The organism is Streptococcus parasuis (assembly GCF_021654455.1).
In the GTDB taxonomy this organism is placed as follows: Bacteria; Bacillota; Bacilli; order Lactobacillales; family Streptococcaceae; genus Streptococcus; species Streptococcus parasuis.
Window position 1 is genome coordinate 922,745 of the sequence record NZ_AP024276.1, and the last position, 115,343, is coordinate 1,038,087.

Genomic DNA, 115,343 nt, shown 5'->3' on the forward strand with positions numbered 1-115,343 from the left:
TTTGATGTTCGCTACAAACTGAAAGATTTGGCTGGTTACTTAAAAATTAAGGACAGTCTCTTGGTCAAAATGATTCAGATTTTCCAAGAATTAGAATTTGTTACCATTACGGATGGGGTCATGCGGGTCAACAAAGAGGCACAGAAACGGGAAATTTCAGAAAGTCAGATTTATCAAGACTTAAAACAAACCGTGATGCAGCAAGAGTTGATGGCGCTTGGTACTGTTCAGGAAATCTATGAGTGGCTATGTGGACAGAATTAATCACAATTTGGATTCTGTTGATCATCAATCTGATAGGGATACCGACTTTTGTTGCATGGAATAATAGGCGAAATCGCTTGTTACATCGTATAAAGCAATCAGAGCAAGTCCATGCTGGATTGATGGAATTGAGCGGAAGAGGGTGGTCGGAAAAGGCTTTGGCAACTGCTTTTTTAAAGCCCATCCTTCAGTTACCCCAAGCAGAAATTCCTGAATATGTTCAACAGTTCGTAACAGAATCGGCTCTCTTTGCTTCCAAAAGCTACTATAGGTTGTTGAGGGCTGAAAGTCACTCGTTGGACCGAGAGAGGGCAGTAAAGATTATTGCCCAGAGTGTAAGAATGCTAGACATTCCTGAGGAATTACACCAGAGCCATTTGTTAGTTCTGCTGGGAAAAATGGATTGTGATTGTCCTCCCCACCATCCCTTTTGGCAATACTTTGCTAGACTGGTTGACCGAGCTTTTCCAGGTCAACAGCTTTCGCGAACTGAGTTATTAAACAAGCAAGTTCATCAATTGCGCTATCTAATTTCCTATCAGCAGGCTAGTTGGGTTCGAAAGCATTTTGGACAGGGACATACGGATTGGCAGGCTATGGTGGCTTATTTGAATCATTTACCTCGCTGGTCGTATCGTCTAAATGAGTCTGCACGTTTGCATAATAAACGGGGCTTTGGCAACCATAAGGTGGAACCATTACCAGTCAACATAAAGGTACTCATTGGTTTTCACAGTGAGTTTATCCTCAGTCAGCAGGGGCAGTTCGCCTTGATTTTGGATAAGACATCTCATCGAAATGGCATAGTAAATGGGGCATCATTTAACTACGCCAATGCTAATAATAAGCGTCATACTCAGCTCGATATTGCACCAGTTGGTCCTCACGATCCACAGTTTCGGAAGAAAGTCCTACGCGCAAAGACAGCCAGCTATCTATCTCCCACCCGTTTTCGACATTATCAGCGAAGAAAGACACCTGCCGGCTGGGAAACATCTTATTTTAATCCAGATGGCGATTTTTCATTTGCTGGAAATAGCAGAGCGAGATTGGTGTCTCAGTTGAGTAGACAACTAAGGGCAGATATTCATAAGCTGGATTCCTAGTCTGTACTATTAACCGGATTAAAAGCCATTGACACTGAAAACAGTTTCTTAGAAAAACGAGTCTAGCTCAAAGAAAGATTCGCAATGAGTAAAGCAAAGGGTCTTTGTCAGGGCTGAAAATATACCAAATGACAATTTCATGGTATAATGAAGAGTAAAAATTATTTTTTTAAAGAGAGAAAGAAATGAACTTAAAAGATTACATTGCAACCATTCCTGATTATCCAAAAGAGGGGATTGAATTTCGTGATATTAGCCCATTGATGGCGGATGGAAATGCTTACAGCTATGCTGTACGTGAAATCGTTCAATACGCAACTGATAAACAAATTGATATGATTGTTGGTCCAGAGGCGCGTGGCTTTATTGTTGGTTGTCCAGTTGCCTTTGAATTGGGAATTGGTTTTGCACCGGTTCGTAAACCAGGTAAGTTACCACGCGAAGTTATCTCAGCTGATTATGAAAAAGAGTATGGTGTAGATACATTGACCATGCATGCTGATGCCATCAAACCAGGTCAACGCGTGTTGATCGTAGATGATTTGTTGGCCACTGGTGGTACTGTTAAAGCAACGATTGAAATGATTGAAAGACTTGGTGGGATTGTTGCTGGTTGTGCCTTCTTGATTGAACTTGATGATCTTAAAGGTCGTGAAGCCATCGGAAATTACGACTACAAGGTCTTGATGCACTATTAAGTCATTAACATAGATTGATTGAATATTTTTAAGACCTTATAGTTAAAACTTATAACTAAGCCTAGTTTTATTCTAATTGAAATGCTGTTCTTCCTGTTCTATAATATAATAGAGATAAGTTCGTTCAGGAGGTTAGAGTATGCCAATTAAAATCGAAAAATCATTACCGGCAGTAGATATTTTAAGGAAAGAGAATATTTTTGTAATGGATAGCGACCGTGCTAGCCATCAGGATATCCGTCCCATAAAGATATTGATTCTAAATCTCATGCCTCAGAAAATTGTGACGGAGACTCAGTTGCTCCGTCTTTTGGCTAATACGCCATTGCAATTGGAAGTTGAATTCCTCTACATGGCGAGTCATGAGTCGAAAAATACACATTCAGACCATTTAGAACAATTTTACAAAACGTTTGAGCAGGTCAAAGATTCCTATTTTGATGGCTTGATTGTAACTGGAGCACCAGTAGAAAATATGCCATTCGAAGCGGTTGATTATTGGTCTGAACTTGTATCTGTATTAGAATGGTCGAAAAATCATGTTTTTTCAACCTTGCATATCTGTTGGGGCGCGCAGGCTGGACTCTATGCTCGATACGGAGTACAAAAACATAGTATGAATCGCAAGCTTTCAGGGGTTTATAGACAGGATGTTATCAACAATACAAATCCATTGATGCGTGGATTTGACGATGATTTTCAATCGCCGCATTCGCGATACACAGAGGTGAAAGCTGCTGATATTTCTCATTTGAATGACCTTGAAATTCTTTCATGTGGTGAGGAAGTCGGCTTATCAATTTTGGCCAGTAAGAACTTGCGTGAAGTCTATAGTTTTGGTCATCTGGAATATGATCGCGATACCCTTGCAAAAGAATACCAGCGAGACTGTTTAGCTGGAAAAAATCCACATATCCCTGAGAATTATTTCAGAAATGATGACCCATCAACCAGACCTGCCCTTTCATGGAATTTGCCTGCTGCTCAATTTTTTACTAACTGGATAAACTACGCGGTCTATCAAGAAACACCGTATGACTGGAAACTATTTGAAGATTCTGCCCTTTCAGCGAGTCTATAAAGAGGATATATGAATTATTCACAGCAATTTCGACAAGGGAATGTAGTCATTCCTGCAGCTCTTTTATTACACTACAAAGAATTATTTTCATCAGCAGATGATTTTCTCATCTGGCAGTTTTTCTTTTATCAAAATACTTCACATTTGGAATCGTTAGCCCCTAGTGAAGTTGCTCAGGCCACAGGAAAAACAGTGGCACAAGTCAATCAAGCAATTGAAAACCTGCAAGAAGCTGGGCTATTAGAATTTAAAACGATCAGTATCGCAGGAGAAATCGAAATGATTTTTGATGCCCTACCTGCACTCGAGAAACTAGATGTGCTATCAGAATCAAAACAAGCTGTTGAAATAGTTCGGACTGAAAATGATTTGAAAACCTTGGTTGGAGATTTTGAAAGGGAGTTGGGTCGCTTCCTATCCCCATTTGAAATTGAAGATTTACAAAAGACGGTTGAAGATGACAAAACTTCTGTTGACTTGGTTCGAGCTGCTTTGAAAGAAGCTGTTTTTAACAATAAAACCAATTGGAAATATATCCAGGCTATTTTGCGAAACTGGCGCCGTGAAGGAATAACCACAGTGGCACAGGTAGAAGCTAAAAATATAGAAAGAGACATCCAGAATCCTAAGAATGTAACTGTCTCCAGTGATTTTCTTGATGCAATGAACCTCTGGAAAGAGTAATATGGAAACAAAATTATCAAAAAGACTAGAAACAGTCGCAGATTTTGTGCCACAAGGGGCACGATTAGTTGATGTGGGGAGTGACCATGCTTATCTCCCTCTTTTTTTGGTAGAGCAGAAGCGCATTGATTTTGCCATTGCTGGTGAGGTCGTTCAAGGTCCCTACCAGTCAGCGCTCCAGAATGTCGAGCTGGCAGGTCAATCTGATGCGATTCAGGTACGGCTGGCCAATGGACTTGCTGCAGTAGAGGAACAAGACCAGATTTCAGCGGTGACCATAGCTGGTATGGGAGGGCGTTTAATTGCCGATATTTTAGAAGCTGGAAAAGAAAAGTTGGGTTCGGTTGAACGGCTCATTTTACAACCGAACAATCGCGAAGATGATGTTCGGAATTGGTTGGTTCAGAATCAATTTAAGCTCATTGCTGAGGAGATTGTAGAAGAGAACGATAAGATTTATGAGATTCTGGTAGCAGAAAAAGGTTCAATGGACTTGACAGCTACTCAATTGCGTTTTGGTCCTTTCTTATCAATCAAACATTCCCCTGTTTTTCAGAAAAAGTGGCTTAAGGAGTTGGATAAGCTGAGTTTAGCTTTGGAACAAGTACCTCTTGAACGCCATAGTGATCGCTCCGCTATTTCCCAAAAAATGGATCAAATAAAGGAGGTTCTTTATGTTAGCTAAGCACGTCATTGAGCGTTACCAATCCTTTTGTCCGCCATCTTTGGCCATGGAGGGTGACGTAACTGGTTTGCAGATTGGAACATTGAACAAGGAAATCCAGCGAGTAATGGTCACCTTGGATATCCGTGAGACGACTGTGGCAGAGGCTATCGATAAACAGATAGACCTGATTATCGTCAAGCATGCTCCAATTTTTCGTCCAATAAAGGATTTAGTGGCTGACAATCCACAGACCAAGATGTATCTGGACTTGATTAAACACGATATTGCGGTCTATGTTAGCCACACTGATATTGATGTAGTGGATGGTGGGCTTAACGATTGGTTTTGCGAGTTGTTGGGTATCCATGATACAACATATTTACTGGAGACATCAGAGGGTCAAGGGCTTGGTCGTGTTGGAACAATAGCAGAGCAGACGCTAGGAGAGTTGGCCTTGAAAATAAAATCTGTCTTTGGTCTTGATGCTGTACGTCTAGTGACTTATGGCCATCAGTCACAACAATATGTCAGTCGAGTTGCAATCTGTGGTGGGAGCGGAGGCTCTTATTATCAGACAGCCCTTGAAAAGGGGGCTGAGGTCTACATCACCGGTGATATCTACTACCACACAGCTCAAGACATGTTAACAAAGGGGTTACTGGCTATTGATCCAGGGCATCATATCGAAGCCTTATTTATCAAGCGAGTTGCTGATTTATTGGAAACTTGGAAAAAGGAAGAAGGTTGGGAAGTGGAGATCTTTGCATCGACAGTTTCGACCAATCCATTCAGACATTTATAATCAGTGTCCTGACATTGGCTCACATCCAAAATAGACAGTCAAGCTACGTTTTTGCGTGGCTTTTTTTGAAAAAAAAACTTGTGTTTTTTTGAAAATTAGGGTATCCTAATTATTGTAATATGTCAGGTTAATTTAGAATGGAAGTCGTTATGAACTGGTTTACACACCAGCCTGTGGTTTTACAGGCTCTCTTGGCAGGTTTATTTACTTGGTTTTGCACCATTGTCGGCTCTGCAGTTGTCTTTTTCTTTAGAACGGTCAGTCGGCGTTTGTTGGATACCATGCTAGGCTTTGCAGCAGGTGTTATGATTGCTGCGTCATTTTGGTCTTTGCTTGCTCCCTCAATTAGTTATGCAGAGCAGTCTTATGGCAATCTTGCATGGATTCCTGCGGCAGTTGGATTTGCAGCAGGTGGAATCTTTTTACGTTTGGTTGATGCGGGTGTTCCGCATTTGCATTTAGGTAATGACAAAGAGGATGCTGAGGGTGGAGACGAGCGAGAGCGAAAAAAATTATCAAAGACAGCCCTCTTATTTTTGGCCATTACCATTCACAATATCCCAGAAGGCTTAGCAGTTGGTGTCACCTTTGGTGCCCTTGCTGCTAATAATAGCTCAGTAGCATTTATTGGAGCTTTGGGATTGGCTCTTGGTATTGGTATACAAAATATTCCGGAGGGAGCTGCCTTGGCTATTCCGATTCGTACAGACGGTGCATCGCGTTGGAAGGCCTTTTATTGGGGTTCAATGTCTGCAATTGTTGAACCAATCGCAGCTGTACTTGGCGCCTTTGCAGTTACCTTTATGACCCCTATTTTACCTTACGCCCTTTCCTTCGCAGCTGGTGCAATGATCTTCGTTGTCGTAGAGGAGCTCATTCCAGAATCACAGACAAATGGCAATACGGATATTGCTACTCTAGGACTCATGGCTGGTTTTATTATCATGATGATTCTAGATGTTGCGTTGGGGTGAATAAAATATATTTGAGAAGAGTCTGGCTATCAGGCTTTTTTCTTATGACATCATAGTGAAAAATATGGTATAATGAACTGATATTAATTGATGGAAGGTACTCTTATATGAAAGGTATTATTCTGGCAGGTGGGTCTGGGACTCGTCTCTACCCATTGACTCGCGCAGCTTCTAAGCAGCTGATGCCGATTTATGACAAACCAATGATTTATTACCCATTGTCAACACTCATGTTGGCTGGGATTAAAGAAATCCTAATTATTTCTACTCCTCAGGATCTACCTCGATTCAAGGATATGTTGGGTGATGGTTCTGAATTGGGAATTTCTCTCTCTTATGCAGAACAACCAAGTCCAGATGGACTTGCACAAGCCTTCATTATCGGTGAAGAATTCATCGGTGATGACCATGTAGCCCTTATATTAGGGGATAACATTTACCATGGAAATGGCTTGACTAAGATGTTGCAACGTGCTGCAAGCAAAGATAAAGGGGCAACTGTCTTCGGTTACCAAGTAAAAGACCCAGAACGCTTTGGTGTTGTTGAGTTTGACGCAGATATGAATGCTATCTCTATCGAAGAAAAACCAGAGAATCCAAAATCAAATTTTGCGGTTACAGGTTTGTATTTCTATGACAATGATGTCGTTGAGATTGCGAAAAATATCAAACCATCTCCTCGTGGTGAGCTGGAAATCACTGATGTAAACAAGGCTTACTTAGATCGCGGTGATTTATCAGTTGAATTGATGGGACGTGGTTTTGCATGGTTGGACACTGGTACACATGAGAGTCTCTTAGAAGCAGCTCAATACATCGAAACAGTTCAACGTTTGCAAAATGTTCAAGTAGCAAACTTGGAAGAAATTGCCTACCGCATGGGCTACATCACAAAAGAACAAGTGTACGAATTGGCACAGCCACTCAAGAAAAATGAATACGGACAATACTTGCTCCGTTTGATTGGAGAAGCCTAATGACAGAAAACTTTTTCGGTAAAACACTAGCAGCTCGTCCTGTTGAAGCCATTCCTGGAATGTTAGAATTTGACATTCCAGTTCATGGCGACAACCGTGGCTGGTTCAAGGAGAACTTCCAAAAGGAAAAAATGTTGCCACTCGGCTTCCCAGAAAGCTTCTTTGCAGAAGGAAAATTGCAAAATAATGTTTCCTTCTCTCGCAAAAACGTTCTTCGTGGTCTTCACGCAGAGCCTTGGGATAAATACATCTCAGTGGCGGATGGTGGAAAGGTCTTGGGAACTTGGGTCGATCTTCGTGAAGGAGAGACCTTCGGTAATACTTACCAAACCGTTATCGATGCTTCAAAAGGTATCTTCGTTCCGCGCGGAGTAGCCAATGGTTTCCAAGTCTTATCAGACTTTGTATCATACAGTTACTTGGTTAATGACTATTGGGCTTTGGAACTTAAGCCCAAGTATGCCTTTGTCAACTACGCAGACCCTAGTCTCGACATTAAATGGGAAAACTTAGAAGAAGCAGAAGTCTCAGAAGCAGATAAAAACCACCCACTCCTCAAGGACGTAAAGCCTTTGAGAAAAGAGGACCTCTAATGTTTCAAGCCTTTTTGGAAATAGCAGAGCAGTTAAACAAGCTAGGAATTACCCCCTTGTTAATGGGCTCAGTTGGTTTGGAAAGGCGCACAGGGAAGGACTGGCAGGCAGGAGATTTAGATATTCATGTTCCTAGTGATCCACGTGGCTGGGAAGCCCCAGATGACGAACGGATCCATCGTGCTGATGAGCTGATTGCTATGATGAACCAGTTGGGCTATGTCCTAGTTGATCGTCACGAACATGAATTTCATAAGGACGGCCTATCTGTTGAGTTCGGTGGACTTCATTCACTGCCTGAATTTGCAGGAGTAGAGTTAGAAGATTTGGAAGAACTAGAAACAGCAGGTGTTCGCTATTACCTACCGACACTTGACCAATACCTGAAAATCTACCTAGCCTCCTCCAAAGATTCCTACCGTGCAGAAAATAACAATCAAAAAGACTTTACCAAGATTGCTTACTTGAAGGAAATCTTGAGGTAAAAAAAAGCGAGCAGTTCTGTGTGTCATGGCCGTAGTGAGAAGCTCCTTTGCTTTGCTAAGGAGCGGGGGTAACCATGAGACCTTAGGCTCATGGTTTAGTAATGAAACACCTTGGTGGTTGCTTACGACCCCACTACCTAAGGAAACAATCAAAAAAGAAAAAAACTTTTCGGAGAAAAAAATGTCTCAATTTAAAAATATTATCGTAACTGGTGGAGCTGGTTTCATCGGTTCCAACTTCGTACACTATGTTTATAACAACCATCCAGACGTTCACGTAACTGTGTTGGATAAATTAACATATGCAGGAAACAAGGCTAATATTGAAGCTATCCTTGGTGACCGAGTTGAGCTTGTTGTTGGTGATATTGCTGATGCTGAATTGGTTGACAAATTAGCTGCTAAGGCAGATGCCATTGTTCACTATGCGGCAGAAAGCCATAACGACAATTCGCTCAATGATCCAAGTCCATTTATCCATACTAACTTTATCGGTACCTATACTCTTCTTGAAGCGGCTCGCAAATATGACATCCGTTTCCACCATGTATCTACAGATGAGGTTTATGGTGATCTTCCATTGCGCGAAGACTTACCAGGTCATGGGGAAGGTCCAGGTGAGAAATTCACATCTGAAACAAAATACAACCCATCATCACCTTACTCATCAACCAAGGCTGCTTCAGACTTGATTGTCAAAGCATGGGTTCGTTCATTTGGTGTTAAAGCAACGATTTCCAACTGTTCAAACAACTACGGTCCATACCAACACATCGAGAAGTTTATCCCACGCCAAATCACCAATATCTTGGCAGGTATCAAGCCAAAACTTTACGGTGAAGGTAAAAACGTCCGTGACTGGATTCATACCAACGACCACTCGACTGGTGTTTGGGCAATCTTGACAAAAGGCCGTATGGGTGAAACTTACCTAATTGGTGCTGACGGTGAGAAGAACAACAAAGAAGTGCTTGAATTGATTCTTGAAAAAATGGGTCAACCAAAAGACGCTTACGACCACGTGACTGACCGTGCAGGACACGATTTGCGCTATGCTATTGATGCAAGCAAACTTCGTGACGAGCTTGGCTGGACACCACAATTTACAGACTTCTCTCAAGGTTTGGAAGAAACGATCCAGTGGTATACTGACAACCAAGACTGGTGGAAGGCTGAAAAAGAGGCTGTAGAAGCTAACTACGCGAAGACACAAGAAGTGCTTAAATAAGAAATGGAAGGCTGGGCTTTTGTCCAAGCCTTTCTTAAAATAAGGAGTAGACATGATATTAATTACAGGTGCAAATGGTCAGTTGGGTACAGAATTGCGTTACTTATTAGATGAACGTGGTGTTGAGTATGTGGCTGCCGATGTAGCAGAAATGGACATCACGGATGCGGAAAAGGTTGATGCCTTCTTTGCAGAAGTAAAACCAAGTGTTGTTTACCACTGTGCAGCCTATACAGCTGTTGATATGGCTGAAGATGAAGGAAAGGAGCTTAACTACAAAATTAATGTAACAGGCTCAGAAAATGTTGCCAAGGCAGCAGCTAAATACGGTGCGACCCTTGTCTATATCTCAACAGACTATGTCTTCAACGGTGAGTTGCCAGTCGGTCAAGAATGGCAAGTAGATGACCAACCAGATCCGCAATCTGAATACGGTCGTACCAAGCGTTTGGGTGAAGAAGCGGTTGAAAAGTTCGCAGACAAGTTCTATACTGTTCGTACGGCGTGGGTCTTTGGTAACTATGGCAAAAACTTTGTCTTCACCATGCAAAATCTTGCGGAAACTCGAGACACATTAACAGTAGTCAATGACCAACACGGTCGTCCAACCTGGACACGTACACTTGCGGAATTCATGGTATACTTAGTGGATACTAAGCAAGCATTTGGCTACTACCATTTGTCAAACGATGCAGCAGAAGATACGACTTGGTTTGACTTTGCGACAGAGATCCTCAAGGATACCAACACTAAGGTATTACCAGTGGACTCTAGCCAGTTCCCGGCCAAGGCTAAGCGTCCTTTCAACTCAACCATGAGCTTGGATAAGGCAAAGGCGACAGGATTTGTCATCCCGACATGGCAAGAAGCCTTGGAAGAGTTTTATAAGCAAGGGAAGAAATAGAATAGAGGCTGGGCATAAAGCCCAGGGTCGCTTCTCAGAGTTCGTGTCAACATCTCAGCGCAGTGGTTGATTGGCTTTAACAGTCCAGTGGACTGTTAAAGGTTGGAGATAGGATTTGTGAAACAAATCTCTGAGGTTCGTGTTTTACACTCCAAATCTAACCATTACGGCTGTTGCGAACAAAGTTCGCTTTATCTCCAACCTCAAACTGTCTCCCAGACAGTTTGAGCTGTGCGGGGGTGGGAGTGAAACAGTCTGGGGATAGACTGTTTCAGCTCAACAACTTAAAACGAAAAATTGTTGACGAACTCTTTTTATCTTAGTCGAGTTCTTATACGAAAACTCAAAAGAATGCAAAAACTCCCTCCCTATGATATAATCAAAGCGAAAAAATTTTTTATGTTAGGCTACTAGCTCGTCCCTAGTAGTCTTTTTCTGTGCTAAAAATTCAGGATACGTTATCTGCTCTTTTAAGAGAATATAAGCTATTTTTAATAATTGATGTGCGAGGGCGATTGTTGCTTTTTGTGAACCACGTCGACTTTGAATCTGATAAAATCGTTCAGCTAGAGGACTTCCTTTTTGTCTTTTGATAGCGAAAGCGGCCTGGCATAAACATTTCTTTAGATATGAATTACCATGTCGAATCTTGGTACTTCGTTTCTTACCAGCACTCTCATTGTTACCTGGACAGAGTCCTGCCCAAGAGGCTAGATGTCCAGCAGTTGGAAATTGACTCATGTCAGCTCCAACTTCAGAGATAATGACAGAGGCTGTAATGACATCAATACCTGGGATAGAATCCAGAATTTCTACCTGCTTCTCGTATTGTGATAGATAGTCATTAATTCGGTCCTCCAATATTTCAATCTGCTTCTGATAAAAATCATGAAGCTCTAAGGATTGCTTTAACATGAAGCCATGATGGTCAGAGAAATAACCATCCATAGCATTAAGAAGTTGAGGTACCTCCTTCTTCAAGCTTGTATAAACTGATTGATGAACAATGCGAGGCGTGATAGGCGTCTTGTCAATCAGTAGTTGAAGGAGATTACGACCTGAAGCACCCATAATATCTTCGATATAGGTCGTTAGCTTGATACCACCTGACTGAAGAATTTTATGGATACGATTGGTCTCCTTATTACGACTTTCCACATAATGTTTTCGTTGTCTGGTCAACTCCCTCAATTCTTGAATGGTTTCATCGGGAACGAAACTCCGAGGTAGTAGACCAATCCGTGTTAATTTGGCAATCCAGAGAGCATCTTTCTTGTCAGTTTTCTGACCTGGAATTGCCTTCATGTGGGCTGGTTGTGCGAGTATCAACTCGAAGTCATCACAGAGAGCATGCCAGACAGGTCGCCAATAGACACCTGTGCTTTCCATACCAACAGCTTCCACATGAAATTGACTGAGAAAATCGTGGCAAGTACGTAGGCCTTTAGTCGTTGTATCAAATGTAGCCATCTCACGCTTTGGACGAGTTGAGGTGAGAGATCCGTGTAGGATACAAACGACAATATTGGCTTGATGGACATCAATACCTGCACAAGATTGATAGAGAACATCCATGATAATTCCCTCCTTCTAAAAATTAGAGAGCTTATCTACCGAATTTTAGTCGTATTTTTATACTCATGCCTATCGCATATTTTGGGGTGCTCGTCAGTAGAGTGGATCAGTTTTTCCCTCGATGTTTAACATCATTAACTCGTCAACCACAAAGCCCTCACTATGATTATACACCTAGTGAGGGCTTTATGTTCGTTTTCATTATTCTGTGGGTGAGGGCGGAGCCATCATGGATGTCTTTCCCACTCCCAACGAGACGATTTTCAAAAAGTCGTCTTCTTTTTTATTATTGGGCTAAAATGTCACAAAAATGAAAAATTGTAATATTGTTTTAATGCTCCAAATTGTGCTATAATTTATTTTGCAGATTTAGTATTTTTACGGTTTTCCTAATGATCCAGTTATCGTTTGGTTGTGTTTTGAATATAGATTTGAATATGGGATTTGAGGAGGAGAAAGTGAAAAAAAGGACATTATTTTTCTTATCCGTATGCGCGGTCGCTTTAAATGGATATGTTGTTCATGCAGACAGTTTGGAAGCTCCAAGTCAGCTTGTCACTGTACCTAATTTGCCTGGAACTGGTGGCCAATTAACTGTTGTTGAGGAAGCTGGCCAAATGAAGGCGATTCTTTCAAATATTACTGGAGAAATCGTTGGAGTAACTGGTCAGTTTAAGTCAGAAAAGAATACTGGAAAAACGATTGCTTTTACGATTGATGCTAGTGGTCAATATGTGGCCTATTTAGATAGATCAAGTTTTTCTGATGAAGATCGTACCTTTACTTTGGCTTTAACAGTCAACCTTATTGATGGTAGTGCTCATAATATAGATGATTATTCGTTCAACTGGGTTAAAGTAGCTGAAAATACTAATGATGACAGCGATTTGATTGAAAACACTAGCGCAACAGTAGCGTCAAAACCTGTTTCATCTGGGACAGTAGTCGATAGTGTTGAGAAAGATTCTTCATCTTCAGCAAGCGAGACACAAAGTTCTAGTACTGCAAGTTCTTCATTGGCGGCAACTGTAACTGATTCATCGAATGCAACGACCGCTTCTACACTGACTTCAACACAGACTACAAGTTCAGTTGGTAGCCAATTGCGTTCGGCTTCGTTGATGCGTATTGCAACAAATTCTAGTTCCCAAACTAGTGCTGTTACAAAAGCAAGTCAAATTGACCAGACGCTTGAACTGAAATATACTGGTTCTATCAATAGTGGTGAAGTCATTAAATTTGCGGTGTGGTCAGATGAGAATGGTCAAGATGATATTGTTTGGTATAATGCTGACCAAACTGGCGCTGCTTATGCAGATTTAAGAAAACATAGAGACTACGGCAAATATAACATTCATACATACGTAAACCGTAATGGCAAAATGGTTTATCTGAATGAAATTGTTGTAGATGTGAAGGCGAGCGGTACGGTTACAATTGAAAATGTCAATGATGCCAAAGGCACTTTTGATGTTCGTGTCACCAATATCTCTTCACCTAAGGATATAGCGAGTGTTATCTTGCCGACTTGGTCACAGTCAGATGATTTACGTTGGTATGAAGCAACTCGTCAGTCAGATGGAAGTTATAAGCTAACTGTCAATAAGAAGGATCATCAGTACCGCACTGGTACCTATACAGTTCATCTATATTATAAGGACTCAAGTGGTGGTTTAACGGGAGTTGGTGGAACAACAACGCGATTAACAGAAGTAAAACCTACCGGTACAATAACAATTGAAAATGTCAATGATGCCCAAGGCACTTTTGATGTTCGTGTCACCAATATCTCTTCACCTAAGGATATAGCGAGTGTTATCTTGCCGACCTGGTCACAGTCAGATGATTTACGTTGGTATGAAGCAACACGTCAGTCAGATGGAAGTTATAAGTTAACTGTCAATAAGAAGGATCATCAGTATCGCACTGGTACCTATACAGTTCATCTATATTATAAGGACTCAAGTGGTGGTTTAAAGGGAGTTGGTGGAACAACAACGCGTCTAACAGAAGTAAAACCTACCGGTACAATAACAATTGAAAATGTCAATGATGCCCAAGGCACTTTTGATGTTCGTGTCACCAATATCTCTTCACCTAAGGATATAGCGAGTGTTATCTTGCCGACCTGGTCACAGTCAGATGATTTACGTTGGTATGAAGCAACACGTCAGTCAGATGGAAGTTATAAGTTAACTGTCAATAAGAAGGATCATCAGTATCGCACTGGTACCTATACAGTTCATCTATATTATAAGGACTCAAGTGGTGGTTTAACGGGAGTTGGTGGAACAACAACGCGTCTAACAGAAGTAAAACCTACCGGTACAATAACAATTGAAAATGTCAATGATGCCAAAGGCACTTTTGATGTTTGTGTCACCAATATCTCTTCACCTAAGGATATAGCGAGTGTTATCTTGCCGACCTGGTCACAGTCAGATGATTTACGTTGGTATGAAGCAACACGTCAGTCAGATGGAAGTTATAAGTTAACTGTCAATAAGAAGGATCATCAGTACCGCACTGGTACCTATACAGTTCATCTATATTATAAGGACTCAAGTGGTGGTTTAACAGGGGCAGGTGGAACAACAACGCGTCTAACAGAAGTAAAACCTACCGGTACAATAACAATTGAAAATGTCAATGATGCCCAAGGCACTTTTGATGTTCGTGTCACCAATATCTCTTCACCTAAGGATATAGCGAGTGTTATCTTGCCGACCTGGTCACAGTCAGATGATTTACGTTGGTATGAAGCAACTCGTCAGTCAGATGGAAGTTATAAGTTAACTGTCAATAAGAAGGATCATCAGTATCGCACTGGTGCCTATACAGTTCATCTATATTATAAGGACTCAAGTGGTGGTTTAACGGGAGTTGGTGGAACAACAACGCGATTAACAGAAGTAAAACCTACCGGTACAATTACAATTGAAAATGTCAATGATGCCAAAGGCACTTTTGATGTTCGTGTCACCAATATCTCTTCACCTAAGGATATAGCAAGTGTTATCTTGCCGACCTGGTCACAGTCAGATGATTTACGTTGGTATGAAGCAACACGTCAGTCAGATGGAAGTTATAAGTTAACTGTCAATAAGAAGGATCATCAGTATCGCACTGGTACCTATACAGTTCATCTATATTATAAGGACTCAAGTGGTGGTTTAACAGGAGCAGGTGGAACAACAACAGTGTTATCCGAGGTTCCAGTGCAACGATCTTACACAGTCTACATCGATCCAGGTCATGGGGGAGTAGACTCCGGAGCCTCTTATGGTGGAGTTTATGAAAAGAATTTGGCCTTATCTGTTGCAAATAAATTGAAAGCAAATTTAATTCAGTTGGGATATCAGGTTCTGATGACTAGAACAGCTGATTATAATGTTGATTTCAAAACAGAGCGCTCAAAGATGGCCAATCAAAGTAATGCAGACTTATTTATCAGTATTCACTTTAATGCGACTGGCTTAGCATCTTCGAATGCCACTGGTATTGAAACCTATTGGTATCAATATGATCCAGAATATCAACCTAAAATTAATGCTGTGATGCATAACGATCCAACTCGATTAGCTGAAAGTAAAATCTTAGCCAATCAAGTTCAAGCAAGTCTTATAAGCGGAACTGGTGCAGTCAATAGAGGTGTACGACGTGAAACTTTTGCTGTATTGCGAGAAACTGCAATTCCAGCAATCCTTGTTGAACTTGGATTTATGGATAATCCATCTGATTTGCAGAAGATTAAACAGGATTCTTATCAAACGAAACTGGCTAATGCTCTAGCACAGGGTATTGATAACTGGTATGGTGCTGTTGGAGGTAAACCCACATCAGGAACTTCTACACAGAAAAAATCTACTGAGCAAAGTCAGATGACAGTTAGTCAACAATCATTTTTCAACAATATATTGCCGGCAATTCAGCAAGTTTCTCAAAAAAATAGTATTGTAACGAGTGTAATGTTAGCCCAATCCATTCTAGAAAGTGGTTGGGGTACTTCTCAACTGGCCACAAATGCTTATAACATATTCGGTATTAAGGCAGATTCGAGTTGGAAGGGGAATACATATACTGTTCAAACAAAAGAAGTCGTGAACGGAAAAACAATAACTGTTGAAAAACAATTCCGAGCTTACAAGTCTCTTTTAGAAAGTATTTCTGATTATGGTAGTTTCTTTACTTCAACTGCTTGGAGAATAAAGAACTATGCAAGTTTCTTGCAAGCAACAAATTATGAAACAGCATTAACTAGCTTATTAGCATCAGGTTATGCAACAGATCCAGCATATGCTGAAAAATTAAAGTCATTAATACAGCGATATGGATTGGATCAATATGATTTAAATTAGTGTGGATATAAAAGCGACATAATTTGGCTCCGTAATTTCTGTAGTGGGTAAATCCACTGTAGAGATTATGGGGTCTTTTTGAGTTTGGAAAAAATGTCTCAAATAGATTCATAATAAAATGTGACAAGAATATCTGTAAGCGCCCCATAACAAGGTACCTATCCAATCGTTCACTCCTCCAGTATACTGTAATTAAAAAACTGGAGGATTTTTTTATGTCACAACCCATCGTCCCATTGACTGTTCCCAAATCGCGACGCTCTGAAAAGAAAAGCAGAAATGAGATCCTGATGAAGATTCGTCTCGAAAAAGTAGAACTCACTTTCTTTCACTCTATCAACCAAGAGATATTGGAAACAATCTTGGATAAGGTACTGTTCTATGACCATCCGACTCAGTGATTTAGGTCAAGTCTACTTGGTTTGCGGGAAAACGGATATGCGTCAAGGGATTGATTCTCTCGCCTACCTTGTCAAAAGTCATTTCAATCTGGATCCCTTCTCCGGTCAGGTCTATCTCTTCTGCGGAGGTCGAAAAGATCGATTCAAAGCTCTTTATTGGGATGGACAGGGATTTTGGTTATTGTATAAACGTTTTGAAAATGGGAAATTGACCTGGCCAAACAATGAAGAGGAGGTTAAGGCGCTAACTTCCGAGCAGGTGGACTGGCTCATGAAAGGATTTTCTATCAGTCCAAAAATAAATGTTTCAAAAAGTCGTGATTTCTATTGAAATCATGGCTTTTCTTTGTGTATAATGAGATAAAAAGAAGGAGGTAAGTGCATGGAGTCACAAGATAAAGTGATTGAAAGTCTAACAAAAACCATTGAAATCATGACCAACGAATTGACCCTCCTTCGTGAACAGGTTGAGTATCTGAGACAGAAACTCTACGGAAAATCATCAGAGAAGGTTGTGTATCAACCCGGTCAGCTGAGCTTGTTTGGGGAGGAAAGCCTCCCTGAAGAAGAAGCTGACTTACCCAGTTGAAACAGAAACAATTACCTATAAACGTAAGAAAGCTAAGGGAGTTCGTCAGGCTATTTTTAGTCAGTTCACTCCAGAGATTATTCATCATGAATTGCAGGGCGAAGACTGCACTTGTCCAGACTGTCATGGACAGTTGAAAGAGATTGGTTCTACTGTTCAACGGCAAGAGTTGGTCTTCATTCCCGCACAATTAAAGCGGATTGACCATGTTCAACACGCATACAAGTGTCAGGCTTGTAGTCAGAAGAATCTGAGCGATAAGATTATCAAGGCTCCAGTTCCTAAGGCACCTTTGGCACACAGCTTGGGTTCAGCTTCTATCATCGCCCATACTATTCATCAGAAGTTCAATCTTAAGGTGCCCAATTACCGCCAGGAAGAGGACTGGCATAAGCTTGGTCTGCCAATCAGTCGGAAGGAAATAGCCAACTGGCACATCAAGTCTAGTCAGTATTATTTCGAACCGATTTATGACCTGTTGCACGAGAAATTGTTGGAGCAGCCTATTCTCCATGCGGATGAGACCTCCTACAAGGTCTTAGAAAATGATAGCCAGTTAACCTTCTACTGGACCTTCTTGTCTGGGAAACATGAGAAAAAGGGCATCACCCTCTATCATCATGACAAACGACGGAGCAGCTTAGTTGTGGAGAAATTTCTTGGAAATTATGCGGGCTACGTTCATTGTGACATGTGGAGTGCTTATCGTCAGTTAGACAAGGCACAGCTGGTTGGCTGTTGGGCTCATGTTAGACGAAAGTTCTTTGAAGCGACTCCTAAGAAGACAAACAAGACTTCTTTAGGAGCCAAGGGTTTAGCCTACTGCGACCGCCTGTTTGCCTTAGAGAATGACTGGGCAGACTTGTCTACTGAGGAACGGCTACATAAACGTCAGACAGAGTTGGCTCCTTTGATGGACGAATTCTTTGACTGGTGTCGCAATCAGGCCGTTTTGCCAGGCTCCAAATTGGGCACTGCAATAGAATATAGCCTCAACTACGAAACCACTTTCCGAACCGTTCTCTCGGACGGTGACTTAGTCCTGTCTAACAATATGGCTGAGAGAGCAATGAAGACCTTAGTGATGGGCAGAAAAAATTGGCTTTTTTCTCAGAGCTTTGAGGGAGCCAAGTCGACAGCTGTCATTCTGAGTCTTTTGGAAACTGCTAAACGACACGGCCTTGATGCAGAAAAATATATGAACTATCTTCTAGAACACTTACCTAACGAGGAGACGCTCGCAAAAAAAGAGGTGCTAGAGGCTTATTTGCCATGGAAGGAAAAAATTAAAAGAGCTTGTAAATAGAAAAAAAGCTCCAGGGTCAACATGACTTTGGAGCTTTTTTCAATATACTTTGTTATTAGGCGCTTACGAATATCTATTAGAATGATTAATATGGAATAAATTTAGTGTCAGCGAATCGGCCCTCGATTCCTGAGCCTAGAATTTGAAATTGAAGAACTAATCGCAAAAAAGAGAGAACGAATTTCGTCCTCTCTAGGTGTTAGATTTTCATCAACCCATTACAGTTTATAAAGATTCGGTTTTATCATTCAAATAAGTCCTCTAAAGGTCGTTTATCAACGGCACTGTTGTATTCGAGCTGTAAATATGTTTGGTAGAGCGGTAGGGTTGATAAGTCCTCAATTTGTTGGTCATTACCATCTAAATTACCCCAGCTAGTAATGATAGGTAGCTCGAGTTGCATATCACTCATAAACTGCTGATAAGGTGATCTAGGAAGTGCGTACTCGGATTCGGAAAGTATATTCATTAAATATGGAACGAGATAGTTTGGGCTAATCGTTATAGCTTCCCGTTCATTGATATCAAAATTCGCCCAAATCACAAACGGAGTAGAATATTTTGAGGCTGGGTCACTTTCATCCATAAACTGTGAATAAAATTCTTGACTTAAACTTGGTTGGTGATCACCGTACATAACGATGACAGTTGGTTCTTTATAAGAACTGAAATAAGTAATTAAATCTGCAAAAGCTTCATCTGTTTTCTTCAGACTTGTCAGGAATTCTGTTTCAGCTAAGTATTCGGATGTTGAACCATTAATGTTAACTTCACGAGGATAAATAGCTTCAGTACTTGGATATCCACCATGTCCTTGCATGGTAACTACGAAGCTAAATAGTGGATTATCTCCTTTTTGTTCATAGAGTTCTTTTATTCCGTTGAAAAGAAATTGATCAGATGGCCAGCCCCTATCAATTGTCAGTGGTGCGAGTTCACTAATTGCAGGTTCTGAATCTAAAAAATAGGATTTCGTAAACCCTAGTAAAGGATATACTTTTTGTCGATTGTAATTATTTCCAGATTGAGGATGAAGTGCCACAGTGTCATAATTTTTATCCTTTAAATAAGATGCAAAACTTGGCCGTTCTTGAGTAATAATCTGTTGGTAAGGGAATAGATTTGAAGACAAAAAACTGATAGCGTTGCTTGTTAGAACTTCGTATTCTGTATTTGCTGTACCACCACCGTAAACCGAGACGTTCAGCGTTCCATGTACAGTGTTATCTGATAAAGCATGTTGATTTAATAATGGATCCGGTGAGATACTTAAGTTTTGTAAAGTTGAAAAATCACTCTGAGATTCATTTTGAATAAATATAATATTTGGTTTGGATGTGCTTGTAATAGTATCTGTATCTGAGGAGTATGTCTCAAGTAGTTTCTCAAGATTTGATGTCGAGTATCCCTCTGGTTTTGATATTTTACTATCTTCGTAGAACGATACAAGCGAGAGTGGAAGTCCATATTGACCGTAGGTAATGTACATTCGCCAGTAATTTAATGAAATATTTGCATTAGAAACTACTGTTTGATTAATCAAAGGAAATACTGTTATTAAAGTTACGAAACTTAGTAAAATCCTACTTAAACGATATAACCATTTAAAATCATGTCTAGAATAAAAAGTTTGTGATGGTAATAGTCTTGGTAAAGATAATTTAGGAATGAAAAGAAAGCACGTAAACAAAATATAAGAGAATACTATGCTTTGTAACATCCTATTATTGATATTGACTGTTACACTTGAAGCTACGTTTAAACCATCTGTAATTTGAAAGAAATTATAAAACAGTATTGGTGCCCCTCTGTTGTCAATCAATATTTGATTGCTTAATCCAATAATAATTGAAGCAGAAAGAATTATGAGGCTTGCTAATCGTAGGGAAGTTGCTAATGCTACAATTAGATAAATTATTCCAATAATGATTAGATTGTTCCAAAGACTGTTTGGGGAAAGAGTAGAGAATTGTGAGTAGCTATTTTCAATAATAAATAATGAAAAAATGGGAACTAGAAGATAAATCACTGATAGGCTAATCGTTTTGAAGGCTTTAGAGATATGACCTCGGAGTTGTTTGTATCCTAAAAGACCAAAAAATATCAGGAAAGTTAGTGCAACTAATAGCTGTTGAGTTTCCATTTTATTAAAGTTCGAATTAAATAGCACTAATTCATTGCGATATAATCGTGGAAATGTAAAAGTAGTGAATATATATTGAACGATTAATAATATTGTTAAGATACGGATATCTCTTCTTTTGATTCTCCATGTTGCTCCATTTAAGATAAAGCATGTTAGACCTAAAGCAAGGACTATTAAGTGGAGGTACCAAAATTGATTATCTTTAGTTATCCGTAAAGTATAGGGAAGCTCAATAAAGGCTAAATTTTTATATTTATCTCCAGTTGATGTGTCAATGGATTCAACCAATTGTCCACCGACTTTAATTTTTACAATAGTCGGATTTTCACTAACAAAGTACTCAAAGGATATGGTTTTTACAGAAGAAGATTTAATTACGAGTGAATTATCTTCACTTAGAGAAGAAAAATTAGGAATTAACTCAGCATCATTGAATCCCCATTGGTTTTTGATAATTTCTGATGATTGAACATAGCGTCCATTAATTTGGATGCTGTCTATTACTTGGTTTGGTTGTTCTGCTATTATTTCTACAGTCCCATCATTTTTTGTGGAACCCAATTCGTTTTGAATTAGATGTGCATACAGGAAAAAACTTCCGAGCAATCCTATGGAGATTAGTGTGTGAATAAGCTGCTTGATTAATTTCATATTTACTAACAATTCTAAGTTTTATATTTTTATGTGAAAGCCAGTACACATTATAACAAATTTTTCTAATTTACTCAAAATTTGTTTTTTAAATTTAAAAGTTGAATAAGGAAAAAATAAGCATGTGTGTGAAGCCTAAATGATACTGAAACTATGGATATGAAACCAAAACTACTGATAGAATTAGGAAATTATTTCAAAAAATGGTATAATGAAAAGAACTGCTATTTGATGGAGAGGATTCATGAAACACGTTTTTATTATCGGTAGTCGTGGACTGCCTGCAAAATATGGTGGCTTTGAGACCTTTGTCCAACAATTGGTCAGCCATCAGGAATCTGAAGAGATTCATTACCATGTAGCGTGCTTGTCTGATACAAGTCATCATCAACATTCCACCTATCTGGGGGCAGATTGCTTTACCATTAATCCGCCAAAACTTGGACCGGCTCGTGTGATTGCTTATGATATGCTGGCAATTAGATATGCCCTTAAAATCATTAAGGAACAGCAGATAGAGCGACCGATTTTCTATATCTTGGGAAATACCATAGGTGGCTTCATAGTACCTTTTGCAAAAATGATTCACTCTGTTGGAGGTACCTTGTTTGTAAATCCAGATGGTTTGGAGTGGAAACGAGCAAAATGGGCTAAGCCAGTTCAATGGTATCTAAAATTTTCTGAGAAAATGATGGTTCGTTATGCGGATTTGATTGTCGCTGATAATGAAGGTATCGAGGATTACTTGCAGTCTGAATACTCAGCTACAAATACAACTTTTATAGCATATGGTACAGATTTAACACCGACAACTCTGACGAACGAATCAGAAAAGGTTCGTCACTATTTTGAAAAATGGAAAATAAAAGAGAAAGAATATTACCTGATAGTTGGTCGCTTTGTTCCAGAAAATAATTATGTAACAGCTATCAAGGAATTTATGGCCAGCAAGACAAAACGTGATTTGGTCATCGTTGCCAATCATGAAGGCTCTGCTTATTTCCAACAGCTCAAAGAAGAGACAGATTTTGCATCTGATCCACGTATTAAATTTGTTGGAACAGTGTACGATCAAGAACTACTAAAGTATCTTCGACAGGAGTGTCGTGCCTATATCCATGGTCATGAAGTTGGTGGAACAAATCCTGGTCTACTCGAGGCCTTGGCACAAACCAATGAAAATTTGGTTTTAGGTGTTGATTTTAATAAAAAAGTTGCCCTGCAAGGTGCTCGTTATTGGAGCAAAGATGGAGGAAATTTGGCTCATTTGATTGATCAAATTGATGGACAAGCAGAATCCATTGAGCTTGGAAAAGCTGCAAAAAAACACATGCAAGAAGCCTATACATGGGAAAAAATTGCACGTGAGTACGAGGAATTATTTTTACGATGAAAGTCAATATTTTGATGTCGACCTATAATGGTCAACAGTTCTTGTCTGAGCAAATTCGCTCGATCAAAGAACAGTCATACACAGACTGGACTCTCTTCATCCGTGATGATGGTTCCAGTGACAATACAAAAGAAATCCTTAAGGATTTTGAGCGTCAAGATAGTCGAATTCATATTATTGATAGTGATAAGAGTGACAATCTTGGAGTTATAAAAAGTTTTCACAAATTAGTGAACCATGATAGGGCTGACTTTTATTTTTTTAGTGATCAGGATGATGTTTGGTTGCCAAATAAATTGGAACTTAGTCTAAAGGAAGCTCAAAACTATCCAGCTGATCTTCCCTTAATGGTTTATATGGATTTGAAAGTCGTCAATCAAGATTTAGAGATTATGACTGAAAGCATGGTTAAATCTCAATCTCATCATGCTAATACTGAATTGGTTCAAGAGTTGACCGAAAACACGGTAACAGGTGGGGTTGCCATGATCAATCATACTCTCGCTGAAATGTGGCAAGAGACGGATGATATACTCATGCACGATTGGTACTTAGCCTTACTTGCCTCAGCTTTTGGAAATTTGGTGTTTATTGATCAACCAGGGGAACTTTACCGCCAGCATTCTGATAATGTTTTAGGGGCTCGAACACTCTCAAAACGCTTTAAAAAATGGGTTCGTCCTCACATTTTATTTGCGGTTTATTGGGATTTGATTAAAAATAGTCAAATACAAGCCCGTCATTTACTACAAATGCCTCTATCTCAGTCAAATAGAGAGTTAATTGAAGCATTTGTAACCATTATGGATAAACCAATGCTTGAACGATTCAGGATTTTGAGAAAATATGGATTGAGAAAAAACAAAGCCTTCCATACATTAGTATTCACAACACTGATTGTGACAAAATTTGCATATAAGGAATAGTTATGAATTTATTAAATAAAGAAAATCAAATACTCTTGAGAGAGATGATTAAAACAGATTTTAAATTACGTTACCAAGGTTCTCTCATTGGGCATCTTTGGTCGATTTTGAAGCCATTATTACTTTTTACAATTATGTATTTAGTATTTGTCCGCTTTTTGCGTTTTGATGACGGAACTCCTCATTATGCAGTAGGGTTATTATTAGGTATGGTAACCTGGAACTTTTTTACAGAAGCAACTAATATGGGGATGATGTCAATTGTTTCACGCGGAGATCTATTGCGGAAGTTGAACTTTTCGAAAGAAATTATTGTTTTTTCATCAGTAGCGGGAGCAGCTATTAACTACGCCATTAACTTAATGGTTGTGTTTGTATTTGCTGCTATTAACGGGGTTCCCTTTACTTGGTCCGTTTTAATTATAATCCCTTTGTTTTTTGAATTGGCATTACTAGCAACAGGTATAGCTTTCATTTTATCTTCATTATTTGTAAAATTTCGAGATATTGGTCCAATTTGGGAAGTGTTTTTACAAGCTGGAATGTATGCAACACCAATTATTTATTCATTAACGTTCATTTTACAGCGAGGACAAGTAACATTTGCTAAGTTGATGATGTTGAATCCTGTTGCACAAATTATTCAAGACTTGAGACATTTTATCGTTTATTCAGGGAATACTACAGTTAGTGAATTGATAGAAAATCCTTATATTGTGGCAATTCCGTACATTCTTCCAGTCGTTATTTACCTATTGGGTATAACTGTGTTTAGAAAAAATGCTAAAAAGTTTGCGGAGATTTTGTAATGGTAAAAAATAAGAATATTGCTGTAAAAGTAGAACATGTTAGCAAGAGTTTTAAACTTCCAACGGAGAGTAGTCAGAGTTTAAGAACTACATTAGTTAATCTATTTAAAGGAATTAAAGGCTACGTGGAGTATAATGTTTTGCAGGATATCAGTTTCGAAGTTGAAAAAGGGGACTTTTTTGGAATTGTTGGTCGCAATGGATCTGGTAAGTCAACACTGTTAAAAATTTTATCTCAAATATATGTTCCTGAAAGAGGAACTGTAGCTGTGGATGGTAAATTAGTTTCTTTTATTGAACTTGGTGTTGGTTTTAATCCTGAGCTAACTGGTAAGGAAAATGTATACCTAAATGGTGCGATGTTAGGATTCACTGCAGAAGAAATTGATGCAATGTATGATGATATTGTTGAATTTGCGGAATTAAGTGAATTTATGAATCAAAAGCTGAAAAATTATTCTAGTGGAATGCAGGTACGTTTAGCCTTTTCAGTTGCCATTAAAGCGCAGGGAGATATTCTGATACTTGACGAGGTTCTCGCAGTGGGCGATGAGGCCTTTCAGCGTAAATGTAATGATTATTTCCTAGAGCGTAAAAAAAGTGGAAAAACGACCATTCTTGTCACCCATGATATGGGAGCTGTGAAAAAGTATTGTAATAAAGCTCTTCTAATAGAGAAAGGATACGTCAAGGCATTAGGAGAACCTGATGATGTAGCTAATCAATACAGTTTTGATAATGTGCTTGCCTCAATAAGCGAAGTTACAGAAAACGAAGAACCACTGCATCAGAGTGATATTGTAAAAGATTTGCAGATTAACCTAGTCTCAAAAAATCAAATTGAACCTGATGAATCAATTGAAATCGAGTTTAAATATACGGTTTTAGAAGATATTGAAACACATATTGCATTTACATTTTTAGATTTAGAACGTCATTTTGATGTATATAACGACAATTCTATGGATTTAAAAACATTTGGCAAAGGTGAGAAGTTTATCCGAGTGAAATGTAAGCTACCTTCAATTAATCAGGCTAAATTAAAAATGGCGGTGTCAGTACGAAATAGTAATAAGCAGCCGTTATTATTTGCAAAGACTTCTGACACACCAGCTATTTTTATTAGTAGGAAGTTTAGCACTGATAATATTGCAGAGGAAGACGCAGCAACCGGGTTTATTCAGAGAAATAGCCAATGGGAGCTGCTAGATTAATAAAATATAACGGAGGCAGAATGTCGCGTTTGTTGGTATATGTTCACTATAATAAATATAATGTTGTCAGTGAATATATTTATTATCAATTAAAGTCGATACGAAGTATTTATTCAGACATAGTTTTTGTTTCTAACAGCCATGTTTCAAAGGACAAAGTACAATATTTACAGTCGGAACGACTGATTGATTTTTTTATCCAAAGAGATAATATTGGTTATGATTTTGCGGCATGGAAAGAAGGGCTGAATCAAGTAACATTTTATCAATATGATTCGGTAACTCTGATGAATGATACATGTTTCGGACCCCTCTGGAACCTAGAGGATTATTATAGTCAATTTGACAATGATGTTAATGTTGATTTTTGGGGGATGACCAATCACTTAGAGACAAAAATAGATAGTGTAGTTGTCCCTGAACATTTACAGTCATATTTTATGGTATTTAAAAAACGAATCTTGCAGAGTCAAGCATTCGTTGGTTTTTGGTCATCTGTAAGTAAGTTAACAGATATACAAGATGTTATAAAATTATATGAGAGCCAATTGACGAAAATACTTTTATCAGAGGGCTATAGCTATAAGTGTGTATTAGATACGTCCATTTGTTGTAAGACCCTTGAAAATAGTAACGTAACACTAGAATATCCAGAAGTTATACTTAAAAATAATGTTCCATTCATAAAAATAAAGAGTTTTACTGAATATCCAGATAGAATATACTCTTTAATACATCTTATTAGGATGAAAACGAAATACCCAGTTGAATTAATCGAGAGGCATTTGAGACAGATAATTATTCCGGGTACGAGTTTTATTCCTCAAATACGGGTTTCGCAAACGACGGAAACTGTTCTATCTTCGACGTCGGTACTTCTTCATATTCACATAGAATCAGTATCTATTTTTGAAGAGTATATTGAAGAGTTATGCAAAATAGCCGATAGGTGCCAGTTACTAATAACATTGCCAGAAGCTGATTTTTCAAATAAGTGTATTATAGTTGAGAGATATTTGTTCACCTACCAATTGAGAGGACAGATTATAAAAGTCACAGATGAATTGCATTTTTTTGAAACAGTAAAAAACTATATGGGAGATGCCAAATATCTTGCTCATATAACTGTCAAACAAACAAAGGAAATAAAATATTCTGTAGAGGATATTATTGACAGGTATCAGTTGAGGAAAATGTTTTTTACATCATTTGATACAGTGATTTCTAATTTTGAATCACAATCTAATTTGGCTGTAGTTATTCCAGACTTAACAACTAATCAAAGATATGATAGAAAAAGTCTTCGAGAGAACAATCCAGAACTTATTCGTCAATTAAACATACTTTATGAATCACTTGTGAGAACTAAGAAAGTTGATTTTTATAAAGTGCCTTATATAATTGGAGAAGAAGTAAGTTGGTATTGGATAAAAACAGAACACTTTAATAAGATTGAGGAACAATTTAGAAACATTGATTTTTCAAAAGAAGTTAGATCATTGCTAGTTCCAATATTATTTATTTATAGCGCGTGGGATTTATCAAATGATTATGCAGTGATCGAGAATACTGAAAATGTGAGTCCAATATTGGAAAAGATTAGTTTTTCCAGCGAAAGGGAATTGCGTTTAATTATTGAAGAAAAGGAATTTTTACAAATTGGACTGAGAAGGACACTAAAGATAATATCTGTTGGGATTGTAAGTGTGTTTAAGATGATAAAGAAATCTCTATTAAAAAATTAGGGTTAACGGATGACAAACAAGGGGAAGATAGTGTGAAGAGCAAAATAGTATCACCAAAAACAATATTTATTTGGAATTTATTAGGAAGTATTTCTTCAGCAGCAATATCAATATTTTTATTGTTACTAGTAACACGTTTGTTGACGGAATTAGAGGCTGATATTTTTAGTTTTGCTTATGCAGTAGCAAATCTTTTTGTAATCATTGCTAGTTTTCAGGTAAGAGATTATCAAGCGACTGATGTTTCGAAAAAGTTTTCGTTTAGCCAGTATCTTGCAACAAGACTTATAACAATAACTATTATGCTATTACTTGCTTTAAGCTATATTCTTCTGTCTAAATATGAATTTCAAAAATCTGCTTGTATTTTCCTAATATGTTTGTATCGTGGAAGTGATGCTCTATCGGATGTTTTTCAAGGATTGTTCCAACAAAATGCTCGGCTAGATATTGCAGGTAAATCACTTTTTTTGAGAAACTCTATTGTGATTTTGACATTTGGAATTGGTTTGTTTATGACCAATAACCTGCTACTCTCATTAATCTATCTAGTGATTAGCTCATATTTATTTGTTTTCTTTTTTGATGTTCCGAATTTGTTTCAATTTACGAGGATTATCAAAGAAGAAATTAATTTAAAAGCCATTAAAAATATATTATTAGAATGCTTGCCGTTATTTATTAATGCATTTTTACTTGTTACTATCTATAATCAACCTAAATATGCTCTCAATACTTTTTTTGAGAGAGGTGTTATAGGAACAGGTGTTCAAAGAGATTTTAACATTTTATTTATGCCTGTTTTTTCAATGAATATTTTATTGATTTTGTTTAGACCCATGATAACTCAGTTGGCAATATATAGAAGAGCTGGGGACTATAATCAGTTTAAACAGTATCAGAAGCGTATCGTTAAAATGGTTGTCGGGTTGGCTGTGTTAGTTTTGGTTGGGGGAATAGTATTGGGGATTCCGATATTAAATATTCTCTATGGAACGAATCTTAATAAATACTGGCTAAGCTTTATTATAACAATGCTTGGGGGAATTGCGAGTACCTTTGCAACCATTTGTGATAACATGCTTACCGTTTTGAGGAAGCAAAAGTATCTCGTAATTTCATTTGCAATTTCTTGTTTATTATCCATATTGATTTCTAATCCACTGGTAGAATATTATGGAATATTGGGGGCAGCTATTGCTTTTGTTAGTTCGATGTGGACTTGGTTTTTAATTTCTTTAGTAATATATCTAAAATTGCAAAAACATTTGAATTGGGAAGTACAAGAATGAAGATAGAAAAATTATTTTTAAGGTTAGCAATCCCCTTTTTGTTAATTTCAATATTTGTTATGCCTGTGACAAAGGTTCCTGATGAGGCTACACATGCTTTTATGTCGTGGAATATATTATTTGATTCTCCGACAAGTAGAGATACTGAGGCAATGAATGAATTACGGACAGCAGATTTTACGTATTCAGAACCGGAGATTCATGCAGTTGATTCTACAGAATATTCAAGCCTTTTTACCAAAATTCGTGATTTTTCAAAGGACAGATTATCTGTCGATTTTTCTCTGAAATCGTTAATGAGTACTCCTCAGCTAATAGGTTTAGTTGTAGGTAAATTGATTTATCCTTCATATGGTATGATGGTCACTATAGGGCGCCTTTTTAATACAATAGTCTATATTATAGGTATCTACTATTTGATAAAAAAAATAAAGTTTGGGAAGATGACGCTGTTTTTTGTCTCACTTTTACCTATGATGATTCAGCAGGCTGGCTCTCTGTCTTATGATGTGGTGAACTATCTGGCTGTTGTTGCATTTTTTGTTTTTTATGTTAACTTATTGGTAGACAAGGTACTGACCACCAGGAAATTTATTAATTTAATATTATTATCCTTGCTACTATATTTAACAAAAGCAAATAATATTTTACTTTTGGCACTATTGTTTTTTGTTGATTTTGAATTTGAAGGTGTCTTATCTAAGTTTAATTCGATTTTAAAATGGATTCAAAAGAGAAGATTACCAATTCTTATTTTGGGATTAGGACTAGTTTTACTTGTTAGCTATCTATTCCTACATAATAGAGGTGGTGTCGTGCACTTTGTTAAAGTGATGATAAACAGTTTATTTATCAATAATAGAAATGATCATCTTAATGGTATTTTAACGGTTGGTATTTTTGGTTATTTTGGCTGGTTTGTCACTCAACTACCTCTCTGGTTAATTTTCATAGATATTTTCATTTTTACGTTATTATTGTTTAATGATGGAAATTTAAAGATAAGTAAAACAGAAGGTCTTGCTTCGTTATTTGTACTCCCTGTTCAGGTAGCTATCATTGTAGCGGGCATGTATTTTGCATGGACACCGACAGCTATTGGACCAAATGCAATGATTTCTCAAGGAGCACAAGGAAGATACTTTACTCCGTTTTTAGTCTATCTATTTCCGGCATGTTTAATGTTAAAAGAGCAGGTAAGTGTATCGGTAAAACAGAAGTATTTGATACGGTTGCTCACTGGCACAGTAGTCATTAACTTTATCATGTATCTATTTTTGATAGTGGATTATTATTGGTTGTAATTAAGATAGTGGAAGAGGGAAACGTGAATATTTTATTTACATTGAATGATGCTTTTGTCCCACAAGTTGCTACTTGTATGGGTTCAATCATGCGAACTTTAAACGAAGACGATACATGCCATTTTTATCTTTTCTCAGATGGTATAAGTCAACAGAATAAAGAAAAACTTCATCAATTTGTTACCGACGAAGGTAATAAATTGACAATCGTTGAATTGGAAAACTTGGAATCATATTTTGATTTTCAAGTTGACACAAATGGTTGGGCTTCGGTTGTACTTGCAAGATTACTTGTAGATAAATTACTGCCAAAAGAAGTTGATAGAATCATCTATTTAGATGGAGATACTTTAGTTTTAGAAAATATTCGGGAGCTATGGGAAGTAGATTTGGAGGGGAAAGTCCTTGGAATGTGCCCAGAACCGACAGCTTCGTCTGAGAGAAGAGAAGGCTTAAATTTGGGTACGTATACATATCATAATGCGGGAGTTCTTCTAATCGATTTGAAACGGTGGCGTTCAAAAAGTATAGGAACAATTATTTTTGATTATTATAAAGAAAAAAATGGTGAGCTTTTTGCTAATGATCAAGATGCACTGAATGGAGCATTGAAAGAAGAGATAAAAACACTCTCAATCACTTATAATTATTTTAATATTTTTGATGTTTATCCATATCGTACATTGGAAAAATTAAGTAGGCCTTCAACGTTTATTTCAAAAGAAGAATTTGTAAAAATTCGTAAGCAACCACGTATTGTTCATTTTTTAGGCGAAGAACGTCCATGGAGAATCGGAAATAAACATCGATTTAGAGAGGACTATGTTTCTGCATTAAATCAGACGCCATGGAAAGGTACTCAATTTGAGAGTGGTTGGCAGCTTTACTTTTTCTGCTTTAATCTTTTTAACATGGTTATGAAGCCTTTTCCTATGTTGCGCTATAAAATTATTACAGTCTTAATTCCTGTATTCATGAAATATAGGAAAATTAGATTACAAAAAGGAGTCTAGGTGTGAAGTTTTCCGTTATTATCCCAGCGTACAATGTTGCTGATTATCTGGAAGAATGTGTGTATAGTGTACTGAATCAGACTTATGAAGAATTTGAAATATTGTTGGTAGATGACGGTTCTACAGATGGTAAAACCTCCAATATATGCGATAAATTGGCAGCTAAAGATGATAGGGTGAAGGTATTTCATCAGTCTAATGGGGGATTATCTGCAGCCAGAAATACAGGGATAAAGAACGCTAGTGGTGACTATATTTTATTTTTAGATGGAGATGATTTTTGGACCGATATATGCTTTTTAGATGAAATTAATAGAGAAATAATTTCACATGAGGAAGTTATTGATGCAGTTATCTATCCATTTTCCTACTTTTACGGTAAGGATGATGTAGCAGTTCGAAATTTTTCTAAAAAATTACCGATTCATCAGGTTATTACAGATACGTGCTTACTCGTTGAAACAGGAGCCCTAATCACTCCTGCTTGGAATAAATGTGTCAGAAGAGATAAATTTAACTCTGCTCTTAATTTCTTGAGTGGATATTTATATGAAGATGGTATTTGGTGTGCAAATCTCTTGAAAGAGTTGAATGTATTTATTGTTGTAGATAATACACAATGCATGTATCGTCAGAACCGACAAGGAAGTATTACAAATAATGTCACGCTTCGACATGTAGAACATGCCTTTAGAGGAATTGAAGAAAATTTAAAGAATTTTAAAAAACTATCGAATGAGAAACAAGAAGCACTTTTGATTTATTTATCAAATTCTTATATTTCCATCTTACCATTTGTATTTCCATATCTAAATAATTCTGATATAAAAATGTTTGTGAAAAAATTTAGATATTTGCTAAAATATTCACAGAGGGTAGAACTTGTTTCGTTTAGAATCTCAGGTTTAATGACCAGAGTTCTGGGGATATATGTATCAACATTTATTCAAAACAAACTTCTGAAAATTTATAAAAGTAGATAATAATAGAAAGTGATTGGTAATACTGTGAAAAGGTGGATTAGAAATTTCACAACGCGATTATTTATCTTATCAGGTAAATACAAGCTATTGTTTTATATATTAGAGCTTACCAAAAATATTGCAAAGTTTTTCTGGAGCATTCCAAAATATATAAAGCGAACTATACTAGCTTTGCAACGTGATAAGCAACGTAGAAATAATTATTCAGATATCAAAAATCGTTACTTGATTTACACAATTTATGAACATCAATCGTCTTTACAGGACTATAAAGTAATTTTTTTAGAGGCATTGGCTAAAATTTCTCGAGATGTTTTAATTGTTGTAAATGGTAAACTTCCACAGGCTGATATAAATCGTTTAGCACAATATGGTAAAGTTGTGGAAAGAGAAAATGAGGGGTATGATGTTGCGGCTTTCCGACACGGGATAATACATACTGGAAAAGAGGCGTTACAACAATATAATCAGCTCATCTTGGTTAATGATACGAATATTGGTCCTTTTAGAGATTTGGAAGAGGTTTTCTCTGAGTTTAATTCCGATCAGTTAGACTTTTGGGGAATTTCTATGGGTGAGGAGCAGCTAGACTTTACAGGTTATAACCCTTATGGTAAAATTCCAAAGCACTTACAATCATATTTTGTTGTTGTTGAAAATAGTTTACTAAGATATGAAGGATTTTATGATTATTGGGAAAAGCTCTCTGACACGGATTCTCGTAATAAGGCAATTGGAAAACATGAAACTGTGTTTGCAAAATATTTTTATGATCGAGGCTTTAAGTATGATGCATTGATTAAAGACACGAAAGATAGTGCATTGTATATTCATCCGCTTAAATTATTAAAGCAAGGTTGTCCATTAGTTAAGTATTCGGCCTTTAGAAATTATGACAGAGAACAATATTTTTGGCATGGTTTAGAAAGAGAATCTGAGATTCCAGATTTGATGGAGTATATTGCTAAGGAAACAGATTATCCGATTGAAGTGGTGTCTTCTATATTAGAAGATTTTAAAACTAGAGAAAATCAATCTTATATTTTGATTATTGATGGTGTCGAAAATATTATTCCACAATGTACACGTTATCGTGTGTTAAATAAGGCTGAGCAATTGCGAGAACTTGGTTATACAGTTCGAGTGATAAATAATTCTCTTGTACAACTTCAGGATGCACAGTTTGCTAGTCATATTATTATTTATCGTGCTCCATTCAATGATATGCTTAAAGAAATATGTAGAGCAGCACACATAAAGAACAGACCTGTTTATTTTGATATTGATGATTTGGTTTTTGATACAAAATTTACAGATGAACTTGAATTTACCCAAGGCTTGAGCAAGAGAGAGAAAAAAGGCTATGATACAAGTGTCTTAGCTTACAAAAAAATGCTTTCTCTCTGCGACTATGCTATCACATCGACTTCGAAATTGAAAGATGAGCTTGAACAATATAAAAACAAGGTTATCTTGAATCGCAACGTCATGTCTAAAGAATTAGTTGAGCGTAGTTTACAAGTTAAGAAAAATTCGAACGACAATAAAGTCAAAATAGGATATTTCTCAGGGTCAATTACACACAACGAAAATTTTGATTTAATTAGTCAAGCATTGCTACATCTGCTTCAAAAGTACCCGCAAGTGGAATTACATATAGTAGGATATTTAGACATTCCTAAACCATTCCAAAAATTCAAAAAACAGATTGTGAGTCATGAGTATGTTGATTGGAGAAAGCTTCCAAATTTAATTTCACAAGTTGATATTAACTTGGCGCCGCTTGTAACCACAACTTTTAATGAAGCAAAGTCGGAAATTAAATGGATAGAAGCGGCAGCAGTTAAAGTTGTGACAGTTGCAAGTAATCTTGGAGCATTTGAAGAAATGATTCAAGATGGAGTGACTGGAGTTCTAGCAGACGATAACGAATGGGAAAGTAAATTGGAGAGATTGATTCTTGAACAAGACTTGAGAGAACAAATAGCAGAAAATGCTTTTGAATTTGTAATGAATCATTGCACTACAGCAAATAGAATTAATGATTTTTTGAAAGAAGAGTTAGTCTAATGAAACGTATTTTGTTTATTTCTCCTACGACTAGTATGGATAATGGTGCGGAGAAGTCTATTTATTATCTAATGAAGTATCTTATTCAACTGGGACACACAGTTATAAATGTTACTCATGCAATAGGAGGGGAACCGCAAGATAAGCATGAGCAACTTTATAAAATGATAGGGGTTAAGAATTACTATTTGCCAACTGTCAAGTGGTGGTGGCCGGATGCACCAGGTGGAGAAATCCTTAATAGAGAAGAGGCTACAAGCTACTATCGCCAGAATGTTCAGGACATAGCTGAAATTATTGAGCAAAATGAGATAGACTTGGTTATTTCAAATACTGTTAATGTTTTTCAGGGAGCAATTGCTGCCTCATGTCAAAAGGTTCCCCATTTTTGGCTAATTCATGAATTCCCTAAAAATGAGTTTGCTTATTATGCTGATAAAATTGACTTCATAGAAGAGTATTCTTCAGAATTATTTAGTGTGACTGGAGAGTTAAATAATTTTTTAACACCACTATTTAATAAGAAAGTCCATCCGTTTATTTCTTATACTGAGCAAGAAACAAAAGATTTAAAAAAAGGCAACCAAGTTAGAATTGTTTCTGTTGGTCGATTAACAGAAGGAAAAAATCAATTAGAACTTATAAAAGCATATAAGACACTAAATAGATTAGATATTGAATTGGTTTTTATTGGAGGATGGGATAGTAAATACAAAGCTATTTGTGATGAATATATCCATGAAAATAAATTACAGAAAAATGTTAGATTTTTAGGTAACTTAGATAATCCTTGGGAAGAAGTAACTGATAGAGATATCTGTGTTTTCCCCTCATCTATGGAAACTTTTGGCTTAGTCTATGTTGAAGCAATCTTAAGAGGGCTTCCAGTAATTTTATCAGATAATTTAGGACATTTGACGGCATTTGAAATATTCTCAGCAGGTCAAATTTATAAATTGGGCGATATAGAAGAGTTGGTGACTAAGTTAGAGCAAGTGATTGAATCCTTTAGAAATTTTTCAGATAGGGCTCGGCTTGATGTGGAACGTTTACGTACTCTATATACACCGGAAGTTGCTTATAAAGAAATACTGAACGGCATCAATCACTTAGAATATACTGGACACCAAAATACAAATTTAAGTCACATAAAAGAGTTACTGACTTTAAATATGCATCCAACAAGATTGGAGCGTTATGCAAGATTGATCAGCAATATCACGACAAAAATCAGACATAAACTTCGACTTTAATGAATAATAGGATAGCTATGCTAAAATATGTATATTACAGTTTCTTCAAATGAGTAGTAGAATCTGAAAAATTATATAGAATTCTAGTTTTAGAGAGAAAAAATGAAAGTATTAATGATTATCCCTGCCTACAATGAAGAAGAAAGTATCCTTCAAACTGTTCAGGGAATTATAGATTATAGAAATAGTGCCAATTTTCAATTGGATTATGTCGTCATCAATGACGGTTCAACGGATAGCACTAAACAAATTTTGATTCAAAATAAATTAAATGCTGTTCACCTAGTACAAAACTTGGGGATTGGCGGAGCTGTTCAAACAGGATATAAATATGCCTTGGATAATGACTATGACGTAGCAGTTCAATTTGATGGTGATGGTCAACATGACATTCGTTCCTTAAATAGCTTAATTCAGCCAATCTTAGTTGGTCAAGCTGATATGGTGATTGGCTCACGCTTTGTTGGTGAAACCTTGTCAGAATTTCAAACCAGTTTTATGAGAAGATTTGGAATAGGCATTATTTCAAATATGATAAAACTAACAACTGGAAAACGCATTTGGGATACAACATCTGGTTATCGTTTGGGAAATAGAAAAGTAATTGCTCAATTCGCCAGACGATACCCTACTAAATATCCGGAACCAGAATCAACTGTTCATTTACTAAAGCAAAATTTCCAAGTAGTAGAAGCACCTGCTAATATGTTTGAGAGAGCAGGAGGGGTTTCTTCGATTACTCCATTTAAGTCCATCCGCTACATGGTAGAAGTTTGCTCATCTATTTTGATTGCATCGCTTATGAAGGAGGGGGAATAATGACTATACAAGCATTAGCTATGTTTCTTGCCTCACTAGGTTTTTTGTATTTTATTTTTAGGAATATTAATAAAAATAAGATTTTATTCGAACATGCCTTTATGTGGATTGTTATTGGCTTCGGACTGATTGTTTTTGCACTCTTTGATGTTATTCCTATTAAATTGGCTTATTTATTCGGGTTTGGTCTGACTTCCAATTTCTTGTTATCTGTGGCAATTTTTGTTCTCTTGGTGATTGGATTTTTGCATAGTATGGCTTTATCTCAACAAAAGCAGCAGATTAAAAATTTAATTCAAGAAGTATCAATGGCTAAAAAAAGAATCTCTGAGTTGGAGGAGCATCATGCAGAATAACCATACATTTGTTATCTGTGCTTATGGAGATAGTAAGTATTTAGAAGAATGCATCCATTCGTTAAAGCAGCAAACACTTCAATCACAACTCATCCTATACACTAGTACTCCGAGTGAATATATAGAACAAATTTGCCAAAAGAATGCAATCGTAATGCATACCGCGCAAGGAGGAGGTATTGGAAAAGATTGGAATTTAGCACTCTCTTTTGTAACAACCCCTTATGCTACAATTGCTCATCAAGATGATATTTATTTACCAGACTATTGTGAAAAAATAATGTCTCAGATGACAGAGGAAACGTTGATTGCTTATTCAGATTACCAGGAAGTTAAGGAAGGTGTGGCTATTCCCTTAACTTCAAACTTGAAAATCAAGCAACTCATGTTACGGACAATGGCCATGTTTCCCAAATGGAAGTTTTGGCGGAATAGGGTTTTAGCTTTTGGTAATCCAATTTCTTGTCCAGCTGTGACCTATAATTTGAAGAAACTGAATGATTTCAAGTTTAATGAAGCAATGAAAGTTTCTCTTGATTGGTTTGCTTGGTATCAGATTGCACAAAAAAATGGTAGCTTTACCTTTGTAGATGAGAGTTTGATGTATCATCGCATTCATGAAGAATCTGAGACGACAAATAGCATTGAAAACAATATTCGTACAAAAGAAGACTATGAAATGTATTTGTTGTTCTGGCCAAAGTTTATTGCTAGTCTTTTGTTGAAGTACTATAAGAAAAGCCAAGACACAAATGTTTGATTGAAATTCTAATCAGTAGCTTTTTTCAAAAGTATATGAAAGAAAAATTTTCAATTTGCATTTATTCCCCTCCCCACTTTAACATGATAGTAACCTACCTACCCCAAAAGAAGGCCACAAGGTCTTCTTTTTCTTACCATCCATTTTAGCAAACCTTAAGCAAAGGGACTTATAATGACTGTATGGTAAGAATATCATAGGAAAAGCGGAAGTGTGAGGAATGTTACCAAGAAATCAAAATGTGAGGAATTGTATGTCACTCTTATGTAAACTAAAAGAACAGCCACTAATTTTACTAGCGACCGTGGGGATTACTGCAGCAACCCTTGGCTTTGCTGGAGGAATGGGGGTAGGCAAATTATCCAATTCTACTTCTACCCAAAGTCAATCAACTACTGTACAAAATCAATCTCCTGAAGGTTTCGATAAATCACAAATGCCCAATGAACCTGGGCAAGGTGGCGGTCGAGGTGGTCAAGGTATGAATCCACCAGATGCAACTATCGGAGCATCACAATCGGATTCAACTACAAGTGAAAATTCTAGCTCATCGGATGAATTGAATGAGTTGAAGAAACGGAATGAAGAAATAAAAGCACAAATAGAAAACTAGGAAAGCTCAAGCGAGTAGAATCATAAATTATTTTGGTTTTTAAAATTCCGTGTTATAATGATGTTGATAATTTCCATGTGATAAATGGTCTTAGATAGAGTAAAGGAGTAGTATATGATTAAGATACTGTTGGTAGAAGACGATTTAAGCCTTTCTAATTCAGTCTTTGATTTTTTAGATGATTTTGCAGACGTTATGCAAGTTTTTGATGGTGAAGAAGGTATTTACGAAGCGGAAACAGGGGTTTATGACTTAATTCTCCTAGATTTAATGTTACCTGAGAAAGATGGTTTTCAAGTATTAAAAGAATTGCGTGAAAAAGGGGTCTCAACTCCTGTTCTGATTACGACAGCCAAGGAAGGCCTAGAGGATAAAGGACATGGGTTTGAATTGGGTGCAGATGACTATCTCACAAAACCATTCTATTTAGAAGAACTCAAAATGCGTATTCAAGCCTTGTTAAAACGAGCAGGGAAGTTCAATGAAAATACTCTAACATACGGAGATGTTACTGTCGACTTATCTACAAATACTACGACAGTCAATGGTCAAGAAGTAGAATTGTTAGGGAAAGAGTTCGATTTGTTGGTATATTTCTTACAAAACCAGAATGTGATTTTACCTAAAACACAGATTTTTGATCGTATTTGGGGATTTGATAGTGATACAACCATTTCAGTTGTTGAAGTTTACGTATCGAAAGTAAGGAAAAAAATGAAAGGAACCGCATTTGGAGAAAATCTTCAAACTCTTCGTAGTGTCGGTTACATTTTGAAAAATGTCTAAGCGATTTAAAAAAATCATTTCAACAGATAAATTTTCCTTTTTTATCAGATATTTTGCTGTTTTTACACTCATTTTCGGATTAATGACCGCCATTATCTTCCAGTTAATGCGCTCAACTATGTATCAGACTTCTGATTCAACACTGGCTCGTATCAAAGATGCCCCTGCTTTGGTGGTTGGTTTTGCCATTGCACGGACCTATGAACCAAATTCAGAATTCATTATTCAAGATGGAAATATTGCTGATGAAAGTGATTCTGCAGAATCTAATTCAGATACAACAAACTCCCCTAAAAATCAGAAAGACGATCAGTTGAAACTTGGTTACAATACACATGTATTACTCTATTCAAATGATGGTGTAGTCGTTAATCCAGATAACTTTACAGGACTTTCTGATTTATCCTTAGACAAGAAAAATTTAGGCGAAATAAAGGAAGCAACGGTTGATTCTACATTCGGGGGTTCAGAAGATTATCGTTATGTTACTATTGAATTGGCGCCAGATGACCTTGGCTATTATTCTTCCTATGATATTAAATACGCGACAATTTTCGTGAATGTGAGTCAGATAAAATCATCTATTGAGACGTATGAAACTGCTGTAGCTATTGTCATGGTATCTGCTTGGCTTATTTCCATCTTGGCTAGTATTTATCTGTCAAATTTGAGTATGCGACCTATCTTAATTAGCTATCAAAAACAAAAGGATTTCGTTGAGAATGCTAGTCATGAATTGAGAACGCCTTTAGCTGTGTTACAGAATCGTTTGGAAGGTCTTTTTAGACATCCAAATGCAACCATTTTGGAAAGTAGTGAGAGTATAGGATCAAGCCTAGAGGAAGTTCGTAATATGCGTATGTTAACTACGAATTTACTGAATTTAGCTCGTCGAGATGATGGTTTCAAATTAGATATCGCTGAAGTCCCACCTAGCTATTTTGATGAAATCTTTGAGAATTACATGATGATTGCAGATGAAAATGGTAAAACAGTCACGGTTAATAATTTGATTCATCAACCAATTCGGACGGATAAGGTGTTGGTAAAACAGCTTCTAACCATCCTATTTGATAATGCAATGAAGTATACCGAAGAAGATGGCGCTATCCAAGTGACAGCCAATATCAAAGATAAGTTAGTTTACTTTACGGTAGCAGACAATGGATTGGGTATCAGTGATAGCGATAAAAAGAAAATTTTTGATCGATTTTATCGTGTAGACAAGGCCCGTACTCGGAGCAAGGGTGGGTTTGGTCTCGGTTTATCCTTAGCCTTACAAATTTCCAATAGTTTAAAAGGCACAATCACTGTGCGGGATAATCAGCCTAAAGGAACTATTTTTGAGGTAAGATTACCGAGATAAAATAAGAAAAATGATAGGAATGTGGCCTATCATTTTTTTGTCGGTTCGAAAGTATGATATACTAGGATGGAGGAGAGGAGTAGGTCGTGAAAAAGAAGAGTTACTTAATTATATTAATCATATTGGCTTGCACGCAGTTGACAGGCTGTTCATACTTTCCTCAAATAGAGGATTTTAGCAAGGTAACCAGCGGAGAAGCATCACAAGAAGCTAAAGTCTTTGAAAATGAATTGCAACAGATGAGGGAGGAAGTTGCTGATTATTTTTATTATCAACAATTAGACACTGATGAGGAACGCCGTGTCTACCTCCAATTAGCTAATGGTTTGCGTACCTTCAAACAGCAGATTACAATTGACAGAGTAGACGATGAGACCTATACGCGTGCATTTTTCTCTGTAGCAAATGATTTCCCTGAGTATTACTGGATGACTGACGCAATGAGGGATGGCATTGATTATCAGGACCTTTCTGAGCCTGACTATCCGCTGCAGGTTGAAGAAGAAAGTGAAAAAATAGCAACTTTGGCACAATCCATCGTTAGTCAAGCTCCAAAGGGTCACGTATACGATACTGTGAAATTCTTCTATGAATACATTATTCAGCATACGGATTATAATCTTGCAGCTTTGAGTGATAGTCAGATTAGTTGGGACAATCAATCCATAAAATCAGTTTTGCTAGATAATAGCTCGGTATGTGCAGGTTATAGCCGAACCTTTCAATATTTATGTAAATTGGCTGGGATAGAATCTGTCTATGTATCTGGTAATGTGACTGGAACAAATGGTGAAACCATTGAACACGCTTGGAATTTAGTGAAGATTGATCAGCAATACTATGGTGTAGATTCAACCTGGGGTGAGCCAGTCTTTGAAGATGCTATGGGGAGTCAAGCGCAATCTACTATTAGCTATGACTATCTATGTGTTCCAGATTCCATCTTGTATAGAAATAGAGTTGCTGATGTGGACTTACTGAGTTATTGGGGAACAGAATATCCATATACGGAGAGACCACTTGCCTATCCTTCTTGTACTGACAATGCCTTAAATTATTACGTTCAGCAAGGCACTTATTTTGAGAATTTTGATGAGGAATTAGTCGTTCAAACTGTTTCTAATCTTTTTCAGGCAGGTCAGCGCCGGATTGCGTGTCAATTTTCTAATCAAGCAGCCTTGAATCAAATGGTGGAATATGCAGCTTCGGGTACCAATCGACTATTTGAAGTACTGGGCTGGATTGAAACTTACCAATATCTGTACAATGAACAGACCTTAACATTTGAATTGGTAGTAGACTAGAAAAAAAGAAGTCCTTGATAGACTTCTTTTTTATTATGCAAGTTTTGATGCAAGACGTGCTTTGTCGCGGCTTGCTTTGTTTTTGTGAATCAAACCTTTAGTTTCTGCTTTATCGATTGCTGAGCTAGCAAAGCGGAAAAGCTCTTCAGATGGGTTAGCTTCAAATGTTTTAATTGCAGTACGCATAGCTGATTTTTGTGCTGAGTTTTTTTCGTTTTGTTTAACGTTCAATTCAGCGCGTTTGATAGCTGACTTAATGTTTGCCAATGGTTTCACCTCCACCCTTTCTTGTACTAACTATACCATTATATATGAAAAGACTGCATTTGACAAGTGAAATTTATTTTTTTAAGTAAATTTCATCGATTTCGTGATTCAATCCTTTGTGTAGGATAATATCTGCTCGGTTTCGTGTCGGTTCAATATACTTTTCTAGGTTGGCCAAGTTAATTTTTTTCCAGATACTTTGAGCCATCTCAATGACTTCTGCAAATGGTAAATGTGTGAACCGATGGTAATAGTTTGTGGGATCTTTTTCAGCTAGTTTCAGCAATTTTTGGAATCGTTCAAAGTACCAGGTTTCAATATTATCCACGTCAGCATCTACATAAATCGAAACATCAAAATAGTCGCTCACATACAATCGTTGGTTTTGAGGATTTTGGAATACGTTGATACCTTCCACGATGAGGAAATCAGGTGCCTCGATGGTTTGATAAGAATCTGGAACGATATCGTAAATTTCGTGTGAATAAGTTGGAATGCTAAAAGATTCACCATTTTTTATAGTATCCACAAAATTCAGTAACAGCTCCATATTGTATGATTCAGGAAACCCTTTTTTGTCAAGAAGACCTTTTTCTTGAAGCTCTGCATTTGGATAAAGAAATCCATCTGTCGTAACCAACTCAACTTTTGCATGCCTAAATGTTTGGGAAAGTAATATTTGCAGAAGTCGACTGGTTGTAGATTTTCCGACAGCAACACTACCAGACACACCTATGATAAAGGGTTGTTCTTTGATTTTCTTTTGTAAAAACAAACTTTTTGAAAAGGTTAAATCCGTGCGAGCTTTACGATAAATGCGAATGAGATTGATCAATGGTAAATAGACGTCCGAAACTTCTTGGAGTTTTATATTATCATTGAAACTCTTTATGGAGTTTAGTTCTTCTTGTGTGAGTGGAGCTGTCGTATGGCGGTGAAGTTGTTGCCAGGTTTCTCTGCTAATGCGTTCAAAATTTATAAATTCATTTTTCATGGGCCTATTGTAGCACGAATTAGATTTTAAGTAAAACATCTTGTAAACGCTTTTTGGAAATGTTATAATGAAGACATGTCAAATATGTATTACGAGAAAAATCCAAGTACAGCACATGATATTCATGAACTTCGCGTTCTTTTACTGGACACCCCAATGACATTCCAAACAGACGCAGGGGTATTTAGTAAGAAAATGATAGATTATGGAAGTCAGGTGCTTTTAAAGTCTCTTCATTTAGAAGAAGGAAAGTCTTTGCTTGACGTAGGTTGTGGCTATGGTACGATTGGCTTAACACTTGCAAAGGTCTATCATGTTGACACTACAATGATAGATATCAATAACAGAGCCTTGGCATTGGCTGAAAAAAATGCTACACTAAACAATGTTGCTGTCGACATTTTCCAATCCGATATCTATGAAAATGTGACAAAACAATTTGATTATATTGTTTCAAACCCTCCAATTCGCGCTGGTAAGGCGGTTGTTCACCAAGTGATTTCAGGAGCTAAGAATCATCTATCCGAAAATGGCACGCTTACTATTGTAATTCAGAAAAAACAAGGTGCACCAAGTGCAAAGGCGAAGATGGAAGAGGTTTTTGGAAACTGTGAAATTATCAGGAAGGATAAAGGATATTATATCCTCGAAAGTGTGAACAAATGAGAGCAGTTGACTTAATTCAAAAAAAAAGAGATGGTTTAGAATTATCGTCAGATGAGATCAAATGGTTGATTGACGGTTACGTAGCTGGAACTGTTCCAGATTATCAGATGTCTGCTCTTGCGATGGCTATTTACTTTAAGGGCATGTCAACGCGTGAAATTTCAGATTTAACCATGTCTATGGTTGCAACGGGTGAACAGATTGATTTATCAGCCATTCCAGGTATAAAAGTGGATAAACATTCTACTGGTGGTGTTGGTGACAAGGTCACCCTGATTCTTGCCCCTCTAGTTGCAAGTTTTGGTGTTCCTGTGGCAAAAATGAGCGGTCGTGGTTTAGGCCATACTGGTGGTACACTAGACAAGTTAGAATCGATTAATGGTTTTCAAATTGAAGTTAGTCAAGAAGATTTTATTAAACAAGTCCAAGAAACTGGTGTTGCAGTAATTGGCCAATCTGACAATCTGGTAAAAGCAGACAAATTACTCTACGCCCTTCGAGATGTCACTGCCACAGTTGATATTATTCCTTTAATTGCAAGTTCTGTCATGTCTAAAAAAATTGCAGCAGGTGCAGATGCGATTCTTCTAGATGTTACTGTTGGTGAGGGTGCCTTCATGAAGACTGTGGAGGATGCGCGTGTTCTTGCACAAACTATGGTTGATTTAGGGAAAGCTGTTGGCCGTAAAACAGTCGCAGTTCTGACAGACATGTCACAACCAGTAGGGACTTCAATTGGTAATCGATTAGAAATTTTAGAAGCCCTTGAAATATTGCAAGGGAGAGGTCGCGAGGATGTAACCAATTTCATTTGCGAATTAGCACATATCATGTTAGGTCTTGCGAATATTGAAAAAAGCGTTGAAGAAGTTAAACAGCATATTGATAATGGCCTCGCATTGAAGAAGTTTGAGGAAATGGTGCTTGCACAGGGTGGTGATTTATCTGATCTCTACCGACCTGTAGAAGTGTCACACCAAGTTCCTGTTTATGCAGAGAAAGAAGGTTATATCGTTGCTCTACCAGCATTGGAGTTTGGCTTATTTGCCATGAAACTTGGTGCAGGTCGCGCTGTAAAATCGGATCAATTGGATTACGAAACGGGAATTGTTTTCCATAAAAAAGTAGGTGAATCTGTTGCAGAAGGTGAACAGATTGCGACAATATATGCCAATGAAAATATTTCGGAAGATATGCTTACAAATTTTCAAAAAAATGTTAAAATAGATAAAACAAGTGTAAAGACGAAAGAAATTATTGAAATAATTTATTAATGTACGGAGAAAACCATGAAATTGAATAAATATATTGATCATACAATCTTAAAACCAGAAACAACACAAGAACAGGTTGAAAAGATTCTATCTGAAGCAAAAGAATATGATTTTGCTAGTGTCTGTGTAAATCCAACATGGGTTTCATTGGCAGCAGAAAGCTTGAAAGACAGTGATGTTAAAGTTTGTACAGTAATTGGCTTCCCTTTGGGAGCAAATACTTCTGCAGTTAAAGCCTTTGAAACCAAAGATGCTATTGCAAATGGTGCTGATGAGATTGATATGGTGATCAATGTCGGTGCTTTAAAAGCTGGAAATGATGCCTTGGTTTTGGATGATATTAAAGCAGTTGTAGATGCTAGTGGTGATAAACTTGTTAAAGTAATCATCGAAGCTTGCTTATTAACAGATGATGAGAAAGTGAGAGCTTGTCAATTGTCAAAAGAAGCTGGAGCTGATTATGTGAAGACTTCTACCGGTTTTTCAACTGGTGGTGCTACAGTTGCTGACGTCGCATTGATGAGAAAAACTGTGGGTCCAGACATGGGCGTTAAAGCTTCTGGTGGTGCACGTTCTTATGAAGATGCTATTGCCTTCATCGAAGCTGGAGCATCTCGAATTGGTGCATCGTCAGGTGTAGCAATTATGAACGGAGCACAGGCGGATGGAGACTACTAATTTAATAGAACTAGTTGTAGACAATAGCAAATATGCCTATGTGCCCTATTCACATTTTCCAGTCAGTGCTATTCTTGTTACAAAGTCTGGGGAACTATATTCAGGTGTGAATATAGAAAATGCTAGTTTTGGGTTGACGAATTGTGCCGAGAGAACAGCGATTTTTAAAGCAATCTCCGAGGGAGTACGTGACTTCTCTGAAATTATTATTTATGGTGAAACAGAGAAGCCAATATCTCCTTGTGGAGCATGTCGCCAAGTTATGGCGGAATTTTTTGATAAGGATTTAAAAGTGACTCTTGTCGCTAAAGATAAATCGACAGTCGTGATGACAGTCGGGGAATTACTTCCATATTCCTTTACAGACTTATCTTAGTCTGTATGGCAGTCTAATGACTGTAGCAATTTCATTCTGCAACACAATAGTTGCAAAACGTTTTTTTAGGAGGGTTCAGAAATGAACAAGAAATTTATTGGCCTTGGGCTAGCTTCAGTTGCAGCTCTTTCTTTAGCAGCTTGCGGAAGCCGTACTGCAAAGAATGATTCGTCATCATCTGATAGTGCTTCAAGCATTAAAGCAGCAATTGTTACCGATATCGGTGGTGTTGATGACCGTTCATTTAACCAATCTGCGTGGGAAGGTCTTCAAGAGTGGGGCGATGCAGCGGGTCTTTCTAAAGGTAATGGTTATGACTATTTCCAATCTGCTAATGAATCAGACTACATTACTAACCTTGATTCAGCAGTTTCAGGTGGTTACAACCTAGTATTTGGTATTGGCTTTGCGTTGGAATCAGCGATTAAAGAAGTGGCTCCAAACAACCCAGATACACACTATGTTATCGTTGATAGTGTTGTAGCTGACGAAGATAACGTAGTTAGCGTTGGTTTCGCTGACCATGAAGCTTCTTACCTTGCTGGTGTTGCGGCTGCTAAATCAACTAAAACGAAACAAGTTGGTTTTGTCGGTGGTATGAAAGGTGAAGTTATCGACCGTTTTGAAGCTGGTTTCGTAGCTGGTGTTAAATCTGTCGATGAGTCAATCAAAATTGATATTCAGTACGCTGGTTCATTTGGTGATGCTGCTAAAGGTCAAACTATCGCTGCTGCTCAATACGCTGCAGGTGCAGATATTATTTTCCACGCTTCTGGTGGTACTGGTAATGGTGTGTTTGCCGCTGCTAAAGCTGAAAACGAAACTCGTAATGAAGCAGATAAAGTTTGGGTAATCGGTGTTGACCGTGACCAATCTGCAGAAGGTGCTTACACTTCTAAAGATGGTAAAGAATCTAACTTTGTATTGGCATCTACTTTGAAACAAGTTGGTGCAGCAGTAAAAGATATTGCTACAAAAGCTGAAAATGGTGAATTCCCTGGTGGTGAAATCGTTCGTTATACTCTTGCTGATAAAGGTGTAGAGTTGGCTGAAACTAACCTTTCAGATGATGCTGCGAAAGCTGTTGCTGACGCAAAACAAGCTATTCTTGATGGTAAAATAGAAGTACCAGAAAAACCATAAGTTTTATATTGATGAATTCCGAAAGGGCGTCCACTCGGTCGCCCTTTTAGAAGCTGAGATTTTTCTCAGTAAAGCCTATCATAATTGGTAGGTTTTACTGGTAAAAATGGTACAGTTAGCTGGAATGAACCTGCTAGTAACCCTACTTTCTTAAATGGGAATTAGTGGTTGGCAGTCGGCTCAATCTGTTTAACTGTAATCAGAAAGGAACTAGATTATGACTAAGGATTATGTCATTGAGATGCGTAATATCACCAAAATATTTGGTGAGTTTGTTGCCAACGACCATATTAATTTGAATGTCAGACGTGGAGAAATTCACGCCCTTTTGGGTGAAAATGGTGCGGGTAAATCGACACTTATGAATATGCTTGCAGGCTTATTGGAGCCTACAAGCGGTGAGATTGTCATTAATGGTAAGGAAGTGAAAATTGATTCCCCTTCCAAAGCTGCACACTTGGGTATCGGGATGGTTCATCAACACTTTATGTTAGTGGATGCCTTTACTGTTGCTGAAAATATTATTTTAGGTAGTGAAACTACTAAAGCCGGTGTTATTGACCTTAAGAAGGCTATTGCAGAAATTAAAGAACTCTCTGCTCGCTACGGTCTTGAAGTAGATCCGACTGCAAAAGTTGCGGATATTTCTGTAGGGGCACAACAACGTGTGGAAATTTTAAAAACACTGTATCGTGGTGCAGACTTACTAATCTTTGATGAACCAACTGCTGTACTTACTCCGGCAGAGATTGCAGAGCTATTGAAGATTATGAAGACCTTAGTCTCAGAAGGCAAATCAATTATTTTGATTACGCATAAATTGGATGAAATTCGTGCTGTTGCAGATAGTGTAACGGTTATTCGACGTGGTAAATCGATTCAAACTGTGGCAGTTGAAGGAGCAACTAACCAAGATTTGGCTGAATGGATGGTTGGGCGTTCTGTTTCTTTCAAAACAGAGAAAATTGAATCCCATCCAAAAGAAGTTGTTCTTTCTATTAAAGATTTGGTAGTCAATGAAAACCGCGGTATCCCAGCAGTGAAAGGTCTATCTCTTGACGTACGTGCAGGGGAAATAGTGGGTATTGCAGGTATTGATGGCAATGGACAAAGTGAATTGATTCAAGCAATTACTGGACTTCGCAAAGTGAAATCTGGTTCTATCACGATTAAAGGTGAGGAAGTGGTTGGTAAATCACCACGTAAGATTACTGAGATGCAGGTGAGTCACGTTCCTGAAGATCGTCACCGTGATGGTTTAGTGCTTCCGTTGACCGTTGCTGAAAATATTGCTCTACAAACTTACTATAAAGAACCAAATTCTAAAAATGGTATTTTGAATTACACAGCGATTAATGAAAAGGCCCGTCAATTGATGCAAGAATTTGATGTGCGTGGTGCAAGTGAATTAGTTCCAGCAAAAGCTCTTTCAGGTGGTAACCAACAAAAAGCGATCATTGCAAGGGAAATCGATCGCAATCCTGATTTATTGATTGTCAGTCAACCAACACGTGGTTTGGATGTTGGCGCCATTGAATATATTCGTAAACGTCTTATTGCTGAACGGGATAAGGGGAAAGCAGTATTGGTTGTCAGCTTCGAATTGGATGAAATTTTGGATGTATCAGACCGTATTGCTGTCATCCACGATGGTGTCATTCATGGTATTGTTGATCCTGCTAAGACAAACAAACAAGAATTGGGTGTCTTGATGGCTGGTGGTCATATCGAGGAGGGAGAAGTACATGCTTAAGAAATATCAAACAATACTATTCCCATTGCTAGCAGCAATCAGTGGCTTAGTGCTTGGGGCAATCATCATGTTCATTTTTGGCTATGATCCAATTTGGGGATATGAGGAATTATTCTACTCTGCTTTTGGGAACATCAAATCAATCGGTGAGATTTTCCGGGCAATGGCTCCTTTAATCTTTACTGCGTTAGGATTCGCAGTCGCAAGTCGAGCAGGTTTCTTCAACGTTGGTTTGTCTGGTCAAGCCTATGTCGGCTGGGTCTTTGCAGGTTGGTTTGCATTGTTAAATCCTGATTTACCACGACCAGTTTTGATTTTGGGAACGGTTGTGATAGCGATGGTAGCAGGTGGTATTGCTGGCGCAATTCCTGGTATCCTTCGTGCCTATCTCGGAACGAGTGAAGTTATTGTTACGATTATGATGAACTACATCATTCTCTATTCATGTAACTATATCATTCGTGATGTATTTTCAGAAAATTTGATGAAAAATACAGATTCTACAATTAACGTTTCTGCTAACGCCTCTTATCAAACAGAATGGTTGCGAGCTCTAACGAACAACTCACGGATGAATATTGGTATTTTCTTTGCCATTATTGCTGTCATAGTTATTTGGTTCTTAATGACAAAGACAACGCTTGGTTTTGAAATTCGTTCAGTAGGTCTTAACCCTACTGCATCTAACTACGCTGGTATGTCAGCTAAACAAACAATCATTCTATCAATGGTTATTTCCGGTGCTTTAGCTGGACTTGGTGGTGCAATCCAAGGGTTGGGAACTTTCCAAAACGTTTATATTCAAAGTGGTAATTTAGATATTGGATTCAATGGTATGTCAGTTGCCTTACTGGCTTCGAACTCACCACTGGGAATTCCTTTTGCAGCCTTCTTATTTGGTACACTTTCTGTAGGTGCACCTGGTATGGTTCGTGCACAAATTCCACCAGAATTGATAAACGTTGTTACAGCGTCCATTATTTTCTTCATTGGTGTGAAGTATATCTTTGAACTATTGTTGAATTCAAAAAAAGTAGCGAAAGGAGCTAAGTAAGATGAACTTATCTATTTTAACCCTACTCATTTCGCAAATGCTCATTTATTCAGCACCATTGATTTTCACAAGTCTTGGAGGCGTATTCTCTGAGCGAAGTGGTATCGTAAACGTTGGTTTGGAAGGAATCATGGTTATTGGTGCCTTTGCTGGTGTTGTTTTCAACATTGAATTTGCTGAAACTTTTGGTAAAGCTACACCATTTTTAGCGATCATCGTTGGTGGTTTGGCTGGTGTCGTCTTTGCTGCTATCCATGCGATGGCCACTATTAACTTTAGAGCGGATCACGTGGTTTCTGGTACCGTATTGAACTTACTAGCACCTGCACTCGGAGTTTTCCTTGTTAAGGTCTTATATAATAAAGGACAAACTGATAGTATTCGTGAGTCTTTTGGTAAGTTCTCTTTCCCAGTATTGGCAGATATTCCTGTTATTGGTGATTTATTCTTTAAAAATACAAGTTTGATGGGTTATGTCGCTATCCTGACAGCATTTGCTTCTTGGTTTGTTTTGTATAAAACAAAATTTGGTTTGCGCCTTCGCTCTGTTGGTGAACACCCTCAAGCAGCTGATACCCTTGGTATCAATGTATACGCAATGCGTTATGCAGGTGTACTGATTGCAGGTTTCCTAGGCGGTGTTGGTGGTGCTGTAAGTGCCCAATCTGTTAATATCAACTTCTCGGCGACTACGATTGTTGGTTCTGGTTTCATTGCCTTGGCGGCAGTGATCTTCGGTAAATGGAACCCAATTGGTGCAATGCTTGCTAGTCTATTCTTCGGACTATCACAAAGTCTTGCGGTTATTGGTAGCCAATTGCCTGGTTTGAAAGATATTCCATCAGTATATCTCCAAATCGCTCCTTACTTGATTACAGTCATTGCACTTTCTGCCTTCTTTGGACAAGCAGTAGCGCCAAAAGCAGATGGTGTTAACTACATAAAATCTAAATAAGCTAGTACACTCTCAATTTTGAGCTTGAGGATTGAGATAATCTAACAATAAAACGCATAAAATCAGTGTTTTTGAAACATAATTTTATGCGTTTTTTCTTTGTATTTTTCCTTATGTAAAATAGCGGAACTGAGGTGAACATTTCTGACTTGATTGGTTTTATTCTTGGTAATACTTTTTCTTCTTTTCCTAGCTTCTTGTGGTATAATAAATTTTCAATGAAAAGTAGAGATGAGGGAAACAAATGAGAAGATTAGTATTAAATATTGCGATGAGTCTGGATGGTTTTATTGCTAGAAAAGATGGAAGTTATAATTGGATTGAAGGACATGGTACAAATCAATATGATACCGCCTTGCAGTTTGACAATCCTTCATTTTTTCAGAAATGTGATACTGTTATTATGGGTCGTAAATCTTTAGATGATTGCCCCTTAGAGATGATTGAGGGCTATCAAGAGAAGCAATTTCTCGTGGCTAGCCATGCTGACAAATCAGACTATGAAAATGTTCGTTTTGTCAAAGACATTCTTTCCGAAATTGAGCGCTTACGAAATGATGAAGGGGGAGATATCTGGTTGTTTGGTGGTGCATCCCTTGTTCAAGAATGCTTGAAAGCTGGGGTCATTGATCATTTTATCATCGGCATCATCCCTACCATTTTAGGAGATGGAATTCCCTTATTCCAACAATTGCCTGAGGAACAAAAATTAACATTAGTTGAATCAACTGTAACTGATGGAATTGCGATGTTGAGATATGATCGAAGAAACTAAAATGAATTAGTTTTCAGACAAGGAACTGAGCTGCAGGTAGTTAGAACAGCTTAAAGGCTGTTCTAGGTTTGAAATTAGACTTACATAACAAGCCACTTTCGTTGTGTAAGGCATGCCGAAAGTGACGATATATCAAAGCTAATTCAAATGGATATAAAAAAGGTGGCCTAAGCGACTCACCTTTTTTGCTATTTTAAAATAGAATTAGTTTTTAACACCAGCAGCGATCTCTGGGTTAGCGAAAGCATCGTCAATGATGTCTTTCAATTGTGCAGCAGATGCTTGCATTTTTTGCAATTCAGCTTCGCTCAATGGAATGTTAACTGGACGAACGATACCATGTGCACCGATGATAGCTGGTTGACCGATGAAGACATCTTCAACACCTTCGTATTGACCAGCTTGGTAAACTGACAATGGAAGTACTGCATTTTCATCGTCAAAGATAGCTTTTGTGATACGTGCAAGTGCAGCACCGATACCATAATATGTAGCACCTTTTTTATTGATGATTGAGTAAGCTGCATCACGTACAGATACGAACAAGTCTACAAGACCTTGCTCATCAATATCGCGGTTATCTTGTAACCAGTCATACAATTTCACACCAGCAACGTTTGCATGTGACCAAACAGCAAATTCAGAGTCACCGTGTTCACCCATGATGTAAGCGTGAACTGAACGAGCGTCAATACCGATTTTTTCAGCCAATGCTTGACGGAAACGAGCTGAGTCAAGAGAAGTACCAGAACCGATGACACGTTCTTTAGGGAAACCAGAGAATTTCCAAGTTGAGTAAGTAAGAACGTCAACTGGGTTAGCAGCAACAAGGAAAATACCATTGAAGCCAGATTTAACAATTTCAGATACGATTTGTTGGTTGATACGAAGGTTTTTCTCAACCAATTCAAGACGAGTTTCACCTGGTTTTTGTGGCAAACCAGCTGTCAATACAACAAGATCTGCATCATGAGCATCAGAATAATCTGCTGAATAAATTTTCTTAGGTGAAGTGAAGGCCAAAGCGTGGCTCAAATCCTCTGCGTCACCTTGTGTACGGTCTTTATTGATATCTACGATACCCAATTCTTGACCAATACCTTGGTTTACAAGGGCATATGCATAAGCAGAACCTACGGCACCATCACCGACAAGGATCACTTTTTTGTGTTGTTTAGTTGCAGTCATTATCTAAACATCTCCTTAGTTTTATTTAGGGATAGCTATCCCAACCACTAACCATTCTAGCATTTTTTCAGACCTTTGTCACTAAAGAAAGATCGTTTGAAAATGTTTACATAGTGATTTCAAAAGAAGAAAACGTTTGAAAAATATGGTATAATAGTGGTATTAACGACAGTTGAAATGAGGCATATTAATGCAAGACAAAAATTTAGTTACGGTAAATCTGACTAATGAGATGAAGACCTCTTTCATCGATTATGCCATGAGTGTAATCGTTGCACGCGCTCTTCCTGATGTACGTGATGGTCTTAAGCCAGTACACCGACGCATTCTTTATGGAATGAACGAACTTGGTATTACTCCAGATAAGCCACATAAAAAATCTGCACGTATCACTGGTGATGTAATGGGTAAATACCACCCACATGGTGATAGTGCTATTTATGAGGCAATGGTCCGTATGGCTCAATGGTGGAGCTATCGTCACATGCTGGTTGATGGTCATGGTAACTTTGGTTCCATGGACGGTGATGGTGCTGCTGCCCAGCGGTATACTGAGGCGCGCATGAGCAAGATTGCTCTTGAAATGTTGCGTGATATCAATAAAAACACGGTTGATTTTGCGGATAACTATGACTCGAGCGAGCGTGAGCCAGAAGTTCTTCCAGCTCGTTTCCCTAATCTATTGGTGAACGGGACTACTGGTATTGCGGTTGGTATGGCAACAAACATTCCTCCGCACAACTTGGGTGAAACCATTGATGCTGTTAAGCTCTTGATGGATAATCCTGATGTAACAACGCGTGAAATTATGGAAGTCCTACCTGGGCCAGACTTTCCAACAGGAGCTCTGGTTATGGGAAAATCTGGAATTCACCGTGCTTATGAAACTGGTAAAGGCTCAATTGTTCTTCGTTCTCGTACTGAAATTGAAGAATATGGAAACGGACGTGAACGTATCGTTGTTACTGAATTTCCATATATGGTCAATAAGTCCAAGGTTCAAGAGCATATTGTTAAATTGGTTCAAGAAAAACGTATTGAAGGCATTACAGCTGTTCGAGACGAATCTAACCGTGAAGGGGTTCGCTTTGTAATTGAAGTGCGTCGAGATGCCTCAGCTAATGTTATTTTGAACAATCTCTTTAAACAAACGCAAATGCAAACCAACTTTAGTTTCAATATGTTGGCTATTCAAAATGGGGTACCGAAGATTCTTTCTGTACGTCAAATTTTAGAGTCTTATATTGAACACCAAAAAGAAGTTGTTACACGTCGCACTCAATTTGATAAGGAAAAAGCAGAAGCACGCGCTCATATTTTAGAAGGCTTGCTGATTGCTCTGGACCATATTGATGAAGTCATACGTATCATTCGTAATTCAGAAACGGATGCGCTTGCTCAAGCTGAATTAATGGAACGATTTGACTTGTCCGAACGACAAAGTCAGGCTATCTTGGATATGCGTCTTCGTCGTTTGACCGGATTGGAACGTGATAAAATCCAGTCAGAGTATGACGAATTGGTTGCTTTGATCGCTGATTTAACAGATATTTTGGCAAAACCTGAACGTGTTGTCTTGATCATCAAAGAAGAACTAGAAGAAGTAAAACGCAAGTATGCTGACCCACGTCGTACTGAATTGATGGTTGGGGAAGTCCTTTCCTTGGAAGATGAGGACCTTATTGAGGAAGCAGATGTATTGATTACCTTATCCAACCAAGGCTATATCAAACGGTTGGCACAAGATGAATTCCAAGCTCAAAAACGTGGTGGACGTGGAGTCCAAGGTACAGGTGTGAAAGATGATGACTTCGTTCGCGAACTCGTATCAACCAGTACCCATGATCACCTGCTTTTCTTCACCAATAAGGGGCGTGTATATCGTCTCAAGGGCTATGAAATTCCTGAATATGGTCGAACTGCTAAAGGTCTTCCAGTTGTCAACTTATTGAAACTGGAAGAAAATGAGTCTATTCAGACCATTATCAATGTGACAAAGGATCAGACAGCGGATCACTATCTTTTCTTTGCGACGCGTCAAGGGATTGTTAAACGTACAAATGTAAATGAATTCTCCAATATTCGACAAAACGGTCTTAAGGCCTTGAATTTGAAAGATGATGATGAACTAATCAATGTTTTCCTTACTGATGGTCAAGCTGATGTTATTATGGGGACAAAATTTGGCTATTCTGTTCGATTTGCAGAAACAGATGTTCGAAATATGGGCCGTACTGCAACAGGCGTACGTGGAATAAAACTCCGTGAAGGAGATCATTTAGTTGGTGCGACCATTGTATCTGATGATCAGGAGGTGTTAGTCCTTTCAGAAAATGGTTATGGAAAACGTACTCCAGCATCTGAATATCCAACGAAAGGCCGCGGTGGTAAAGGTATCATCACTCTGAAAGTTGCTGATAAAAATGGCCCTCTTGCTGGTTTAACAACAGTACAGGGCGATGAAGATATTATGGTTATTACGGATACAGGAGTTATCATCCGTACAAGTATAGCTAATATCTCACAAACCGGTCGTTCAACAATGGGTGTTAAAGTCATGCGACTAGATGAAGAAGCAAAAATTATGACCTTTGCCTTAGTTGATGCAGCAGATCAGAAAGAGCAAGAGGAGTAGGGAATGTCAAAACGTTCACCGAAAAAGAAGGGCAAGAACAGAACATGGATGAATTTACTTGCCTTGATACTCTTTTTGATTTCACTAGCCCTTATTTTCAATACTTCGATTAGAAACTTTATTATTGGTTGGAATACTAATAAGTATCAGATTACAAATATCAGTTCTGAAGATATTGAAAAGAATAAACAAGCGGACTCAACTTTTGATTTTGAACAAGTTGAAGCCGTTTCGACGGAGGCTATTCTGAAGGCGCAATGGGAAGCACAGAGACTGCCCGTTATTGGTGGAATTGCTGTGCCTGAATTGGGAATTAATTTGCCAATTTTCAAGGGTGTAGGGAATACGTCGCTTATGTATGGAGCTGGAACGATGAAAGAGACTCAAGAAATGGGGATAGGAAACTATGCCCTAGCCAGTCACCATATCTTCGGTGTTGCCGGGTCTGCGAATGTTCTTTTCTCTCCTTTGGATCGAGCTGAAAAAGGAATGAAGATTTACCTAACTGATAAAAATACAATCTATACCTATGTGATTGATAGTGTTGAAGTTGTAAGTCCAGAAAGCGTCTATGTTATTGACGATGTCGAAGGACGTACAGAAGTGACTTTGGTTACTTGTACGGACTACTATTCAACACAAAGGATTATTGTAAAAGGTATTCTTGAAATTTCTATTCCATATGCTGATGCATCAGAGGATATAAAAAAAGCTTTCTCTCACGGATACAATCAGTATGATTATGGTCAATAAGACAAGACGATTGCCAGCTTTTAAATCATTTTTATGTAACCTTCGAATTAATTTAGAAAGTTGAATGAATAGAGCACGTATTCTCTATATCTTTCAACTTTCTTTTTCCTTGTTTTACGAATAGATGTATGAGGAGGAAATTATGTATCAAATTGATTTTAAAGAAGAATCGCTTTTACCACGTGAGCGTTTAGTCGAAGTTGGGCCAGAACGCCTAAGTAATCAAGAGTTATTAGCTATTTTTATTCGAACGGGTACGAAAAACGAACCTGTCACCATTTTATCCAATAAATTATTGAATCAATTGGAGAATTTAGCAAATTTAAGAGATTTATCTATCGAAGAATTGCAGACTTTAACGGGTATTGGTCGTGTAAAAGCAATAGAGATTAAAGCCATGATTGAGCTCGGAAAACGGATCAATCAATCCCACTTGTTGCTAAATGAACAAGTACTAGGTAGTGAAAAATTGGGTCGCAAGATGATTCAAGAAATTGGAGATAAAAAACAAGAGCATCTGGTTGCGCTCTATCTCAATACACAAAATCAAATCATCAAACAGGAGACAATATTTATTGGAAGTGTGAATCGTAGTATTGCAGAACCACGGGAAATCCTGCATCATGCTATCAAATGCATGGCCACATCAGTAATTATTGTCCATAATCACCCTTCGGGGTCGGTTCACCCTAGTAAGAATGACTTACTTTTTACAGAAAATTTAAAACAGTCCTGCGATGTGCTAGGACTGGTCTTATTAGATCATTTAATTGTAGGTAATAAAAATTACTATTCCTTCCGAGAGGAAAGTGAGCTGTTTTAGAACTGATTGACGATGTAATCAAATAGCCTATTTTCCGTCTCTCGTTCGCCGTAAAGTAATTCAGGATGCCATTGAACACCCAAAAAGGTATGAGAGTCTCTTGTAGACTGTACCGCTTCAATGGTTTGTTTATCTGGGGATAGGGCAATAATTTCCAAAGAGGGAGCTAATTTGTTGATTGCTTGGCGATGGAATGAATTAACGGTTGGCTCCTGAGCATAGATCTGTGATAATTGGCTTTCAATTGGGAAATAGAGATCTTGGCTAGGTTGATTGCCGGTATTTTCCTGCCAATGCCCTAAAACCTCTTGATGGAGACTGCCACCTTGGGCGACGTTATAGAGCTGCAGGCCTCTACAAATGCCAAATATAGGTTTTTCTTGATGGTGAGCAGCTTCTATCAGTGCTAGTTCAAATCGATCTCGCTCAGGAAAATAATTGCTACTATCTATGAGTAATTTTTCCTGATAGTGAATAGGCTCAACATTTTGTCCACCAGTCAATACTAATTTATCAACTAGTTTCATATACTGCTCAGCAAGTTCTGGCCGAGTGACTGGTAAAATTAGTGGAATGCCACCAGCATCTTCAATAGCATTCACTAAGCAAGTTTGAGTATAAGAAAGCAGGGGTTCTGTATGATCCCCTGTTTTATAATGATTTCCAGAAATTCCAATGATTGGTTGACTCATTTTCTATCCTTTGCGCATGAAATAAAGTAGTGTCTGTAGTTCACTTGTCAAGTCTACATATTGGACAACAACATCTTTAGGAACGGTCAAGTTGATTGGTGAAAAGCTAAGAATACCTTTAACGCCAGCTTCAACCAATACATCAGTAACTTCTTGAGCTTTAACGCTTGGAACCGTTAAGATGGCAGTCTGAGAATTAGCTTCCTTGATGCGATCTTTTAACTCTGAAATCGCATGGATAGGAACATTTTCATCTATGGTTCCGACTGCAGGATTATCATCAGCTTCAAAAGCCATGATGATTTTCATTTTATTTCTTTCGTGAAACTTGTAGTGAAGAAGTGCACGACCCATATTCCCAACCCCGATTAACATAACATTGGTAATCGAGTTATCGTTTAGAATATCGGCAAAAAAGTCCATTAAATCCTTCACATTATAACCAAATCCACGGCGTCCAAGTTCACCAAAATATGAGAAATCTCGGCGGACAGTAGCAGAGTCGATTCCGATTGCCTCTGCAATCTCTTTTGAACTTGCTTTTTCGATTTTCTCCGCATAGAATCGTTTAAATACGCGATAGTAAATGGATAGTCGTTTAGCTGTGGCGCGTGGGATTTCAGTATTTTTATTGTTTTTCACATTTGTCTCCTTAATAATATTTTATATACATCATTAATTGGTACATACCAATACAACAGAAATAATAGATAGTCCTCTACTATTCTAGTGTAAGTTTGTGAAAAAATCAACAGATTGAATTGAAAAAGATTAAACAGTTTTCTGTCTAATCTATGGATTGTAAATACTGATAGAGGTCCCCAATTCTTCCTTGAAAATCCAAGGGAGTTCCATCTCTAAGAATTTGAGTGACGGGATAATAATCAGGAAGGGTCAAGCAACCTGCAAAGGCTAGCCTTGCTGCTTCGAGATTGTCAAACTCTTGTTGTCGCTCAACGTGATAGGCATCTTTATAGAAGATTGTTATCATTTTTTTCCTTCTTTCATAAATATATCACGATCTACCAAACTGTCCATCAAGAAATAGAATTTTTCCTGAATGACTTTGTTAGTGTCTTGTTTAAAAATATTCACTAAGTGGAGACCAGATTGATCCGTGATATTAATTTTAAAGCCTTTTAGATCTTGATTAATGATGATTTTTAGTAGAAATCCTTGATTTGAATTTGGGACCTCTTCTAATAAGCGACTGAGTTGGTAGTGACCAGCCTTTGTTACCTCAAAGGTATTGTCGCGTAGTGTATATTTTTTTACAGTTGGACTAATATGGTAAATATAATCGCAATCTTTCAATGCTACGGTTTGTTGGAATGCCATGCTAACCTCCAATAATTATTTTTAAAGCTGATAGTAAGATATCTATTTCTTTTTTGGTATTCAATTCTGAAAAGCTAATACGTACGGATTCTTTTAATCGAGGAGAGTCACTTCCATACATTGCCTCAAGTACATGACTATTTTCAACGACACCTGCTGTGCAAGCAGATCCAGTGGAAATAGCGATTCCTGCCAAATCTAATCGCATTAGCAGTTGTTCGTTGAGTCGTCCTGGAAAACCAATATTCAGTACATGAGGTAAATGAGCACCAGCTTGATTGACGTAAAAATCAAATTCACTTAAATTTTTGAGTGTATAGGATTTCAGATCATGGATATACTCAATATTTTGAATCATTTGTGTTGATTGATGGACGAGCGCTGCAGCCATCCCTGCAATTGCAGGGAGATTTTCTGTTCCTGCTCTGTGTTGATTTTCTTGCTTCCCACCGTGAATCAGTGAATCAAATTGGTGGATTGAAGAGTAGAGAAAACCAATCCCTTTCGGTCCATGGAATTTATGGGCAGAAGCGGACAGAAAATCAATACCAAGTTCTTGTGGTTTGATTGGAATTTTCCCAACCACTTGAACAGCATCGACATGGAATACAGCTTGATGTTGAGACAAGAGCGAACCGATTTCCCTTATAGGTAGGAGTTGCCCAGTCTCGTTATTGGCATACATGACACTAACAAGAATTGTATCAGGTCGTAAGGCTTCTTTAATCTGTTGAGCTGTGATTTCTTGATTTTCTGGCTTTATATATGTAATTTCAAAACCGAATCGTTGCTCTAAGTATTCCATAGTATGCAACACAGCATGGTGTTCAATGGCTGTGGTAATAAGGTGTTTTCCACGATGCATATTTGCTAAAGCGTAACCTTGAATAGCAAGATTATCTGCTTCAGATCCACCAGATGTGAAAATGATTGTATCAGGGTTTACAGAAAGTACTCTGGCGATGTCTGCTCGTGCTTTTCTGAGTACTTTATTAGCTTCTCGGCCAAATCCGTGGATGCTGGAAGGATTTCCATAGTGATGTTGAGCAACTTCAAACATGCTTGATATGGCTGCCTGTGAAAGAGCAGTAGTAGCAGCATTATCTAAATATATCAAAGAGTATACTCCTAGTTTTCTTTTTCTGGATTTGTAAATTTAAAGAGTGGGCTGAGTGGACGATGCTCTTGAATGCGGTGAATAGCATCAGCGATTAAGTCACTCGCAGTTAGGAATGCGATATTTTTTGGATGTTGTTCTTTACTTGCAACTGAGTCAGTCACTAAAATTTCTTTTATAGATGTTTCATCCAACAATTGCGCAGCAGTTCCAGCGAAAAGACCATGGCTGGCAACAGCGTAAATCTCAGTAGCTCCGCCATCTTCAACAATTTTTGAGGCTTGTGAGAATGTACGGCCAGTATTTAAAATGTCATCGACCAAGATTGCTTTTTTGCCAGCTACATCACCGATGATATAGCCTTCTGCACGGTCAGAATCGTCTTGAGCATAATCAATAATCGCAATCGGAGCATTCAAAAATTCTGCAATATTACGAGCACGCTTGATACCGGAATTTTTTGGACTGACAATGACGACATCCTCACCGCAGAGTCCTTTTTGCATGTAGTATGATGCGAACAATGGTTCGGTCAACAGGTTATCTACTGGAATATCAAAGAAACCTTGAATTTGAGAAGCGTGTAAATCAAGAGTCAATACACGATCGATTCCTGCTTTAACAAGCATATTTGCAACTAGTTTAGCTGTAATTGGTTCACGTGGTGCAGCAGTGCGGTCTTGACGAGCATAGCCGAAATATGGAATGACAGCAGTTACTGAGTTTGCACTTGCACGTTTACATGCATCAATCATGATAAGCAATTCCCAAAGGTGGTTGTTGACTGGAAAACTAGTTGATTGAATAATATAAACGTCAACGCCACGAACGCTCTCTTCAATATTTATTTGAATTTCTCCATCTGAGAATTGGCGAGAAGAAAGTTTTCCTAGAGGCAGTCCAGCAGCAGCTGCTATTTTTTCAGCGATATCACGGTTACTGTTTAGCGAGAATAGTTTAATGTTATGATCACCAGTTGGTTGAACCATTTTGAGAAACTCCTTTTTTAATGCTTTTTTATGAAAAATCATAAAAGTAATTTAACAACAGATAACTCTATTTTATCAAAAAATCCTATTTTTTTCAGTAGTAAAGTTAAAAAAATCAGCTTTATTGAGCTGATTTTATCTGAGCTGCAGTTCGAGCTACTTTGCTACTAGCGTATTTGAATTGGATGGATTTTTTCTTTAGGAATTCATCGAATAGTATTTTTCCTTCTTCAGCGTCTGATACTTCAACCTCTAGTTCATAATCCGTTTGCCCCAAATAGTCATTCTCATCAAGGGCCATCAATCCAATTGAGGTTTCTTTTTCCAATCGCTTGGTCTTTAAATGTCCCCAAACTGCTAGTTGATTTAATGGAATTGATGTTTTAGAAATAATATCGGCGATTGGACCGGATGGAAGTTCAAAATGGTCAATATAGCCCTGTGCAGTTTGAATGTCTAATAATTGATTGTATTCTTGATTCCCGATTTCTTGAGGAATTTTCAATGTTAGCTCTGCTATATCCGCAAACGTACGAATGCGAAGGGAAAAGCGGTGGTTTTTCATGTCAAGATTCGGAGTATCAATGTAGTAGTTAGTTTGATAGATGGGGGTAACATCAGAAAATTCAGAGAGGAGTCGATTGTATTCTGATTTTGTTAATAAGGTTTTATACTCAATTTCGAGATGGTTTTTCATACAGAAAACCCTTTCATATGTTATAATAGATTCGTCTTTGTGTTATTCTAATACATTTTATTAGTTTTTACAAGAAAGGGGACCTTATGGAATTTAATTGGGAAGAATTTTTAGATCCCTATATTCAGACAGTGGGAGAATTAAAGATTAAATTAAGGGGTATTCGGAAACAATACCGCAAAGCCAATCGTCATTCTCCAATTGAATTTGTTACTGGTCGAGTTAAGCCGATTGAGTCTATTCAAGAGAAAATGGCGCTTAGGCACATTAAGTTGGAACATTTGGCTCAAGATATGCAAGATATTGCTGGCGTCCGTATTATGGTTCAATTTGTTGATGACATTGAAGAAGTGCTCTCCATTCTTCGCAAGCGTAAGGATATGCAAATTATTCATGAACGCGATTATATCAACAATATGAAGGCTTCCGGTTATCGTTCCTATCATGTCGTAATTGCTTATCCAGTAGATACTATTAATGGGAACGAAACGGTTTTAGCGGAGATTCAAATTCGTACTCTTTCAATGAATTTTTGGGCAACAATCGAACATTCGCTCAATTATAAGTATAAAGGAAATTTTCCTGAAGAAATTAAAAAACGATTAGAAGTTACAGCAAAGATAGCATATCAATTAGATGAGGAGATGCGAAAAATCCGCGACGACATTCAAGAAGCTCAGGCTCTCTTTGATCCTGGATATAGAAAATTGAATGATGGCGTTGGAAATAGCGATGATACAGATGAAGAATACAGGTAGAAAAAAAGTCGCATTGCTTGCAAGTCGCAATCCGAAAAGTGAGGCTGTGTCTAGAGAACTCTGGACACGATTGAAAGAAGAAAATTTTATTTTAACACCTAAAAATCCAGATATTGTTATTTCAATTGGGGGCGATGGCATGCTTTTATCAGCCTTTCATAAATATGAGAAGTTGATAGATCGGGTGCGTTTTGTCGGTATTCATACTGGGCATTTAGGATTTTATACGGATTATCGGGACTTTGAAGTTGAAAATCTTGTTGAAAATTTAAAATTAGATACGGGAGCGCGTGTTTCTTATCCAATTTTAAATGTAAAAGTGAAAATGACGGATGGAAGAATCGTTGAAATGAAAGCTCTCAACGAGGCGACTATCAAGCGCTTGTCTAAGACGATGGTAGCAGATATTATTATCAATAATGTGCCATTTGAACGTTTTCGTGGCGATGGTATTTCAGTTTCAACACCAACTGGTTCAACCGCCTATAATAAGTCACTTGGTGGAGCAGTATTGCACCCTACAATTGAGGCCTTGCAAATAGCTGAAGTGGCTAGTTTAAACAATCGTGTTTACAGGACACTTGGGTCTTCCATTGTTGTGCCGAAAAAAGACAAGATTGTCATTGAACCAAAACACAGTGATCGCTACTCCATTGCGGTGGATAATAAAACGATTGTCTACGACAACATTGATTGTATTGAGTATCAGATTGACAATAGCAAAATCCATTTTGTTGCGACACCTAGCCACACTAGTTTTTGGAATCGTGTTAAGGATGCCTTTATTGGAGAGGTGGAGTAATGCGATTTGATTTTGTTGCTGATCAGCACACAAAGGTGAAAACTTTTTTAAAGGCCCAAGGTGTTTCCAAAGGACTTTTGGCTAAAATTAAATATACAGGTGGTAGCATTTTGGTCAATGGTAGTGAACAGAATGCTACTTACTTGCTTGAAATCGGAGATAGCGTTACAATAAACATACCTGCGGAAGAAGATATCACTGGAAGTTTGAAACCGATTTCTTTTCCTTTGGATATTGTCTATGAGGATGAACATTTTTTAGCAATCAACAAGCCTGTTGGTTATGCCTCTATTCCTTCGATTCTGCATTCTTCTACAATTGCTAATTTCGTTAAAGGTTATTTAGTCGAACAAAAATATGAAAACAAACAAGTTCACATTGTAACGCGATTGGATCGAGATACATCTGGGCTGATGTTGTTTGCTAAGCATGGCTATGCCCATGCCCGATTAGATAAACAATTACAAGCGAAGCAAATTAGTAAGAGATATTTCGCTTTGATTCGAGGGGATGGGGAGTTAGAGCAAGAAGGGGATATTATTGCCCCTATTGGTCGACCAGAGGATAGTATTATTACCCGCTGTGTAACACAGAATGGGAAGTATGCTCATACTTCTTATAAACTTGTCCAGTCTTGGGGCAATATTCATCTTGTAGATATTCAACTACATACAGGGCGCACTCATCAGATACGTGTCCATTTTTCCCATATTGGATTTCCACTACTTGGTGATGATTTATATGGCGGGAGTTTAGAGTGTGGTATTGAGCGTCAGGCTCTTCATTGCCACAATCTTGTGTTTACTAACCCTTTTTCAGCCGAAAGGGTTGATTTGGAAGCAGCGCTTCCGGAGGATTTTCAGGCTGTTATCAATCAGTTAAAAAGTTAATAAAATTTAAGGAGTTTGCTCATGAAAATTTTTGAACAGCTAGCTAGCAAGCTAGAGGGGAAAAAAGTGCGTATTGTTTTACCAGAAGGTGAAGAACCTCGTATCCTTCAAGCGACGAAGCGTTTGGTGAATGAATCAGATGTAGTGCCAGTCTTACTTGGTAACCCAGAACGTATCAAGATTTATTTGGATATCGAAGGTATTACTGAAGGGTTTGAAATCATTGATCCTGCTCATTATGATAAGTATGATGAGATGGTTGGAGCTTTGGTGGAACGCCGTAAAGGGAAGGTAACAGAAGAGCAAGCTCATGAATTATTGAAAGATGTCAATTACTTTGGTGTCATGTTGGTTTACATGGGCGTTGTAGAAGGAATGGTTTCTGGTGCTATTCACTCAACTGCCTCAACAGTTCGTCCTGCGCTTCAAATTATTAAGACTGAGCCAGGTGTTTCTAAAACATCCGGTGCCTTCTTGATGGTGAAAGGTGAAGAACGCTATATCTTTGGTGACTGTGCCATAAACATTGATCCAGATGCCCAAACATTGGCAGAAATTGCAATTAACTCTGCACGTACTGCAAGAATGTTTGGTATTGATCCAAAAGTTGCGATGCTCAGCTATTCTACAAAAGGCTCTGGTGCGGGTCCTAAAGTGGATAAGGTTGTTGAAGCTACAAAAATTGCTCAAAAATTGCGTCCAGAATTGGATTTGGATGGTGAATTACAATTTGATGCAGCCTTTGTTCCAACTACTGGTAAATTAAAAGCTCCAGGTTCAAAAGTAGCAGGCCAAGCGACTGTATTTATCTTCCCTGGTATTTCAGCAGGTAATATTGGTTACAAAATTGCTGAACGTATGGGTGGATTCGCGGCTGTCGGTCCGGTTTTACAAGGGTTGAACCAACCGGTGAACGACTTGTCTCGTGGTTGTAACCCAGACGATGTATATAATTTGACCTTGATTACGGCGGTTCAAGCTTTGGAGCACCGTTAATATGAGATTTTTATCACGGTATTTTAAGGACTATATCAAGGAATCCATTCTAGGTCCAGTTTTCAAGCTATTGGAAGCTAGCTTTGAACTTCTTGTTCCGTTGATAATCGCCTATATCGTAGATACAATTATTCCAAATGGCAACCGGGGAGACCTGGTTGCCATGCTTTTATTACTAGTTGGACTCGCTTGTATTGGAATTATTGTCTCGATTACAGCACAATATTTCTCAGCCAAAGCAGCAGTCGGAGTGACAAAAGCATTAACGAATGATTTGTATCAGAAAGTCCTTTCTCTTCCAAAATCAAGTCGAGACGTACTTTCATCCGCCAGTTTATTAACTAGATTGACGAGTGATACGTTGCAGGTTCAAACAGGTATCAATACTTTTTTACGTTTATTCCTACGGGCTCCGATTGTCGTATTTGGTTCACTGATAATGGCATTCTATATTAGCCCAAGTCTATCAATCTATTTTCTAGGAATGATTCTTCTGTTGCTGGTCATTGTAACAGGGATTTCAGTCCTGACCAGCCGTATTTATCAATCTATTCGAAAGGAATTAGATGGTTTGGTAGGACAGGTACAAGAAACGGTGACTGGCTGGAGAGTGATTCGAGCTTTTGGGCAGAGAGAGCGGGAAATCAAGACATTTCAAGGCATCAATCAAGGATATAGGAAGCAACAGCTACAGGCTGGTTTTTGGTCCAGTCTCTTATCGCCTTTGACGTTTTTGGTAGTTAATGGGACCTTGATTCTTCTCATCTGGCAGGGCAATAGTGCTATTTCCGATAATCGTTTGGAGCAAGGAATGCTGGTTGCTCTAATCAATTATCTTCTTCAAATTTTAGTTGAATTGGTGAAAATGATTATGGTTGTGACAACTCTTAATCAGACCTATATTTCAGCCCAGCGTATTCAAGAGGTTTTTGAGCAGAAATCTGAAGATGTGGATGCCAATTTGCCAGTAGTTTATAGTAGAGACAAGGAATTGATTTTTTCTGTGAATCATCTTTCCTTTTCTTATCCAAAATCTGCTGAGGAATCACTAATTGATATTGATTTTGAATTAGGTAAGGGACAGTTTATGGGTCTGATTGGTGGGACTGGTTCAGGGAAATCAACCTTAGTAGACCTTTTACAGGCACTTTATTCCATACCGACCAGCCAACTCTCTTTCTTTATTGATGGGAAAAGTCCTAGGAATTTGAAAGAGTGGCGGCAGCAATTAGCTATCGTTCCGCAACAGGCTCAGCTTTTTGCTGGGACTGTGCGTTCTAACCTGTCATTAGGCTTAGAAAGTGTATTGGACAGTGAGTTATGGGTAGCGCTGGAAATTGCACAGGCTAAGTCCTTTATTGAGGACAAGGGAGGCCTAGATAGTCCTGTCGAAGCCTTTGGGAAGAATTTTTCTGGTGGACAGCGTCAACGTTTGACTATTGCACGCGCTATTTTACAGAAAGCACCGATATTGGTTTTAGATGATGCGACCTCTGCTTTGGATTATCTGACAGAGAGTCGGTTATTGGCTGCGATTCGTCGTGAATTGCCTGAGCAAACCTTAATAATGGTATCTCAGAGAACCAATAGTTTACGAACAGCTGATCTGATTTTAGTCTTGGATCAAGGGCGTCAAGTGGGACTTGGCCGTCATGAAGACTTGCTGAGAAAATCTGCCATTTACCAAGAAATCGATCAATCACAACATAGGGAGGAGGACAGCCATGAAACAATCTAGTTTTAAGGAACTGGTCAGATTGGTTTTAGGCCAACCCTTTCGAATGTCCTTGATGTTGGTGGGAACTTTGGTGCAGGTGCTTCTGACAGTCTATCTACCTATCTTGATTGGTCAGGCAGTTGATGCAGTATTGATAGCGGATGGTCAGGTCTTGCTAGGGATAATTGGCAAAATGGTGATGGTTATCTTGCTTAATACGCTGGTGCAATGGTATCTCCCACTAGTAACCAATCGCTTGGTTTATGGAATGGTGTCCGACTTGCGTGAACAGGTTTATGTTAAGCTGCACCAGATGCCCCTATCTTATCTGGATCGTCATTCAGTTGGTGATTTGGTAGCTCGTTTTTCAAGTGATAGTGAGCAATTAACCAACGGACTCTTAATGGTTTTCAATCAATTTTTCATAGGTATCTTGACCATTTTCTTAACCATTTTCACTATGGCTAGGCTTGACTTGACGATGATGTTGGTTGTTGTTGCCCTGACTCCCGTGTCTCTGCTTGTTGCACGCTATATCGCTAAGAAATCCTATGGTTATTATAGAAAACAAACACAGGCACGTGGGAAGCAATCTCAACTTTTGGAAGAGTCCATCAGTCAATTGACACTGGTCCAATCTTTCAATGCTCAAGAGCAATTTACGAAGCATTTTCAAGTTGTGAATGAACAGTATGCGACCTATTCCCAACAGGCTATCTTTGCCTCTTCAACGGTCAATCCAAGTACGCGGTTTATCAATGCTATTATTTATGCCTTACTTGCAGGACTTGGAGCGCTGAGAATTATGGCAGGACAGTTTACAGTGGGTTCACTGACAACTTTTCTCAATTATGCTAGTCAGTACAGCAAGCCTTTTAATGATATTTCCTCGGTCCTATCGGAATTGCAGAGCGCTTTAGCTTGTGCAGACAGGCTGTTTGCTATTTTGGCTCTAGAGAGTATCGACGATCAGGCTGAGCGGAAAATCGATTCGGAGGAGTTGAAGGGAGCTATTTCCTTTGACAATGTGTCTTTCTCATACAGCGCTGACCGTTCTCTGATAGAACATCTGGACATTGATGTCAAAGCAGGACAAAAGGTAGCCATTGTTGGACCTACTGGTGCTGGTAAATCAACCATGATTAACCTGCTTATGCGCTTCTACGATGTAACAGCTGGTCAAATTGCTTTAGACGGGGTTCCGATTAGCCAGTACAGTCGTGAGGATCTTCGCAGACAGATTGGGATGGTTTTACAGGAGACATGGATCAAATCTGGTACCATTCATGATAATATTGCCTATGGCTATCCAAATGCCACGCGGGAATTGGTCATTGAGGCGGCTAAGGCAGCTAATGCAGACTTCTTTATTCGTCAGCTTCCGCAAGGTTATGATACAGTTTTGGCAGATGGAGGAGAAGCCTTATCTCAAGGACAACGTCAGCTCTTGTCAATTGCGCGTGTCTTTGTTAAAATACCTAAAATCCTGATTTTAGACGAGGCGACTTCCTCTATTGATACACGGACAGAAATTTTAGTACAGGAAGCATTTGCCAAATTGATGGAAGGACGGACCAGTTTTATTATTGCTCATCGCCTGTCAACCATTCAATCAGCTGACTTGATTTTAGTAATGGTGGATGGAAAAATTGTTGAACAAGGAAATCATAGAGAGTTGATGAAGAAGCAGGGCGTATATTACCAAATGCAAACGAGTCAGCAATCAGAGGAGAATGAATGTGTTAGATAAATTAGACTTACAACCGATTACAGTTTTAGATGACTATCAAGCTACAATGCTCAATGAGAAAGAGGTACTACTGACTACTAAGGTGACTGAAAAGTCTCTCAATCCATATGGTATGGCTCATGGAGGCTTCCTCTTTACATTAGCTGATTCAGTAGCAGGATTGACTACAGTAGCAGGGGGTTCTTATTCAGTCACCCTACAGTCCAATATCCATTATATGAAGGCGGCAAAACTTGGTGATAGCTTATCCGTCACTGGTTCTTGCACACATGATGGAAGTAGAACAAAGGTCGTCGAAGTGAAGATAGAAAATCAAGATAAACAGCTACTTGCTTCAGCAAGCTTTACCATGTTTGTAACAGGTAAAGTAGAATAATACTCAACGAACATCAAAAGCAGCCGGTCTTGGTTAGATTGAGAGAAACAAACTTCGTTCTCTTTATCTCAAACCTCCAAAGTTCCCCATCCATTGGAGGTTGTCTGGTTTTAATTGTCGTTGAGTTTGAATAAGAGTACCGCCAAAAGAAACCCGGTAAAATTAGTATTTCCAAGAAAATTTGCTTAGGAATTGGCAACACTTGATACTTATTTAGAAAACAAAATATCTTAGTAATGAATAAAAAAAAACTTACCGACTTTCAGAATGAAACCTGAATATCGGTAAGGCTTTTTGTTGTCTATTCCACAATACTCGTTTAAAAAGTATCCAAACAGTAGATTGTTTAATAATATTATATAATGTTGAATGCTATGATTCCGAAACATCATCTTCTAATCGAGCTCCACAATTATGACAAATACCTTGGGAAGACCATTTAAAATTTAATAATTTTTTGTATTGAGGACATCGTAAAAAGATAAATCTAAAAATTATATCAAGAATTATAAGAAATATAGATACATAAATCATTTCTTTGTGAATCGAATGAAAAAGAGGAATGTTTGAAACAAAAACAATTATTAGCACAAACAGTGCAACAGCATTAAGTATCTGTCTGCATTTCTTTAGATTCATTGTGTTAACCACCGTTCATTATGGTTTTTTATATAATACCCTACAAATGAAAAGATCTAATAGCGTGATTGTGTAAAAATGTGTAAAAAAACAAGTAAAATTATTTTTCATAAGTTAAATTAGTAGGATATTTTGGTGGCATATTGTCTATATATTGGTAATTGTGAAGTAGTTAACCTATATTATATGTAGAGCAGAGTTAAAATATCGGCCCAAAAGTCATAAAACTTACATTAAACTGTTTAAGAAGAATAATGATGAAGCTAAGTATAAACAAGATAAGGGAGTTGGCAAAAGCTGGCTCCCTTTCTTTGTGTTATACTAGATGTATGTTAGATTTGAAAGAATATGGAATTGAAATGTGGCCGGAGGAAAAGATTCAAGATTTTCGCAAGGCACTCTTAGATTGGTATGATGCCAATAAACGTGATTTGCCTTGGAGACGGACCAAGGATCCCTATGCTATATGGGTGTCGGAAATCATGCTTCAACAGACAAGAGTTGACACTGTCATTCCTTATTATGAACGGTTTCTCCATCACTTGCCTACGATTAGTGATTTAGCACAAGCACCAGAGGAGGTCATTCTCAAACTCTGGGAGGGATTGGGCTATTATTCGCGCGTGCGGAATATGCAAAAGGCAGCGCAGCAAATGGTAGAAGATTTTGATGGGCAATTTCCGACCACGCATGCTGCCATTTCAAGCCTAAAGGGCATTGGTCCTTATACTGCCGGAGCTATTTCCAGTATTGCTTTTGACTTGCCAGAACCAGCGGTAGATGGCAATGTGATGCGTGTTCTCAGCCGCTTGTTTGAGGTTGATTATGATATTGGTTTGCCTGCCAATCGCAAGATTTTCCAAGCGATGATGGAGCTATTGATTGATCCAGAGCGACCGGGTGATTTCAACCAAGCACTGATGGATCTGGGTTCGGATATTGAATCGCCAGGTAATCCACGTCCCCAGGACAGCCCAGTCAAAGCCTTTAGCGCAGCCTACTTAAATGGTACAATGGATAAGTATCCAATCAAAGCACCAAAGAAAAAGCCTATTCCCGTGGCCTACCAAGGATTTCTCATTAGAAATAAAGAAAATCAATTTTTATTAGAAACATATCACAAATTTCCAATTATCATTTTGAATATTCTTAAATGCTCGTAAAGCCTTGTTATGTAGGTTTTCGGGCATTTTTTCTTTAGGAAGATACTTCACGTTTCTTTGTGTAATTTGTTATGAATTGATTGTTAAAAGTGGTAAAAGGGTAGTAAATTCATTTCTTTTAAAGGACTAAACATCTTGCTTGTTGTTCTTTTTCCAAGCGTTTCATTTCCTCCATAGCCGAATTACAGGTCGCATGTGCATAATAGTTCAGTGTCATAGTTATGTTTGCGTGTCCCATAATATATTGCAGGGCTTTGGGATTCATACCGGCATTGGCACAGTTGGTGCAGAATGTATGCCTAAGTGTATGCGGTGTGATATGTGGCAATTTTTCCTCATGGCATTTGTTGTACTTTTTAATGAGGTTTCTTAGTATGCTGTTAAAATCACATGCCGTTTTAGGATAGCCATTTCTGTTGAGAAAAAGAAAGTTGCTATATCCATCAATCTCAACACATTCGTTTTGGTTTTGCACTGCCAATACTCTTTTCAATGCCTGACATGTAACTTCAACCATTGGTACTTGCCGCTCACTGCTTTTGGTTTTAGGTGTTTCAATGTAATACCCAAGCTCAGTGTTTCTTAGTAGCTGATGATTAACCAAGATAAGATGATTTTCAAAATCCAAATCTGTAACAGTCATACCGCATAGCTCTGAAATACGAAGTCCGGTTTTTAACAGTATCAGAATTTCGTCATAATTCTTGTGATAGACCGTATCAGACTTTGCGAAATCAAGCAGTCTTGCTTCCTGTTCCAGTGTCAATATCGTTTTAGGAACGGTATCATCATCAATAACGGTATTAAGCTGAAAATCAAATGGATTCTTTCTTACATAATCATCCTGTATCGCAATGTAAAAGGAAGCTCGCAGTGACCGCTTATAGTTATTGATGGTGGAATAGGCAAATCCGTTTTCACTCATTCTAATAGCCCATTCCTTAGCGTCAGACGGTTTAATGCTGTCTATGCTTCTTGCGCCCAGCTTATCGTTCTTCAAAATTTCCATCAGATATTTACGTCCGGTCTTTGTGTTTGCTTTTACATTAGGACGCTGAGCATTTTGCTTGGCGTAAAGCTGGCAAAGTGTCATCTTCTTGCCGATAACATCAATCCCATCTTGAACATCTTTTTGTATCTCTGCAATTTTTTCACGCAGTGCGATACAATCCCGCTTGCCTGCCGGTACTCTGTCCGTAGATACCAGCTTCCATGAGTAGATAAACTGTGTTTCTCCGAATGAATCTATATATTTGTATAAGTATCTTCCGTCTTTTCTCTGGCTCTCTCCAGTCCTCAAAATCCGACCTTTACGGTCACGTCTTTTTTCTGACATGGTATCTGCTCCTTTCCTGTATGGAAAGAGCCTTGATACGACTTGATACGATTATACCATATCTATTCAAGACCCTTATACCCTATATGACATCTAATGTATCTATCACTTTTTCAAATTGCTTTCGCTTGATCTGAATCCTGTTCCCGTTCATAATCAGCCAGCCTGCATTCTTGTTTTCTTCTGCTAAACGACGCAGCTTATTTTCACCGATACGGAAATATTTAGCAGCTTCTTCAATCGTCAGCGTGTAGCGTTCCCAGATAGGAACATAAGCCTGATTCATGTCATCAATCCTCCTTTCAAATTTTTGGCTTTACAAGCAGTCAGACAGCCTTGGCAAGGCTCACGGGAATCTCACCCCTGCATGGTTCTCATGCAGCCGTACTCATTGCCTGCGACGGCTCACACAGGTTCTCTGTGCTTCAACGCTCGGACTGTGACTGTACGGGAGTATCATTATGTCGATAAAAAAGTCATGGCAATCATCTTGCTGATGATGACTTATGGAGTTCCGGTATCAATCGCTCACTGTCATTTCTGACAGGTCATGGCGTACCAGTCCATCAGCTCGTTTCTTATCGCAACGTATCTGACCGCTTTATTCAGTTTTCAAAGAACATAGGGGCTTATTCGCCTGCAAAAACACATATGGGAATATATGCTTTTGCAGAATAACAAGCCTCTCCAATCGGGAAGCGTGGAAACGTCATCACGCTTCCACGAAAAGAGAGCGTGTGTCACTTGATTTCAAATGACAGAATCTTTGTAATCAGCCTTGTTTCCATTCGTCCACGCAAAACCTCATCAACAACCATGCTTTGGTTTCCGTATTCGTCTTTCATCAGACGCAGGGAGCGTTTTGTCATATATCCCCGATAGTGCCGGATAATCTGATTGATTGCTTCTGAATTGCCGTCAGCAGCTTTGACAATGAGAGGAAAGGGAACAAGAGGATAATTCTTCTTCATTCTTCAAATTCCTCCATAAACTTCTTCATCATGGCAAGTCCGCCGGTTCTGTGCCGGTAAACAGTGGAACGGTTTACTTTCAACATGTCTGCAATCTCCGAATCGCTCATATTCATAAAATAGAACAGAAGCAGAATCTCACGCTTGTTGCTCGGCAAGTTCCGCAGTGCTTCGCTTAGCAGGTCATTTTCAATGCTGATGGATATGCCGTTCAGCATAAAAATCTGAAAGTCCGTTACATAGCTGTCTGTTGTGGCAAACTGACTGACAAGATAATCGCCGATTTCCGAAAAGGACACTTCATGTTTTGCCAGTCTGGAAAGCTGTTTGAAATAGTCCTTTCGTTCATCTTCCATAGCCTGCTTGCAGATGTAGTCAAACTGGTTTTCTATCGTTGTCTGAAAAGATGACGGTTTCATGTTCTCACCCCCTTTCTCTGGATTGAAAGGAAGTGAGCCTTGCTCCTTTACCTCCTTTCACTCTTAGTCCCGACGTGAAAGGGGGATTTGTTGCATTACCAGTCAAAAAAATTTCGGATAAATAAAAAACACACAAACAGACCGTTCTCTGTTTATGTGTCCATGCAGTGTTGCTTATATTATTTGTGGAAGTGAAAAACCACGGAGGATTCTTTTGTATAGATAACTGTGTTTTATGTTTGTAAGCAAATGCCGTATAAAATCGGCTTGTAGTATATATTTTTCATGATAATTCTCCTAATAAAAATAGCCGATAACATAAGATTTTATATCTTACATCATCGGCTCTGCGTCTTTGCGTCCGGCTCTTTAATGATTGTGGTTTTAAACTCTTTTATACTAACTAAAGTTTCTAATTTACACTTAGGACAGTAAAGAGGAAAATTCCTTAATTCGGTATCTTTTCGTAGTTTTATCCTCGTTTTACTTTTACATATAGGACATAACAACCATTCTGTTAGCAACATCGTCATCACTCACCATTACATATAGAATTATCAGATACAATTTCTCTAAATTCTGATAATAGTTTAATATACTCTTTTGGCTTGAAAGTATGAATAACATGATTAGCGGAAACTTTTTTATATATTATTTGCGGAGCCAAGGAAATAGCATGATGAGCGTCATCATCATCAAATGCTCCTATAAGTCCGTAATTTTCGTAGCGTTTCCAATCGGCTTGAATAAGCAGTACGGGGCATTTGGTTTTTTCAAAAGCTTCTGCATGGTCAATACCATCATAAAACCTGCCATCTACAAAGGCTCTGGCAAAATCCGGGTCAAACATAGACAATGATTTAATTAGCAAACGTAAGCTATCTGGGAAGCCAATTTCAACCGGACTATCAGGGTATTTATCCTGAAACTTCTTTATCTTTCGTGATAACCAACTAACAAACCAATTTGGAATTCTTTTGATTCTCTTATCAGAAGCTGGTACTTCCATATTTTGAAAATAATTTGCTAAATCTCTATCTGGTATATTTCCGATTTGATTAACAAGGTGCTTTAGCCCGTTATATACGAATTTATCTTGTTCTTTAAATCGTGGCATTTCAGCAGAAAAAATGGGTGCGTCCTCAAGAATAATTCCGGAAATATATTCAGGAATATTAGCAGCACACCAAAGAGCGATAATGCCACCTGATGAATTTCCGCTAATAATAACTTTTTGTTTTATTACATTTTCTATAAATATTTTTATGTCCTCACCAATAATTTTCCATGAATAATGCCCCGGTGTCCAAGAAGACTTTCCATGACCTCTCACATCTATGGCATATACTTGGAAAATTTTTGATAGTGGCAAAAGTACTTTCTTATAACTTTCCCACATACCCATTTGAGCAGGAATCAATAATAAACTCGGTCCATTTTTAGGACCAACCACATAGTTCAGCTTAACGCTCCCTGTATCATAAGTTTTTTCTGAAAAACCAGCATTTACCAGTTTTCGATTATTTAGTTTTCCAGACAATTTTTCGTATGGATTTTTATAGTTCATTCAACATTCCTCCTAACTATAATTCTTGAATGTTTTACTCGATAACAATTCCGTAAATCATTAAATCAAGATATTCTTTAACATCTTTTTTAAATTCATGAAAATTATCAAATAACTCCATTGGCTTGTCTTGATACAAATGTAGATATTTCATTACAATTGCATCAATATACAAACTTAAACTCTCTATAATTTTTTGAGTATCTATGTCTTGTCTTAGTTTCAATTTTTTAACAGCACTTAAAATAATCTTACTTGATTTTTCTTTTGATTTTTTATGATATATGCTTAAAATATTTCTAATATCTTTACTAACTTCTTTGTGTGTTTCCTTTGAAACCATATTTAAAAATTTTGTTTCATTTGGATATTTTGTGATTAAATTATATTTCATATCCATCATATAAAAAATTATTTCATAAAAATTATCATAAGTTCCTTCGTATTCTAAATCTTGTGTCAATAGGTCGACTGTATGTTTAAACAGGTATAAGTAAAAATTCTTTTTATTGCCAAAATAATAAAATAATAAACCTTTAGAAATACCAGCTTCATGAGTGATTAAATCAGTCCGTGCTTCTACAAAGGAAAACTTTGAGAAAATTTCAATTCCCTTGGTTATTATTTGCTCCTTTTTTTCATCTGAAATTTTTTCAAAATTCTTAGTAACCATTAGACACCTCACTAAATTGACCAATCAGTCAGTACTCTTGATTAGAGTATATCATATTTTGACTGATTGGTCAATTTCGGATGGTAAAGAGTGAAATGGTAATATTTTCTTTGATTAGATTACTTCACAATCTTCCAATTCCCATCATTCTTTTCAAGTGTCAGACTGAACTGTGATACCTGCGTTGCTTTGGTCTGTGGGTCAAGATATTTAACCGATAAAGACACTGTAACCTGATTTTCTTTACGATTATAAATCGGATTGACCAGCTCCTGAAAAACATACTCTTTTCCAACCGGTTTTAGGATTCCATCTGTCACATAGTAGGACAGTTCCTTTTGCGTGGCAGTCGGGTAGAGCTTGAAGAAGGTGGTTAAAAAGTCATTGATTTCATTTGCAGTAACAGAATCCACCGTGCCGTCATTTTCTATTATCTTAGGCTGATAGGAAGACTTTGACGGTATGCTTGTAATGGTCGGATTCTTAATGATGACCATGTTTCCGGCACTGTCCACATAGACACTGACAGAATAAGCAGACTGCACGTTTTTCTTGCTTTCTCCCTCTGTAATAAGCTGTTCTACACTGTAGGTCATATCAAAGGTGTGATTCCCAGTATTTTTGACGCTCCATATCTGAAAGTTTTGAAGCGAGGAGGACACCGGTATATCCTTTCGTACCGTGTCGTTATTAAGAGCTTGAAGCTCCTCTGTCAGATAGTTTTTCAGTGCTTTGGTTCGGTTGTCAATCGAGGTGCTGTTTTGCTCCCATGTGTAATAGACTTTCGCAAATTTCTCTACAAAATTTTCTATATTATGCGTATCCATATATTCTTTTTCGATGACCTTCGTTTCATGAATGGTATGGGTATCTATTGCCGTAAAATGCTTAAATACCGCAAAGCTGAAGCTGACTGCTAAGAGTATCCACAGGGCAATCACTATCTTTCTTCGAGGATTTATCTTATGAATACGGGGTTTCTTCTCTTTTGGAAGCTGTTTTTTATTGTTGTTATGATTGATGAATTTCATATTTTATTCCTTTCTTATCGTTTGATTCGTCCTGCTCCTGCCAAATGCTGCTGCCAGTAGGAGCTTGTCAAGTCGGTATAACCGATCGGGTCGCCTGCATGGTACATACGGTTATTGCCGACATAGATTCCGACATGGGTAATGTATGTTCCGGAATTGTAAGTAGAATGGAAGAATATCAAATCTCCAGCCTTGGCTTCGGATAGAGAGATGTGTTGGGTAGCGTCATACTGTGCCTGTGCGGTTCTTGGCAAAGAGATACCGGCTTTCCCATAGCACCACTGCACCAGTCCCGAACAGTCAAAAGAGGTAGTGGGAGAAGAACCGCCAAATACATATTTCCAGCCCTCATATTTAAGCGCTTCATTCATAATTGCCTGTGCGGTTTCATCATCAAACTGCGATGTCACAAGATACTGTTTAACCAGAGCTACATAAAACATATTTCCATAGCTGTATCGCCAGCCCCCGTTCATAGAGATGGCAATAGAGTTGGGGTAGTCCACCTTTACACCGCCGGAATGCTCCTTTGCAAAGCTCTGCGCCAGTTCAAAGCTGTATTTTTTGCCATGACGGGCGACATAATCTAAAAATCCACCGCCATAGTTATAGGACTGTATGACACAATCGAAATCTACTTCCAGACGCTTACTGCCTGCCAGAAGCTCACTGAAATACTTTACGCCCTGTTTGATAGAGCTTTCCGTATCCAATGAGTTCGGAGGAAGCCCCAGCGATTCCGAAGACTGCATGACATCTTTTGCCGTACCGCCGGATTCCACCTGCATGATGGCAAGCAATACATTTACATATTCACTCACACCATATTCCTTGGCGTATTTTTCTACCATAGGCTTGTGTGCCAGAACCTCCATGGAAACGGTCGCACCGCCAAATTGACTGTTCCCAAATCCGCCATCCTGTTCATCAGAAGATAAAATTGTGATAAACAAAAGTAGCGAGAATACAACTACGAAAAAACAGGAAAAGCCGATGAGAAGATGTTTTAATTTCATGACGGCTTACCTTGGTCTTTTTTTATTCTGGCGGTTTGTAACGGTCTGCTTTTTGTGTTTACAGTCTGTGTTCTTGAAATAACAGGAGCTTGTCTTTTCGCTTTAAGCGGTGTTGAATTTTCTTTTAATCGGCTTGCTCTCTGGACAGACCATTCCTGTATATTTGCTGATTGAAATTCTCTTATCGTTTTTTGTGGTTCTTGTTTCTGAGCCGTTCGTTCCTGCCTAATTATCGGTCTTTCATGGACAGATGAAGCTACGCTGTTCTCTGATTTTGCCATTTCCATCCTCAAACGGCGTTCCGCAATCGTCTGTCGTCTTGCTTCCTGCTCCTGATTGCGTCTGTCTGCTCTGTATGTTCTTGCCTGAGTGATACCGCCGGTAAAATCATTCATATTTTCTCTGATTTTGTTTTTACCTTGAAAGACGGCATATCTTGCGTTTGTCGGCAGGTCAGTGACCTGTTCCCTGAATTGATTGACAGATGCTGCTATCGTGTCTTTTGTATCGGCTATCGTTCCGACACCTTGTCCGAGCTTTGCTCCCAGTGAAGCCGAATGCTCACTTTGTGGTCGGCTATGGTCGGCTTGTGTTTTCGGAGAATGTGTTAAGCCATCTCTTTTCTGATTTCTTTTTCCGGCAATCGCAGAACCTACTCCATAAGCAGTCATGGAACGACCTAATGTTCTTTGTAGGCGGTGCATTTGTGCGTGCATAAGCATACGGGGTCTTCTCATCATACGGCTTCCGACACCTTGTGAATCATTGCTTTGCAGAGAAAACAGGCTCATCAAGTCACCAAGCTTAAAATAAATGCCTGCAAAGGTCACGATCTGCAAGAAAGCAACCATAAAGAACGGATAACCGGCAGACAGACTGTAAAGCATGGTGGAAATGCTAAAGGCAACAGTGATAATCAATGTAATGCCTGCACGGGTCAGGATGGTATTAAAGAGCTTTGTAATGGCTCTTTTGCTCATGCCCTCAAAGGTCGGCAGCATGCTGAGCAGGAAGCTGACCGGCAGGAACATGGCATAGATGATAAAGAGTATCTGTGAGAAAATCATAATGCCGGTCAGAAGAAAGACAAAGATGGAAATACCAATATTAAAGAAGAACAGGAAAAATACCGTTCCTAACCTGCTGATTGTCTTTGTGATGGTCATATTGGCATTATCTTTATCCTCAATTTCCTCTTTGATGATGTTTTCCCTGTCTTCACCGTTATTGGAATCGGGACTTGTGGACAAAAGATTTTCCACACGGTCGGTGCCAAGACTGTCTATGTCGGTTGTTCCGTACTGGAGCAGCAGCCAGGGCTGTTTCACCTGTATGGAAAACAGGCTGTCCCGGATTAAATCCACACTGTCTTTTCCTTTGGCTTCGGAATCCGGCAAGGTGATTTTTGTGCCAAGCGATAAGCTGGCATTGCTGATGTCCGACGAAAAATCATTGATTTTCGCAATGTAATCCGGCGCATAGGCAATGAAGGAAGCGGACAGGATAAATACCAGTACGAAATTGACAATCGCATGAACCGCCTTTGTCGTTTCTCTTTTGATAAGTCCTGTATAGCTGACATAGATACCGAGTACCAGAATAAAAATCAAAAGAAAACCGACATAAAAGCCCTCTGATGACAGACCGTCTGAAGTAACACCGGCTAAGGTCTGCATGTTTTTTCCGATGGCATTCGCCGTGGAAGAAATGAAATCCAAGGAATACGCTTCTTTTACCAAGTAACCTGTGGCGTTTGAGATATACAGACTGATTATCCAGATGAAATTGGTAATCGCATAAAGTCCATACATGACCTGCTTTCCAATGCCATCTGTCCAGTTCCACGGCAGCCAGTCCCAAGAATTATCGACATAAAAATCAAGCTGGTAGTTTGACAGCGGATATTTGCTGTATTCATTGGCAGTATTGACCGTATCGTCAACCAGTCCTGCGGCGTGTACTACGGTTCCGACCACAGACAGAAATACTAAGGTGGCAATAAGAATCGCACCTGCTATCAGTATGACTTTCCCAATTCGCTTGACTACTTTTGCTATATTTTGCTGTTTCATGCTTACACCTCAATTCTTACCGGCGGTCTGGTATCAAAGGCATGGAGCAGTTCCTCAAACACAGGGTGAAACTGTATCACGCCGACACGCCCATATAAATCACTGATTAGACACTGCCCGTTTTCCAAGTTACGCAGACGCTTTTGGTTGTACTCATCTTCGGGGTCAACCCCAAAGAACGCCAAAGTCTTTTTTATCTCATTGATGTCCGTGGAGCGGAAAGCAAATTTCAGCCCCAGATTATTTTTGAGCTTTTCATCTAAGAGGTCGTCCGTATTTTGTGTCACGAAATAGACACCGGCATTCATGGCACGACCGGCACGCACTAATTTCATGGATAGGGTCTTGCCCTGCGCCACCTGTAAAAAGCTCCATGCTTCGTCCAAGTCCACAATCTTGAAAATGCTTCTGTCCGTATGGATAAAATCCAATGCAAAGGTGCTGATAACAATGAGCATTGCCACAGACAGCAGTTCCATAGTAGTATATTCTTCAAAATCGGTTTCCTTGTCCGGAAGCACCAAATCGGCAACCTGTATGATGTTTAGCTGTTTTTCCAAGCTGATGGACTGTTTTACCTCACCGTCACTAAAGAGAAGATGAGCAAAATCATAGTCGGTAAAACTTTCAATATGCTCTGCAATGCTTGTGGCGGTATCCGTTCCCTCAATTCTCAATTCTTCAATAACCTTTAATAAGCCCCTTACTTCACTGTTTGTTACGGCACGAATGGCTTTTCTAAGGACGGGGAAACGGTCGGAATCACGGGAAGAAATCCCTGTCAAAAAGGTCAATATATCAATCGCAAGAGATTCTGAATCCTTTGGATTTTTCATAATTACATAAGGGTCAAGTAATCCCATGTTTTTCTTTTCAGAGGTCAGATTGACAATATTTATTTCATGAGCGATTTCAGGCAGGGTTTCTTTCCAACTTCCACGTTCCGCTTTCGGGTCAACAATAAGAGCCTGTGCTCCGAAAAGCACCGCATAATAGACAATCAGATTATTGGCAAAGGATTTTCCACCGCCAAGAGAGCCGACAAAAGCGGAAGCCAAGGCATTCGTCACAGAGCCTTTTACTCCCTGTGAAGCAAGAGCCGGTTTCAGATAAACATTTCTTCCCGTATCCAGATTGTAACCGACATAGATTCCGTCTTTTTCCCCAAGCATTTGTGTTGCCCCAAAGCCAAGTCCGGCAAGAAAATCCGAAGTCACATACTGGATATAGTCATTCATATAGCGTTTGCTGGCTGGCAGAAATTCTCCCTGCAAGCCCAACATGTCGCCAAACGGTCGCACCAGCTTTACGCTTAAATCATCGTAAAAATCCTTCACCTCATCACAACGTCGTTTCAGCTCATCCATATCATCAGCGGATACACGCACTACATAGGAGAGCTTATACATGGATTCCTTGCTCTGGTCTAAACTGCTTTCCAGCTCACTGACACTTTCTAAAGCGTCGGCGACATTGGTGCTGGTTTCATTGTCATTCTGCCAAGCGTGGTTATCCAAATCTTTCAGTTCCTTTTTCTTATTTCTGACTGTCCCCAAAGCCTTTTTATTGGCTACAATTTCTACATTCATGGATGTATCAATCGGAAACGTGAATTGCTGTTGCTGATAGTAGAAAATTTCACTTGATGGGAAATCCAGTTCTCCGACAACGCTGTTAATCGTAAAGTAAGCAACGTACACGGTTCTATCTTCCTGTTCCAGTTTCAAATATCGCTGCTTTTCTTCAATCAGGCAACGGGTCGGCTTAATCAGGTCATAGTATTTTACCAGTGTTTCTCCATCCGTCTTTTTCTTTGAAAGATGGTAGGTATAATCTTCATAGGCTGTGCCGGTCTGTCCATAGATGTGTTCAATGAGATAACCGAAATCATCTTTATTTAATGGTCGGATTTTAAATCTTCTTGAAATCTTGTTCGAGAGCAGCTTTTCCATCTTTGAATAGCGTAAAATCTCATCATTGCTCATGCTGACAAAATCGCCCATCAGCTTATGGTTGACATCATAGATAAAATCCAAAGCCGCATTTTTGGCTTCTTTTGTAAATTCCCTGACGGATACATCCTGTTCGCCAAAAAGGAGCTTAAAGCCGATATAAAAGCGGTAATCGACCTGATTTTCTCCAATCATGGAAATCAAAGCCTCTGTCTGCTCATCAATTCTTTTTTCGGCAACTTCTTTTAATTTCCCGATGATTCCCTTTTTGGAATTTTCCTGAATGGAACGTATGCTGGATTCCGTACTGATTTGCAGAGCATGAATTTTCCCGTTACGGTTTTGTGCGATAAGCTGTCTGAAAGAATCATGCACCTGTAATTTTTGCTCAGGGCTTAGAAAAGAATAGTTATAGGGAAGAAGTTCATAGTAGGCAAAGCATTCCCCGTCATTGTTCCAGACCAGATTGTTTTCAATATATTTAATGGGATATTTCATCGTATTCACTCCTGACTGCTGTAATTGCTTCCTGCATATTGTTTTTTCTTAAATGTATGGTTTTGCCTGCATAAGTCAGCTTCGGTCTGAACCAAAAGGAAATTACCGACTTCAAAAATCCGTAAGGCTTTTTTCCGTCGAATGTTTTCTGGCTCATAAACCAAGTCAGGACGACCGGGATTCCAAAATATTTCAGGAATGCCCCATCAATAAAAGACAGTGGCGGAAGATTCCCAAGAAGTATGACTGCAAATACAGACACCACAAACCATGTCATTTGCGTAAAGGTGATAGGGAAAGGCAGCTTAAAGTCATTGATAGAGTAAAGCACCTTTTCCACCGACCAGATATTGGTATAGCTTCGTATTTTTTTCATTTTTATTTCTTTATCCTTTCATAAAAAGGGATAGTTTTTGGACTATCCCCTTAAGTCAAACCAATCTGTCTGTGTCATCAGACATCAGTAGATAATTTCAAAAATCCCACGGCTTGCATGGATAAAAGTTCCTGAAAGCTCTAAGTCACGCCCAAAGGATTCATAATCAATATAGTTTTGCAGACTTGCCGGAACTTCACCAAGCATACCCGTTTCCTCAATGTAGTAGCGTGCCACATCTGCCATATCATCACAGCCGGAATGCAGAATAATATCGTCCTGATGTTCGCTTAATTCTTCAATGCTGGGAAAGTGCGTAAGCAAGGCGGAAAGCTCTGACTGTAATTCTTCGGGCAGATCACATACCAGCTCATAAAGATGGTTCAGTTCTGCAAGGGAGGTGTATTCGTCAATGTCAAAGGGCAGCTCGTAATCATGAATGGCGTATTCCTCATACTCATCATTCAAGCCGATTTTTTCTTTGACTTCTTCAAAATCTACGGGGAGCTTAAACCAAGCTCCCACGAGTTCCCCCTCGTTATATTTGCCGAGGTTGGCAATATATACCTGCATATCGTCCATTCATTTTCCTCCTCTCTAAGCTCCAATAATTTTATTGAACAGCTCCAGTAAAATGTCCTTGACACCGGCTGCGTTGAATACCAGTCCTACTGCAATAATCGCAATGATAAGAAAGCCGATAAGTTTGGAAAATTCACGCTTAAAGCCAAGATATAAGCCAATCACAACAATAGCTAAAAGCACCAGTGATTGTGCGTTCGATAAAAACCAGTTATAAAGATTTTGTCCAAAGTTCATTGAAAAATATTCTCCTCTCTGTTAAAAATGAATTTGTGTCATACAATGACATTTTTGATATTTGCTGACTGTTGTTTGAGAATCTGCTTATGCTTGTCCGTCAGCTTTGCATGTGCAAGCAGAGTATTTACCGTCTGTGTCTGATTGATTTCGTCCAGCTTTAGTGCCACCTTTAAGGTAGGAGCGACCTGACGAGCCAGCCAGTTTAGCGTTCGCTCATAGGTATAGGGTTCCGGTTTTGTCGTGAGTTTTAAGCGGTCACGGTGATTGCCGATAAACCAAGCCCATTCATCATTCAATTTCCAGTCACAGCGAGGTCTGTTATCATCCCTGTCTACAAAACGGATATAGCGGTTGATAATCTTAAAGGCGGTCTGCTCCGGATTGTCAAAGATAAGCAGGTCACGAACGGCATAATAGGCACGCTCATTTTTCAGACGGATTTCAAAGCGGTTTTTCACTTCCGCTTCACGGATGGGAATATGATTCTTCCTGTACTGCTCATAGTCCTTTTCATAAATGCAAAAGTAAACTTCGCTTTGAAGAGAACCAATATAGAGAGTATTTCCCATACATTCCTTTTCATCTTTGCGTACCAGTTCACCGCTTCGGTAGCTTTTGAAACTGCGAAAGACGGAGATACATTCCTCATTCCTGCATTTTTCGGTAAGCATGGGAATATTCAAAATGCCGGTTCTGTCATTGATGGCTAAATCCAGTCGCTTCATCACACCGCCAGCCGATAAGGCGTCCATGAAAAATTCATACCAGCTTCGCTCCTGTGCCAGAAGATAGGCTTCAAACTGTCTGCACCCACGTCCCTTTAGTTCTACCAGCACACCCTTACTAAGCTCCGATGAACAGAGAACAAATATATCTCCTAAAGCGTAATGCTCCGAATAGGAGTAGAAGCCGTAATCCTCATGAAGAAAATAGGACAGCTTTAATCGCAGGATTTGTTCTACCACATATCTGACATCTGTTGTCGGAAAGCGAATCCTTACATAGTCAAAAATAAGCTCAAGCGGAGAGTTAGGATTGAACCGTTCCAAGGTTTCAAAGAGTACATGTTCCAGTTCCTTTGACGGTATGACTTTCCCTGTTTCAATATCACTTAAATACTGCCTTGTAATACCTGCTCCGGTTGCCAGACGGCTCTGTGAAATACCATAAGCCAATCGTGTTTCTTTTATCTTTTCGATATGATTTTCTTTCTCCAGTAAAATCCCTCCTGTCTAAAAAGGCAGATGTCAACTTTGAAAGCTCACTTGACACCTGCCGTAATTTCTATAATCCCTTGTCCTGTAAAGAATAAGAGATGATAAATAAATTGTTTTTTGTCGATTTGTACCCCCCTGTTAGATACGGGGGGTTGAATGGTTGGCGTGGCTGCCGCCACACCAACCGGCAAACCGTCCGCACGGCAAGGCTTACGCTTCGCACGCCTTTTGTGCGTCCTGCCTGCCGTCTGTGAGTTTCCGTATCTCCTCTAAAAAATCATGTCCTTTGGGAACAAGGGGCGTATAAAATTCAGATATGACGCTTGTTCCCACATCAACATAGCCACGCCCTTTGATTTGTTTTGAGAAGAAATCCTTTTGCACATCACTTCCAAACATCATGCCGTATCCCATTTCAGACATACGACCTAAAGCTACTCTGAAATGAAACTGGTCACGGATTCCGTCGCCAAGGTATTTTGCGTCCGGTCTTTGACAGGCTAATATTAGGAAAAATCCTGCCTGACGACCTAACATGACAATCTGCTTTAATTTATTTAAGACGGCAGTATTCTCCTTTGTTCCCAGCATTTCCATAAAAGCGACATATTCATCAAAAATCAGGAAATGAGCCGGAAGCCCCAAGTAGGAATAATTTTCGCCTGTTTTATAGTTTTCCATTTCTTTCATGGCGAGGCTTCGCTTCACCATTTCTTCATAGAATCTGTCAATGCAGGAAAGGATATCTTCCTTTTGAAAATACACCTTTTTCATAACAGAGCCTAAGTCGGCAAGATCGGCATTTTTCGGGTCAAGGATATACAGCTTTGCATTTGTACGGAGCAGGGCTTCAATCAGTGTCAGGATAAAATAGGTTTTACCGCCGCCTGTACCACCGGCAATTAACATATGAGGGAGCTTGTCATATTCCCACCATATATTTTTCATAAGGCGTAGCTTTCCGCTTTTTGCCTGTACCTCGTCAATGGAAATACGATTGGCAATCATGTCATAAAGCAGGGTATATTCCACATAGGAATCTTTCAGCTCCTTTTCGGTCAGCTCACAATATAAGCCGCTCTCCAGCTTTTTCTCCAAATGCAGGAGCTGTTCCTGATACTTGCCCAGCGTAATTTCTACACGTATCTGAATCAGACCGTTTTTCATGCGGTAATAGACTTTCGGGAAGTAGCTTATCTTTTCTCTTGTCCGGCTGGAAGAATCTTTAAAAATCCCCTCTGATTTTACCTGCTTTGCTTCATACCATTTGTTTTCCAGTATCATTCTGGCTAATTTCTGACGATGATAGAGCTGTTTTATCCAGTCATAGCGATAGCGTTTAATCACCAAAACAAGCAGCAGGCAGATAACACCGGAGCTAATACAGCTTATGGAAAGATAGGGAACATTGATTTCACCTGCTTTTGGTAAATGAAAATCCTGCCAGTTTATCTCTGAGATTGTCTTTGCATGAAACAGGGCAACAACAAGAATAAAAACCGGCAGGAATATTGATACGGCTGTATGAAAGACCAAATCCTTATCGCTTGGTCGAATCCGTTTACCGGAAAGAAGCCACTGTTTCATGTGCCTGTTTCTCCTTTCGATTTGCGTTCTTTACCTTACTTTTCAGATATGGGTTCTTTTTTAGGAGCTTCCCTCTTGAAATTTCCTGAATCCTTCGCCGGCACAATATCATCTGCCTTGATATACCAGTCCACCTCTGCTCCCTGAAAGGTTGCGGTCGCTACCGTATCGGCTACCGGATTGATAAGCTCTACATGTGCGTTATAGTCAAATTCTTTCAGCGGAACGCTTGCAGGAATGCTCACCTGAATCATTCGTCCCTGTCCTTTGGATTTGAGGTCATAGGTACGCTCCTTAATTTCTTCCGAAAGCGTGCCATCTTCCTTTTGAATGCGTACCTCACGGCGAAGTGCGGAGAATTTCAACTCTCCAAATGTCGCTTCCTTTTCTAAGACGATACCGTTTGCTAATCTCATTTCTTTTCCTCGCTTTCTATGCCTTTATCATGTCGTCGGCTTCCAGAATGTAATTGGTAAATCCTCGTGTGCCGATTTTATATCCCTCTGCTCTGATACGGGGATGGATGAGTTTTACTTTTTCCTCAAAGGCAAAGTTCTTTTCGCCTGCTTCTGCCGGAAGTATCACGATAATATCGTCTGCTCTCTGCACATTGGAATAGAGGTTGTAGCTTCTTGATAAGACCGTAAGCTGTCCGTTGATTCTTCTTTGTATGACTTTATCCTCACCGGCAAATTCTAAGTTTCCAAAAGTCTTTTCCATGTTGGGAATAACAAATTTTAGTTCCATATTTTTTCGCCCTTTCTGTGATCTATTGATTTTTATGTTTTCAGCGTATCTTTCGTAGGAGAACGACATTTCCTTTCCAAAGTTTTTCTTTCCATCATTATCACGACCTTTCAAATTAAATACAAAAATAGACACCTCATTGTTGAAGTGTCTACCTTTATGAATATTCAATTTGTGCTGGAGGTATCTATTAAATCTTCACCTTTCAAGGAAAATCGTCGTACCAAAGCTCATTCATACGTAGTAAATCAGTAGTAATTTAATTGGTTTTATCCTTGATAAGGTGCAGTGTCTCCAGTGTTTATGCAGATAATTGGGATTTTATGATGTTTTTTATGCAAAAAAATAATGAAGCAGGTCTTCTATCAGGTTTCTGGTCTTTTCCGCTTTTGGAAAAAGGAGCAATCGTTGACAAACAAGTCTCTCTCTTTGAAGTTGCAGAAGAAGTTGTTCAGCCAGATATTCGGCAGAGCTTTACGGAACTTTATGGTCTGACTGTTAATTGGCAAGAGCAAGAATTTGGCATCGTCCAGCACATTTTTAGTCACCGCAAATGGCAGATAGAAATGGTAGAAGGTGTGGCGGAAACACTTAACCTTCCAGAATCAAAAGAATTGAAATGGGTTTCTGTAGAAGATTTTCCTACCTACCCATTTGCTAAGCCGCAACAAAAAATGTGGGAATCTTTTGTAAAAGCAAAAGAAAGTTAAAAAAATTGAATTTGGAGCACATAATTATTTGAAAACGCTTTACAATAGTGGTATAATCTACTTGAAAAAAGGAAATAAGAAATTTAAAGATGCTGAGCGCCATCTGACCTAATGAAAGGAGTCTATTAGCGTTCATAGGTGTGTATATACTACTAGGATTCTGAATCTTTGGCAAAAAAGTTACAGATTCTAGTAGGGGAAAAGTCTTTCGTCGGTTTTCCAATGTTATTTGGAATGTAGTGTTTTATAATGCATAGCATTTGTACCTGACATTAGCCCAGTTACCCAGTTCAATCTAAATGAAGGCTAATATTTTCATACCATAACGATTCATTTTTCAGCATACAAGTTGAGAAATAGTAAAATCAAAACCTCTAAAAATTTTCAATAATAATAAGCAATCTCCACACTTTAAATAAAATAGTAGAGGACAATCAATCGACATAAGGGTAGCTAAATAATTAATTTACTTATTAAATCAACTCTATCAAGATTAAAAGTTGACACCGGTTCATTTTGGTTTTGAAAAGAGTATCAATTGTCAATAGTCATCAGATGAGAGACTTTTCCGTTAAAAGAAAAGGGAGGCGAGTAAGCCTCCTTTTTTTACTCATAAATTGCAACCACTTGACCAATTGGACGGATATCGTCATCTGCATTAAAATATATATCATCATAGTCTGGATTGAGTGACTGTAGGTAGTCGCCTTTAAATTTTTTAACAAAATTTTCCCCATTTACGGAAAAAATCCCAATGGCATTTAATGGAATATGTGGGGTTAATCGAATAAATAAATAATCTCCATCTTGAATCTGTGGAGCCATGGAATCACCAACTACTTGGGCGATTGTATCATATGTGTGGCTGTCTGGAATGTCATCACTGAAGAATGATACTAGGTTATTCAAATCAGTATCCTGCCAATAACCAGTACCAGCAGAGACTTTACCTGGAACGGCTAACTCAACCCGATCACGGTAATCATCCATTTGCAGAATGTTTGTCTGACTAGTTTCCCGCATAGCCAGTAACTGTTCTTGACCAAAGGCTAACCATTGACTGTGAAATGGTTCTTGTAACTCTTTATCCAAGAGCTGGACCTGAGGATGGATAGGCTGCTGAAAAAGCTTGAATTGCCCAGGAGTTATTGTCAAAGCAATGCCTTGATTGGTGTCTAACTGTTCAATCAATTCCCCAACAGATATGGACATTCCTTTTGCTACTTTTTCAAGTGTATCCATTGTCGGCAAAAGAGCTTTTTTGGTTTTGGGATGTTGGTTCTTTTCTAACATGGAAATATATCCCTTTGTTAAACCAGATAGCTCCGCAAATTTATCCATTGATAATGAATGTTTGCTTCGGTATTCTTTTAATATTTCGCCTAGTATCATGGTTGTCTCCTTGTTTGTTTAACCAATTATACCATTTTATATTTTTGTTTGCAAATATCGTTTAACATGTTTGACAAAATGGAAAATTGGTGTTAAAATTATCTCACATAAATGAAAAACGGAGGTAGGGTCGATTATGAAGATAGTTATTTCTTGGAATGATATCTATAAGGAATGGGAAACATATGCTAGCCATTTTGGGTTGACCTCTCCGTTAAACATGGAAGATTTTGAAGGCAGGTGGTCTGAGGATTTTGGAAAAGGTAGTGTGTTCACAGCTAACTTATTACGTACTTACCAATTCGATGTTGAAAAGACAGCTGCTGTGTGGATTGCATCATTTTGTCGGGATTTGATGCAGGATTATGCCTATTTGTTAAATGGCAAAGCCTATCTCATGGTCAATCACCTATATTTTTTGGCCATCAAACAACTTCAAGATGAACAAGTTATTTGGTCAAAACCTCTGACACGTTTACAGCCGAAGTTATTTTTATCTTACCGTTTGTTGGAGAATTTAGATTTAAGTCAATATCCTTGTATTGTCGAGCTGGCAATGCTACAAGCGAGTATGATTCGTTCACAACTATTGGAAAATAAATAAGGATTTAAGGGAGAATGAAGATGTTAAAGATGTTATCTATGCAAAATACTAAAATGGATTTATCAAAGATTGAAGACTACTGGATGGACACCTTGGTTGAGCGAGGGATTTTTGATGATACTCAAGTTCACAACGGTCTATGTTGGAGATGTAAAACTTCTCATGCTGTGGCTGCTTATCAAATTGTATCGCATAAATGGAAAACAGACATGACTAGTTTTGCGAATCAAATGGTACTCTGTCAATCGTGTCAGTATGAAAAACCAGATGTGGCAGATGCTGAAATTGTATGGCAGTGGTTAGAAGTCGAAAGTGACCACAGATATTGGGTGCTACAAGGTATGGCAGAGTATGAAAAGATGTATAATAAAACAGTACTTCAAGAATTGTGGGATATGGGCACTAGAGAAGGAGAAGAAGTGGAAAGGCTTGTTACTAAAGTGATGAATTCTTCTCGTGAAAATAGTGTCGTTTTAAATCGTGCAACAATAGCAGGCCTCTTTCGAACTGAGATTGAACGGATGCGTAGAAAGGCTTTCTTGAATTGGACAGGAATTTTTAAGTTGGTTAGCTAGTCGACATACTTGTAAGGATAGTGTCCATAAGGGTAAGAATAGTAGATAAATATAAAAACGCATTGGTTAGAATTCCAAGTAAAGGAATCTAAGCAATGCGTTTTAAGATAGAAGTTTCCTAATAAAAATAAGGTAGGGTTATTCGATGTTGGAGATAGAACGGTTTTCTTTTCTGGAAAAACGGTGACCACAGTATTGGCAGCGATAGTATGTTCTATCGGCTTCATAGAGCATTGCAAACATTGCTCCTTCAACACCGTTGATTGCATGACCGACCATTCCAGCTTTACGAGAATATTGTTTTCGACTTGGAGTATACGTTTGAAGCTTAATAGACTTACATTTTGGACACCTTGGTGGCTGCTTGGTATCCTTAGTATCAGGATGGAACCGCCGATAAATACTATAAGAAATTATCAAGATAAGAAGGATTATTGGTCCAATATATTCTAATAATGTATTCATAATATCATTGTATCTGTTCTTCTTATTTTATTCAAGTAATATGAGTAGTGGATTATATTGGTAGAATTATCTCATACATGGTTATAGGTGTTAACTATAGGGTTCCTTAACATTTAAATATTAGTCAAGATGGTAAAAATGAGGTAGAATACTGAAAAAGACCAAAGGAGTATCTTTATGGCTAGAGAATTTTCATTTGAAACCCTTCAACTTCATGCTGGACAGGAGGTTGATGCTGCTTCAAAATCGCGTGCGGTACCTATTTATCAGACAACTTCCTATGTATTTGAAGATGCTCAAGAAGCGGAGGATTTGTTTGCTTTACGTAAACCTGGTAATATCTACACTCGTATTACCAATCCAACGGTTGCTACTTTTGAGAATCGTATTGCTGCCTTAGAAGGTGGCGTTGGGGCGCTCGCAACTGCTTCTGGTATGGCAGCAGTTACCTATACTGTTTTAGCATTGGCACACGCTGGGGATCATATTGTAGCAGCGACCACTCTCTATGGTGGGACCTTTAATCTTTTCAAAGAAACCCTTCCTCGTTATGGTATTACAACAAGCTTTGTCGATATTGCTGACTTTGAAGCAGTAGAAGCTGCCATTCAAGATAATACAAAACTGGTATTTATTGAAACCTTGGGAAACCCTGTTATCAATATTCCTGATCTTGAAAAATTGGCAGAAATTGCGCACAACCACCATATCCCACTTGTTTCAGATAATACCTTTGCAACTCCATATTTGATTAATGTATTTTCTCATGGTGTTGATATCGCAGTTCATTCTGCAACCAAGTTTATCGGTGGGCATGGTACGACCATTGGCGGTGTGATTGTCGATAGTGGCAAGTTTGACTGGGCGGCATCTGGTAAGTTTCCGCAATTTGTTGAAGAAGATCCAAGTTATCACAATATTAGTTACACTCGTGATATTGGTGCTGCAGCATTTATTGTAGCAGTTCGTGTACAATTACTTCGCGATACAGGTGCAGCCCTTTCTCCATTTAACGCCTTCTTGCTTTTGCAAGGGTTAGAAACCTTGTCTCTCCGTGTAGAGCGTCATGTATCAAATGCCGAAAAGATAGTTGATTTCTTGCTCAATCACCCTAATGTTGAGTCGGTCAATTATCCATCACTTCCAGATAGTCCTTATAAGGCTTTGGCAGATAAATACCTGCCTAAAGGTGTTGGATCTATTTTCTCTTTCCAAGTAAAAGGCGGAGCAGAAGAAGCTCGTAAGGTTATTGATAGCTTGGAAATCTTTTCTAATTTAGCAAACGTTGCTGATGCGAAATCACTAGTAGTTCATCCAGCTACAACCACGCATGCTCAGTTAGCTCCTGAAGATTTACTTGCTGCTGGGGTCACACCAAATCAAATTCGCCTATCCATCGGACTTGAAAATGTCAATGATTTGATTGAGGACTTACAGCTTGCTCTTGATAAACTATAAGCTGTAAAGCGAATACATTCGAAATACTATTAGAAAAGGAAATTTGGCATGTGCGCCAATTTCCTTTTATTATTTATTGTGGTTCTTCCAGTCCAGTCTCAGTTAGTCGGTAGATTCTTTGACAAACTTCTTTCAAAAAACGTCTGTCGTGTGATACGCATACCAAGCCACCTGGATAATCGGCAAATAGTTGACGAATATATGGCTGAGAAGTAGGAGAGAAGTTTCGACTGGGTTCATCTAATAAGAGAAAATTGGCTTGTTCAAGAACCATTTTTAACAAGAGTAACTTGGCTTTTTGTCCCCCTGAAAGTTCACAGATCCTGTGTTGAACTTCTTGTCGTGTAAACTGCAGACTGGCTAGATGTGTTAAGATGAGTTGTTCCTGCTCACGATTGCCATTTTCAATTAAAAAATCAAGTGGAGTTTTAGACTCATCAAGGACTTCTGAATAGCGCTGGGGCATGTATCCCAAGTTTATATCTGCTCGTTGCCTGAGTTCTTGATAGATTAGCTTTAGAAAACTGGATTTACCAATTCCATTTTGTCCAATGATGCCAATTTTCTCTTGTCCATTTAAGTTGAAATGGATATTGCTAACTAATTGTCGTTCTTCAACATTCAATTGGAATTTTTCTAAGTGAAGCACTTGCTTTCTAGCTGGTAGTGGTGAAATGTCCGAGAAGAAGAGGGAAATGGCATCTTCATGAAAAGGTACTTCTGTGAGATTTTTCTTCATTCTTTCATAGCGTTTTTCACGTGATAAGACATTCTTCATCTTCTTGGCAATGAGGCGTCCCATAGTAGCATCATGCGTATTGAGCAAGGTATTGCGCACCTGTGATTTTTGTCGTAGATGCTTGTTCATGGCTTTGTCAAATTCTTTTTGGTCATTCCGAGCTTGTTGAACTTGTTTCTGATAGGCTTGTTGGCGCTTCTGTGCGTAATCCTGATAGTCCAATTCTTCAACTTTGGTTTGAGCAAGTGTTTTCTTCTTAACCGATTCAAGATGAATGATTTTTGTAGCTGTTCTGCTAAGAAAGTCTTCATCGTGAGAAACAAAAAGGATGGTCTTTGGACTCGTGATGATATAGTTTTCAAGCCAGAGTAAGGTATCTAAATCCAAGTCGTTAGACGGCTCATCCAGAAAAATCATATCAGAAGGAGTGGCTAGCTTTTTTATCAACTGAATTTTTAGTTTTTCACCACCTGACAGGCTTCCAATCAATTGTTGACTGGCAAATCGCTCACTGTCAAACTGGAGCTGGTCAGCATAGAGGTAGAGTAAGCCGTAATCAATGTCACTGTCCATGTCAGCGAAGAAGTAGTCGTTCAAGGTTAGCTCTGCTATTTCCAGTGGAAGACTTTGGGGAATATAGACTGGTGAGTGAAAATATCGGTGAATGCTGCCTGATTGAAGCAGGTAGTTGGTGACAAGTGTTGAATCCATCAAGGTGAGTAATAGACTGGATTTTCCATTTCCTTCTTCGCCGATGATGGCTATTTTATCGCCAGGGTTGACATTGAGATTCAGGTCGTGAACCAGATTTCGCAAATCTTTTTGATGGTCGAGGGATAGGTGATGAGTGGTTAGTAGCATAAGGCCTCCTTTACAAGAAAAAACACACTACCTATTTAGTAGTGTGTCAAAACCTGCTCAAAAAGACCCTATTCATGGAATAGAGGGAGCAGAAAAATGGACGCAAGAAAACTACTAAATAAGTATAGAACTTAAATTGAGTTTACTTGTTACTGTCCATTTCTCCTTACCTCGCAATTACAATTTTATAATAGCTTACCATATGTATTGAGATTTGTCAATTTTTCAAGAGATAGTCAATAAGACGAATGATTGGTCGTAGGTGACTATCTCTTGAAAAATAATGAAAATAATTCATAGATAGGGTGTTACTTTTTTCCCTAACCTGTGCTATAATACACACAATGTTAGGTTTCTTTTTGCTTAATCATGGTGGTTAGGTATGATGTAGAGCTGACAGATGATTCAAATCTTTGGTTTGAAAATAAATAGGGAAATGAAAAAAATTTATGGATATCTTTTTAAGTGTCTTACCCATTGTTGTCTTGATTTTTCTGATGATAAAATTGAGGGTAGCAGCGAATTATGCCTTGCCAGCGATAGCAGGTTTGGTTTATTTGATTTTGCTTGTCTATTTCAAAACTGACTTTGCTTTACTAAATTCAGGTCTGGTGACAGGTTTTTGGGCAACTCTGACGCCTATTACCGTCATTATGGGAGCCGTGTTATTTAATAATTTTCAACAGAAAACAGGAAATCAGTCGATTATCAATAGGTGGATGTCTGGTTTGACTCCGAATCCTGTTGCACAAATGATGATTATTGGCTATGCCTTTGCTTTTATGGTTGAAGGAGCTTCTGGTTTTGGAACTCCAGCTGCAATTGCTGCCCCCATTTTAATTGCCCTAGGATTTGAGCCAATAAAAGTTGTCATCGCAGTATTGATTTTTAACTCCATACCGGTTTCATTCGGTGCGGTTGGAACACCTACTTGGTTTGGTTTTGGAGCATTGGGGTTGACGAGTCAGCAGATAGGAGAACTTGGTTTTAAAGCTTCTCTTGTTCATTTAGCTGCTGGATTGGTTATTCCAATCATTGCTTTAAGGTATGTGTTCAGCTGGAAACAGATTAAAGAAAATCTTCTTTTTGTTTATTTGACAGTATTTTCATGTGCACTTCCAATGACACTTCTGGCAACTATAAACTATGAGTTTCCTTCCTTAATTGGGGGTGCAATTGGTTTTCTTATTTCCATTGTATTGGCTAAGAAAAAAATTGGATTAAGCAAATTTGATACGAGCATTTCTGAGCTCGAACCTGTGAATCTGAACGAATTATTTAGGGCTCTATTACCACTAATTAGTCTGGTGCTTATCTTAGTTGTGACACGGGTTCCTCAATTAGGAATTAAGGCCTTGATGAGGACAGATTCTATCTTGTTTAAGTCTAATCTTGGCTTTGCAGATTTGGAAGTAACAAAGGCTTTAAAAATCACTTTGACCAATGTGTTTGGTACGAGTTCCAACGAATCGTTTGAACTGCTGTATGCACCAGCATTTATCCCATTCTTCCTTATCGTTTTTATGTTATCTTGGTTGTATCCAAGTATGAAAGGGAATGTTTGGAGAACAATTGGACAAACAGCTCATCAAGTTGCAGAACCATTCTTTGCTTTGTTGGGAGGAGTGACCATGGTGAAATTTATGTTACTAAATGGTGACAATTCCATGGTCTCTATTATTGGTATGTCTCTTGCGGCAGCGACAGGACCATTCTGGGGCTTGTTTGCTTCTTATCTCGGTGCAATTGGTGCATTTTTCTCAGGATCCGCTACCATTTCCAACCTGATCTTTGGTGGGGTTCAGCAGTCAATTGCTACTCAGACGGGTCTAAATATGACTAGTATTTTAGCAATGCAGTCCGTTGGTGGGGCAATGGGCAATATGACTTGTATCAATAACATCATTGCAGCGTCTTCGGTATCTGGTGTTCGTCGCCAGGAGGGATATATTATGCAGAAGACAGCAATCCCAATGTTTGTTTATGGAATTATCGCTGCACTGATTGGACTACTTTTATAAAATTCTAAACCTCATGAAAATGAAGTTTTTATGTTTGTGAATTAATCCATCAATAAAATGATGTCGTTCGATAGCAGATTGTGATAAAATGGATAAAAAATATTACTTGCTAAGGGGAAAAATGTGGCTATAGAGGGAGTGGAACAACCGAAACTATTAGAAATCAACAAGTATCTTCGGTTAAGAAAATATGATGGATATCATGATTTTGCTTTGATATGGCATCAAGATTTGGAATTGGTCTGGCTCATTGATGGGAATGAGGAAGTTTATAGTGTGGACTTGCTTAATCGTATGTATGGCTATTTATCAAAAAATGGAGAGTGCTATTTTATTGAAATTTTTGAAGATGGGCAGTATCAACCGATAGGTGATGTGACTCTTTTTAAGGATGATTTTGCTATTGCCATTGGAGACAGGAGGTATTGGAAAAAAGGGATTGGGACTAAGGTGTTACATCGAATGATCGAGCGTGCAAAGGAAGTGGGGCTTGAGGAAATACTTGTCAAAGAAATCTATGACTGGAATACAGGTTCTCGTAAGCTATTTGAGAAATGTGGCTTTGAAGCTGTTGAAAAGACACAGAAAGGTTGGTCCTATAAAAAGAATTTGTAAAACATTTTGAGATGTAAAAAAACCTTGACGCAAGTCAAGGCTTTTCGTTTAGCTTACACGTTCAAGACCTTATCAAGGAAGTCTTTGAGACGTGGGTGTTGTGGGTTGTCAAAGATTTGCTCTGGAGTACCATCTTCAAGGAACTCACCGCCATCCGTAAAGATAACGCGGTTAGCAACCTTGCGGGCGAAGCCCATTTCGTGAGTAACAATCAACATGGTCATACCTTGCTCAGCCAAGTCTTTCATAACGTTAAGTACGTCTCCGACCATTTCAGGGTCAAGAGCAGAAGTTGGTTCATCAAAGAGCATGATATCTGGATTCATTGCAAGGGCACGGGCGATGGCTACACGTTGTTTTTGGCCACCAGATAAGCTATCTGGCATGGCATCACGTTTGTCAGATAAACCGACTTTCTCCAACAATTCCATTCCAACTTTTTCAGCTTCTGTTTTATCCAAAAGCTTGTGTTCAATAGGGGCAAATGTGATATTGTCCAGAACTGTCATGTGTGGGAAGAGGTTAAAGTGTTGGAATACCATTCCGACATTTGAACGAAAGGCATCAACATCCGTTTTAGGATCTGTTAAATCATAACCGTCAACTGTTACCTGGCCACTTGTGATGGTCTCCAGTAAGTTCATTGTGCGGAGGAAGGTTGATTTACCAGAACCAGAAGGGCCGATAATACACACAACGTCACCTTCATAGAATTTTGTGGTTATTCCCTTTAACACCTCATTTGATCCGTAAGATTTATGAAGATCGTGTACATTGATTTTTAACTGTGCCATTATTTACCTCCTTTTTCAAGTTTGCGAGCTAAGCGAGTTAAGAGTGTAATCACTACCAAATAGATGATGGCAAGAATTGCATACATACGGAAGGACTGATAGTTACGGGCAATAATGATTTTACCTGCTTGGAAGAGCTCAACTAGACCGATTGCTGAAATGATGGTCGTATCTTTCAAAGTAATAACAAACTGGTTGATAAAGTTTGGCAACATGATTTTACCTGCCTGTGGCAAGATAATTTTCCGCATGGTTGTTCCGTAAGAAATACCCAAACTGCGTGATGCCTCCATCTGACCAGCTGGGACTGCTTGAATACCACCGCGAACAATCTCTGCAATATAGGCACCAGAGTTGAGCGATAGGGCAATGGTACCAGCAACAAAGTCATTAATTGGTGACTGTTGACCAGTGATGGATTCGATTAAGTTTGGAATACCCCAGAAAATGAAAGCCGCGACAATCATCAAAGGAATACCACGAACAACATCAACAAATACAGATGCAATAACACGGAGTGCCTTAACTGGACTTACAGCAAACATACCGAAGATAATACCGATGACAATGGCAATTGCAAATGAAAGCAAGGCAAGTCCAACTGTGATACCTAAACCAGACAAGAGCTGACCATAGTTATTTTTCAAAAGTCCAATGATGGTTGTTTCATCGACTGTTGAAGTCGTAGCACTTGTTTCTTCTGTTGAGTTGAAGTATTTGTTTAGAATTTCATCATATTTGCCTGATTCAACCAAGGCAGCTAGTCCGTTGTTAAACATTTCAATCAATTCTGGGTTAGCCCCTCTTTTGACCGCAAATCCGTATTCACCAGATTTTTCACCTGGAATTGGTGTTGCAAAGTCGCGTCCTTGTTGGATGGCGTAGAGAAGAACGGCTTCATCATCCATAAGAGCGTCAATTGAACCAGAATTTAAACTATCATACATTCCAGAAGCTTCATCAAACGCTTTCAAAGTATAGCCATATTTGTCTTTGTTGCTCTCTAAGAATGTATACGAAGCTGTACCATTTTTAGCGCCGACAGTTTTTCCTTTTAGGTCTTCATAGGAAGCAATATCGCTTCCATTTTTTACAGCAAGCAAGATATTTGAAGTATAGTAGGCATCGGAGAAGTCAAAGATTTCTTTACGAGCATCTGTGATGGACATACCTGCAATTACTGCATCAGCTTGTCCAGCTTGGACAGCATTTAAGGCAGCATCGAAACCTGGGTTTTGAATGGTGATAGTAAATCCTTGTTGCTCAGCAATGGCTTTGATCAATTCCATATCAATCCCAACATATTTGCCGGATTCATCTTGGTATTCAAATGGTGCAAATGATGAATCAGCAACAATGGTATAGCTTGATTTTACAGGTGTAGCTTTTGCAGTTGCACTACCTGTTAGGCTGAGGCGTGATGCATAATCAGTGCTGTCAGTAGAAGTAGTAGATGAGCCAAACCATTTATTCATGATTGTCTCATAAGTACCATCTTCTTTCATTTCTGCTAAAGCCTTGTTGAAATCATCCACTAGGTACTCGTATTTGCTACCTTTTTTAACGGAGAAACCAAATGACCCAATTGGTTCACCAGGTATATCTAAACTTAGATCTTGACCTTGTTGGATAGCATATTGAATAACCGCTTCGTCATCCATTACAGCATTAACAGCGCCAGTCGCTAAGCTATTGTACATCAAATCGCCAGTATCAAAGGTTTTAATTGAAAAACCATACTTGTCTTTATTTTCTTCTAAGAATGTTTGTGCAGCTGTACCGTTTTTTACACCGACGGTTTTGCCTTTCAAATCTTCATAAGACGAAATTTTGTTTGCTTTTGTTGTTGCAACAATAATCTTTGTATCAAAATATGGATCTGAGAATGTAAAGACTTGTTTACGGGCTTCAGTGATGGTGGTTCCTGCCATCAAGGCGTCGGCAGAACCAGACTGAACAGCATTGACTGCAGCATCAAATCCTGGAAAACTTTGATTCATATTCCAGCCAGAACGTTTAGCAACTTCGTTGATGATATCAACGTCTAATCCTTTATAAACTTGATCTGAGTCTTTAAACTCGAATGGGGCATAAGCATTGTCAAATACGATATCAATAGTATCATCAGCTTTGACACCAGTAAAAACAAAGAATACTGGCAGAATACTTGCCAATAGCATGAGTAATTTTTTCTTCATTTTCATACTCCTTCTATATAAAATAACTTACCTAGTATATCATATTGTCAGAATTATTGCAAAATGAACGCCTTTTCTAATGTTACATCTTCTGACATGGGTGGTGGTTTTTCATTGAAAAAATAACTTGTTTTTCTTCGTTTCATTCAGATATCTTTTTTTATTTAATAGTAAGAACTTGTGATAGAATAAGGGTATGATAAATCGAAATACTGAAAACCAATTTAAACTTGTATCTAAATACTCACCGTCTGGTGACCAGCCCCAAGCCATTGAAACCTTGGTTGATAATATCGAGGGGGGCGAAAAAGCCCAGATTCTCATGGGAGCAACAGGTACTGGTAAGACCTACACCATGAGCCAGGTCATTGCCCGTGTCAATAAGCCAACTCTAGTCATCGCCCACAACAAGACTCTAGCTGGTCAGCTCTACAGCGAGTTCAAGGAATTCTTCCCAGAAAATGCGGTCGAGTACTTCGTATCTTACTATGATTACTACCAACCAGAAGCCTATGTACCCTCTAGCGATACCTATATCGAGAAGGACAGTTCGGTCAATGATGAAATCGACAAACTCCGTCACTCAGCGACGTCAGCTCTTCTCGAACGAAATGATGTCATCGTCGTGGCCTCCGTCTCCTGTATCTACGGTTTGGGATCGCCCAAGGAATATTCAGATAGCGTGGTTAGTCTGCGACCCGGCCAGGAGATTTCCCGTGACCAGTTGCTTAATTCTCTGGTCGATATTCAGTTTGAGCGCAACGACATCGATTTCCAACGGGGACGCTTCCGTGTACGTGGAGATGTGGTGGAGATTTTTCCAGCTTCTCGCGATGAGCATGCCTTTCGTGTGGAGTTTTTCGGGGATGAAATCGACCGCATTCGTGAGATTGAAAGCCTGACAGGTAAGGTCTTGGGCGATGTGGACCACTTGGCGATTTTCCCTGCCACCCACTTCGTGACCAACGATGACCACATGGAAACGGCTATTGCCAAGATTCAGGCGGAGCTGGAAGAGCAGCTCAAGGTCTTTGAGGCAGAAGGAAAACTCTTAGAAGCTCAGCGATTGAAACAACGGACCGACTACGACATCGAGATGCTTCGGGAAATGGGTTACACCAACGGGGTTGAGAACTATTCACGACACATGGACGGGCGAAGCGAGGGCGAGCCTCCATATACTCTGCTGGACTTTTTCCCTGAAGACTACCTGATTATGATTGACGAGAGCCACATGACCATGGGGCAGATTAAGGGGATGTACAATGGTGACCGCTCACGCAAGGAGATGTTGGTCAACTACGGTTTCCGCCTCCCGAGTGCACTAGACAACCGTCCGCTGCGCAGGGAAGAATTTGAGAGTCATGTCCACCAGATTGTCTATGTATCTGCGACACCGGGTGACTATGAAATGGAGCAGACCGACACCATTGTCGAGCAGATTATTCGGCCGACTGGGCTTTTGGATCCAGAAGTGGAAGTCCGTCCAACTATGGGCCAAATGGACGACCTCTTGGGTGAAATCAATGCCCGTGTTGAGAAAGGTGAGCGGACCTTTATTACTACTCTGACTAAGAAAATGGCAGAGGACTTGACTGACTACCTAAAAGAAATGGGCGTCAAGGTCAAGTATATGCACTCGGATATCAAGACCTTGGAGCGTACGGAGATTATTCGTGATTTGCGTTTGGGTGTCTTTGATGTCTTGATAGGGATTAACTTGCTTCGTGAGGGGATTGACGTGCCAGAAGTCAGTCTGGTGGCTATTCTAGATGCTGACAAGGAAGGCTTCCTCCGTAATGAACGGGGGCTCATCCAGACAATCGGTCGGGCAGCTCGTAACTCTGAGGGTCATGTGATTATGTATGCGGACAAGGTTACCGAGTCTATGCGCAAGGCAATGGAAGAAACAGCCCGCCGCCGTCAAATCCAGATGGCTTATAATGAAGAACATGGTATTATCCCACAAACTATCAAGAAGGAAATCCGTGACCTGATTAGTGTAACCAAAGCTGTTACTCAAGACAAGGAAGAAGTGGTGGACTTCAATGCCCTCAACAAAGATGAACGCAAGGCTCTGATCAAGAAACTGGAAGGTCAAATGCAGGAAGCAGCAGAAGTGCTTGACTTTGAACTGGCAGCCCAGATTCGTGATATGGTCATTGAATTGAAAAATTTATAGAGTTTGATTGGCTCTTTAAAACACAGCATCAATTGTTAAAAGCAAGAATGGTTGAATCATTCTGCTTTTTTATAGGTTGGAGCTATAGAATGTTCATACAAACGGCCATAGTATTCAAGAAGTATCATCACAGCTATCAAAGAGTGAAATTCTTACTTACGTGACTCAATTATATACTTCACAATCTCAAGGAATGTTTGTCATCCTTCGTAAAGGCAAAAGACAAGCTTTTCAAGGACGCATAACCGAATTAAGTTCAAAGGAAATTACGGTTAAAACAGTTGAGCGATATGTGTTGCTTCAAATTTCTGAAATCATTGAAATGAGTTTAGTGGAGGTACTAGATGAATAGGAAAACTATATATGAAGACTTGATTCAGTTCGATTATTTCTCTGATTCCTATCTTCAGTTCGAGAAGGACTTTAATAAATACTATAAAGGGGTAGATCCCCTCACATTTCTTATTGATGATATATTACTGACAATGGCGATGAAACAGAAAAATTATTTTCGTTTGCACAAAAGTAAGGCTACTGACGGTCGTGACCATTATTTTATTTTTAAAGTGAAAACCATGAAAGAGAACCCTCGCATTAGGTTATATGAGTATCAGGAAATGAGGTTTTCGATAGAAACAAAAAAGAATTAACCAGAAAAATTTCTAGTTAATTCTTTTTTAGAGGGATTTAGGGGGAATCAAACGAAGATTCGCCCTTTTTAGACTAGTTTGTTCCTGCTAAACTGCTGTAGAATCGCTATTTTGAAGGAAAATCAAGCCTCTCACGAACTCTTGACGCTTAGGCTAGGCGTCGGGTAAAACAGTCTTGATAGACTGGCTGATAGAGCCTCTCCCCAGGCTCTATCACTCCCACTCAACTGTTGCTGGTGGCTTACTTGTGATATCGTAGACAATGCGGTTGACGTGAGCTACTTCATTTACGATGCGGACAGAAATTTTCTGAAGAACTTCCCAAGGAAGTTTTGCGAAGTCAGCCGTCATTCCATCGACAGAAGTGATAGCGCGAATAGCAATCGTATAGTCGTAAGTACGACCGTCTCCCATAACACCCACTGAGCGTACGCCAGTATTGACCGTGAAATACTGCCAAACATCGCGGTCTAGACCAGCTTTGGCAATCTCTTCGCGCAAAATGGCATCTGAATCACGAACAGTTTGGAGTTTTTCTTCTGTAATTTCACCCATAACGCGAATAGCAAGACCTGGACCTGGGAATGGTTGGCGCCACACAACTTCGTCAGGCATGCCGAGAGCAGTACCTAGGGCACGAACTTCATCTTTAAATAATGTATTGAGTGGTTCGATTAATTTGAATTGCATATCTTCAGGCAAACCACCAACATTATGGTGAGATTTGATGGTTTCAGCTGTATCTGTACCGGACTCAATGATATCGGTATAAAGTGTTCCTTGAGCCAAGAATTCAACATCTGTTAACTTGCTCGCCTCATCGTCAAATACGTAAACAAATTCATTACCGATGATTTTACGTTTTTTCTCTGGATCAGATACGCCAGCAAGCAAATCTAAGAAGCGTTTAGCCGCATCAACACGGATAATATTCAGTCCAAATTTACCGCCTAGCATCTCCATGACTTGATCGCCTTCATTTTTACGAAGAAGACCGTGGTCAACAAAGATACAAGTCAATTGATCACCGATAGCACGTTGAAGAAGAACACCAACGACAGATGAGTCAACACCACCAGAGAGACCGAGTAAGACTTTCTTATCACCAACTGTTTGACGAATTTTTTCGATTTCAGTTTCTATGAAGTTTTCCATCGTCCAATCGCCACGTGCACCACAGATGCCAAATGCGAAGTTTTTCAAAATGTCATTACCATAAATAGAATGACGAACTTCTGGGTGGAATTGGATACCGTAGATACGGCGTTCTGTGTTTTCAATTGCTGCGTAAGGACAGTCAGATGAAAGACCAACAAGATGGAAATCTGCTGGGATTTCTGTGACAGCATCGCCGTGGCTCATAAGCACTAGTTGCTCTTCAGGTGTATTCGCAAATAAAGCTGACTCGGTTTTCAATTGTAGGTTAGATTGACCATATTCACGATTTCCAGCTTCACCAGCAGGCACAACCTTACCACCTAGCTTGTGAGTGATGAGTTGCATTCCGTAACAAATACCCAAGATTGGAATACCCAATTCAAATATTTCTGGATCAATATCGAAAGCATTCTCTGCGTAAACAGAGTTAGGACCACCTGAAAGTACAATACCAATTGGATTGATGGTGCGAACTTCATCGGCAGTTATTCTGTGATTTTTCAATTCTGAAAAGACACCAAATTCGCGAATACGACGCGAAATGAGCTGATTGTACTGGCTACCATAATCTAGTACAATGATTTTTTGGACATCTTGTTTTGTCATGTTTTACCCTTTCGTTTTGAAATAAATTCAAATACTAGTACATATTTTATCATAAAAGCGAACATTTTCCAAACTATATTTCATAAATATCTGTTTTGCAAACTATGAGTAATTTATAAAAACAAAGTGTTCGTATTTTTCTATTTTTTACATTGCTTATTTTAGGAAAAGCTTTCTTATTGTTTGCGGTATCATTTTTCCACATAAAAATCGGTCTATTTTTGTCAAATGAGAATATTTTTGGTACACTAGAAAGAAAAAGGTTGGTCGAGATGAAAGCAGCATATATTACGATTCATGATAAGATAAAAGAACAAATTGACCAGGGGATTTGGACCATCGGTCAGCGCTTGCCGAGTGAAAGAGATTTATCAGAAGAATTTGGAGTATCTCGCATGACCTTACGGCAAGGCATTACGCTATTAGTAGAAGAGGGAGTCTTGCAACGAAAAGTGGGTTCTGGCACCTATGTAGCCAGCACTCGAGTGCAAGAGAAGATGCGGGGAACAACTTCCTTTACTGAATTGGTACTGCTTCAAGGAAAAACACCTACGAGCAAGCTCTTGTCATACACTCGTACAAAACCAAACGAAAAAGAAATTGAAGAGCTTGGTTTGTCTCGAGGGGAATCAATCATTCGAATGGAACGGGTTCGCTATGCTGACAATGTACCGGTTGTTTATGAAGTAGCCAGCATTCCGGAGCGGTTGATTAAAAATGTTCCAAAAGAAGAAGTAACCAATCATTTTTTCAAAACACTAGTAGATAATGGTTATCGTATTGGAACAAGTAAGCAAACAATCTTTGCTCGTTTGGCGAATGAAAAAGTTGCTCAGTACTTAGAAATTACTAAGAATCAGGCTATACTTGCTTTAAAACAAGTTTCCTATTTGGAAGATGGTCAAGCATTTGAATTTGTTAATAGCCAGTACGTGGGCGAGCGCTTTGAGTTTTATTTAGAAAATAATTAACATACATTAAATTATGTAATATATTTAGAAAATCCGCTTGTTCTTTCAATAGATGACGGATTTTCTTATTTATAAAAGATAAAAATTTTGATATAATAAAGTTTATGGAAATTGAAAAAACCAACCGAATGAATGCTTTATTTGAATTCTACGCAGCCTTGCTGACGGATAAGCAAATGAACTATATTGAGCTGTATTATGCAGATGATTATAGTCTGGCAGAAATTGCTGAGGAATTCAATGTAAGTCGTCAAGCGGTGTATGATAACATTAAACGAACAGAAAAATTGCTGGAAGACTACGAGATGAAACTACATATGTACTCTGATTATGTAGTGCGTAGTCAAATTTTTGATGAAATTCTTTCTAGGTATCCGGGTGATAGTTACTTAGAGGAGAAAATCACTATTCTAACTAGTATCGATAATAGAGATTAAGAGGAGAAGTATATGGCTTTTGAAAGCTTAACAGAACGTTTGCAGAATGTCTTTAAAAATCTGCGTCGTAAAGGAAAAATTTCTGAGAGTGATATTCAGGAAGCAACCAAGGAAATTCGTTTGGCCTTACTTGAGGCTGACGTGGCCTTGCCAGTTGTAAAAGACTTTATCAAGAAAGTACGCGAACGTGCCATTGGTCATGAAGTGATTGAAACCTTGAATCCTGCTCAACAAATCATTAAAATCGTTGATGAAGAGTTAACAGCTGTATTGGGGTCTGAAACTTCCGAACTCATTAAGTCTCCGAAAATTCCAACTATCATTATGATGGCTGGTTTGCAAGGGGCTGGTAAAACGACTTTCACAGGAAAGTTGGCTAATAAACTCAAACAGGAAGAAAATGCTCGTCCACTCTTGATTGCTGCCGATATTTATCGTCCAGCTGCCATAGACCAGTTGAAGACACTTGGTCAACAGATTGATGTACCTGTGTTCGAGTTGGGCAATCAAGTTCCAGCTCTTGAGATTGTCCGTCAAGGTTTAGAACAAGCCAAAGCCAATCACAATGACTATGTCTTGATTGATACGGCTGGTCGTTTGCAAATTGACCAAGCCCTTATGGCCGAATTGAGAGAAATCAAAGAGTTTGCTCAACCAAACGAAATTCTCTTGGTAGTTGATGCCATGATTGGTCAGGAAGCTGCTAATGTTGCACGTGAGTTCAATGATCAATTGTCCATCACCGGTGTGATTTTGACCAAGATCGATGGTGATACTCGTGGTGGTGCAGCCTTGTCTGTCCGTCACATCACAGGTCAGCCAATCAAATTCACAGGTACAGGTGAAAAAATCACCGATATCGAAACCTTCCACCCAGATCGTATGTCTTCGCGTATTCTGGGTATGGGGGACATGCTGACCTTGATTGAGAAGGCGAGCAAGGAATATGATGAGAAGAAATCATTAGAACTCGCTGAAAAAATGCGTGAAAATACCTTTGATTTCAATGACTTCATTGACCAATTAGATCAAGTTCAAAATATGGGCCCGATGGAAGACCTTCTCAAAATGATTCCAGGTATGGCTGGAAATCCCGCTCTTTCCAATCTAAAAGTTGATGAAAAACAAATTGCCCGTAAACGTGCGATTGTGTCATCAATGACGCCAGAAGAGCGTGAAAATCCGGATTTATTGACTCCTAGTCGCCGTCGTCGTATCGCTGCTGGATCAGGAAATAGCTTTGTCGAAGTCAATAAATTCATCAAAGATTTCAACCAGGCTAAGTCAATGATGCAGGGAGTTATGTCTGGTGATATGAACAAAATGATGAAACAAATGGGTATCAACCCAAACAATCTTCCTAAAAACATGCCAAACATGAATGGTATGGATATGTCTGCTCTGGAAAATATGATGGGAGGAGCTGGTATGCCAGACATGAGCCAACTAATGGGTGGCGCAGGTATGCCAGATATTTCTCAAATGTTTGGTGGTGGTTTGAAAGGCAAAATCGGTGAATTTACCATGAAACAGGCCATGAAACGCCAAGCAAATAAAATTAAAAAAGCTAAAAAGAAGAGAAAATAATCTCTTCTTTTTTGTACATATAATCTGTTTTAGTAAAATGTAGTAGAAGAAGTTTTACATTTACATACTAAATTCATTAAAAATGTCCTTTAAAAGGGAAAAGATTTAAATTGTCCGTTTTTATGGACATGAATGAAAATGTCTGTTATAATGGACATAATAAGAAAAAGGAGGGAAATGGTATGCAATACATAGCAATTATTGGTGATATCATCAATTCAAAACAGGTATACAATCGTTCAAATATTCAAGAACGGTTAGCTCATGTTATCAAACGTGTCAATTATACTTTTTCAAGTGAATTTGCCTCTCCATTTACTATTACGAAAGGTGATGAATTCCAAGCGCTTTGCAAACCAAGCCCTCACATCTTTCTAATGATAGATCAGATAAAAATAGCTTTTAGAAATGAATTAGAAATTCGATTCGGAATAGGCTTGGGAGAAATCCTTACAGACATTAATCCACATCAAAGTATCGGAGCTGATGGTCCAGCTTATTGGGAAGCTCGGAAAGCAATTGACTATATTCATGATAATAACGACTACGGCACTAGTCAAATAGCCTTCTCATCTGAATACAAACAAATCAATCGCGTGATTAACTCTCTACTGAACTCAAGTGATTTTATCAGAGCTTCTTGGAATAATTCACAAACTGATTTATTTGAAATGTTAATTAGTAATAACATCTACAGTGAAGATTTTAAGCAAAAACCGATTGCTGAGAAAATGAAATTGACTCCAAGCGCGTTTACAAAACGTGTAAAATCTGGTGGGATAAAATTATATTTTCGGAATCGCCAAATGGTGATGAGTTTAATCCTACAACTTTGTCAGAAAGAGGGGTAGCAGCATGTACGCATCCGTATTATCACATTACCTGGTTCAAGAACCAGTCTTAACAGCCTTGTTGATTGCTCATTTCTTAAGTGATTTTACATTTCAAAGCCAACGATTAGCAACTGCCAAAAGAACGAATTTTTTAGCACTTGTCCTCCATCTAACAGTGGTTGGAATTCCACTATCTATTCTGGCTCTTTTACTGCCAATCAATAATGGGGATCTATTTCTTCAAGTTTGGCTAAGTCACCTCGCAATTGATTATTGTAAGTATTTCCTCAGTAAACATGGCTGGATAAAAGAAAAATGGGACGGAAATGCCTTCGTCATTGATCAGCTATTGCATATTTTCTGTATCATCATTTTATATCAAACACTTGGGGTAAATAGTTCTGCCTATTCATTTTGGAGTGAGCCGAATAGTCTATTATTGCAGTTGTTATTTATCATTTTGATTACTAAGCCGGTGAATATTGTTTTTAAACTCTTCTTCAGCAAATATCAGGTAACGGAAGGAGAGGAAGAGTTGACTGTGACAGGTGCAGGTGCCTTGATTGGCCAATTAGAACGCTTGATTATGGGGATTTTTCTACTCATGGGGCAATTTACAGCTATTGGTTTGGTATTTACCGCAAAATCCATCGCACGCTATGATAAAATATCCAAAAGCCAAGCCTTTGCTGAATACTATTTGATTGGTTCGCTGTTTAGTATCATCAGTGTCCTGCTTGCTTATATTTTATTAGTAATATAAATTTTTAAAACTTTACATACAATAAGTTATGTAAAGTTTTTTAGATAACTTATTAACTACATACTTGACTATGCAAACATTGCAAGTTTCAAGTGCTATATGAACCATTTTGTTCGTTTTTTTATGATAGTCTGTGATATAATGGTAAAATGGCCCAGAATTTTATCAGATATTTGTAGGTACAATTTTAAGCTAAACTATAAAAAATTACTCTTTACCAAGTGAAAAGAAATGAAAAATAGGAGCATCTAACATGACAAATTTTGCCATTCTTATTCCGGCATATCAACCCGATTCAAAGTTAAATAAGCTAATAAAGATATTACACTTGATTCATATTTTCAAAATGTTCAAATAGTTGTTGTAGATGACGGGAGTGGAAGAGAATATGATCCGATTTTTAATGCGATTAGCTCAAGTACTAGTCTCATTCGGTACGATAAAAATGAGGGAAAAGGTTTTGCTCTAAAAACAGGATTCAAATTTATTAAGGATCATCTGAAATCAGTAGAAGCAGTCGTAACGATTGATGCAGATGGCCAACACACTGTTGGTGATACAAAAAAATGTTTACAAGAATATGAACGAAACGCTCAAAGGGATCCCCTAATACTAGGTTCTAGAAATTTTGGAAAAAATATTCCACTAAGAAGTAAGATTGGAAATCTAATGACACGCGATGTCTTAAGTTTGTCCCTTGGATTAGATATTTCTGATACTCAAACAGGACTTCGGGTTATTCCAACGACCTACTTTGATAAGATGATTTTGTTGGAAGGGAATCGATATGAATTTGAAATGCAGATGCTCTTGTTTGCAAAAGAAAATAACGTACCCATTATCGAAGTTCCTATTGAAACCATTTATATCAACGAGAATGAATCTTCTCACTTTAATCCAATTATGGACTCGATAAAAATATATAAAACCTTTTTGAAGTTTATTCTATCGTCAGCAAGCTCGTTTATAGTTGATATTTCTGCCTTCAGTTTGATTGTATTCCTTATTGGAAATCAGCATACAGATACAATTTTTATTGCGTCATTCTTATCTCGTTTTTTATCATCTCTATTTAATTTTATGATGAATAAAGCATTTGTATTTCAAAAGGGAGATAAGACAAGTATTTTAAAATATTTTATGTTAGTAATTGGACAAATATCTGTATCTGCTCTGCTTGTTACCTTAGGAAATCATCTATTTCCTGGGGTACAATTATCACTTGTTAAAGTAGTGGTTGATACTATCTTATTTATGATTAGTTATAAAATTCAGAAAAAGTATATCTTTACCAAAAAAGCGGGGATATAAGGTGTTTAAAAGTAAAAAAATTAATCTGATAGTTTACATTTTAGCTTTCTTAACCAGTATTATCTATTTGGGTTGGCGAATTATCTATACCATTCCTTGGGAAGACTCACCTCTATCATATATTTTTGGGGTTATTCTGTGGCTCTGTGAATTAGTTTCATACTCTTCTGCCTTCGTTTTGATTGCCAATAAAAGCAAAACGTTTAATCTTGAAAAAGGTGAACTGACAGCAGAGAATATGCCTGACATTGATGTTTTTATTGCAACTCATAACGAAGACTACACCATCGTGTATAAAACCCTAAACGCCTGTGTACAAATGGATTATCCAGATAAAATAAAGTCCATATCTACATTGCAGATGATACAAATCGACCTGAAATAAAGGCGCTGGCAGAGGAGTTTAATGTTGGTTATTGTGGTCTGGAGAATAATAAACATGCTAAATCGGGAAATTTGAATAATGCACTTAGCCAAACAAACTCTCCTTATATCGCTACATTTGATGCAGATATGATTCCTTATAAAGAATTCTTGCTAGAGACAGTCCCATATTTTTTAGCAGATAGAGAAAATCAGAAACCAATCGGTCTGATTGAACAGCTCCCTGTCAAGTGGACAATGAAATAATAAATGATTAGGCGACGGCCTTGTTCCTCATTTCAAGAGGGGCAAGGCCGTTGTTGCGTTCTTGAAATCGTTGATGATTATAAAAATAGATGTAGGCATCAATATCTGACACCAGCTCCTCAAAAGTCTTATACTTCTTCAAATCATAGCACTCCGTCTTAAAGTGCCCAAAGAAGCTCTCAATTGGTGCGTTGTCAATACACTTACCAACACGAGACATGGAGCGGGTCATCTGATACTTGGTCGTTAAACGGTAATAATCTTTCGAAGTATATTGCGAACCTCGGTCGCTGTGAATCAATGGTGTCGCTTCAGGATTAGCTTTTCGGGCTTTACGAAGTGTTTCTAATACCAATTCATTATCATTCAACTGACCGACCACATAAGCGACAATTGAGCCGTCGTAGAGGTCCTTAATAGCACTCAAATAGGCCTTACAACTGAGACCGTACTTCAAGAAAGTCACATCTGTACACCATTTCTGATTGGGGGCAGTAGCTGTAAAATCACGGTTGAGAATGTTGTCTTCTACATTGACAAAGCTGGTCTTGGTACAGTAGCCCTTAGCTCTTCTGATAATGGAACGAATGCCTAAAATGTGCATCAATCGTCGAATCCGTTTCTTGTTGCAGCTTGTTCCAAGCTTGCGATTGACAAATAGCGTCATACGACGATAACCAAGAATACCATTATGTTGGCTATGAAGTTCCTTGATGACATTCATCAATCCTAAATTTTCCTGTTCAGAAGCTGTTTCCTGGTGTTGTAACCACTTATAGTAGCCTGAGCGAGATACCTTTAGAATACGGCACAAGTGGCTGATAGAAGCCTCTTCCTGTTCTTCCGCATATTCTTTAATCGCTTGGAAGGATTCCAAGTGGCGACCTAGTCTTACCGTCGGTTTCGTCGCTTGATTTCTTCTAACTTTTTTAGCAGGCCGTTCTCCATTTCAAGATACTTAATCCGTTCTTCCTGTTGCTTGATTTTTAGGCGTAACTCTTCTTCCGAAGTTAGATTAGGCTTACTTTCCAAACCTTTTCCACGACGGTCGAGGAGGCCGTTAGAACCGTCCTTCTCAAACTTTCTGACCCACGAATAGACCTGTTGGTAGGAAACCCCATACTTCTCAACAGCCCCTTGGTAATCTTTCTCGTGGGCAAGGGTAAAATTGACAATCTCAACCCGTTCGTCAAATGTTGTCTTGCGTCCTTGTTTCATGCGACTCATTCCTCTACTAGTAGCTTTCAATTCTTTACCACTAGTATAACTTTTTATCCATGATCTGAGAACACGAGGGTCAGAAATTCCATATTTTTTGGTCAGATCTTTGAGACTTCCCAAACCATCAAGATAGTCGGAAACAGCTTGTTCCTTTAGTTCCTTACTATACTTCATCCAGCGACGGCTTTCCTCTAGCCCCTCAACACCAGCTTCTTTGTATTTCCGAACCCAGTTTGATAGGGTGTCTTTAGAAATACCTTGGTTTCTAGTTAACCAACTAAGTGATTTCCCTTCTTCCGAGTGAAGTAGAACAAGTTCTAGTTTCTCAGAGACAGATTTTGGACTTCTTTTGGACATGATAAAACTCCCTTTATAGTTTCTAGTGAAAATTTTTGTTTTTTCACTGTCCACTATAAGGGGAGTATATCAGATTCAGACTCCCCAGAGTTTTTATAACCCAGATATTTTTCAATTTCATTTTTATTCAGAAGATAAACTTCCAAATGAACAAGATTTCTTTTCAAAGAGTGTCAATGTCTTGAATAATACCAGAGGAGCGGCAGTCTACACAGGATCTAATACTTTATTAAGTAGACAAGCGATAGAAGATGCAGGTGGATTTCCAGTTGGCACCATAACTGAAGATTTCGAATTAGGTGTTCGGATGAATATTGCTGGATATTTAAATTATTCGACTACTAAACCAATGGCTAGCGGATTAACTCCTACTGACTTACGTAGTGTTGTGAAGCAGCGCGTTCGGTGGGGAAGAGGGGTTATCAAAAGCAGTTATAATACAAATATTTTTTTCAATCCAAAACTATCTTTAGGACAGCGAGTTGTCTATGTTAATGGCTACCTTTATTGGAGTTCATTCTTCAGACGTTTGGTTTATATCCTTGCCCCGATACTTTATACGGTATTTCACATGCGAATTGTAAAGGCAAATGTTTGGTTATTGCTTATCTATTGGTTGCCATCTTATGTATTTTCAAAACTTGCTATGAGAGATGTAACAGATACCTATCGAACTCAGACATGGGGAGAAATTGTGGAAACTGTATTTGCACCTTATCTCGTATTGCCTTTGTTCTTTGAGTCAATCGGAATCAGTGAGAAAAAATTTAAAGTGACTTCAAAAGACATTAGCGACCGAAATTTTGATTATATGTTTGCCTTGCCCTATTTTATTCTTTGGGTGTTATCTGTTTATGGGTTAATCACTTTTAATATTGGAAAATATGGGTCCGAACTATTCTATGGCTCTGTCATTAGCTTTTGGTTGATTCATCACTTGATTAACTTGACTTTCGCGCTATTTGCTACACTTGGCCGACCAATCTATCGAACTGAGGAACGATTTTTAGTTGATGACGAAGCTGTTGTCGACATAAGTGGTTTAAAAGAGGACGTTACCCTAGTTGACGTTTCTGAACATGGCCTCTCATTTATAAGTAGACGGCCACTTTATATAAAGGAGCACGTGTCAATTTCGTTAAACAATGGGTTATATTCTTTTACAGTAAATGGAAGACTAGCACGTATTGTGGATCAAGACAATATGTGGCTATATGCGATTCGAATTGATGATAGCTTAGATGAAAAGAATAAAAAGTCTTACTATCACTATATTTTTGATCGAACAAATGATTATTTAACCAAAGAAAGGGATAGCTGGGTTACCATTTGGGATGACTTAAGTAACAATTTACTGCAGCGATTCTACTTACTAAAACAGCGTTCATCAACTCAAAAGAACATCAATAGTACAATGCCAAAAATACAAACAAAATACCCAATACTGATTCAAAATCAATCGTTTGACCTGATTAGCTTTGATGGTAACCAAGTTGAATTGTGGGGCGAAAATATCCAATCTCTTCCTGAAACATTTATTTATGAGACTGAAAAAATCAAATTACACTTTAATAAGCTGCACCACCAGTTATTCAGTCAAACAACAATTTATTCAATAGAACGTATGGAGGAAGTTTGCATGGGGGGGATACAACAATTTTATGATGAGCTATACAAGGAGAAGATAGATGTCAGTCATTAAATTTATTCTATTTCTTTGCTCGCTAATCGGATATACTTCGTATGTACGAACCCGAACAAGTATTTCTAAATACCTAGTATATATTGGAATAATCAGTTTTCAAGTTACTTTTTTGTATATTGCATCTCTTTTGAATCTTTTAGCGGGTGCTGCATGGCTACTCTATATACTTGGTTTTACGTTATTTCTTTTCACTAGTAAAGGGAGTATCCGCCATATTTTTGAGGCCATTATCAACAATCTTCATTTTGTTTCTTTATTCATGGCTATCTATGTGGTGCTTTATTGTCTAGCATTGTGGAATCAAACACTTGTCCATTATGATAATTTTACTCATTGGGCAACCATTGTAAAATTTCTACATCTGGAAAATAGACTTCCGAATATTAATGATACCATTATTTCCTATAACAATTACCCAATCGGAAGTTCATTATATCTTTATTACATTACAAAGTTTGTTAGTTTTAACGACGGTATCCTGTTAATCGGCCAATTTATCGTTATCGCAGCAGCTCAATATGCAATTTTTGATACAGTAAAAGATAAGCGAAGATTGTTACCTAATGCGCTGATTTTTGCAGGCATAGGAGTGATGACTTATCTTAATTTTTCCATCCGCTACAATAATCTTTTAGTTGATGCTCTTATTGCGGCCTTGTCTGTTGCTGCCGTTTCTGTACTATTTGAAATGAAGAAGGAGAATTTCCTAGGAAGTACAGTCGTGGTGACATTGATTTTAAATTTCCTAGTGATGGTCAAGGCTAGTGCTCTATTTTTTGTAATCTGTATCATCCTTGCCTATTTTGTAATTGGCATGAAAAGGCAACTATTTAAAGAAAGCCGAAAGCTCTCCATTTATTCGTTGCTGACACTGTTGCCAATCATAAGTAATAGAATCTGGTCATTCCATGTGAAAACAACCTTCGGTGATTCAATTATCAAGAAACATGAAGTTCATTCAGGATCAATAACTGATGTTTTACAACTACAGCTGACAGCTGATCAGACAAAAATACTACAAACTTATCTAGACACCGTCTTTTCATTTAAAACACTCTCTAGTGTTCAAATATTATTAATATTTTGTTTGGCATTGGGCTTGTTAATCTTTTATGGCATTAAGTACAAACAATGGAAGTCTAATCTTCAAATTTATTTGGTATGTGCATTAGTTACGGTCCTGTATTATGCTGGAAATTTAGTCATGTACCTAACAGCTATGCCGGTTGATGAGGCTTTAAGAGTTGCAGGTTTTGAACGATATATATTAACGATTATTCTAATCAATCTGTTTATTTTTATCATTCAACTTGTTCGTCAGATGGATGATGTTTTTTACGAAAAAAATTATTTAAAAAGAAATAATCGTTCGTATAAATCTTTTAGAAATAAGAAGTTATATGAATTAACGACGATAGCTGCTTTAATGCTATTTACAGGATTTATTATTTCAGATACAAATG

Annotated in this window: 111 protein-coding genes and 2 pseudogenes (2 of these 113 running past the window's edge); 76 read left to right on the forward strand and 37 right to left on the reverse strand. The window is 38.5% G+C overall.

Annotation, left to right across the window (positions count from 1 at the left end; all coding sequences use genetic code 11):
• The 13 genes from recJ to rfbD form a co-directional block, all read left to right on the forward strand.
• Positions 1 to 264: the 3' portion of a single-stranded-DNA-specific exonuclease RecJ gene (gene recJ, locus L6410_RS04620; RefSeq protein ID WP_237396379.1), read on the forward strand. Its footprint begins 1,950 nt before the window's first position; 264 of the gene's 2,214 nt are visible here — the last part of the coding sequence; its start codon lies off the left edge, out of view; it ends in the stop codon at positions 262 to 264.
• Complete coding sequence (locus L6410_RS04625; RefSeq protein ID WP_237396382.1) at positions 249 to 1,370, forward strand: DUF3114 domain-containing protein; 1,122 nt, start codon at positions 249 to 251, stop codon at positions 1,368 to 1,370. Before recJ ends, L6410_RS04625 begins: the two co-directional genes overlap by 16 nt.
• 185 nt (positions 1,371 to 1,555) lie before the next feature.
• Positions 1,556 to 2,068, forward strand: coding sequence for an adenine phosphoribosyltransferase (locus tag L6410_RS04630; RefSeq protein ID WP_024392061.1), 513 nt, complete (start codon positions 1,556 to 1,558; stop codon positions 2,066 to 2,068).
• 139 nt (positions 2,069 to 2,207) lie between these two features.
• Complete coding sequence (metA, locus tag L6410_RS04635) at positions 2,208 to 3,149, forward strand: homoserine O-acetyltransferase MetA (RefSeq protein ID WP_237396384.1); 942 nt, start codon at positions 2,208 to 2,210, stop codon at positions 3,147 to 3,149.
• A gap of 9 nt (positions 3,150 to 3,158) precedes the next feature.
• Complete coding sequence (locus L6410_RS04640) at positions 3,159 to 3,833, forward strand: DnaD domain-containing protein (protein ID WP_237396386.1); 675 nt, start codon at positions 3,159 to 3,161, stop codon at positions 3,831 to 3,833.
• A 1-nt stretch (position 3,834) separates the two neighbouring features.
• Positions 3,835 to 4,518 carry a tRNA (adenine(22)-N(1))-methyltransferase gene (locus L6410_RS04645; protein ID WP_237396388.1) on the forward strand — a complete coding sequence of 228 codons (684 nt, stop codon included), beginning with the start codon at positions 3,835 to 3,837 and terminating at the stop codon, positions 4,516 to 4,518.
• Positions 4,508 to 5,302: a Nif3-like dinuclear metal center hexameric protein gene (locus tag L6410_RS04650; protein ID WP_172025522.1), complete on the forward strand. Its 795-nt coding sequence runs from the start codon at positions 4,508 to 4,510 to the stop codon at positions 5,300 to 5,302. The genes L6410_RS04645 and L6410_RS04650 overlap by 11 nt, the downstream gene beginning before the upstream one ends.
• A 149-nt stretch (positions 5,303 to 5,451) precedes the next feature.
• The gene (locus L6410_RS04655; protein ID WP_237396390.1) at positions 5,452 to 6,276 is read left to right on the forward strand and encodes a ZIP family metal transporter; all 825 of its coding nucleotides are present in this window, start codon (positions 5,452 to 5,454) and stop codon (positions 6,274 to 6,276) included.
• 107 nt (positions 6,277 to 6,383) lie between these two features.
• On the forward strand, positions 6,384 to 7,253 hold the full coding sequence (gene rfbA / locus L6410_RS04660) for a glucose-1-phosphate thymidylyltransferase RfbA (protein WP_172006591.1): 870 nt from the start codon (positions 6,384 to 6,386) through the stop codon (positions 7,251 to 7,253).
• Positions 7,253 to 7,846: a dTDP-4-dehydrorhamnose 3,5-epimerase family protein gene (locus L6410_RS04665; RefSeq protein ID WP_053866914.1), complete on the forward strand. Its 594-nt coding sequence runs from the start codon at positions 7,253 to 7,255 to the stop codon at positions 7,844 to 7,846. The genes rfbA and L6410_RS04665 overlap by 1 nt, the downstream gene beginning before the upstream one ends.
• The gene (locus L6410_RS04670; protein ID WP_237396392.1) at positions 7,846 to 8,331 is read left to right on the forward strand and encodes a phosphoribosylanthranilate isomerase; all 486 of its coding nucleotides are present in this window, start codon (positions 7,846 to 7,848) and stop codon (positions 8,329 to 8,331) included. The genes L6410_RS04665 and L6410_RS04670 overlap by 1 nt, the downstream gene beginning before the upstream one ends.
• A 181-nt stretch (positions 8,332 to 8,512) precedes the next feature.
• Positions 8,513 to 9,559 carry a dTDP-glucose 4,6-dehydratase gene (gene rfbB, locus L6410_RS04675; protein ID WP_160864478.1) on the forward strand — a complete coding sequence of 349 codons (1,047 nt, stop codon included), beginning with the start codon at positions 8,513 to 8,515 and terminating at the stop codon, positions 9,557 to 9,559.
• Between the two features lie 52 nt (positions 9,560 to 9,611).
• A complete protein-coding gene (gene rfbD / locus L6410_RS04680) occupies positions 9,612 to 10,463 on the forward strand; it encodes a dTDP-4-dehydrorhamnose reductase (protein WP_237396394.1) in 852 nt (283 codons plus the stop codon).
• Between the two features lie 402 nt (positions 10,464 to 10,865).
• Here rfbD and L6410_RS04685 read toward each other — a convergent pair whose 3' ends face one another.
• Positions 10,866 to 12,038, reverse strand: a complete 1,173-nt coding sequence (locus tag L6410_RS04685) for an IS110 family RNA-guided transposase (RefSeq protein ID WP_237395142.1) — start codon at positions 12,036 to 12,038, stop codon at positions 10,866 to 10,868.
• 458 nt (positions 12,039 to 12,496) lie between these two features.
• Between L6410_RS04685 and L6410_RS04690 the strand changes: the two genes are divergently transcribed.
• The 5 genes from L6410_RS04690 (at position 12,497) to L6410_RS04710 (ending at position 18,692) form a co-directional block, all read left to right on the forward strand.
• Positions 12,497 to 16,396 carry a GBS Bsp-like repeat-containing protein gene (locus L6410_RS04690; protein ID WP_419580011.1) on the forward strand — a complete coding sequence of 1,300 codons (3,900 nt, stop codon included), beginning with the start codon at positions 12,497 to 12,499 and terminating at the stop codon, positions 16,394 to 16,396.
• Between the two features lie 215 nt (positions 16,397 to 16,611).
• Positions 16,612 to 16,797, forward strand: coding sequence for a hypothetical protein (locus L6410_RS04695; protein ID WP_024392629.1), 186 nt, complete (start codon positions 16,612 to 16,614; stop codon positions 16,795 to 16,797).
• Entirely contained in the window at positions 16,778 to 17,128 is a 351-nt protein-coding gene (gene tnpB / locus L6410_RS04700) for an IS66 family insertion sequence element accessory protein TnpB (RefSeq protein WP_172017332.1), read from the forward strand. Before L6410_RS04695 ends, tnpB begins: the two co-directional genes overlap by 20 nt.
• A gap of 51 nt (positions 17,129 to 17,179) precedes the next feature.
• Positions 17,180 to 17,386, forward strand: coding sequence for an IS66 family transposase (locus L6410_RS04705; protein ID WP_002939754.1), 207 nt, complete (start codon positions 17,180 to 17,182; stop codon positions 17,384 to 17,386).
• The gene (locus L6410_RS04710) at positions 17,340 to 18,692 is read left to right on the forward strand and encodes an IS66-like element short variant transposase (protein WP_237396405.1); all 1,353 of its coding nucleotides are present in this window, start codon (positions 17,340 to 17,342) and stop codon (positions 18,690 to 18,692) included. The genes L6410_RS04705 and L6410_RS04710 overlap by 47 nt, the downstream gene beginning before the upstream one ends.
• Positions 18,693 to 18,936: 244 nt before the next feature.
• On the opposite strand, the gene L6410_RS04715 is transcribed toward L6410_RS04710, so the two are convergent.
• Positions 18,937 to 21,489 carry an LTA synthase family protein gene (locus L6410_RS04715; protein ID WP_237396407.1) on the reverse strand — a complete coding sequence of 851 codons (2,553 nt, stop codon included), beginning with the start codon at positions 21,487 to 21,489 and terminating at the stop codon, positions 18,937 to 18,939.
• Positions 21,490 to 21,733: 244 nt separating this feature from the next.
• On the opposite strand from L6410_RS04715, the gene cps2T reads away from it, so the two are divergent.
• From cps2T to L6410_RS04805, 18 genes are all read left to right on the forward strand, one after another.
• Positions 21,734 to 22,882 carry a beta 1-4 rhamnosyltransferase Cps2T gene (gene cps2T / locus L6410_RS04720; RefSeq protein ID WP_237396409.1) on the forward strand — a complete coding sequence of 383 codons (1,149 nt, stop codon included), beginning with the start codon at positions 21,734 to 21,736 and terminating at the stop codon, positions 22,880 to 22,882.
• Positions 22,879 to 23,808, forward strand: a complete 930-nt coding sequence (locus tag L6410_RS04725) for a glycosyltransferase family 2 protein (RefSeq protein WP_237396411.1) — start codon at positions 22,879 to 22,881, stop codon at positions 23,806 to 23,808. Before cps2T ends, L6410_RS04725 begins: the two co-directional genes overlap by 4 nt.
• A gap of 2 nt (positions 23,809 to 23,810) precedes the next feature.
• The gene (locus tag L6410_RS04730) at positions 23,811 to 24,617 is read left to right on the forward strand and encodes an ABC transporter permease (protein ID WP_044674151.1); all 807 of its coding nucleotides are present in this window, start codon (positions 23,811 to 23,813) and stop codon (positions 24,615 to 24,617) included.
• Positions 24,617 to 25,831, forward strand: a complete 1,215-nt coding sequence (locus L6410_RS04735) for an ABC transporter ATP-binding protein (protein WP_024410223.1) — start codon at positions 24,617 to 24,619, stop codon at positions 25,829 to 25,831. The genes L6410_RS04730 and L6410_RS04735 overlap by 1 nt, the downstream gene beginning before the upstream one ends.
• On the forward strand, positions 25,813 to 27,576 hold the full coding sequence (locus L6410_RS04740; RefSeq protein ID WP_237396413.1) for a rhamnan synthesis F family protein: 1,764 nt from the start codon (positions 25,813 to 25,815) through the stop codon (positions 27,574 to 27,576). The genes L6410_RS04735 and L6410_RS04740 overlap by 19 nt, the downstream gene beginning before the upstream one ends.
• Positions 27,577 to 27,608: 32 nt before the next feature.
• Positions 27,609 to 28,868, forward strand: coding sequence for an MATE family efflux transporter (locus tag L6410_RS04745; protein WP_160864301.1), 1,260 nt, complete (start codon positions 27,609 to 27,611; stop codon positions 28,866 to 28,868).
• On the forward strand, positions 28,865 to 30,172 hold the full coding sequence (locus L6410_RS04750) for a DUF2142 domain-containing protein (RefSeq protein ID WP_160864300.1): 1,308 nt from the start codon (positions 28,865 to 28,867) through the stop codon (positions 30,170 to 30,172). The genes L6410_RS04745 and L6410_RS04750 overlap by 4 nt, the downstream gene beginning before the upstream one ends.
• Positions 30,173 to 30,195: 23 nt before the next feature.
• A complete protein-coding gene (locus L6410_RS04755) occupies positions 30,196 to 31,185 on the forward strand; it encodes a glycosyltransferase family 8 protein (RefSeq protein ID WP_160864299.1) in 990 nt (329 codons plus the stop codon).
• Positions 31,186 to 31,187: 2 nt separating this feature from the next.
• The gene (locus L6410_RS04760; protein WP_105142531.1) at positions 31,188 to 32,168 is read left to right on the forward strand and encodes a glycosyltransferase family 2 protein; all 981 of its coding nucleotides are present in this window, start codon (positions 31,188 to 31,190) and stop codon (positions 32,166 to 32,168) included.
• 9 nt (positions 32,169 to 32,177) lie between these two features.
• On the forward strand, positions 32,178 to 34,238 hold the full coding sequence (locus L6410_RS04765) for a rhamnan synthesis F family protein (RefSeq protein WP_160864297.1): 2,061 nt from the start codon (positions 32,178 to 32,180) through the stop codon (positions 34,236 to 34,238).
• Complete coding sequence (locus L6410_RS04770; RefSeq protein WP_160864296.1) at positions 34,238 to 35,491, forward strand: glycosyltransferase family 4 protein; 1,254 nt, start codon at positions 34,238 to 34,240, stop codon at positions 35,489 to 35,491. Before L6410_RS04765 ends, L6410_RS04770 begins: the two co-directional genes overlap by 1 nt.
• Before the next feature lie 102 nt (positions 35,492 to 35,593).
• On the forward strand, positions 35,594 to 36,310 hold the full coding sequence (locus L6410_RS04775; protein WP_044674140.1) for a glycosyltransferase family 2 protein: 717 nt from the start codon (positions 35,594 to 35,596) through the stop codon (positions 36,308 to 36,310).
• Positions 36,310 to 36,666 (forward strand): DUF2304 domain-containing protein, encoded by a 357-nt coding sequence (locus tag L6410_RS04780; protein ID WP_002937073.1) that lies wholly within the window; start codon positions 36,310 to 36,312, stop codon positions 36,664 to 36,666. The genes L6410_RS04775 and L6410_RS04780 overlap by 1 nt, the downstream gene beginning before the upstream one ends.
• Positions 36,656 to 37,426, forward strand: a complete 771-nt coding sequence (locus tag L6410_RS04785; RefSeq protein WP_160864295.1) for a glycosyltransferase family 2 protein — start codon at positions 36,656 to 36,658, stop codon at positions 37,424 to 37,426. Before L6410_RS04780 ends, L6410_RS04785 begins: the two co-directional genes overlap by 11 nt.
• A 253-nt stretch (positions 37,427 to 37,679) precedes the next feature.
• A complete protein-coding gene (locus L6410_RS04790; protein ID WP_237396424.1) occupies positions 37,680 to 38,039 on the forward strand; it encodes a hypothetical protein in 360 nt (119 codons plus the stop codon).
• A gap of 114 nt (positions 38,040 to 38,153) precedes the next feature.
• The gene (locus L6410_RS04795) at positions 38,154 to 38,825 is read left to right on the forward strand and encodes a response regulator transcription factor (protein WP_237396426.1); all 672 of its coding nucleotides are present in this window, start codon (positions 38,154 to 38,156) and stop codon (positions 38,823 to 38,825) included.
• Complete coding sequence (locus L6410_RS04800) at positions 38,818 to 40,191, forward strand: sensor histidine kinase (protein ID WP_237396428.1); 1,374 nt, start codon at positions 38,818 to 38,820, stop codon at positions 40,189 to 40,191. Before L6410_RS04795 ends, L6410_RS04800 begins: the two co-directional genes overlap by 8 nt.
• 86 nt (positions 40,192 to 40,277) lie before the next feature.
• On the forward strand, positions 40,278 to 41,495 hold the full coding sequence (locus L6410_RS04805) for a transglutaminase domain-containing protein (RefSeq protein ID WP_237396437.1): 1,218 nt from the start codon (positions 40,278 to 40,280) through the stop codon (positions 41,493 to 41,495).
• 33 nt (positions 41,496 to 41,528) lie between these two features.
• On the opposite strand, the gene rpsT is transcribed toward L6410_RS04805, so the two are convergent.
• A complete protein-coding gene (gene rpsT, locus L6410_RS04810) occupies positions 41,529 to 41,777 on the reverse strand; it encodes a 30S ribosomal protein S20 (RefSeq protein ID WP_171988421.1) in 249 nt (82 codons plus the stop codon).
• Between the two features lie 58 nt (positions 41,778 to 41,835).
• Positions 41,836 to 42,756: a type I pantothenate kinase gene (gene coaA / locus L6410_RS04815; RefSeq protein ID WP_237396439.1), complete on the reverse strand. Its 921-nt coding sequence runs from the start codon at positions 42,754 to 42,756 to the stop codon at positions 41,836 to 41,838.
• A gap of 75 nt (positions 42,757 to 42,831) precedes the next feature.
• On the opposite strand from coaA, the gene L6410_RS04820 reads away from it, so the two are divergent.
• The 9 genes from L6410_RS04820 to L6410_RS04860 all read left to right on the forward strand — a co-directional run bounded on the left by L6410_RS04820 (position 42,832) and on the right by L6410_RS04860 (position 51,430).
• Positions 42,832 to 43,422, forward strand: a complete 591-nt coding sequence (locus L6410_RS04820; protein WP_171988423.1) for a class I SAM-dependent methyltransferase — start codon at positions 42,832 to 42,834, stop codon at positions 43,420 to 43,422.
• Positions 43,419 to 44,696, forward strand: coding sequence for a pyrimidine-nucleoside phosphorylase (locus tag L6410_RS04825; protein ID WP_237396441.1), 1,278 nt, complete (start codon positions 43,419 to 43,421; stop codon positions 44,694 to 44,696). Before L6410_RS04820 ends, L6410_RS04825 begins: the two co-directional genes overlap by 4 nt.
• A gap of 15 nt (positions 44,697 to 44,711) precedes the next feature.
• Positions 44,712 to 45,374: a deoxyribose-phosphate aldolase gene (gene deoC / locus L6410_RS04830; protein WP_217375059.1), complete on the forward strand. Its 663-nt coding sequence runs from the start codon at positions 44,712 to 44,714 to the stop codon at positions 45,372 to 45,374.
• Positions 45,361 to 45,750: a cytidine deaminase gene (locus L6410_RS04835; RefSeq protein WP_024392093.1), complete on the forward strand. Its 390-nt coding sequence runs from the start codon at positions 45,361 to 45,363 to the stop codon at positions 45,748 to 45,750. The genes deoC and L6410_RS04835 overlap by 14 nt, the downstream gene beginning before the upstream one ends.
• Positions 45,751 to 45,831: 81 nt before the next feature.
• Positions 45,832 to 46,893: a BMP family lipoprotein gene (locus L6410_RS04840; RefSeq protein ID WP_237396443.1), complete on the forward strand. Its 1,062-nt coding sequence runs from the start codon at positions 45,832 to 45,834 to the stop codon at positions 46,891 to 46,893.
• A 217-nt stretch (positions 46,894 to 47,110) separates the two neighbouring features.
• A complete protein-coding gene (locus L6410_RS04845; RefSeq protein ID WP_174846149.1) occupies positions 47,111 to 48,646 on the forward strand; it encodes an ABC transporter ATP-binding protein in 1,536 nt (511 codons plus the stop codon).
• The gene (locus tag L6410_RS04850) at positions 48,639 to 49,700 is read left to right on the forward strand and encodes an ABC transporter permease (RefSeq protein WP_172104030.1); all 1,062 of its coding nucleotides are present in this window, start codon (positions 48,639 to 48,641) and stop codon (positions 49,698 to 49,700) included. Before L6410_RS04845 ends, L6410_RS04850 begins: the two co-directional genes overlap by 8 nt.
• A 1-nt stretch (position 49,701) precedes the next feature.
• Entirely contained in the window at positions 49,702 to 50,655 is a 954-nt protein-coding gene (locus tag L6410_RS04855) for an ABC transporter permease (protein WP_024392097.1), read from the forward strand.
• 244 nt (positions 50,656 to 50,899) lie between these two features.
• Positions 50,900 to 51,430 carry a dihydrofolate reductase family protein gene (locus tag L6410_RS04860; protein ID WP_237396445.1) on the forward strand — a complete coding sequence of 177 codons (531 nt, stop codon included), beginning with the start codon at positions 50,900 to 50,902 and terminating at the stop codon, positions 51,428 to 51,430.
• 204 nt (positions 51,431 to 51,634) lie between these two features.
• On the opposite strand, the gene L6410_RS04865 is transcribed toward L6410_RS04860, so the two are convergent.
• A complete protein-coding gene (locus tag L6410_RS04865; protein WP_024392099.1) occupies positions 51,635 to 52,618 on the reverse strand; it encodes an L-lactate dehydrogenase in 984 nt (327 codons plus the stop codon).
• A 190-nt stretch (positions 52,619 to 52,808) separates the two neighbouring features.
• On the opposite strand from L6410_RS04865, the gene gyrA reads away from it, so the two are divergent.
• The 3 genes from gyrA to radC all read left to right on the forward strand — a co-directional run bounded on the left by gyrA (position 52,809) and on the right by radC (position 56,829).
• Positions 52,809 to 55,253 (forward strand): DNA gyrase subunit A, encoded by a 2,445-nt coding sequence (gene gyrA / locus L6410_RS04870; protein ID WP_024392100.1) that lies wholly within the window; start codon positions 52,809 to 52,811, stop codon positions 55,251 to 55,253.
• Between the two features lie 3 nt (positions 55,254 to 55,256).
• Positions 55,257 to 56,006 carry a class A sortase gene (locus tag L6410_RS04875; protein WP_237396447.1) on the forward strand — a complete coding sequence of 250 codons (750 nt, stop codon included), beginning with the start codon at positions 55,257 to 55,259 and terminating at the stop codon, positions 56,004 to 56,006.
• A gap of 142 nt (positions 56,007 to 56,148) precedes the next feature.
• Entirely contained in the window at positions 56,149 to 56,829 is a 681-nt protein-coding gene (gene radC, locus L6410_RS04880; protein ID WP_171988434.1) for a RadC family protein, read from the forward strand.
• Here radC and L6410_RS04885 read toward each other — a convergent pair.
• The 7 genes from L6410_RS04885 to L6410_RS04915 all read right to left on the reverse strand — a co-directional run bounded on the left by L6410_RS04885 (position 56,826) and on the right by L6410_RS04915 (position 61,662).
• A complete protein-coding gene (locus L6410_RS04885; protein ID WP_237396449.1) occupies positions 56,826 to 57,521 on the reverse strand; it encodes a gamma-glutamyl-gamma-aminobutyrate hydrolase family protein in 696 nt (231 codons plus the stop codon). The genes radC and L6410_RS04885 overlap by 4 nt on opposite strands.
• Positions 57,522 to 57,524: 3 nt before the next feature.
• Complete coding sequence (locus L6410_RS04890) at positions 57,525 to 58,163, reverse strand: redox-sensing transcriptional repressor Rex (RefSeq protein ID WP_237396451.1); 639 nt, start codon at positions 58,161 to 58,163, stop codon at positions 57,525 to 57,527.
• Between the two features lie 145 nt (positions 58,164 to 58,308).
• Positions 58,309 to 58,512 carry a DUF4649 family protein gene (locus L6410_RS04895; protein WP_024392105.1) on the reverse strand — a complete coding sequence of 68 codons (204 nt, stop codon included), beginning with the start codon at positions 58,510 to 58,512 and terminating at the stop codon, positions 58,309 to 58,311.
• A complete protein-coding gene (locus L6410_RS04900) occupies positions 58,509 to 58,859 on the reverse strand; it encodes a DUF1831 domain-containing protein (protein WP_237396453.1) in 351 nt (116 codons plus the stop codon). The genes L6410_RS04895 and L6410_RS04900 overlap by 4 nt, the downstream gene beginning before the upstream one ends.
• Position 58,860: 1 nt before the next feature.
• Positions 58,861 to 59,976, reverse strand: a complete 1,116-nt coding sequence (locus L6410_RS04905; RefSeq protein ID WP_024397501.1) for a cysteine desulfurase family protein — start codon at positions 59,974 to 59,976, stop codon at positions 58,861 to 58,863.
• An 11-nt stretch (positions 59,977 to 59,987) separates the two neighbouring features.
• Complete coding sequence (locus L6410_RS04910) at positions 59,988 to 60,965, reverse strand: ribose-phosphate diphosphokinase (protein ID WP_024392108.1); 978 nt, start codon at positions 60,963 to 60,965, stop codon at positions 59,988 to 59,990.
• A 121-nt stretch (positions 60,966 to 61,086) separates the two neighbouring features.
• Positions 61,087 to 61,662, reverse strand: a complete 576-nt coding sequence (locus L6410_RS04915) for a CYTH domain-containing protein (protein WP_024392109.1) — start codon at positions 61,660 to 61,662, stop codon at positions 61,087 to 61,089.
• Positions 61,663 to 61,748: 86 nt separating this feature from the next.
• Here L6410_RS04915 and yjbM point away from each other — a divergent pair, with 86 nt between their 5' ends.
• From yjbM to mutY, 8 genes and pseudogenes are all read left to right on the forward strand, one after another.
• On the forward strand, positions 61,749 to 62,420 hold the full coding sequence (gene yjbM, locus L6410_RS04920; RefSeq protein WP_024397503.1) for a GTP diphosphokinase: 672 nt from the start codon (positions 61,749 to 61,751) through the stop codon (positions 62,418 to 62,420).
• On the forward strand, positions 62,404 to 63,222 hold the full coding sequence (locus L6410_RS04925; protein WP_024397504.1) for an NAD kinase: 819 nt from the start codon (positions 62,404 to 62,406) through the stop codon (positions 63,220 to 63,222). The genes yjbM and L6410_RS04925 overlap by 17 nt, the downstream gene beginning before the upstream one ends.
• A complete protein-coding gene (locus L6410_RS04930; protein ID WP_237396456.1) occupies positions 63,222 to 64,112 on the forward strand; it encodes an RluA family pseudouridine synthase in 891 nt (296 codons plus the stop codon). The genes L6410_RS04925 and L6410_RS04930 overlap by 1 nt, the downstream gene beginning before the upstream one ends.
• Positions 64,113 to 64,133: 21 nt before the next feature.
• Positions 64,134 to 65,108: a phosphate acetyltransferase gene (pta, locus tag L6410_RS04935; RefSeq protein WP_024392113.1), complete on the forward strand. Its 975-nt coding sequence runs from the start codon at positions 64,134 to 64,136 to the stop codon at positions 65,106 to 65,108.
• Between the two features lies 1 nt (position 65,109).
• Complete coding sequence (locus tag L6410_RS04940) at positions 65,110 to 66,846, forward strand: ABC transporter ATP-binding protein (RefSeq protein ID WP_237396459.1); 1,737 nt, start codon at positions 65,110 to 65,112, stop codon at positions 66,844 to 66,846.
• Positions 66,833 to 68,575 (forward strand): ABC transporter ATP-binding protein, encoded by a 1,743-nt coding sequence (locus tag L6410_RS11135; protein WP_237396461.1) that lies wholly within the window; start codon positions 66,833 to 66,835, stop codon positions 68,573 to 68,575. Before L6410_RS04940 ends, L6410_RS11135 begins: the two co-directional genes overlap by 14 nt.
• Positions 68,559 to 68,951 (forward strand): PaaI family thioesterase, encoded by a 393-nt coding sequence (locus tag L6410_RS04950; protein ID WP_174235197.1) that lies wholly within the window; start codon positions 68,559 to 68,561, stop codon positions 68,949 to 68,951. Before L6410_RS11135 ends, L6410_RS04950 begins: the two co-directional genes overlap by 17 nt.
• A gap of 968 nt (positions 68,952 to 69,919) precedes the next feature.
• A pseudogene (mutY, locus tag L6410_RS04955) lies at positions 69,920 to 70,702 on the forward strand (A/G-specific adenine glycosylase); the annotation flags it as partial.
• 169 nt (positions 70,703 to 70,871) lie between these two features.
• Here mutY and L6410_RS04960 read toward each other — a convergent pair.
• The 18 genes from L6410_RS04960 to L6410_RS05045 all read right to left on the reverse strand — a co-directional run bounded on the left by L6410_RS04960 (position 70,872) and on the right by L6410_RS05045 (position 87,037).
• Positions 70,872 to 72,089: a site-specific integrase gene (locus L6410_RS04960; RefSeq protein WP_006906966.1), complete on the reverse strand. Its 1,218-nt coding sequence runs from the start codon at positions 72,087 to 72,089 to the stop codon at positions 70,872 to 70,874.
• An 82-nt stretch (positions 72,090 to 72,171) separates the two neighbouring features.
• Positions 72,172 to 72,375 carry an excisionase gene (locus tag L6410_RS04965; protein WP_006906967.1) on the reverse strand — a complete coding sequence of 68 codons (204 nt, stop codon included), beginning with the start codon at positions 72,373 to 72,375 and terminating at the stop codon, positions 72,172 to 72,174.
• A 454-nt stretch (positions 72,376 to 72,829) separates the two neighbouring features.
• Complete coding sequence (locus L6410_RS04970) at positions 72,830 to 73,060, reverse strand: helix-turn-helix domain-containing protein (RefSeq protein ID WP_006906968.1); 231 nt, start codon at positions 73,058 to 73,060, stop codon at positions 72,830 to 72,832.
• Complete coding sequence (locus L6410_RS04975) at positions 73,057 to 73,479, reverse strand: RNA polymerase sigma factor (protein WP_006906969.1); 423 nt, start codon at positions 73,477 to 73,479, stop codon at positions 73,057 to 73,059. Before L6410_RS04975 ends, L6410_RS04970 begins: the two co-directional genes overlap by 4 nt.
• A gap of 338 nt (positions 73,480 to 73,817) precedes the next feature.
• The gene (locus L6410_RS04980; protein WP_472547619.1) at positions 73,818 to 74,015 is read right to left on the reverse strand and encodes a cysteine-rich KTR domain-containing protein; all 198 of its coding nucleotides are present in this window, start codon (positions 74,013 to 74,015) and stop codon (positions 73,818 to 73,820) included.
• Positions 74,012 to 75,046 (reverse strand): alpha/beta fold hydrolase, encoded by a 1,035-nt coding sequence (locus L6410_RS04985; RefSeq protein ID WP_006906970.1) that lies wholly within the window; start codon positions 75,044 to 75,046, stop codon positions 74,012 to 74,014. The genes L6410_RS04980 and L6410_RS04985 overlap by 4 nt, the downstream gene beginning before the upstream one ends.
• 34 nt (positions 75,047 to 75,080) lie before the next feature.
• Positions 75,081 to 75,719 carry a TetR/AcrR family transcriptional regulator gene (locus tag L6410_RS04990; protein ID WP_006906971.1) on the reverse strand — a complete coding sequence of 213 codons (639 nt, stop codon included), beginning with the start codon at positions 75,717 to 75,719 and terminating at the stop codon, positions 75,081 to 75,083.
• Between the two features lie 119 nt (positions 75,720 to 75,838).
• Positions 75,839 to 76,750, reverse strand: a complete 912-nt coding sequence (locus L6410_RS04995; RefSeq protein WP_006906972.1) for a conjugal transfer protein — start codon at positions 76,748 to 76,750, stop codon at positions 75,839 to 75,841.
• A 14-nt stretch (positions 76,751 to 76,764) separates the two neighbouring features.
• Positions 76,765 to 77,766, reverse strand: coding sequence for a bifunctional lytic transglycosylase/C40 family peptidase (locus L6410_RS05000; protein ID WP_006906973.1), 1,002 nt, complete (start codon positions 77,764 to 77,766; stop codon positions 76,765 to 76,767).
• Positions 77,763 to 79,838, reverse strand: coding sequence for an FUSC family protein (locus L6410_RS05005; RefSeq protein ID WP_237396463.1), 2,076 nt, complete (start codon positions 79,836 to 79,838; stop codon positions 77,763 to 77,765). The genes L6410_RS05000 and L6410_RS05005 overlap by 4 nt, the downstream gene beginning before the upstream one ends.
• 2 nt (positions 79,839 to 79,840) lie before the next feature.
• Entirely contained in the window at positions 79,841 to 82,288 is a 2,448-nt protein-coding gene (gene tcpF, locus L6410_RS05010) for a conjugal transfer ATPase TcpF (RefSeq protein WP_237396465.1), read from the reverse strand.
• Positions 82,272 to 82,664: a conjugal transfer protein gene (locus L6410_RS05015; RefSeq protein WP_006906976.1), complete on the reverse strand. Its 393-nt coding sequence runs from the start codon at positions 82,662 to 82,664 to the stop codon at positions 82,272 to 82,274. The genes tcpF and L6410_RS05015 overlap by 17 nt, the downstream gene beginning before the upstream one ends.
• Positions 82,665 to 82,748: 84 nt before the next feature.
• A complete protein-coding gene (locus tag L6410_RS05020; protein ID WP_006906977.1) occupies positions 82,749 to 83,246 on the reverse strand; it encodes an antirestriction protein ArdA in 498 nt (165 codons plus the stop codon).
• A gap of 15 nt (positions 83,247 to 83,261) precedes the next feature.
• Positions 83,262 to 83,483 (reverse strand): hypothetical protein, encoded by a 222-nt coding sequence (locus L6410_RS05025; RefSeq protein ID WP_006906978.1) that lies wholly within the window; start codon positions 83,481 to 83,483, stop codon positions 83,262 to 83,264.
• A 38-nt stretch (positions 83,484 to 83,521) separates the two neighbouring features.
• The gene (mobT, locus tag L6410_RS05030) at positions 83,522 to 84,703 is read right to left on the reverse strand and encodes a MobT family relaxase (protein ID WP_198017395.1); all 1,182 of its coding nucleotides are present in this window, start codon (positions 84,701 to 84,703) and stop codon (positions 83,522 to 83,524) included.
• 210 nt (positions 84,704 to 84,913) lie between these two features.
• Complete coding sequence (locus L6410_RS05035; protein WP_237396468.1) at positions 84,914 to 86,290, reverse strand: FtsK/SpoIIIE domain-containing protein; 1,377 nt, start codon at positions 86,288 to 86,290, stop codon at positions 84,914 to 84,916.
• A gap of 35 nt (positions 86,291 to 86,325) precedes the next feature.
• Positions 86,326 to 86,706, reverse strand: a complete 381-nt coding sequence (locus L6410_RS05040; RefSeq protein ID WP_006906982.1) for a YdcP family protein — start codon at positions 86,704 to 86,706, stop codon at positions 86,326 to 86,328.
• A gap of 16 nt (positions 86,707 to 86,722) precedes the next feature.
• Positions 86,723 to 87,037: a YdcP family protein gene (locus L6410_RS05045; protein ID WP_237396687.1), complete on the reverse strand. Its 315-nt coding sequence runs from the start codon at positions 87,035 to 87,037 to the stop codon at positions 86,723 to 86,725.
• Between the two features lie 335 nt (positions 87,038 to 87,372).
• On the opposite strand from L6410_RS05045, the gene L6410_RS05050 reads away from it, so the two are divergent.
• On the forward strand, positions 87,373 to 87,747 hold the full coding sequence (locus tag L6410_RS05050; protein ID WP_237396470.1) for an NUDIX domain-containing protein: 375 nt from the start codon (positions 87,373 to 87,375) through the stop codon (positions 87,745 to 87,747).
• 606 nt (positions 87,748 to 88,353) lie between these two features.
• Here L6410_RS05050 and L6410_RS05055 read toward each other — a convergent pair.
• Positions 88,354 to 89,139: a helix-turn-helix domain-containing protein gene (locus tag L6410_RS05055; protein ID WP_024397511.1), complete on the reverse strand. Its 786-nt coding sequence runs from the start codon at positions 89,137 to 89,139 to the stop codon at positions 88,354 to 88,356.
• Between the two features lie 136 nt (positions 89,140 to 89,275).
• On the opposite strand from L6410_RS05055, the gene L6410_RS05060 reads away from it, so the two are divergent.
• Complete coding sequence (locus tag L6410_RS05060) at positions 89,276 to 89,743, forward strand: hypothetical protein (protein ID WP_237396472.1); 468 nt, start codon at positions 89,276 to 89,278, stop codon at positions 89,741 to 89,743.
• 20 nt (positions 89,744 to 89,763) lie between these two features.
• On the forward strand, positions 89,764 to 90,318 hold the full coding sequence (locus tag L6410_RS05065) for a hypothetical protein (protein ID WP_237396474.1): 555 nt from the start codon (positions 89,764 to 89,766) through the stop codon (positions 90,316 to 90,318).
• Between the two features lie 138 nt (positions 90,319 to 90,456).
• Here L6410_RS05065 and L6410_RS05070 read toward each other — a convergent pair whose 3' ends face one another.
• Positions 90,457 to 90,783 carry a hypothetical protein gene (locus L6410_RS05070; protein WP_237396476.1) on the reverse strand — a complete coding sequence of 109 codons (327 nt, stop codon included), beginning with the start codon at positions 90,781 to 90,783 and terminating at the stop codon, positions 90,457 to 90,459.
• Positions 90,784 to 90,960: 177 nt separating this feature from the next.
• Here L6410_RS05070 and L6410_RS05075 point away from each other — a divergent pair, with 177 nt between their 5' ends.
• Positions 90,961 to 92,241 (forward strand): O-acetylhomoserine aminocarboxypropyltransferase/cysteine synthase family protein, encoded by a 1,281-nt coding sequence (locus L6410_RS05075; RefSeq protein WP_024397514.1) that lies wholly within the window; start codon positions 90,961 to 90,963, stop codon positions 92,239 to 92,241.
• Positions 92,242 to 92,314: 73 nt separating this feature from the next.
• Here the strand turns inward: L6410_RS05075 and L6410_RS05080 are convergent, their stop codons facing one another.
• Entirely contained in the window at positions 92,315 to 93,841 is a 1,527-nt protein-coding gene (locus L6410_RS05080; protein WP_237396478.1) for an ATP-binding cassette domain-containing protein, read from the reverse strand.
• Positions 93,842 to 94,290: 449 nt separating this feature from the next.
• Here L6410_RS05080 and L6410_RS05085 point away from each other — a divergent pair, with 449 nt between their 5' ends.
• A complete protein-coding gene (locus tag L6410_RS05085; protein WP_024392121.1) occupies positions 94,291 to 95,862 on the forward strand; it encodes an L-lactate permease in 1,572 nt (523 codons plus the stop codon).
• A gap of 123 nt (positions 95,863 to 95,985) precedes the next feature.
• Positions 95,986 to 96,477, forward strand: coding sequence for a GNAT family N-acetyltransferase (locus L6410_RS05090; RefSeq protein WP_024392122.1), 492 nt, complete (start codon positions 95,986 to 95,988; stop codon positions 96,475 to 96,477).
• Positions 96,478 to 96,530: 53 nt separating this feature from the next.
• On the opposite strand, the gene L6410_RS05095 is transcribed toward L6410_RS05090, so the two are convergent.
• Complete coding sequence (locus L6410_RS05095) at positions 96,531 to 97,271, reverse strand: amino acid ABC transporter ATP-binding protein (protein WP_024392123.1); 741 nt, start codon at positions 97,269 to 97,271, stop codon at positions 96,531 to 96,533.
• The gene (locus L6410_RS05100; RefSeq protein WP_172075026.1) at positions 97,271 to 99,469 is read right to left on the reverse strand and encodes an ABC transporter substrate-binding protein/permease; all 2,199 of its coding nucleotides are present in this window, start codon (positions 99,467 to 99,469) and stop codon (positions 97,271 to 97,273) included. Before L6410_RS05100 ends, L6410_RS05095 begins: the two co-directional genes overlap by 1 nt.
• Before the next feature lie 196 nt (positions 99,470 to 99,665).
• On the opposite strand from L6410_RS05100, the gene uvrB reads away from it, so the two are divergent.
• From uvrB to L6410_RS05115, 3 genes are all read left to right on the forward strand, one after another.
• Positions 99,666 to 101,651, forward strand: a complete 1,986-nt coding sequence (uvrB, locus tag L6410_RS05105) for an excinuclease ABC subunit UvrB (RefSeq protein WP_237396480.1) — start codon at positions 99,666 to 99,668, stop codon at positions 101,649 to 101,651.
• 160 nt (positions 101,652 to 101,811) lie between these two features.
• Positions 101,812 to 102,003, forward strand: a complete 192-nt coding sequence (locus tag L6410_RS05110; RefSeq protein ID WP_237396490.1) for a hypothetical protein — start codon at positions 101,812 to 101,814, stop codon at positions 102,001 to 102,003.
• Entirely contained in the window at positions 101,996 to 102,301 is a 306-nt protein-coding gene (locus tag L6410_RS05115; protein WP_024397519.1) for a DUF5960 family protein, read from the forward strand. Before L6410_RS05110 ends, L6410_RS05115 begins: the two co-directional genes overlap by 8 nt.
• Positions 102,302 to 102,514: 213 nt before the next feature.
• Here L6410_RS05115 and guaA read toward each other — a convergent pair whose 3' ends face one another.
• On the reverse strand, positions 102,515 to 104,065 hold the full coding sequence (guaA, locus tag L6410_RS05120) for a glutamine-hydrolyzing GMP synthase (RefSeq protein WP_024397520.1): 1,551 nt from the start codon (positions 104,063 to 104,065) through the stop codon (positions 102,515 to 102,517).
• Positions 104,066 to 104,337: 272 nt separating this feature from the next.
• Between guaA and L6410_RS05125 the strand changes: the two genes are divergently transcribed.
• The 9 genes and pseudogenes from L6410_RS05125 to L6410_RS05165 all read left to right on the forward strand — a co-directional run bounded on the left by L6410_RS05125 (position 104,338) and on the right by L6410_RS05165 (position 110,597).
• Entirely contained in the window at positions 104,338 to 105,036 is a 699-nt protein-coding gene (locus tag L6410_RS05125; RefSeq protein WP_024392131.1) for a GntR family transcriptional regulator, read from the forward strand.
• Positions 105,037 to 105,140: 104 nt separating this feature from the next.
• Positions 105,141 to 105,473 carry a putative DNA-binding protein gene (locus tag L6410_RS05130; RefSeq protein WP_024397521.1) on the forward strand — a complete coding sequence of 111 codons (333 nt, stop codon included), beginning with the start codon at positions 105,141 to 105,143 and terminating at the stop codon, positions 105,471 to 105,473.
• Positions 105,474 to 105,485: 12 nt separating this feature from the next.
• The gene (ffh, locus tag L6410_RS05135) at positions 105,486 to 107,060 is read left to right on the forward strand and encodes a signal recognition particle protein (protein ID WP_024392133.1); all 1,575 of its coding nucleotides are present in this window, start codon (positions 105,486 to 105,488) and stop codon (positions 107,058 to 107,060) included.
• 182 nt (positions 107,061 to 107,242) lie between these two features.
• Positions 107,243 to 107,911 (forward strand): SatD family protein, encoded by a 669-nt coding sequence (locus L6410_RS05140; protein WP_024397522.1) that lies wholly within the window; start codon positions 107,243 to 107,245, stop codon positions 107,909 to 107,911.
• 4 nt (positions 107,912 to 107,915) lie between these two features.
• Positions 107,916 to 108,656, forward strand: coding sequence for a DUF3307 domain-containing protein (locus tag L6410_RS05145; RefSeq protein WP_024397523.1), 741 nt, complete (start codon positions 107,916 to 107,918; stop codon positions 108,654 to 108,656).
• Positions 108,657 to 109,052: 396 nt separating this feature from the next.
• Positions 109,053 to 109,187: pseudogene (locus tag L6410_RS05150) on the forward strand (glycosyl transferase); the annotation flags it as partial.
• 138 nt (positions 109,188 to 109,325) lie between these two features.
• Positions 109,326 to 109,967: a GtrA family protein gene (locus L6410_RS05155; protein ID WP_237396496.1), complete on the forward strand. Its 642-nt coding sequence runs from the start codon at positions 109,326 to 109,328 to the stop codon at positions 109,965 to 109,967.
• A 1-nt stretch (position 109,968) separates the two neighbouring features.
• The gene (locus tag L6410_RS05160; RefSeq protein ID WP_237396498.1) at positions 109,969 to 110,352 is read left to right on the forward strand and encodes a hypothetical protein; all 384 of its coding nucleotides are present in this window, start codon (positions 109,969 to 109,971) and stop codon (positions 110,350 to 110,352) included.
• Between the two features lie 5 nt (positions 110,353 to 110,357).
• Entirely contained in the window at positions 110,358 to 110,597 is a 240-nt protein-coding gene (locus tag L6410_RS05165; protein WP_237396697.1) for a glycosyltransferase, read from the forward strand.
• 7 nt (positions 110,598 to 110,604) lie between these two features.
• On the opposite strand, the gene L6410_RS05170 is transcribed toward L6410_RS05165, so the two are convergent.
• Positions 110,605 to 112,175, reverse strand: a protein-coding gene (locus L6410_RS05170) for an IS3 family transposase (RefSeq protein WP_237396500.1) whose coding sequence is annotated in 2 segments (ribosomal slippage) — positions 110,605 to 111,530 and positions 111,530 to 112,175 — 1,572 coding nt in all. Because the reading frame shifts where the segments join, the coding sequence is not laid out codon by codon here.
• Between the two features lie 25 nt (positions 112,176 to 112,200).
• Here L6410_RS05170 and L6410_RS05175 point away from each other — a divergent pair.
• Both L6410_RS05175 and L6410_RS05180 read left to right on the forward strand, forming a co-directional pair.
• The gene (locus tag L6410_RS05175; protein ID WP_237396509.1) at positions 112,201 to 113,877 is read left to right on the forward strand and encodes a glycosyltransferase family 2 protein; all 1,677 of its coding nucleotides are present in this window, start codon (positions 112,201 to 112,203) and stop codon (positions 113,875 to 113,877) included.
• Positions 113,864 to 115,343, forward strand: partial view of a hypothetical protein gene (locus tag L6410_RS05180; RefSeq protein ID WP_024397526.1) — the 5' portion only. The gene runs 350 nt beyond the window's last position; 1,480 of the gene's 1,830 nt are visible here — the first part of the coding sequence; the start codon lies at positions 113,864 to 113,866; its stop codon lies off the right edge, out of view. Before L6410_RS05175 ends, L6410_RS05180 begins: the two co-directional genes overlap by 14 nt.

What these genes read in the sequence shown, in the direction of transcription:
- radC (WP_171988434.1), top strand. Translation starts at nt 56,149, where the DNA reads ATGTATCAAATTGATTTTAAAGAAGAATCGCTTTTACCACGTGAGCGT.
- gyrA (WP_024392100.1), top strand. Translation starts at nt 52,809, where the DNA reads ATGCAAGACAAAAATTTAGTTACGGTAAATCTGACTAATGAGATGAAG.
- rfbB (WP_160864478.1), top strand. Translation starts at nt 8,513, where the DNA reads ATGTCTCAATTTAAAAATATTATCGTAACTGGTGGAGCTGGTTTCATC.
- coaA (WP_237396439.1), bottom strand. Translation starts at nt 42,756, where the DNA reads ATGAAAAATGAATTTATAAATTTTGAACGCATTAGCAGAGAAACCTGG.
- L6410_RS04915 (WP_024392109.1), bottom strand. Translation starts at nt 61,662, where the DNA reads ATGAAAAACCATCTCGAAATTGAGTATAAAACCTTATTAACAAAATCA.
- L6410_RS05005 (WP_237396463.1), bottom strand. Translation starts at nt 79,838, where the DNA reads ATGAAACAGCAAAATATAGCAAAAGTAGTCAAGCGAATTGGGAAAGTC.
- L6410_RS05040 (WP_006906982.1), bottom strand. Translation starts at nt 86,706, where the DNA reads ATGAGATTAGCAAACGGTATCGTCTTAGAAAAGGAAGCGACATTTGGA.
- L6410_RS04800 (WP_237396428.1), top strand. Translation starts at nt 38,818, where the DNA reads ATGTCTAAGCGATTTAAAAAAATCATTTCAACAGATAAATTTTCCTTT.
- L6410_RS05085 (WP_024392121.1), top strand. Translation starts at nt 94,291, where the DNA reads ATGGATATCTTTTTAAGTGTCTTACCCATTGTTGTCTTGATTTTTCTG.
- L6410_RS04820 (WP_171988423.1), top strand. Translation starts at nt 42,832, where the DNA reads ATGTCAAATATGTATTACGAGAAAAATCCAAGTACAGCACATGATATT.
- L6410_RS05035 (WP_237396468.1), bottom strand. Translation starts at nt 86,290, where the DNA reads ATGAAACAGTGGCTTCTTTCCGGTAAACGGATTCGACCAAGCGATAAG.
- L6410_RS05140 (WP_024397522.1), top strand. Translation starts at nt 107,243, where the DNA reads ATGCAATACATAGCAATTATTGGTGATATCATCAATTCAAAACAGGTA.
- L6410_RS04795 (WP_237396426.1), top strand. Translation starts at nt 38,154, where the DNA reads ATGATTAAGATACTGTTGGTAGAAGACGATTTAAGCCTTTCTAATTCA.
- L6410_RS04715 (WP_237396407.1), bottom strand. Translation starts at nt 21,489, where the DNA reads ATGAAATTAATCAAGCAGCTTATTCACACACTAATCTCCATAGGATTG.
- L6410_RS04665 (WP_053866914.1), top strand. Translation starts at nt 7,253, where the DNA reads ATGACAGAAAACTTTTTCGGTAAAACACTAGCAGCTCGTCCTGTTGAA.
- L6410_RS04860 (WP_237396445.1), top strand. Translation starts at nt 50,900, where the DNA reads ATGAGAAGATTAGTATTAAATATTGCGATGAGTCTGGATGGTTTTATT.
- tnpB (WP_172017332.1), top strand. Translation starts at nt 16,778, where the DNA reads ATGACCATCCGACTCAGTGATTTAGGTCAAGTCTACTTGGTTTGCGGG.
- L6410_RS05075 (WP_024397514.1), top strand. Translation starts at nt 90,961, where the DNA reads ATGGCTAGAGAATTTTCATTTGAAACCCTTCAACTTCATGCTGGACAG.
- L6410_RS04850 (WP_172104030.1), top strand. Translation starts at nt 48,639, where the DNA reads ATGCTTAAGAAATATCAAACAATACTATTCCCATTGCTAGCAGCAATC.
- L6410_RS05070 (WP_237396476.1), bottom strand. Translation starts at nt 90,783, where the DNA reads ATGAATACATTATTAGAATATATTGGACCAATAATCCTTCTTATCTTG.
- L6410_RS04650 (WP_172025522.1), top strand. Translation starts at nt 4,508, where the DNA reads ATGTTAGCTAAGCACGTCATTGAGCGTTACCAATCCTTTTGTCCGCCA.
- L6410_RS04640 (WP_237396386.1), top strand. Translation starts at nt 3,159, where the DNA reads ATGAATTATTCACAGCAATTTCGACAAGGGAATGTAGTCATTCCTGCA.
- L6410_RS04685 (WP_237395142.1), bottom strand. Translation starts at nt 12,038, where the DNA reads ATGGATGTTCTCTATCAATCTTGTGCAGGTATTGATGTCCATCAAGCC.
- tcpF (WP_237396465.1), bottom strand. Translation starts at nt 82,288, where the DNA reads ATGAAATATCCCATTAAATATATTGAAAACAATCTGGTCTGGAACAAT.
- L6410_RS05080 (WP_237396478.1), bottom strand. Translation starts at nt 93,841, where the DNA reads ATGCTACTAACCACTCATCACCTATCCCTCGACCATCAAAAAGATTTG.
- L6410_RS04995 (WP_006906972.1), bottom strand. Translation starts at nt 76,750, where the DNA reads ATGAAATTCATCAATCATAACAACAATAAAAAACAGCTTCCAAAAGAG.
- L6410_RS04845 (WP_174846149.1), top strand. Translation starts at nt 47,111, where the DNA reads ATGACTAAGGATTATGTCATTGAGATGCGTAATATCACCAAAATATTT.
- L6410_RS04960 (WP_006906966.1), bottom strand. Translation starts at nt 72,089, where the DNA reads ATGTCAGAAAAAAGACGTGACCGTAAAGGTCGGATTTTGAGGACTGGA.
- L6410_RS04865 (WP_024392099.1), bottom strand. Translation starts at nt 52,618, where the DNA reads ATGACTGCAACTAAACAACACAAAAAAGTGATCCTTGTCGGTGATGGT.
- L6410_RS04965 (WP_006906967.1), bottom strand. Translation starts at nt 72,375, where the DNA reads ATGAATCAGGCTTATGTTCCTATCTGGGAACGCTACACGCTGACGATT.
- L6410_RS04900 (WP_237396453.1), bottom strand. Translation starts at nt 58,859, where the DNA reads ATGGCATTCCAACAAACCGTAGCATTGAAAGATTGCGATTATATTTAC.
- L6410_RS05155 (WP_237396496.1), top strand. Translation starts at nt 109,326, where the DNA reads ATGACACGCGATGTCTTAAGTTTGTCCCTTGGATTAGATATTTCTGAT.
- L6410_RS04695 (WP_024392629.1), top strand. Translation starts at nt 16,612, where the DNA reads ATGTCACAACCCATCGTCCCATTGACTGTTCCCAAATCGCGACGCTCT.
- L6410_RS04950 (WP_174235197.1), top strand. Translation starts at nt 68,559, where the DNA reads ATGAATGTGTTAGATAAATTAGACTTACAACCGATTACAGTTTTAGAT.
- L6410_RS05065 (WP_237396474.1), top strand. Translation starts at nt 89,764, where the DNA reads ATGTTAAAGATGTTATCTATGCAAAATACTAAAATGGATTTATCAAAG.
- L6410_RS05100 (WP_172075026.1), bottom strand. Translation starts at nt 99,469, where the DNA reads ATGAAGAAAAAATTACTCATGCTATTGGCAAGTATTCTGCCAGTATTC.
- L6410_RS04825 (WP_237396441.1), top strand. Translation starts at nt 43,419, where the DNA reads ATGAGAGCAGTTGACTTAATTCAAAAAAAAAGAGATGGTTTAGAATTA.
- L6410_RS05025 (WP_006906978.1), bottom strand. Translation starts at nt 83,483, where the DNA reads ATGAACTTTGGACAAAATCTTTATAACTGGTTTTTATCGAACGCACAA.
- L6410_RS04975 (WP_006906969.1), bottom strand. Translation starts at nt 73,479, where the DNA reads ATGAAACCGTCATCTTTTCAGACAACGATAGAAAACCAGTTTGACTAC.
- L6410_RS04730 (WP_044674151.1), top strand. Translation starts at nt 23,811, where the DNA reads ATGAATTTATTAAATAAAGAAAATCAAATACTCTTGAGAGAGATGATT.
- ffh (WP_024392133.1), top strand. Translation starts at nt 105,486, where the DNA reads ATGGCTTTTGAAAGCTTAACAGAACGTTTGCAGAATGTCTTTAAAAAT.
- uvrB (WP_237396480.1), top strand. Translation starts at nt 99,666, where the DNA reads ATGATAAATCGAAATACTGAAAACCAATTTAAACTTGTATCTAAATAC.
- L6410_RS04985 (WP_006906970.1), bottom strand. Translation starts at nt 75,046, where the DNA reads ATGAACTATAAAAATCCATACGAAAAATTGTCTGGAAAACTAAATAAT.
- L6410_RS04625 (WP_237396382.1), top strand. Translation starts at nt 249, where the DNA reads ATGTGGACAGAATTAATCACAATTTGGATTCTGTTGATCATCAATCTG.
- L6410_RS04670 (WP_237396392.1), top strand. Translation starts at nt 7,846, where the DNA reads ATGTTTCAAGCCTTTTTGGAAATAGCAGAGCAGTTAAACAAGCTAGGA.
- L6410_RS05095 (WP_024392123.1), bottom strand. Translation starts at nt 97,271, where the DNA reads ATGGCACAGTTAAAAATCAATGTACACGATCTTCATAAATCTTACGGA.
- L6410_RS05125 (WP_024392131.1), top strand. Translation starts at nt 104,338, where the DNA reads ATGAAAGCAGCATATATTACGATTCATGATAAGATAAAAGAACAAATT.
- L6410_RS04740 (WP_237396413.1), top strand. Translation starts at nt 25,813, where the DNA reads ATGGGAGCTGCTAGATTAATAAAATATAACGGAGGCAGAATGTCGCGT.
- L6410_RS05050 (WP_237396470.1), top strand. Translation starts at nt 87,373, where the DNA reads ATGCAAAAAAATAATGAAGCAGGTCTTCTATCAGGTTTCTGGTCTTTT.
- L6410_RS04910 (WP_024392108.1), bottom strand. Translation starts at nt 60,965, where the DNA reads ATGGTTCAACCAACTGGTGATCATAACATTAAACTATTCTCGCTAAAC.
- L6410_RS05130 (WP_024397521.1), top strand. Translation starts at nt 105,141, where the DNA reads ATGGAAATTGAAAAAACCAACCGAATGAATGCTTTATTTGAATTCTAC.
- L6410_RS11135 (WP_237396461.1), top strand. Translation starts at nt 66,833, where the DNA reads ATGAAACAATCTAGTTTTAAGGAACTGGTCAGATTGGTTTTAGGCCAA.
- rfbA (WP_172006591.1), top strand. Translation starts at nt 6,384, where the DNA reads ATGAAAGGTATTATTCTGGCAGGTGGGTCTGGGACTCGTCTCTACCCA.
- guaA (WP_024397520.1), bottom strand. Translation starts at nt 104,065, where the DNA reads ATGACAAAACAAGATGTCCAAAAAATCATTGTACTAGATTATGGTAGC.
- L6410_RS04940 (WP_237396459.1), top strand. Translation starts at nt 65,110, where the DNA reads ATGAGATTTTTATCACGGTATTTTAAGGACTATATCAAGGAATCCATT.
- L6410_RS05115 (WP_024397519.1), top strand. Translation starts at nt 101,996, where the DNA reads ATGAATAGGAAAACTATATATGAAGACTTGATTCAGTTCGATTATTTC.
- L6410_RS04655 (WP_237396390.1), top strand. Translation starts at nt 5,452, where the DNA reads ATGAACTGGTTTACACACCAGCCTGTGGTTTTACAGGCTCTCTTGGCA.
- L6410_RS04835 (WP_024392093.1), top strand. Translation starts at nt 45,361, where the DNA reads ATGGAGACTACTAATTTAATAGAACTAGTTGTAGACAATAGCAAATAT.
- L6410_RS04645 (WP_237396388.1), top strand. Translation starts at nt 3,835, where the DNA reads ATGGAAACAAAATTATCAAAAAGACTAGAAACAGTCGCAGATTTTGTG.
- L6410_RS04925 (WP_024397504.1), top strand. Translation starts at nt 62,404, where the DNA reads ATGAAGAATACAGGTAGAAAAAAAGTCGCATTGCTTGCAAGTCGCAAT.
- L6410_RS05015 (WP_006906976.1), bottom strand. Translation starts at nt 82,664, where the DNA reads ATGAAAAAAATACGAAGCTATACCAATATCTGGTCGGTGGAAAAGGTG.
- L6410_RS04895 (WP_024392105.1), bottom strand. Translation starts at nt 58,512, where the DNA reads ATGATAACAATCTTCTATAAAGATGCCTATCACGTTGAGCGACAACAA.
- L6410_RS04855 (WP_024392097.1), top strand. Translation starts at nt 49,702, where the DNA reads ATGAACTTATCTATTTTAACCCTACTCATTTCGCAAATGCTCATTTAT.
- pta (WP_024392113.1), top strand. Translation starts at nt 64,134, where the DNA reads ATGAAAATTTTTGAACAGCTAGCTAGCAAGCTAGAGGGGAAAAAAGTG.
- yjbM (WP_024397503.1), top strand. Translation starts at nt 61,749, where the DNA reads ATGGAATTTAATTGGGAAGAATTTTTAGATCCCTATATTCAGACAGTG.
- L6410_RS04775 (WP_044674140.1), top strand. Translation starts at nt 35,594, where the DNA reads ATGAAAGTATTAATGATTATCCCTGCCTACAATGAAGAAGAAAGTATC.
- L6410_RS04885 (WP_237396449.1), bottom strand. Translation starts at nt 57,521, where the DNA reads ATGAGTCAACCAATCATTGGAATTTCTGGAAATCATTATAAAACAGGG.
- L6410_RS04750 (WP_160864300.1), top strand. Translation starts at nt 28,865, where the DNA reads ATGAAGATAGAAAAATTATTTTTAAGGTTAGCAATCCCCTTTTTGTTA.
- L6410_RS04990 (WP_006906971.1), bottom strand. Translation starts at nt 75,719, where the DNA reads ATGGTTACTAAGAATTTTGAAAAAATTTCAGATGAAAAAAAGGAGCAA.
- deoC (WP_217375059.1), top strand. Translation starts at nt 44,712, where the DNA reads ATGAAATTGAATAAATATATTGATCATACAATCTTAAAACCAGAAACA.
- L6410_RS04970 (WP_006906968.1), bottom strand. Translation starts at nt 73,060, where the DNA reads ATGAAGAAGAATTATCCTCTTGTTCCCTTTCCTCTCATTGTCAAAGCT.
- L6410_RS04705 (WP_002939754.1), top strand. Translation starts at nt 17,180, where the DNA reads ATGGAGTCACAAGATAAAGTGATTGAAAGTCTAACAAAAACCATTGAA.
- L6410_RS04780 (WP_002937073.1), top strand. Translation starts at nt 36,310, where the DNA reads ATGACTATACAAGCATTAGCTATGTTTCTTGCCTCACTAGGTTTTTTG.
- L6410_RS04875 (WP_237396447.1), top strand. Translation starts at nt 55,257, where the DNA reads ATGTCAAAACGTTCACCGAAAAAGAAGGGCAAGAACAGAACATGGATG.
- L6410_RS04930 (WP_237396456.1), top strand. Translation starts at nt 63,222, where the DNA reads ATGCGATTTGATTTTGTTGCTGATCAGCACACAAAGGTGAAAACTTTT.
- L6410_RS04790 (WP_237396424.1), top strand. Translation starts at nt 37,680, where the DNA reads ATGTCACTCTTATGTAAACTAAAAGAACAGCCACTAATTTTACTAGCG.
- L6410_RS04630 (WP_024392061.1), top strand. Translation starts at nt 1,556, where the DNA reads ATGAACTTAAAAGATTACATTGCAACCATTCCTGATTATCCAAAAGAG.
- L6410_RS04735 (WP_024410223.1), top strand. Translation starts at nt 24,617, where the DNA reads ATGGTAAAAAATAAGAATATTGCTGTAAAAGTAGAACATGTTAGCAAG.
- cps2T (WP_237396409.1), top strand. Translation starts at nt 21,734, where the DNA reads ATGAAACACGTTTTTATTATCGGTAGTCGTGGACTGCCTGCAAAATAT.
- L6410_RS04725 (WP_237396411.1), top strand. Translation starts at nt 22,879, where the DNA reads ATGAAAGTCAATATTTTGATGTCGACCTATAATGGTCAACAGTTCTTG.
- metA (WP_237396384.1), top strand. Translation starts at nt 2,208, where the DNA reads ATGCCAATTAAAATCGAAAAATCATTACCGGCAGTAGATATTTTAAGG.
- L6410_RS05045 (WP_237396687.1), bottom strand. Translation starts at nt 87,037, where the DNA reads ATGGAACTAAAATTTGTTATTCCCAACATGGAAAAGACTTTTGGAAAC.
- L6410_RS05060 (WP_237396472.1), top strand. Translation starts at nt 89,276, where the DNA reads ATGAAGATAGTTATTTCTTGGAATGATATCTATAAGGAATGGGAAACA.
- L6410_RS05055 (WP_024397511.1), bottom strand. Translation starts at nt 89,139, where the DNA reads ATGATACTAGGCGAAATATTAAAAGAATACCGAAGCAAACATTCATTA.
- L6410_RS05000 (WP_006906973.1), bottom strand. Translation starts at nt 77,766, where the DNA reads ATGAAATTAAAACATCTTCTCATCGGCTTTTCCTGTTTTTTCGTAGTT.
- rfbD (WP_237396394.1), top strand. Translation starts at nt 9,612, where the DNA reads ATGATATTAATTACAGGTGCAAATGGTCAGTTGGGTACAGAATTGCGT.
- L6410_RS04785 (WP_160864295.1), top strand. Translation starts at nt 36,656, where the DNA reads ATGCAGAATAACCATACATTTGTTATCTGTGCTTATGGAGATAGTAAG.
- L6410_RS04840 (WP_237396443.1), top strand. Translation starts at nt 45,832, where the DNA reads ATGAACAAGAAATTTATTGGCCTTGGGCTAGCTTCAGTTGCAGCTCTT.
- L6410_RS05020 (WP_006906977.1), bottom strand. Translation starts at nt 83,246, where the DNA reads ATGGACGATATGCAGGTATATATTGCCAACCTCGGCAAATATAACGAG.
- L6410_RS05145 (WP_024397523.1), top strand. Translation starts at nt 107,916, where the DNA reads ATGTACGCATCCGTATTATCACATTACCTGGTTCAAGAACCAGTCTTA.
- L6410_RS04770 (WP_160864296.1), top strand. Translation starts at nt 34,238, where the DNA reads ATGAAACGTATTTTGTTTATTTCTCCTACGACTAGTATGGATAATGGT.